The sequence below is a fragment of the Bradyrhizobium iriomotense genome, assembly GCF_030160715.1.
Lineage (GTDB): Bacteria > Pseudomonadota > Alphaproteobacteria > Rhizobiales > Xanthobacteraceae > Bradyrhizobium > Bradyrhizobium iriomotense.
In genome coordinates this window covers 1-115,343 of sequence record NZ_BSOW01000018.1, presented here as the reverse complement: position 1 = coordinate 115,343, position 115,343 = coordinate 1, and the positions used below count along the sequence as shown (strand labels likewise).

Sequence of the window (115,343 nt, the reverse complement as noted above, 5' to 3'; positions counted from 1 at the left end):
GCAAGGGCGGCATCGTGCAGTTCACGCGCGCCTGCGCCAATGCCTGGGCGGCGGACAACATCCAGGTCAACGCCATCCTGCCCGGCTGGATCGACACCGATCTCACCCGCGGCGCTCGTCAGCAGGTGACAGGACTCCATGAGCGCGTACTCGCCCGCACACCCGCGGGGCGCTGGGGCCACATAGACGACTTCGCCGGCATCGCGGTGTTTCTCGCCTCACCCGGATCCGATTTCGTCACGGGCACCGCGATTCCCGTCGATGGGGGCTTTTCGGTGATGGGCTGAGACCGCGCCGGGTATGAAAAAAGCCCCAGCCATGGCTGGGGCTTTTCCAAGAGAGCCTCGATCAATCCGGCATCAGTATCTCGCGACCACCGGACCACCAAAGTGGTAGTTGATCTTGACCCGCGCCACCTGCTCGCGGTCGTCAAATCGGGCGGTGCTCGCATTGAAGAAGAACCCGGTGCCCGCCGGCAGTGTCAGCGTTGTCCTGCCAAGGTCGACATAAAGGTATTCGGCCCCGACCGACCAGTTCCTCGCGAATAGCCACTCGACGCCCGCACCCACGGTCCAACCAACCCGCGTTGTGTCGTCGCTGACCGTGCGACATGTTCCCGAGGGAGCCACTGGACAAGCCACACCTGGAGCAAGAACTTCCGTCATCGAGTGCTTCACATCACCAACGGCGAGACCGCCGGTTGCGTATAGCAACCAGTTGCCGCCGGTGTAGCCGATACGGCCACGGAAAGTCCCGAGGGGACCCTGCTCAGACCTGAAGTAGGCGGTGTCCGCGGCAACACTGCCCATGGGAGCTCCGGCCGCGGGGTTGGCCCCGAAACGGACGAATGAATGCTGGATGAGTTGTTGCCAGGCACCATCGCCCTCGACACCGAAGACCCAGCTACCGGTCTGCCAATTGTAACCAATCTGCGCGCCGCCGATGAAGCTGCTTGGACGCGAGCAGTCGGTCGAGAGATCGAAGGGATTGGCGCCCACGAGAACAGGGGCAGCTACGCCTGCGGGCGCACCACAAGACGTGAAGGTATTGCCGGGCGTCGTGAACGGCATATCGTAGGTGAGCTGGTTGTCCGACCACGCACCGCCGAGATTGCCACCGACATAGAAGCCGGTCCATGTCCAGACTTCCGGGATCGGTATCGGCGGCGCCTTGACGGCCATGTCTGCCGCCGAAGCGGTTCCGACGATCCCTGCGGTAAAGAGTGATGCTGCGAGCGCCCAGCCCAACCTGTGCTTCATATTAATCCCCGTGCAAAATACTTGATGAAAGAACAGTTCCAATTCCGCGAAAAAGATACCCTGCGGGACATGCGCAAACGAGTTGGAACCCGGAACACAGGCTCATCCTGTTCCGCTTTTCCCGACGACGTTGCAGGCCGGCAACATTTGGAAATGAAACAGCGGTAAAATGTGATGCATAGGTCAACATCACAGACGCACATTGCGTCCTTGCCCCACGAAAAAAGCCCAGGCTGACGCCGGGGCTTCGCGTTTCGTCTGGAGAGACTGAGTCTCAGTAGCGCGCGATGACCGGCGCGTCGAACTTGTAGCTTGCGCGCACCACCGCCCACTGAATGTCGCGCGGCTTGGCGTCGAAGGTGTAAGTTCCCGCGGCCGTGCCGGCGAGCTGATAGGTCTGGCTCGTGAAGGCGGCGTAGTTGTACTCGACACCGACGATCCAGTTGCGGGTGATGCCGTACTCCCAGCCGGCGCCGACGGTCCAGCCGCTGGCCCAGTGGGTCTGGCCACCCGAGCCGGTGAACGGCGCAACGGCGTCGGACACGGACAGGCGATTGTTCGCGCCGGCATAGCCGCCCTTGATGTAGAACAGGTTGTTCTGCACGGCGTAGCCGGCACGACCGACGATCGTTGCCAGCACGTTGGTGCGCCAGCTGAACACGTCGTCACCGGCGCCGAACGCCGTGTTCACGACGGTGCCGTGGTTGTCGAGCCCGGCGATCGTGCCTTCGAGGCCGAACACGTAGTTGCTGGCCTGCCAGTTGTAGCCGATCTGCGCGCCGCCGATCAGGCCCGAGCCGCGCTGGCGATAGCCCTCGCCCGGCGCGAGGTCGCCGAACACAGTGGTGTTCGCGCTGTTGATGAACTGCTGATTGGTCCAGGCGCCACCGATGTGCCCGCCGACATAGAACCCCGTCCAGTTGAAGAGCGGCTCGATATAGGCCGGAGCCTTCGTGTAGGGCCGCGCGGCGAGATCGGCGGCGGAAACGTGACCTGCTGCGACGAGCGCGCTGGTGCAGGTGAAGGCGGCAATCAACTTGGAACGCATGGTACAACCCCTTTTCCTCGGATGGGGCGCACGCTCACAGACAGTTCTTACTAAAATTGGAATCAACGAAGTTAAGCAGCGCGATTGGCTTTCGCGCGCCTCGAATCCGATTGTGCTGTTGCACACGCGCAACGCGCATGATGCGACTTAACGCGCCATTATCCCTACCGAACCGTTGCACATCGAAGCAGCGCGATCACGATGCGCGAGCGACTGGCGAATGCACGTGCTCGGGCCGTACACCGATCGCGATGAAGCGCGCGGGAATTTTCTGGAGCCACGGCAGTGCCGTGACCAGGCGCACGATCAGCGGAGCCTTCATGGGCTGATTGCCGGGTCTGAGCGCACCGCTGATGATGTTGTTCTGCACGACGATCTGCATCCGCTGCGTCATCTTCACCGGAAACTCGCGCCGGCGACGCACGCTATCGAGCTCTTCCTCGGACGGACAGCCGTTCCGGATCTTCTCGGCGAGCAGATTGGCGGTCGCGACCGCATCCTGGACCGCGAGATTGACGCCGACGCCGCCGACCGGCGACATCGCATGCGCGGCATCCCCGATGCAGAGCAGGCCCGGCTGCGTCCAGCGCATCATGCGGTTGATCGCGACGGTGAGCAGCTTGACGTCGTCCCAGCTCTTCACGTCGGAGATGCCGGATGACAGGATCGGCGCCATACGGACGACGTCGTCCAGCAGCGCCTGCAGCCCCCTCGCCTTCACCGCCTCATATTGTCCCTTGGCGATGACATAGGCGCATTGCCAGTACTCGCCGCGATCGAAGGTGACCATCATCTTGCCGGGCTCGACGCGTGCGAACACGTTCTCGGTCTCGTTCGGCCGCCGTCCGGCGCGAAACCACAACACGTCCATCGGCGCGCCGATCTCCTCGACCGCAAGGCCCGCGCGCTGGCGCACCGTCGAATGACGGCCGTCGCAGGCGACGGTCAGATCCGCCCCGATGTCGATCGGCCCCTCCGGCGTCGTCGCGCGCACGCCGGCGATCGTCTCGCCGCGTCGGATCAGGTCGGTTGCCTCCGTGCTCATCATCACCCTGAGCGAGGGAAAGCGCTGGCCGCTCTCACGCAGGAAATTCAAGAAATCCCATTGCGGCATGAAGGCGATGAAGGGGTATTTGGTGTCGAGCCGGCGGAGATCAGCAACGCGCACCGGCGCGCCGCCGAACATGCCATCCAGCGTCTGCAAGCGCTGATGCGGCAGCTTTAAAAAGCCGTCGATCAGGCCGAGTTCGTCCATAACCTGGAGCGTCGAGGGATGCACGGTGTCGCCGCGAAAATCGCGGAAGAAGTCCGCGTGCTTCTCCAGCACCACGACATCGATGCCGGCGCGCCCCAGGAGATAACCGAGCATCATCCCGGCCGGCCCGCCGCCGACGATGCAGCAGCGGACTTTCATGGAGCGCGCTGCGTGTTGATCCGATGTGGCTGTGTCCATGACCCGGCTCTCACTGCACGTCGATCCGCAACGAGGATTGTAGCGCCAGCCTATGTCCGTGGCATAATCGAATTGGTGCGAACTCGACCGTCATGCCCCGCGAAAGCGGGGCATCCAGTATTCCAGAGGCGTGGAGGTTACGACAACCGCCGCGGCGTACTGGATCGCCCGGTCGAGCCGGGCGATGACGACTGAGTATGAGGCTGCAATGCGAAGTCTCAGCCGATCATCGAGCACCAAACTCAATTATTACTGCGGTTCGCCGAGCGAAAACTCTTGATCTCCGACACGCTGCCGTCGCGATAGGTCAGTTCCACCGACACGACCTGCGTTGACGGCGCGAGCTTCATGTAGAGCGGCATGCCGGCGGAGATCGCGGTCGGATCGCGCATGTCGCAAGGAGGCATCTTCAGGACCTGGTTGGGGACTGCAGTGTCGATGCCGATGCGCACCTCGCGGATGGCGCAGCGGTAGGACACGAGGTGCGTGTAATAGACCAGTAGCCCGTTGAACTCGCGGAACGACAGCCAGCTCGTCGCGGTCATGTCGAGGATCTTGCGCTGGTCGCGGAGCAGTGCGGGCTCGGGATCGAACTTGATCGGGAACGGGCCCTGCATGTCGCCGGAGGCATCGACGTAGCGGACCTCGATGGTGCCGGCCTGCGCATCCGGCGGCAGCTCGATCGACGGGTTCGGCAGCCGCTTGCGGGTGCGCGGGTCGAGCGTGTCGATGAAGCCTGTCTCGCGGAAGTCGCCGTTGCCCGCCATTCGCCAGGAGATGCCGAGGGTGGGATCAGCGAAGGAGAACGTCACGCTCCAGCCGCTGTTGTGGCGCGAGAAGCTCGCGATCGGCGCGTTGGTGGCGTCCTCCTTCGGCACGCGCGGCACCGAGACCGGCGGCAGCGCCGCGACCTTCTGAGGGGGCGGATCGGCCGGCCGCGCCGCGGCATCGGCCGCAGCCTTGGCCGCGCCGCTCAGGAAGACGTCGTCGACCATCTGGTCGAAATAGACCGGCACCTGCTTGTGCTTGACGGTGTCGGCCATTTCGCTGACCGCCCGTCGCGTGTGCTGCGCGACCTGCACGAGGTTCATGCCGGGCTGGAGGAGCTCCTTGGAGAAGGTTCGCGTGAACACCGAATTGGGATTGGCGTCATCATTCGACAGACGATCGAGCGCGGTCTGGCGCGGGCCGGCGGAGAACACCGAGAACACGCCCTCCGGCAATTGCGTCATCGGGGCGAGCCCGCCGCCGCCGGCAACCGCGCGCGTGCCGCTCCGTTCGAACGGATTGTTGCGGCAGGCGTCGAACACCAGGATCGAGGTGCGGGCCTTCTTGTTCTGGAGGCGCTCGATGATGCGGTCGGCAAGGATGGAGGAATCGCGCACCAGCTCTTCCTGGCCTTCGGTCGCCGCCGGCACGTCGGTCGGCAGCAGATAGTTCTGGCCCGCGATCTCGAAACCGTGGCCGGCATAGAAGAAGAACGCGGTGTCGCCGGGCTCGATCGCCCTGTCGAAGGCGAGCAGCGTCTCGGTGAACTGCTGGCGATTCTGGTTCTCGGCCACCATCACGGAGAAGCCGAGCTGCTTGAGCGTATCGCCCATGGTGCGGGCGTCGTTGACGGCCTTGAGCAGTTTTGGAACATTCCGGTAGTCGTTGTTGCCGACCACGAGCGCGACGCGCTTTTCGGCATGTGCGGGCACCGTGAGCGCCGTCAGACTGGCGGCGATGCAAAGGGCCGCCAAAACCGAGAGAAGCCTGCGCGTCATCGAAAATCCCCCGTTTGCAGGAAGGTTGCCTGGAACTCCTGCGGCCGCTGATGTCATAGTCGGCTGAGCCATGGCAGGGGTTCAACAGGCCCAGGAACGCTGCCACGGAATGGCCGATGAGCCATCTGTCCTATGGCAGGCAACACCGGAATCTGCTTCTTCTTAACTTCTAGTGCCTGTCTACCCAAGGATCTTCCGTGTATCGCTGGTGCACCGACGAGGTCGAGCCGCAGGACCGCTTCGACTATTGGCGAGAGGTGCGCGCCAAGGGGCTGTTCGGCGTCACCGCGGAACTCGCGCGGGAGCATCGCGCGGATTTCTCCGGCGAGTTCTCGCTCCGGCGGGTCGGCGGCGCCGGCCTCGTCGAGCTCAAGGCCTCGCCCTACCAGGTCGAGCGCAGCAAGGCCGACATTGCGGACGCGGCCAGTGACAGCATCTGCGTCTACCAGCAACTCGGCGGCGGCGGCTGGTTCGGCGGCATGCGCAGCAACGACGACTTTGCGATCGAAAATGGCAGGTTTGCCACCAGCCATACCGACCTGCCCTACCGCACTGTACCGCTCGGCGCTGCCGGGTTCCACCTGAGGATCCTGAAGATCCCCGTGGCCGGCATCCCCGGGCAGGACAGGCGTGTTCGCGACCTCACGGCGAAGCCGTTCGACGACCCCGCGCTGGCCCCTCTGCTGGATGCCGCCTTTGCCGAGCTCGGCGAACTGGCCGGCGAGCACGGGGCTGCACACGCCAAGCCGCTGGTGGAGGCGCTGGCCTGTCTCGCCTTGATCGAGCGCGGCATCGTCAGGCCCGGGGGCCGCCGCGGACAATACGCGCTGCGGGTTGGCCGCCTCTCGCTGGCGCGCCGCCTGATCGCCCGCCATTTGAACGATCCCCGATTGTCCCCGGCGATGGTCGCCGACTGGCTCGGCGTGTCCCTGCGTCACCTCCACATGCTGTTCGAAATGGCGGAGAAGAGCTTCTCCCAGACCGTGACCGAGCAACGCCTGGCGCAAAGCCGCCGCCTCTTGCGCGAGGCGCCGGAGCGGCTGATTGCCGACGTCGCCACCGCCTGCGGCTTCGAAAGCCTTGCGACCTATTACCGGGTCTTCAACGCAGCCTACGGGCTGCCGCCGGGCGATTTCCGGGCCCAGGAAGCTGCGGCGGACAAGGTTACCGGAGGCTGACCCCGGACGGCCGGGGGAAGAAAAACCCGAGCCAAGCCCGCAATTTGAGCAAAAACGCTAGGTTTTTAAGAGCCTTCCCGCGCCTGCTGCATTGACTTTGGTCGATTCCCCCCTATGTTCCGGGGCGACGCGGCTCGGTATCGAAACGCGATTCCTGAGCTTGGCGCTTTGTTCGCGTAAGTCAGCACCCCCAGCTTCTCTGAGAGCGCGCCGTTTCGGGGTGGAACGCGACAGCCTTAATTACCCTCGATTCCGAACGGCGGTTTCGACTAGAGGCTCAATGTCCTTTTCAAATCTCGGACTATCCGAAAAAGTCCTCGCCGCAGTGGCGGCCACCGGTTACACCAACCCCACCCCCATTCAGGAACAGGCGATCCCCCACGTCCTCGCACGCAAGGACGTGCTCGGCATCGCCCAGACCGGCACCGGCAAGACCGCGGCCTTCGTGCTGCCGATGCTCACCATCCTCGAAAAGGGTCGCGCCCGGGCACGCATGCCGCGCACCCTGATCCTCGAGCCGACCCGAGAGCTCGCAGCCCAGGTCAAGGAGAACTTCGACCGCTACGGCGCCGGGCAGAAGCTCAACGTAGCGCTCCTGATCGGCGGCGTCTCCTTCGGCGACCAGGATGCCAAGCTGATGCGCGGCGTCGACGTGCTGATCGCGACCCCCGGCCGATTGCTCGACCATACCGAGCGCGGCGGTCTCCTGCTTACCGGCGTCGAGCTGCTCGTCATCGACGAAGCCGACCGCATGCTGGACATGGGCTTCATTCCCGACATCGAGCGCATCTGCAAGCTCGTCCCCTTCACGCGGCAGACGCTGTTCTTCACCGCGACGATGCCGCCGGAGATCCGGCGCATCACCGAGGCCTTCTTGCACAATCCGCAGAAGGTCGAGGTGTCCAAGCCCGCCACCACCGCCGTTACCGTCACGCAGTCCCAGGTCCCCGCCGGACGCGAGGCGCATGAGAAGCGCGAGCTGCTTCGCCGCCTGTTGCGCGAGGCCAAGGATCTCAAGAACGCGATCATCTTCTGCAATCGCAAGCGCGAGGTCGCGATCGTTCACAAATCGCTCCAGAAGCACGGCTTCAGCGTCGGTGCGTTGCACGGCGACATGGACCAACCGGCCCGCATGGCGGCGCTGGATCAGTTCCGCAAAGGCGAGCTGCCGCTGCTGGTCGCCTCCGACGTCGCCGCCCGCGGCCTCGATATCCCCGAGGTCAGCCACGTCTTCAATTTCGACGTCCCCCATCATCCCGACGATTACGTTCACCGCATCGGCCGTACGGGGCGCGCCGGCCGCACCGGTACCGCGATCTCGATCGTGACGCCGCTCGACCAGAAGTCGATGGCCGCGATCGAAAAGCTGATCGGCCAGAACATTCCGCGCGCCGAAGGCGAGTTCGAGGTCCACAGCGAGTCCGCCGAGCCAGGCGAGCGTTCGCGCGAGCCGCGTGGCCGGGAGCGGTCCCGCGGCGGGCGCGCTAAGTCGCGCCGCGGTCATGAGCAGCGTGGTGACTCGCGACACGCCTCGGACGCAAGGCCAGCAGCGGAAGCCAGGCCCGCACGCGAGCCAAAGCCTTCACGCGAGCCGAAGCCTGCGCGCGAAGCAAGGCACGCCGCCGAGCCTCGTCACGGCTCGCGCCAGCAGGCCAATACGTCGCATGTGCCTTCGATCGGCCGGCCCGAGCCGCGCCGTCCGCAACGCGAGGCCGACAGCGAGCCCGGCGATCATTCGCATCTTCCGGCGTTCCTGTTGCGACCCGTCCGCTCCCCCGCCGGCGCCTGAGGCGCGCTGCGCTTCAGGTCATTTGAGGATGATCTTCGCACAAAGGCGTTACGCGTTTGTCGCGACGGAAAACCGCTGCACGCTTTGCGCGAACGGCCCTTTGGATTCGGATCTTGCTCTGGGAACGGCCGTTTACCGGCCGTTCAGAATCGTCCTTTAGCTTCACGCCATAATTTAAGCATTGCTGTAGTCGGCGGCGCACCGGCTGCTTTGGGGATGTTCTGTGGTCAAGGTACTCGACGAACACGAACGCACGATGGCGTTCGCCGAGGTGGCTCTCGGTCAGATCCGATCGCTGAGGCAGACCGCAATTCCCCGCAACTACGAGATCTGGTACGTCTACGCCACCGGCTACAACGCCCCGCTGAACAAGATCATCAACGAGACGCTGGCACGCAACGGCAAGCTGACCGAAGCCGATCTCGAACAGATTTACGAGACCTACCTCTCCCACATCAAGACCACCGACCGCATCGACAAGGTCGGCGCGCGCGTCATCGGCGAGATCGACGACGTGATGAAGGTGCTGACCGAAGCGCTCAGCATGTCCGCCTCCTATGACGCGAGCCTGTCGGCCGCCACCGAAAGGCTGTCGACGGCCGAGAACCGCGACCAGATCAAGGCGATCGTGGAGACGCTGCTCCGTGCGACGCGCGACATGCGCGAGACCAACAAGGCGCTGGAGGACCGGCTGACCTTGTCCACGAACGAGATCAGCAATCTCCAGCAGAGCCTCGAGGCGATTCGCGCCGAGAGCCTCACCGATCCCCTCACCGGCCTCGGCAACCGCAAATATTTCGACCGCATGATCGGCATGGCCGTGCAGAACGCGCTCGCAAGCGGCGAGCCGCTGTCGCTGCTGCTGTTCGACATCGACCACTTCAAGTCGTTCAACGATTCCTACGGCCACCTCACCGGCGACCAGGTGCTGCGGCTCGTCGGCCTGTCGCTGAAGCAGACCATCAAGGGCCAGGACATCACCGCGCGCTACGGTGGCGAGGAGTTCGCGGTGGTGCTGCCCAACACCGCGCTGCGCCAGGCGCTCACGGTCGCCGACCACATCCGCCGCGCGGTGATGGCGAAGGAACTGAAGAAGAAATCGACCGGCGAGATCCTGGGCCGCGTCACGATCTCGGTCGGCGTCTCCATGCTGAAGCCGACCGACGACACGGACTCCCTGATCGAGCGTGCAGACGCCTGTCTCTACGCCGCCAAGCGCAGCGGCCGCAACCGCGTGATCTGCGAGGCCGATCCGGAATACAGCGTCGAGAGGCGCGGCCAGGTGGCTTGAGGCCACATTCACCGTCGTCATTCCGGGCTCGCGCCAAGAGGCGCGCTCCGGAATGACAGACCTGAGAGACTACGCCTTCCGCTTGGTGCGCTTACGACGAGCGGCCTTCTTGGCTGGCTCTTTCACCTGCGCCTTCTTCGCAGGCTTTGCAGCCTTCTTCTTCGCCTTCGGCCGCTTCTTCACCTTGGCGCGCTGGGCGGCGGCGAGCGCGGCCCTCGCCCACTCGGCAAGCTCCTCTGAATCGTCGAACAGGCGCGCCGGCAATTGCCAGTAGGAACTCACCGTCACCGTCTTGGCACGGGTCTGGTACTGGAAGGGCCCCGAGCCCTCGGCCTCATAGCTCGGGATCGTCACGTCATCGGCGCGGAAGAACAGCCCGGCGCGCAGGGCCAACGCGAAATTGGTGCCGTCGGCGGAGATGCCGTAGCCGGAAAACATGCGGCGGATGGTGACGGGGCCGAAATCGGCGAACAGGTCGATCAGGAATTCGCGGTCCATGCGCACCTCTCGTGCCCCGGACGCAGCGCAGCGTAAAACGATGCGCTGCTGAGCCGGGGCCTAGCCGTCTTGCGCTGGCGATCATAGCGTGGGTCCCGGCTCTGCACAGCAGCGCAAGGGCGCTGCAGCGCGTCCGGGACACGAGAGTGTTGGGAAGGCGTTACCCCTCGACCTTCGCCGGTCGCAGCTCGACCGACTCGCCGCAGCCGCAGGCGGAGATCTGGTTGGGGTTGTTGAAGACGAACTGGGCCTGCATCTTGTCGGCCTTGTAGTCCATCTCGGTGCCGAGCAGGAACAGCACGGCCTTGGGGTCGACCAGGATCTTGACGCCCTTGTCCTCCACGACCTCGTCGGTCGGGCGGATCTCGTGGGCGTATTCGACGGTGTAGGACTGGCCGGCGCAGCCGCCGTTCTTCACACCGACCCGCAGGCCGACGATCTCCGAGTCCGCACGCTGCGTCAGCTCGGTAATGCGCTGCGCGGCAGCATCCGTCAGCCGCATCACCTGCGGGCGCGGGCGCCGCGGCTTCGGAGAGGATGCTGGTGTCGAGCCTGACGATATTTGGGTCATGTCAGTCATGTGGTCCGTTGCGGAGCGAATTCAATGCCAGATGTGGTGTCACCACATGTTGAGCACGAGGCGGGCCTCGTCGCTCATGCGTTCCGGTGACCAGGCCGGCTCCCAGACGACCTTGACGTCAACCACGCCGACGCCGGGGACGCTGGCAACCGCGTTCTCTACCATGGTCGGCAGCTCGCCGGCGGCCGGGCAGTTCGGCGTCGTCAGCGTCATCTGGACGTCGACGGAGCGGTCGTCCTTGATCTCGACCTTGTAGATCAGGCCGAGCTCGTAGATGTCGGCCGGGATCTCCGGATCGAACACGGTCTTGAGCCCTGCGATGATCTCGCGCGTCAGACGCTCGGTCTCCTCCGGCGGCAGCGCCGAATGCGTTTCCATCGGATTGGCTTTGATTTCGGCCGTGTCACTCATGCGAACAAATCCCGCGCCTTCAAAAGCGCCTGTGCCAGATGGTCGACTTCGTCCCTTGTATTATACATGCCGAAGGATGCCCGGCACGTCGCGGTCACGTTGAACCGCTCTAAAAGCGGCATCACGCAGTGGGTGCCGGCGCGCACCGCGATGCCCTGGCGGTCGATCACGGTGGCGACGTCATGGGCGTGCGCGCCCTTCAGCTCGAAGGAGATCACCGGGCCCTTGCCGCGCGCCGTGCCGATCAGCCGCAGTGAGTTGATCTCGCGCAGGCGGTCCTGGGCATAGGTGAGGAGATCATGCTCGTGCGCGGCAATGCGCTCCTTGCCGATCGAGTTGACATAGTCGATGGCCGCGCCAAGTCCGACCGCCTCGACGATCGCGGGCGTGCCCGCCTCGAACTTGTGCGGGGGATCGCCATAGGTGACGATATCGCGAGAGACCTCGCGGATCATCTCGCCGCCGCCATTGTAGGGACGCATCGCGACCAGATGGTCGTATTTGGCCCAGAGCACGCCGATGCCGGTCGGCCCGTACACCTTGTGGCCGGTGAAGACGTAGAAGTCGCAGCCGATGTCCTGCACGTCGACCGGCAGATGCACGGCGCCCTGGCTGCCGTCGACCAGCACGGGAATGCCGCGGGCGTGCGCGATTTTCACGACGTCCTTGACCGGCACGATGGTGCCGAGCGCGTTCGACATCTGCGTGATCGCGACCAGCTTGGTCTTCGACGTCAAAAGCTTCTCGAACTCGTCGATCAGGAAATTGCCCTCATCGTCGACCGGCGCCCATTTGATCACCGCGCCATGGCGTTCCCTGAGGAAATGCCAGGGCACGATATTGGAGTGGTGCTCCATGATCGAGATGACGATCTCGTCGCCCTCTTTGATGTTGGGCTCACCCCAGGACGAGGCGACGAGGTTGATCGCCTCGGTCGCGTTGCGGGTGAAGATCACTTCCTCAGGTCGCGGGGCGTTGATGAACTGCGCCGCCTTGGCGCGGCCGCCCTCGTAAGCTTCGGTCGCGGCATTGGCGAGGTAGTGCAGGCCGCGATGCACATTGGCATATTCGCTCGTATAGGCCTGCGTCATGCGGTCGAGCACGGACCGCGGCTTCTGCGCCGAGGCCGCGTTGTCGAGATAGACCAGCGGCTTGCCGTAGACCTGCATCGCCAGCGCCGGAAAATCCTGGCGCACCCGCGCGACGTCATAAGAACCGTTCAGGACCGCCGGATGCGTGCTCATGACCGCCGCTCCAGCCAACGCTCGGCAATGCCGATCACGTGCTCACGCAAATCATCATCGGCGATCTGCTCGATCGCCTCGCCGACGAAAGCCTGGATCAGCAGCGCCTGGGCGTCCTTCTCGGGCAAGCCGCGGGCGCGCAGATAGAACAGGAGGCTGTCGTCCAGCGCGCCGGCGGTGGCGCCGTGGCCGCAGGAGACGTCGTCGGCAAAGATCTCGAGCTCCGGCTTGTTGTCGGCCTCGGCCTCGTCCGAAAGCAGCAACGCCCGCGTCATCATCTTGCCGTCGGTCTTCTGCGCGTCGGGACGGACGATGATGCGACCCTGGAACACCGAATGCGCGCGATCATCGATCACGGCGCGGAAGATCTCGCGGCTTGTGCAATGGGGCAGAGCATGGTCGACGACCAGCGTCGTATCGCCATGCTCGGTCTTCTTCAAAAGGTTCACGCCGTTGACCGCGAGCTCGCTGCCCTCGCCTGCCAGGGTAATGAAGCCCTGGAGGCGGCTCACTGCGCCGCCCGTCGTCATGTTGAAGAAGTTCAGCTTGGTGTTGGCGCCGACCGTCACGATCTCGGAGGTGATGTTCACGGCATCAGGCGCATCGTCCATCAGGCGGATATGCGCGACATCGGCGTTATCGCCGATCGTGACAAGCACGGCGTCGTTGACCTGGTAGGCCGCAGCACCAGCCGCGACAAAGCTCTCGATGATGGTGGCGCGGACACCCTTCCCGATCCGCAACTGCGAGCGGGTGAAGGCGGATGCAGACGCTGCGGTCGCGACATGGATGATCTGGATGGGAGCGGAAAGCTGCGCGCCGTCCGCGATCGACACCACAACGCCGTCGGTCGCCATTGCCGCGTTCAGCGAGATCATCGCGTCCGTCGAGGCCGTCGCGAGCAGGTCACCGGACTGCTTCTCCAGCGTTTCGCGCAGTGTCGTGAAGCCGATCTCGGATGCGAGCGCCTTCACGTCGGAGAGATCGGCCGCGAACACGCCATCGACCAGCACCAGCTTGCCGGCGCCGGCGAAGGCATGCGCCTTTACGGCTTCGGCCGCGCGAGACAGCGCTGCGGCGCCGGGGGCGGCCGCGAGCGGCAGCACCTCGCCGACGAGGGCGCGCAGGTCAGTGTATTTCCATTCCTCGATCCGGCGGTGCGGCAGGCCGAGACGCTCATAGGTCTCGAAGGCCTGGCGGCGCACTGCTGCCACCGCGGGCGAACCGGGCAGTCGGCCTTCGGCGCTGGTGAAGAGATCGCTCACCGCGCGGCCGTCCCCGGTCTTGACCAAAGCAACGTTCATCGCAAAATCCCTTACGCCGCGTCCTCGAACTGGGCGTAGCCGGACTCCTCCAGCTCCAGCGCCAGTTGCTTGTCGCCGCTCTTCACGACGCGGCCGCGTGACATCACGTGCACGAAATCCGGCACGATGTAGTTCAGGAGGCGCTGATAGTGGGTGATCACCACCATCGCGCGCTTGGGCGAGCGCAGCGCGTTGACGCCGTCGGCGGCAATCCGCAGCGCGTCGATGTCGAGGCCGGAATCCATCTCGTCGAGGATGCACAGGCTCGGCTCGAACAGCGCCATCTGGAGCACCTCGTTGCGCTTCTTCTCGCCGCCGGAGAAGCCAACATTGACGCCGCGCTTGAGCATGTCCTGCGGGATGTTCAGCGATTTCGAGACCTCGCGGACCTTCCTCAGGAAATCCGGCGTCGAATACTCATCCTCGCCGCGCGCCTTGCGCTGCGCGTTCAGCGCCGTGCGCAGGAAGTTCATGGTGGCGACGCCGGGAATCTCGACCGGATATTGGAACGCCAGGAACACGCCCTTGGCGGCACGCTCTTCCGGGTCCATCTCCAGGAGATCCTCGCCCTTGAACAGGATCTGGCCGTCGGTCACTTCATAGCCGGGCTTGCCGGCGATGACGTGAGAGAGCGTCGACTTGCCGGAGCCGTTCGGCCCCATGATCGCGTGCACCTCGCCTTCGTTCACGGTCAGCGTCAGCCCATGGAGGATCTCACGCTCCTCTACACGAACCTTCAGGTCTTTCACTTCAAGCAAAGCCATTATTTTGTTCCATCTATCCCCTCGTCCTGAGGAGCACCGCCAGGCGCGTCTCGAAGGATGAGGCCAACAATCTTTCCGATCTCCATCCTTCGAGACGGCCGCTTACGCGGCCTCCTCAGGATGAGGCCGGGGTTAACCGACCGACCCTTCAAGCGAGATCGAGATCAGCTTCTGCGCTTCCACCGCGAACTCCATCGGGAGCTGCTGGAGCACGTCCTTCACGAAGCCGTTGACGACGAGGCCGACGGCTTCCTCTTGGCTCAGTCCGCGCTGGATGCAGTAGAACAGCACGTCCTCGGAGATTTTTGAGGTCGTCGCCTCGTGCTCGAAAGTCGCCGAGGAGTTCTTTGCCTCGATGTAAGGCACGGTGTGCGCGCCGCATTTGTCGCCGATGAGCAGCGAATCGCAGGCGGTGAAGTTGCGCGCGCCGGTCGCCTTGCGATGCGCGGTGACGAGACCGCGATACGTGTTCTGCGACTTGCCGGCGGCGATGCCCTTGGAAATGATCCGGCTCGACGTGTTCTTGCCGAGATGGATCATCTTGGTGCCGCTATCGACCTGCTGGAAACCGTTCGAGATCGCGATCGAGTAGAACTCGCCGCTCGAATTGTCGCCGCGCAGGATGCAGCTCGGATATTTCCAGGTGATGGCCGAGCCGGTCTCGACCTGGGTCCAGGAGATCTTGGAATTGTTGCCGCGGCAGTCGCCACGCTTGGTGACGAAATTGTAGATGCCGCCCTTGCCCTCGGAGTTGCCCGGATACCAGTTCTGCACCGTCGAATATTTGATCTCGGCGTCATCGAGCGCGACGAGCTCGACCACGGCGGCGTGGAGCTGGTTCTCGTCGCGCTGCGGAGCGGTGCAGCCTTCGAGATAGGAGACGTAGGAGCCCTTGTCGGCGATGATCAGCGTGCGCTCGAACTGGCCGGTGTTGCGCTCGTTGATGCGGAAGTAGGTCGACAGCTCCATCGGGCAGCGCACGCCCGGCGGCACGTAGACGAACGAGCCGTCGGAGAACACCGCCGAGTTCAGCGTCGCGTAGAAATTGTCTGATGTCGGCACGACGGAGCCGAGATATTTCTGCACCAGCTCGGGATGCTCGCGGATCGCTTCCGAGATCGGCATGAAGATCACGCCGGCCTTCTTCAGCTCGGCCTTGAAGGTGGTCGCAACGGACACCGAGTCGAAGACCGCGTCGACCGCGATCTTGCGCCGGGCCGGATCTTCCTCGCCGGGCTTGGGCTCGACGCCTTCGAGCATCGCGACTTCCCGCAAGGGAATGCCGAGCTTCTCGTAGGTCTTCAGAATCTCCGGATCGATCTCATCGAGCGAGGAGACCGACTTCTTCGGCTTCGGCGCCGCGTAATAATAGATGTCCTGGAAGTCGATCTTGGGATACTCGACGCGCGCCCAGGCCGGCTCGGTCATGGTCAGCCAACGGCGATAGGCCTCGAGCCGCCACTGGAGCATCCAGGCGGGCTCGTTCTTCTTCCCGGAGATGAATTTTACGATGTCTTCCGACAGACCCTTCGGGGCCTTCTCGGAGTCGATCAGGGTCTCAAACCCATAACGATACTGGTCGACGTCGATGCGCTTCACGCGCTCGACCGTCTCTTGTACGGCTGGCATTCCATCCTCCGCTCGCGGTTTCAAGGACCGCGGTGGATCAAACTCGAACGACTATTACGATGTTTCTGTGCGGAAAGCACGTGCTTAGAACCGTTCAAGCCGTGTTTCGTCGCTTATCCCTTAAGTAGGTTATTACCGAGCTTTCGCCAAGCCTCAAGGGTGCGATTGATGTCCGCCTCCTGCGTGGACCAGCCCAGACTGAGGCGCACCGCTCCCTGGGCGGTTTTGGGGTCGAATCCCATGGCCGAGAGCACGTGGGACGGCTGTACTTTCCCCGACGAACAGGCCGAACCTGAGGACACAGCGATGCCCTCGAGATCGAAGCCGATTACGGCGGTTTCGGCCTTCAACCCCGGCGCCGTAAACAGGGTGGTATTCGGTAACCGCCCAGCTTCTTGCGAGAAAATCGTCGTGCCCGGCACGGCGCGCAGCCCGTTTTCCAAGCGATTCCGGAGGCTTCGGACGCGCTCCGCATCCTCCGCCAGAGCCTGAACGGCCGCCGACACCGCCGCGCCGAAGCCGGCAATGCCGGCAACATTCTCGGTTCCTGCACGGCGGCCGAGTTCCTGCCCGCCACCACGCAGCACCGGTTCGAGCCCCGTCACGCCCTCGGCAGCCACAAGCGCGCCGATACCCTTGGGGCCGCCGATCTTGTGTGCAGAGAGGGTGGCAAGATCAACGCCTACCTCCTTGATATCAAAAGGCATCTTGCCAAACGCCTGGATCGCGTCGACGTGGAGGAGCCCGCCTGCTTCGTGGGCGATCCGGGCTGCCTCCGCTATCGGCTGAAGCGCGCCGGTCTCATTGTTGGCGGCCATGATCGACACCAGCGCCGGCGGCCCGGAACCGAGCAGCGCCTTGAGGTGGTCGAGATCGACGGCGCCCGACCTCGTCACCCGGATCTGGCTGACGGCGTCGGCCGAAAACCTCCCACCTGCCAGCACGGAGGCGTGCTCGACGGCGGACACCAGAAGCCGCGCCACCGGCCCACCAGACGGCCCCTTGAGACCCGGCGACAGCGCCAGCGCGTTGGCCTCGGTTCCCGACGAGGTGAAGACGACGTTCCGCGGCAGGCCACCAACCGCACCCGCCAGCGCGGCACGCGCCGCCTCGAGCAGCCGCCGCGCCTCCCGCCCCTCGGCGTGGACCGAGGACGGATTGCCGACGAGATCATAGGCGGCGACCATCGCCGCTCGCGCCTCGGGACGCAGCGGCGTGGTCGCATTCCAGTCGAGATAGACGCGGATCGGCATGCCGCCCTCTTAGCACCTTTTGCCATCGCGCCAATCGGAACCGCCTGCCACATCAGGCTGGCTGCTGCTGCGCCATCCCGGCCGGACGGCGGGACGGCGTCCGCAATCCGAACAGCGGCCTCAGCCAGGCGATGCGTCGCACGATTTCATAGGTGACCACACATGTGAGCGCGGTGCCGACGATGACGATGGGGGCCTCGATCCCGGCCGGCAGGCCGCTGTCACGCAATCCATGCGCGATCACGATGATCGCGGTCTGATGCACGATGTAGTACGGGAAGATTGCGTCCGCGAGGTAGCGCCGCACAGGTCCGTCGGCGGTGACGTAGCGGCGTGCAAAGCCGAGCACTGCAGCCATTGCGAGCCATTGATAGCAACCATAGGCGATGCTCGCGCACCTCCTCAGCAGCGGCGACGGCGCGAGCAGGCCTGCGAACAGCAGCATGAAGATGAGGAAGCAAGCGGCTGCGAGTGCCAGCGCGGCCCAGCGCTGGCGCTCGATCTCGGACCAGACGCTACGCTGCTTCGCCAGCAGGAAGCCGATCAGGAACGCCGTCGCATAGTCCGCGTGGTTGTACCAGTCGCCAAACAGTGCGTGTGTGGAGGGAAAGGCGGGGAACAGGAACAGGCGCCAGGCCGCGAAGAGCAGACACGGCAGGATCAGGAGCCCGGGCCCAGTGAGCACAATAGCCAGCTTCGCACCGAGCCAATCGGCCAGGGCCGGCCGCAGCCAGAGCACGGCGGCCAGCGCGATCGTGTAGACCCACAGATAAACCACGAACCAGAGATGGTTCCAGGTCGGCTGGACGATGCAGGGATTTGGACAGAACTGCGCACCGAAGGCGAGATAGTGATGGACGTAGAAGTCGACGAAGCCCTCGGGATAGCCGAGGCTCTCGACGATCTGGAGGTAGGACTGCGGCGGCACGATCACCAGCATGCCGAAGATCAGGGGGATCAGGAGCCGCGCCGACCGTGCGCCGACGAATGCGCCGAGCCGATATTTCCCCAGCATGAAACGGGTGGCGACACCCGAGACCAGGAACAACAGCGACAACCGCCAGGGATTGAGGACCAGCATAAGCGGCTCGAGCCAGGTCAGCCTGTGCGTGCTCTTGATGTGAAATCCCCAGGACACGTAGAGCATGCCGACGTGGTAGAAGATCAGAAGCCCGAAGGCGCTAATCCGGACCCAGTCCAGATCGATGCGCCGTTCCGAGGTCGAGAGTCGCTGCGGTGTTGACATGGTTTTCTGCTCCTTGACGGCACGCCAAGCACGGTTCTTTGGCCATGGCTGACACCGAAAATGCCCCACGAGCAGAGCGCGTCGAGCCGGTTTGGGACCAGGACCGCAACACGCGGGATGAGGGGTCGCGTCCTGGGACGAGCGGTGGGCTTTTTGGGATCAGCACCGGCGACTGGACGATGTTCGGCGCGATCGCAGCCGTCGCGTTCGCGATCGGAATCGTGAATGCGCTCTCCGGCGCGCAGGATGCCGCCTGGCGCGGCGACAGTTATGATGTCGGCCGGCGGCTGTTCTGGGAGATGTCGAGCATCGCCGTCGTCCTGCTGACCGTCCCGCTCCTTGTGCTCGCCGTCCGGCGCATGCACCGGAGCTCGGGGCTCGTCGTCCGGTTGGGGATCGCAGCGCTCGCGCTGCTCGGCTTCTCGACCCTCCACATCACCGGCATGGTCTGGATCAGGAAGTTCGTGCTCTGGCTCGCCGGAGGCGCCTACGATTTCCACCTCTCGTTTGCGACGATCTCCTACGAGTTTCGCAAGGATGTCGTGGCTGCCCTCCTGATCGGGGGAACGATCTGGCTGTTCGAGAGCCGGCGCGAGCTGAAAAGGGCCGCATTGGCTGCCAAAGCTGCCGACCCGCGCCAGCCGCCTGTCCCCGATCTGATCTGGCTGCGGGACGGCACCAGCCGTGTTCGCCTCGCGCCGCGCGACATTATCTGGGTCGCCTCCGCCGGCAACTACATCGAGTACAGCCTTACCGACGGCAGTCAGCACCTGATCCGGGGTACGCTCGCGATGGCCGAAAGCGAGCTTTCGCGCTTCGCCATCGTTCGCGTTCATCGGACGAAGCTTGCCAATCTCGATCGGGTGAGCGGGGTGGACCTGAAACCCTCAGGGGATTTCGAACTCACCTTCGACAACGGGCAAACACTCCAGGGCAGCCGACGCTACCGGCCGGCGGTTGCCTCGCTCGGAGGTCGCACGGCGCCTATGTGAATCGCTCCGGGGCTATCCGACAATCGATAAATCGACGTTATTCCAATTACTTAACCGAGGAAGCTGACCGCAACGCCGGTTTTCGTCGCGGATTTGCGCGATCATGGCGGCGACACCGCCGCGTGAGGCGGGGCGCTCATGACGCCGCGATGATCAGCTAAGCTCTTGAGCGCATTGCGAGATGTTGAAGAAGCTTGCTTTTTGACCCTCAGCCTATGTTAGAACGCGCGCGTCAAGTCACCGTGCGCCACTCGCGCATCATCCGAGGGCGCCCTTCCACTCCCATTCGCGCTTTCATCGGCTGCAGCCGGTGAAGCCGCCACCAACGGTTGATTGCTGAGGATCGTCTCAAGGGAATCAATCAAGAGATCATCATGCCTGAAGTCATTTTCGCCGGCCCCGCAGGCCGTCTCGAAGGCCGCTACCATCCGGCCAAGCAGAAGAACGCGCCGATCGCGATGATCCTGCATCCGCATCCGCAGTTTCACGGCACGATGAACCATCAGATCGTGTACCAGTGCTACTACGCCTTCGCGCATCGCGGCTTCTCCGTGCTGCGCTTCAACTTCCGTGGCGTCGGCCGCAGCCAGGGCTCGTTCGACCACGGCACCGGCGAGTTGTCCGATGCCGCCGCAGCGCTCGACTGGGCGCAGACCATCAATCCCGAAGCGCGCGCCTGCTGGGTTGCCGGCTTCTCCTTCGGCGCCTGGATCGGCATGCAGCTTCTGATGCGCCGCCCCGAGGTCGAAGGCTTCATCTCGATCGCCCCGCCCGCGAACCTCTATGACTTCTCCTTCCTCGCGCCCTGCCCGTCCTCGGGCCTGATCGTGCATGGCGAGAAGGATGCGGTGGTGCCACCGAAGGACGTCAACACGCTGGTCGAGAAGCTGAAGACGCAGAAGGGCATCGTGATCGACCAGCAGGTCATCCCCGGCGCCAACCACTTCTTCGACGGCAAGCTCGAGCCGTTGATGGAGACCATCACCGCCTATCTCGACATGCGGCTCGCCAACGTGCGCTAAAGGCATCACGCTAAAGGTTGCTCATGGGCTCGTTCGTCGCCCTGCTCCGTGCCGTAAATGTCGGCGGCACCGGCAAGCTGCCGATGAGCGAGCTCAAGGCGATATGCGAGGAACTCGGCTTTGCGGCCGTAGCCACCTATATCGCCAGCGGCAATGTGGTGTTCACCAGCCGCAAGTCCGAGGCCGCAATCAAGGCCGCTCTGGAGAAGCGCCTGCACGCCTATGCCGGCGCGCCGGTCGGCGTGCTCCTGCGCAGCGCAGAAGAGATGGCGCAGGTTGCGGCCGATAATCCCTTCCCGAAGGCCGCGCCCAACCGTACCGTCGCGATCTTCCTCGACAAGGCCCCGCCGGCGGATGCGCTCGCCGGCATCCGCGGCCAAAAGAACGAGGAAGTCCGTCTCGGCCGCCGCGAGATCTACGTCCACTATGGCGACGGCATGGGGACGTCGAAGCTCGTCATCTCCGCCGCCAAGACCGGCACCGCGCGCAACATGAACACCATCGCGACACTGGCGAAGATGGCCGCGGAACTGTGACGGCTCAAGCACGCGTTACGCGGCGAGTTTCAACAGATGCGCGTCGTGCCGCACCAGGAACGAGCGCAGCAATTGCGGATAATCCGCGCCGACCGCCGTGCGAACGCTCGGACGTCGGGCAAGCTCTGCGCGCCAGGCGCGGACCTTCGGCAAGGCCTTGAAGATACCGAGTTCGGCCAGCTCATCGAACACGTCGAAATAGCGGAAGATCGGCGCGAACACGGCGTCCACCAGGTTGAAGTGTTCGCCGGCGAAGAACGGACCCGTGCCTAGCGCTGCCTCGACGCGAGCGAACTTGGCCGACAGCGCCTGCCGCTTGCTTTCGAACGTCGCCGGATCGGTCGTGGTCTCCAGCCCCCAGAGATCGCCGAGGATCGCGGAGCCGAACTCCATCCAGGCGCGATGCTCCGCACGCTTGAGCGCGTCAGCCGGATGCAGCTTGCCGCCTCCTTGCGTCTCCTCGATGTACTCGCAGATCACGTTGCTCTCGAACAGCGCGACCTCGCCCTGTTCGGTCGCGACCACCAGCACGGGCACCTTGCCGAGCGGCGATATCTTCAGGAACCAGTCCGGCTTGTTGGCGAGATCGATGTCCACCCGCTCGAACGGCACGCCCTTCTCGATCAGCGCGATCACCGCGCGCTGCACATAAGGACAAAGCTTGTGGCTGATCAGTTTGAGGGCTGCGGCCATGACGGAGATCCTGACGATTAGATGCGACTGCATTAATATAGATGCATTTGCATTAATGCGTCAAGATCGATGCATATGCATCAACCGTCCGTGATCTAAGGCCTTGCGATCACTCCACCCGTCATCGGCATCGGCACCCCTGTGGTGGCCGGGTAGGACAGCGGCAGGCCCTTCAGGGCGCGCGCTGCCAGGAAGCCGAAAGCCTGCGCCTCGATCGCGTCGGAAGCCCAGCCGAGCGTCTCAGCAGCTTGCACGGTTGCCGAGCCCACCTGCTCCCGCAGCATGCGCAGCATGGTGAGGTTGCGCGCGCCGCCGCCGCAAATGATCCAGCTCCGTGGCCGCCTCGGCAACAACGGGATGATGCGGGCGATCGCCGCCGCGGTGAACGCGGTGAGCGTTGCAGCCCCATCGGCCGGCTGCACGTCGCCAAGCTTCAACGCCGCGAAATCGTTGCGGTCGAGTGATTTCGGCGGAGGCAGCCGAAAGAATGGCAGCTCCAGCGCGCGCGCGACCCAGGCCTCATCGGCCTTGCCGAGCGCGGCGAACTTGCCCTCGGTGTCGAACGCCTGGTTCATGGTCCGGTACATGAAGTCGTCGAGCAGCGCGTTGCCGGGGCCGGTATCGCAGGCGATCAGCGTGTCATTGCCGTCGATATAGGTGATGTTGGCGACACCGCCGATATTGACTACGACGATCGGCCCCTCGCGCTCCAGCGATTGCGCCAGCGCACGGTGGTAGACCGGCACGAAGGGCGCGCCCTGCCCGCCGGCCTCGACGTCGGCGGCGCGGAAATCATGCATCACGGGAATATGGATCGCTTTTGCGAGCGCCGCGGCGTCGCCGATCTGCACGGTCAGCCGCCGCTCGGGGCGATGCAGCACGGTCTGGCCGTGGAAGCCGACGATGTCGATCTCCTCCGGCTTCATCCGGTTCTGAGCCGTGAAGGCGGCGACCGCCTCGGCATGGGCCAGCGTCACCGCACGCTCGGCCTCGGCCAGAGCCCCCGGCCGGGCATCGCGCCGCGGCAAATGGACAGCCTCGGTGAGCGCCCGGCGCAGCAGGCTGCGCTCGGCATTGCTGTAAGGCCGGTAGCCGGAGGGCCCGAACGCCTTGATCTGCTTTCCATCCGTTTCGATCAGTGCAACGTCCACCCCATCAAGCGAGGTCCCGCTCATCAGACCGAGTGCGGTCAACATCATCCCAGTAAGCCTCGACGTCTCCCTACCCCGACGCCCGGCTTGTATCAAACAAGCACATCTTATAATGCCACAGCGCGCCGTTCCGCGGCAGTCCGTTCCTTCCGGGTTCCGCAACTGGCCGCAATTACCGTAAAATAAGAATGATCAGAGCCGACGACAGATGAGCGCATTTAAATCGGATTTCCTCAATATTTTGCAGGAACGGGGTTTCATCCACCAGTGTTCCGATTTCGAGGGGCTGGACGCGCTCGCCGCCAAGGGCGAGGCGACGGCCTATGTCGGCTACGATTGCACCGCGCCGTCGCTGCATATCGGCAACTTCCTGACCATGATGATGCTGCACTGGCTCCAGCAGTCCGGCAACAAGCCGATCACGCTGATGGGCGGCGGCACCACCATGGTCGGCGATCCCTCCGGCAAGGACGAGACGCGCGCCATGCGCACGATCGCCGAGATCGAGGCCAACAAGGCCTCGATCCGCGGCGTGTTCGCAAAGGTGCTGCGCTACGGCGACGGTGCGAGCGATGCCGTCATGCTCGACAATGCGGAGTGGCTGACCAAGCTCAACTGGATCGAGATGCTGCGCGACGTCGGCAAGCATTTCTCGGTCAACCGCATGCTGACCATGGACTCCGTGCGGCTGCGCCTCGAGCGCGAGCAGGAGATGAGCTTCATCGAGTTCAACTACATGGTCTGCCAGGCCTACGACTTCGTGCAGCTCTCGCAGCGCGCCGGCTGCCGCTTGCAGATGGGCGGCTCCGACCAGTGGGGCAACATCATCATGGGCGTCGACCTCGGCCGCCGCATGGGCACGCCGCAGCTGTTCGCGCTGACGACGCCGCTGCTCACGACCGCCTCCGGCGCCAAGATGGGCAAGACCGCGCAAGGCGCGGTGTGGCTCAACGCGGACCAGTTCAGCCCTTACGATTTCTGGCAGTACTGGCGCAACACCGAGGACGCCGACGTCGGCAAGTTCCTAAAGCTGTTCACGACGCTGCCGATGGGTGAGATCAGGAAGCTCGAGCCGCTCCAGGGCTCGGAGATCAACGAGGCCAAGAAGGTGCTCGCGACGGAGGCGACCGCGCTGCTGCACGGCCGCGACGCGGCGAACCAAGCGGCCGAGACCGCGCGGCGAACGTTCGAGGAAGGCGCGCTGGCCGAGAGCCTTCCGACGATCGAAATTCCGCGTGGCGAGCTGGAGGCAGGACTGGGCGTGCTCAACGCCTTCGTCAAGGCAGGCCTCGTCGCCTCCAACGGCGAAGCGCGGCGTCAGATCAAGGGCGGCGGCCTCAAGGTCAATGACGAATCCGTCACCGACGAAAAGATGACGCTGACGCCGGCCCATCTCACGCCGGAGGGCGTGATCAAGCTGTCGCTCGGCAAGAAGAAGCACGTCCTCCTCAAGCCTGCATAGGCGTATGAACTTTTCACTGCTTGCCAGGGCGCGCGGAAGCGCGCTCCCTGACCGGCAATGGATCAGAACACGCCCAAAGGGAACGCCCAGCGAGACGCCGCGGCACAGTCGGGCGCGCCGGTGCGCGTGGCCCTCGTCGTGCTCGCGCTGTGCTTCACACTGTCCGTGCTTGGGCGCGGGCTCGGCGACAGCTTTACGGTGTTCCTGAAGCCGATCTCGGAAGGCTTTGGCTGGGATCGCGCGCAGATCGTCTCGGTCTATTCGCTGACGTGGCTGGCAAGCGGTCTCACCGCGCCCTTCGTCGGACGGCTGTTCGATCATTCCGGACCGCGCAGCGTCTATGCACTCGGGCTGCTCCTGCTCGGCGCCGCCTTCCTGATTGCAGCTCACGCGCAACATCTGTGGCAGTTCCAGCTCTCGATCGGCGTCTGCGTCGGCGTAGGCATCGCCTTCATCGGCATCGTGCCGAACTCGATCCTGCTCGGCCGCTGGTTCGGCTCGCGCCTGCCGACCGCAATGTCGGTGGTCTATTCGGCGATGGGTGGCGGCGTGCTCGCGCTGCTGCCGATCTCGCAAATCCTGATCGACCATGTCGGCTGGCGCGGCACCTACGAGATATTCGGCTTCGTAGCACTCGGCCTTCTGCTTCCCCTGCTGGTGCTGCCGTGGCGGATGTTCGCCTCGGGCTCGCCGCATGTCGTCAAGAGGACCGATCCCGGTTTCGTCGACGAAGGCTGGACGCTCTTGCGCGCCATGCGCCATCACGCATTCTGGGCGCTGTTCTCGACCTTCTTCTTCACCGCCGTCGGCATGTATTCCATCGCGGCCCAGATCGTCGCCTATCTGATCGATGCCGGATTCCCGCCCTTGCAGGCTGCGACCGCCTGGGGATTCTCCGGCGTTGCGCTGGTGATCGGCATGTTAGGGGTCTCCGCGCTCGACGGCCTGATCGGCCGCAGGCCTTCGGTGCTGCTGAGCTACGCGATCTCGATCCTCGGCATCTTCCTGCTGTGGCTGTTGCAGTTTCATCCCAACACCATGCTGCTTACCGGCTTCGTCGTCTGCTTCGGCAGCATGATCGGCTCGCGGGGGCCGCTGATCTCTGCCACTGCGATGAAGATCTTCCGCGGCAAGCGCGTCGGCACGATCTACGGCAGCATCTCGATCGGCAGCGGCCTCGGCTCGGCTGTCGGCTCCTGGAGCGGCGGCCTGATCCACGACGCAACCCAGAGCTACAATCCGCTGCTCGCCTTCGCACTTGCGAGCGTCGTGCTCGGGATGATTCCCTTTCTGGTTGTGCCCGCCTTGCGGCGCTAGGTATATCCGAAGTAACCTGACCCCCTTCGCATCACCGCAAAACTACGGACGGCGGACGCGTGCGTTCCGCCAAGAAAATGTGTAAAGCCGCAGGCTCAAAGTCCCGCTTGCGGTGTTTTGTCTCTCATGACGAAAATGTCAGCGCAAATTGATGGTCCCTGGCTTGCAGGGTGGAACCGGATGCGATTCAAGTCGCATGGGAATTGGATGGAAGGGCGCAAATCATGAATTCACTGTCTCGCTTTCAACCGGCTCTGCTGAGCCTGTTTCGCTTCGTCACCGGCCTGCTGCTGCTTCAGTACGGCATCGCCAAGATCTTCAAGTTTCCGGCGGTCCCCTACTTCGCCGACATCCCGCCGCTGATTTATGCGGCCGGCGCGCTCGAACTCGTGCTCGGTGCCGCGCTGATGATCGGCCTGTTCACGCGGATCTCGGCGTTCGTCCTGTCGGGTGAAATGGCCTTCGCCTATTTCCTCGGCCACATGTTCAAGAGCGGCTCGCCGGTGTTCCTGCCGCTGCTCAACGGCGGCACCGCGGCGATCCTGTTCTGCTTCGCCTGTCTCTACATCTCCGCGGCCGGTGGCGGCCCGATCAGCGTCGATGCGCTGGTGCGCAAGGAAGGCGAGGAGCCGAGCGGCGCCTTCGCGCGGCGCTAAGATCTCCTGAACGAACGCGAATTGGCACCGGCGAACGCGCCGGTGCCGCTTCATCGCCCGCCGAGCACATTCCAGATAAGGGCCAGTGCCGCGGCCAGCAGCATGGCCATGATGATGCGGTGAACGTAGCGGTTCATTGCGGGCTTACCCAGGCAGGCATAATTGCCGAAGGCCTAGGGCTAATTCTCTCCACGGTCTAAAGGATCAAGCAGGCACGCGCAGCACCTCGCGGTCTCGCGCTATCGCCGCGCCACATTGCAACCGTTTGAGAGCGGTCGCGATGATCCCGTGTCGCCCGACTGTGTCGGCAGTTCGTCGAACGGCGTGTTCTGCTTGCCGGTGTTGAACTCGAAGATCTTGCGGAACAAGCCCGGCGCCATCGCCGAAATCGGATTGACGCGCATCACGGGCGCGGCGGGTGTGCCGACGACCTCATAGGTCACGCCGATCAGTCCCTCCTTGTCGCCGCCGCCGAGGAAGATGCCGAACAACGGGATCTGGCCAAAAATGTTATTCACCCCGTAGACCGGCACGAAGGTGCCGCTCATGCACACCTGATTGCCCGGATAGTCGATCGAGCCCTCGATCGTGGCGCCGATCATCGGTCCCTTGACGACACCGTCGCGGATCGTGAGCGCGCCGTTCTGCCGGGTGAACTCAGCGCGCAGCGCGGTGAAGGACACGCCGCTCTGGTTGCCGTTGGGGGCGCCGGCCGCGACGCGATCGAGCTGATCCATTCCCTTGACCGTGAAGTCGCGCACGTTGATGAGACCTTCCCGCGTCGTCGGCTCCGACGTCGGCGGCTCCATCGCCACCACCATCTGGCCGCCGAACACCTTGTTGGTGGTGTCGGAGAAGCGCAGGAACGCGCCGGCATCGTTGGTCTGGAGGTAGATCACCTCGCGGCCGCCCTGGGCACGTCCGCCACGCAAATCCGCCGTCACCGGCGTGTTCTGGCCGATCTTGCCGTTCAGCGTGAAAGCTTTGACGGCGCCGCTCCGCCGCGACATCTTGGCATCGACACTGCGCATCGCCTCGCCATTGAAGCCGGCGACCGCACCTAGCTTGACGTCGATATCGAAGTCGACGTTCTTCAGCTTGCTCTTGTTGTCGTCCTTGCCGGAATTGCCTGATATCGCCGACTTCAGGAAGCCGCGGCCGTCGAACACGTCACCGCGCACGGTACCCCTCACCACGCCGTCAGGACCGCGCTCGACCCTCAGCGAGGCCTTGTCGCCGTCGGACGGCGAATAGGTCGGGAAGTTCGCATTCATGAGGTCGCCGTTCTGATCGACCTCGAGCGAGCCCTTGATCGAGACGCCCGCGCCTTCGACGACGATGTCCTCGAGTCGCGTCGATTGCGCTGAAGGCACCACCTTGAAGCTGGCCTTGCCCGACTTGCCCGGCAGCTTCACCCAGCCAGGCAGGATGTTGTCGAGCTTGAGGGAGGTCAGGTCGGCCTCGATGCCGAGGCGCGTGGTCTGCTCGGGCCCGCTGGCGATCTTGCCGGAGACCTTGACCGGCAGCGAACCGCTGACGGCGGGGCCCAAGTCGAAGCCGAGACGGGCGCGGCTCGCATCGTCGAGCGTCGTCTGCAATTTGACGTCGGCATCGCCTTCGGCCGGCTTACGGTAATCGACCGAGGCCGCCTGCCCGTTGATCTTGACGTCGCCTTTGACCTGGTAGCCCTGATTGTTGGCGACGATCTTGAGGTTGTTGGCCTCGAGCTTCTGGTTCATCACCAGCTTGTCGGCGGCAAAGCCGTTGAGATCGGCGGTGACGGCGTAGGTGGTGTCGCCCTTGGTCAGCCCGCCTTTGACCGGCGCGCCAAGCGTGATGTTCGCCGAGAACGTGCCCTTGCTGGTGTTCGGATCGACGAAGGTTGCGGACAGATCGCTCAGGCGATCATTGGCAAGAATTTCGGCAGCTGCGGGCACCGGTCCGTCGACGCGGAATCTGCTGCGCGACGGCGATGGCTTTATCGCCATGTCCGGCACCTCGAAGGTGAAGTCCGAAAAGGTGATCTTGCGCCCCGCCGGCGTATCGGCAATGCCCTGCCCGATCGTCACCGTCGCGGTGCGACCGGTGATGCGCGCTTTGAGGTCGGCGTCGTGGACCGAAGGCATGCCGTCCACCGGGTGAACCGTCACACCGCTGGCAACGATGTTGACCGACAGGCCGTCATCGGGGATCGGCGGGCCCTTGCGCGGGAGATTGCGTGTCGGCGAGTTGACGCCGACCTCGATGCGCTGGAGCGTGCCACGCTCGATCCGCTCGATCACCCATTCGCGCAGCTCCGGCACGATCAGCGTCGGCCACATCCGCTTGAGCGCGGAAGCCGACATCGGCGTGCCCGCAAAGCCGAGCATCAGCCGCGGCTCGCCGGAATAGTCGACGGCGCCGGTGCCGGCGACGCCGATCTCGCCATTGCTGATGTCGGCCTGGGACAGCACGACGCGCTTGTGGTCGGTGTCGAAACGGAAACCAATGGCGATGCGGTTGAAGACCAGCGGCGGCTCATTGTCGATGCCGCCGAGCAGGATCGATCCGCCGCTGAACCCGAGCTGCCAGTCGTTGGTGGTGCCATTGGGCGGCTCGAGATGCGCGAGCAGCGTGATCCGGTTGGCGCCGGAGATGATCTTGAACGGCGCCACCAGCACCCGACGTCCGGCGTCCCATTCGAGGTTGAGCTCGGCCGAATCGATCGCCATCGGATAGTCCGGCGTATCGGTGTCGATGATGTTGCCCGCGCCGACGACAAGCTTGCCGCGGAAATAGGTCGGCAGGCCGTCACGGCCGAGCTCACCCTTGAGCTCGCCGGTCAGCGGCAGGTCCGCATTGTAGGTCAGGTCCTTCAACCGCAACGCCAGCAGGATGTTCGAGGTCGAGACCTTGTCGGCCCGGATATCGACCGAGCGCACGCCGTTTTCGGCCGCGCCGATCGTTGCGCGGAGCGACCATGGCCGCGCGCCCTCCTCACCGAAGCTGAGCGCAACGCCGCCACCGTGCGGCCGGCGCAGGCTGAGGCTGATGTTCTCGAAGCTCCACTTGCTGCCGCGCTGCTGGTCGTCGACAATCAGATTGCCGTTCTTCAGACCAATCTCGTTGAGGTTCTGGCCGTCGAGCCCGGTCATGCTCAGGCTGTCGAGCCAGTCGAGCCCGGCGAGCAGTCCGCTCTGCGTGCTGCCGCCTGCCGACGACGCTGCGGCCGCGTCCTGGCCGGACGGTGCGGCGGGAGCGGTCGTCGCGGGGGGCGTCGCCGATCCCGGACGCGGGAAGGTCGGCGGCAGGCCCGCCTCCTTCTTCGACGCGACGCCGGTGGCGAGCGGTTTTGCGGTGTCACCGGCCGACACCGTGACGGTGCCGTCAGGCGCGATCCGGATCGCGAGCTCGGCATCGACGAGATTGAGGCTCTCGGCGCGCAGCCGGCCCATCAGAAGCGCCATGCCCGACAGCCGCACTTCGGCCTTCGGCGCGCTTGCGACGATGGCGTGATCGCGGTCGCGGACGATGATGTCGCGGATGCGCACGGCGATGCGGATCCGCCCGGCGCGCTCGATCTGGGTGCCGCCGACCTCGACGGTGTTGCCGTGGCCGATATTGTCCTCGATCGCAGCTGCGAGCCATGGCGTTGCCATGTCGAGATTGATGGGACCAGCGCCAAGCCGCCACCATAGCGTGGCGAAGCAACAGATGAAGATGACGACGAGGGTGCCCGTGACGAGGGCGAGCCGTTTGACCCAGCGATCGGCCGCAAGCCAGCGCCCGAATGCGCCGAAGCCGTCACCCAGGCGATGGAAGCCGGAATTGGAACGCGACAACAACCGGCGTGCCCGGTGGCCCGCCGCCTCCTGGTCCGGATCCCAATCGGCGTCATCCCATTCCGGAGAGTCCTGCACTCCGGCGCGCCGATCGAGGTCCCGGTTGTAGAGGTCCCCGTTGTGATCATGGTCGTGATCTTGGGGCGACGTATTCCTTGCCATTGCCTCTCGATACAGGCGCCCATCCCTGGATTGAGCGCGGCCGGGGCCGCAGCCGTCCACGGGGACCAAATGTCCCTGTGCCGGCATTGCCGCCATTCCCTTGATATGCCTGCTGTTCGTCATTTCGCCCCGAGAGCGCGTTCAACGAGCAGTGGGGTGGTGCTTGGAATTCCTTGTAACCATACTCCGGCGTCGTCAGACTTGCCCAGCCGAGGGCGCGATTCCGGCACGCCGGACGAGAGCTGCAATACCGCTTTGGTTGACCCGCCGAAAGCGTCGAAAGGAAGGCGTATGTCCAAGGAAACGCGAAAGAAATCGTCCAAAGCGGCCTCCGGCAGCCCAACCCCCAGGAAAAAACGGACGCAAACGCGGACTAAAGCGACAACCAAGCCCGCAACGACGCAGCGGGCCGCAACACGCAAATCATCCAAAACTTCAACCGTGGCAGCATCGCACAAGGCCACATCGAAACGGTTAAAATCTTCCGAATCGGCAGTTGCCCCCGCGAAAGCCGCCAAGGGTGCCTTGTCGGAAGGCCAGAAGGCTCCCGCCTTCAGCCTGCCGCGCGACGGCGGCGGCGTGGCCAGGCTGGCCGACTATGCCGGCAAGAAGCTGGTCCTGTTCTTCTACCCACGCGCCGATACGCCGGGCTGCACCCGGGAGGCGATCGATTTCACGCGGCTCAAGGACGCCTTCGCTACTGCCGGCACGAGCGTGCTCGGCATCTCGGCCGACCCGCCGAAGGCCCAAGAGAGGTTCCGCGACAAGCACAAGCTGGCCGTCCCCCTGATCTCGGATGAGCAGCACGAGATGCTCGAAGCCTACGGCGCTTGGGGCGAAAAATCGATGTATGGCAGGAGCTTCCTCGGGATTCTTCGCACCACGGTGCTGGTCGGCGCCGACGGTAAGGTGGCGCGAATCTGGCGCAATGTCCGGGTCGATGGCCACGCCGAGGACGTGCTGGCGGCGGCAACATCTCTTTAACCAGTTGCACGAATTCGAACGTTCCCGTTTCCGGAAAATTAACCATGAGCGGCCCAGATTGCTGCGGCAATTGAGCCGTACGGAACCTCTCCGACCGGCGCGGGAGTGCCGATGTCGAAAAGTTCTGCCCAGTTCTCGCAGTACCCCCAACATCACCCTCATGACCACGGGCGGTCCTTCAACCGCCGTCCTGTCAGCACCGCCGCCGCCATACCGCTGCCCGCCACTGACGACGCCTACACCATCGTGCATCACGGCAAGCAGGTCCGCCTCGGGCCCGTGGTGTTCTGGATCGTGGTCGGGACCGTCGTGCTGCTCGGGCTGTGGTCGGCGGCGACCGCCACCTATTTCGCGTTCCGCGACGACGTGCTGACGCGGCTGATCGCCCGCCAGGCCGAGATGCAATATGCCTATGAGGACCGCATCGCCGAGCTCAGGGCCAAGGTCGACCGCACCACGAGCCGACAGCTGCTCAACCAGGAGCAGTTCGACCAGAAGCTCGACCAGATCATGAAGCGCCAGACCGCGCTGGAGTCCCGCGCAACGGCGCTCGGGGCCATGCCCGACGTGACCGGATCGATCCCGCGCGCGACACCGCAGCGCGGCGACGCCGCCCCTCCTCAGGGCACGCCAAAACCCTCGCCGATCAGCGACACCGTGATTTTCGTGGCGCCGCCGGATCGCGAGGCGCGGCTTGAATCGCGCACGCCCGTGGTCGCCAACCCGCAGCCGAATCAGTTCGCCAAGGTTCAGGGTTTTGACAACGTCCTGGTGCGTTTGCAGACCTCGCTTGACCAGGTCGAGAGACGCCAGATCGCCGCCCTCAGCGCCGTCGAGGACAGCATGGAATCGCGCGCACGCCGGATGCGCGGTCTGGTCAGCGATCTCGGCCTGAACCTCGCCGATCTCGAAGCCGCCGTGCCGCGGACAGCAATGGGCGGGCCTTTTGTACCCGTCAAACTTACCGCCAATGCCGGTCCGTTCGAGAAACAGCTTTATCGTATCAACGTCACGCGCGCCGAGGTGGATCGGCTCAACCGCACGCTGGCGCTGGTGCCCTACCGCAAGCCCGTCATCGGCGAAGTCGAATTCACCTCGGGCTTCGGTGTGCGCAGCGATCCGTTCCTGGGCCGGCCGGCGATGCACACTGGCCTCGACTTCCGCGCCGCGACCGGCGATCCCGTGCGCGTCACCGCCAGCGGCAAGGTGGTCTCGGCCGGATGGTCGGGTGGCTACGGCCGCATGGTCGAGGTGGATCACGGCAACGGGCTCTCGACCCGCTACGGCCATCTCTCCGAGATCAACGTCAAGGTCGGTGAGATCGTGAAGATCGGCCAGGTGGTCGGACTGGTCGGATCGACCGGCCGCTCGACCGGCCCGCATCTGCACTATGAAACCCGCATCGACGGCGAAGCGGTCGATCCGCAGAAATTCCTGCGCGCCGGTGTGCGCCTCAGCGCGGGCTAGAACGTTTTCGAGCGAAGTGGATACCGGTTCGCGTAAGGAAAACGTGTCAAAACTAGAATCCAGAGCCCCGTTCCGATTCCATCGGAACGGAAATGGTTCTAGGCCTGTCGGACACGCCGCGCCGACAAGCCGCGGAGCGAGAAGTCACAGCATTCACGCGCGATCCGTGCGATCTGCCCGGCCAGCGGATCGACGGCGTCCGCACGCGTCACGGCAAAATATCTGATCTGCGGGATGGGCGGCGACGTCCTGATCGTGCGCAAGAGACCAATCTCGATCTCGTGCCGGAAATACTGCTCGGTCAGAAAGGTGATGCCGAGGCCTGCCACGGCCAGCGCCGAGAGAACGCTGAGACTGTTGCACTTAACGACGCGATTGAGCTTGATGCCGCTCGCGCCAAGCCAGTCCAGAACGAGCTTCTGCAAGCCTGATCCTTCCCCCTGGGTGAGAATCGGATATCGCGCGATCTCATCCAGCGCGGCCTCATTGGTCTTGGGGCCGACGCCGGGCGCCGACATCCATTGCAGCGTGACGCTGTCGAGCGGCAGCGCGTTGAAGTCGGCACTGGCCGGCGGATCAAGACCAATCACGAGATCCAGCCGACGATCGGCGAGCTTATCGAGCAGCACGACGCTGGATTCGACTTCGGGCTCCGGAATGACCGCCGGATAGGCCTCCTTCATGGCTACGACCAGTTTCGGCAGCCAGGTCAGTGCCACGAGCTCGGTGACGCCGAAGCGGAAGGCACCACTGAAGGCCAGCGGCCCGGCTGCGACCTGGCGCATTCGCGCCTCGAGCTCCAGTAGCTGACCGGCGAGCTCGACCAGATTTGCGCCGCTTCGGGTCAGGCCGATCGTCCGGCTGTTGCGATCGAACAGCGTGCTCCCGACCGCTGCTTCCAATTCGGCGATGCGCTTGGAGATGGTCGATTGCGCGAGATTCAGCCGCTCCGCAGCGTCGACGACACCGCCCAGTTTGGCAATCCAGTAGAACGCTTCAACCTGCTTAAGAGTCAGGCTCACCATGGTTGCGATGCTCATCAATCGAAAAAAGCGATATCACTCCTAGAAAAATATTCACTTTTCTTCAAGCCGATCGCGGGGCAGGCTCGACGCGAAATCCGCGCTCCAGCGCACAGCCCATCGGTTTTGCCTATGCTCCTGCCCGGTCATCGACTGCTCCCCTCACCGCCCTCGGTCCCGCCTGCAATCATCGCCGATTTTGCCAGCGCACAGGTCGCGATCGTCTCCGACAATATGAACCGTCTACACGGCACGCGCGCGCTCCGGCCGCTCCACGGCAGCGCCCGCCTGATCGGCACCGCGATCACCGTCAAGACTCGCGCTGGCGACAATCTCATGCTGCACAAGGCCTACGAACTGCTCCGGCCGGGCGACGTGCTCGTGGTCGATGGCGGCGGCGATCTTGGCCAGGCCCTGGTCGGCGAGATCATGATGACGCGCGCCAAGGCGATGGGCGTCGCCGGCTTCGTCATCGACGGCGCCGTCCGCGACGTCGGTGCGTTCGCCGAGGCCGGCTTTCCCTGCTTCGCACGCGGCGTCACGCATCGCGGTCCCTACAAATCGGGTCCCGGAGAGATCAACGTGCCCGTTTCGATCGACGGCATGGTGGTGATGCCGGGCGACGTCATTCTCGGCGACGAAGATGGTGTCGTGGCTTTCGACCGGTCCGTTGCCGCCGAGTTGCTCGAGCGAGTCAAGCAACAGGAGGTACGCGAAGCCGGCGCACTGGCGGCCATTCGCGAAGGCCGCGTCGATTCCTACATCGGTACCGCAAGCACACCCGCCCAAGGGGTAACGTCATGAGCCGCACGGGTGCCATTGCCCTCGCCCCGAGGGTTCAACGGATCAAGCCGTCGCCGAGCATGGTCGCGCGGGATCGGGCCCGTCAGCTCCAGGCCGAGGGACGCGACGTCGTCGATCTCACCGCCGGCGAGCCTGATCTGGATACGCCGAAGCACATCCGCGCAGCCGCTGCTGCCGCGCTCGAAGCGGGAGCGACGCGCTATACGCCGGTCAACGGAACGCCGGCGCTGCGCAAGGCGATCATCGAAAAGCTCGCCCGCGAGAACGGCGTTCGCTACGCCATGAACGAGATATCCGTCGGCGGCGGCGCCAAGCAGGTCATCTACAACGCGTTCGCCGCCACGCTCGGCGCCGGCGATGAGGTCATCATCCCCGCGCCCTATTGGGTCTCGTACCCCGACATGGTCGAAGCCTGCGACGGCACGCCGGTGATCGTGAGCTGCGGCGAGAACGCAGGATTCAAGCTGTCGGCCGAGGCACTGGAGCAAGCGATCACGCCCAGAACGCGCTGGCTCATCCTGAACTCTCCGTGCAATCCCACCGGCGCGTTCTATTCCGCCGCCGAGATAGGTGCGCTGACCGAAGTGCTCGTGCGCCACCCCCATGTCGCGGTCATGACCGACGACATCTACGAGCACATCCGATTCGATGGCGGGGCAACGCCGTGCATCGTTGCCGTGGAGCCTCGGCTGCAGGAGCGGACGCTGCTGGTCAACGGTGTCTCCAAGACCTATGCCATGACCGGCTTCCGGCTCGGCTACGGCGCGGGGCCCGCAGAGCTCATCTCGGCCATGAACACGATCCAGTCGCAGTCGACATCCTGCACGTCGGCGATCAGCCAGGCGGCGGCGACCGCAGCGCTCGAAGGCGATCAGGGCTTCGTCACGGAGGCCCGCGAGATGTATCGCCTCCGCCGCGATCGCGCGGTCGCCATGCTGAACGATATCCCCGGCCTCTCTTGCCTTCCGCCCGACGGCGCCTTCTATGTGTTTCCGTCTTGCGCGGGCCTGATCGGAAAGACCACGCCCGCGGGCAAGATTCTCAAGACCGATCTGGACGTCGTCATGCATTTCCTCGATGCCGCCGGCGTCGCGGTGATCGATGGAACGGCCTACGGCATGCCGTCCTATCTGCGCATGTCGATCGCGACGTCGTTGCCGAAGATCGAGGAAGCCTGCACAAGGCTCGCGCGCACCTGTGCGGCCTTGCGCTAATCGCAGAAGGATGAAGGAAAGAGCCATGAGATTACTCCAGGTCGCCGCCGCCGGACTCCTGTTCCTCGCCGGTGTAGTCGGCGCGGCAAAGGCGGACGCGCTTGCCGACGTGAAGACCCGCGGCAAGCTGGTCTGCGGCACGCTCGGCACGTCCGAGCCGTTCAGCTTCCAGGATCCGAAGACGCGCGAGATCGTCGGATACGACGTCGACATCTGCCGCAAGGTCGCGGAGTCGCTCGGTGTTGCCCTCGAGCTCAAGCCGATGGCCGTCGAAGCCCGCATCCCCGAGCTGCTCCAGGGCCGGGTCGATATCCTCGCTGCCAATCTCGGCTGGACGAAGGAACGCGCGCAACAGATCGACTACAGCTACTCGTATTTCGTCAGCGAGCAGAAGGTGCTGGTGTCTGCCGACTCCGGCATCGCGACGCTCGAGCAGCTCTCTGGCAAGCGGGTCAGCGCGGTCAAGGGATCGTCGTCCGAACAGGGCGTCAGGCGGGTGATTCCGGCAGCGGAAACCGTGACCTTCCAGGAGTCGTCGTCGGCCTTTCTTGCCGTTGCGCAAGGCAAGGTCGACGGCTTCTGCGCTTCGGAGCTGATCCTGGTGAAGCTGCGCAAACAGGCCCAGGCATCCTCGCCGATGTCGATCGTCGAGAAATCGGTCTTCGTCGAACCTTGGGGACTCGGCGTCCGCAAGGGCGAAGCGGCTTTCAAGGATCAGGTCAACAAGGCGCTCGCCGACCTGGATGCATCGGGAGAGGCTGGCAAGATTTTTGCTAAGTGGTTCGGGCCGGGAACGGTCTATAACATGAAGCAGGATTTCAAGATCGAGGAGATCAAGGGCTGATCCCCTCGCCTCTGCGCTAATCTGAACATCCGGAGTGCATGACTTTACGATGGGCTATGTCTTCGACCCGGCCGCTGTCCTGACCGGCCAATATCTGGACTGGTTCATCTGGGGAGTGGCGACGACGATCGCGCTGACCGTGGCGGCCTGGCTGCTCGGAATGACGCTCGGGATCATCCTGACACTGGTCCGCACGCTTCCGTTCAGGCCTCTCGAATGGGTGGTCGCGGGTTACGTCGAATATCATCGCAACGTTCCGTTGCTGGTTCAGATCCTGGTCTGGTACTTCGGCGTCCCGCAACTGTTGCCTCGCGCCATCCGCATGTGGGTCAACGGCCACCACAGCGAGTTTCTTCTCGCGATGGTGGCGCTGGGCCTCGCCAAGGCGGCCTATATCACCGAGGATTTGCGCAGCGGAATTCGATCGATCCCGAAGACGCAGTATGAAGCCGCGCGCTCGATCGGATTCAACTATCTCCAGGCAATGAGCTACGTGATCCTGCCACAGGCTCTGCGCATCGTGATTCCGCCGCTGATCAACCAGACCCTCCTCCTGTTCAAGAACACCAGCCTCGCCATGGCGATCGGCGTCGGCGAGCTGACCTATCGCACGCGCGAGGTCGACAGCTACACGTTCAAGACGTTCGAAGCGTTTGCGGTCGCGACCATCATCTATCTTTCGATCTCCTTCGCCATCATGGCGCTCGGCGCCTTCGCCGACCGGCGGCTGAAACTCGAGTTGCGCTGATGCTGGAGATCATCGAGAACAACTGGCTTCTGTTCCTGATCGGGCAATACCCGCACGGCCCCGTCGGCGGCCTCGCCATGACGCTGTTCCTCGCTGTGGTCGGGCTATCCCTCAGCTTTCCCGTCGCGATCGCGCTTGCGCTGGCGCGTCTCAGCTCGCATCGTTGGCTGCGCGGACCGGCGACCGCCGTGGTTTACGTCGTGCGCGGCCTGCCGCTGATCATGTTCATCTTCTGGACCTATTTCGCGCTGCCGCTGTTGATCGGACATACGGTCGGGGGCGTCGCGACGTTGCTCTTCGCACTCGTCGTCTACGAGGCGAGCTATCTTTCGGAGATCATCCGGGCCGGGATCGAAGGCCTGCCAAAAGGCCAGACCGAAGCGGCCAAGGCCCTTGGCCTCGGCTACTTTCCGACCACCTTCAAGGTCATTCTGCCGCAGGTCCTGCACAACATGCTGCCCAGCCTGGTCAGCCAGTTCGTCTCCACCATCAAGGAGACATCGCTCGGCTATGTCATCAGCGCCAACGAGGTGACCTTTGCGGCGAGCCAGGTGAACAACCAGCTCATGACGCAACCGTTCGAAGTCTATGGCCTGCTGGCGCTGACCTATTTCACGCTTTGCTTCACCCTGACATCGGCGGCGCGCTGGCTGGAACGTCGGCTGGCTGCCGAGCGCGGTGCGCTCGGCATTCAGCCGGCATGAGGGCAGCCATGATCCGATTCGAGGCCGTCGAAAAATGGTTTGGCCAGCACCAGGTGCTGGCCGGCGTGACCGGCGAGGTGAAACGCGGCGAGGTCGTCACGCTGCTCGGCTCATCGGGCTCCGGCAAATCCACGCTCATTCGAACCGTGACGCGCCTGGAGGACATTCAAGGCGGACAAGTGCTGTTCGAAGGCGTGGACGTCGCCGGGCGCGGCGTCGACATCAATCGCCTGCGCCAGCGCGTCGGATTCGTATTCCAGGCGTTCAACCTGTTTCCGCATCTCACCGTGCTCGGCAACATCACGCTCGGGCTGAAGCGTCTGCGGAAAATGCCCAAGGCTGCCGCCAGGGCGCGCGCCATGACCGAGCTCGACCGCGTCGGGCTGGCAGACAAGGCCGACGCCTTGCCGTCGCGCCTGTCCGGCGGGCAGCGGCAGCGCGCTGCGATCGCACGCGCGCTGGCGATGGATCCGGACGTCATGCTGTTCGACGAGCCGACCAGCGCGCTCGATCCGGAAATGGTCGGCGAGGTGCTGCGGGTGATGAAGTCCCTGGCGCAGAACGGCATGACGATGGTCGTCGTCACGCACGAGATCGGCTTTGCGCGCGAAGTTGCGGACACCGTCTGGTTTCTGGACAAGGGCCAGATCGTCGAAAGCGGTCCGCCGGCCGAGGTCCTCGATGATCCCAGTCACGCGCGGTTGCGCTCGTTTCTTTCGAGGCGACGATAGGGGGCGCTCTAACGCCTGCCGCCACCCATCCCGCCGCCGGGACCACCGAAGCCGCCACCACCGGGCCCCATGGGACCGCCGGGTGAGCCAAGGCCACCCGGCCCCGATGGACCGGTCGGGCCCGACGGACCGGCGCCGGGAGCCGAGCCCGGGCTCGAACCAGGCGCAGGCGCACCACCAGGTCCGCCGGGCTGGCCGCTCGGCGAGCCGGGCGTGCCACTTCCCGGGTGCAGGATCGATCCGCCCGGCGAACGACCGCCAGATCCGGGCGGGCCGCCCGGCCCCTGGAGCGACGATCCCGGGAACTGCGTGACCGCCTGCACCGATTCGACCTGGAGGCCGCGCGCGCGGTCGAACACACCGTTCAGCACCACCCGCGCCTCGCCGGCGCTCGGCGCAAAGCGCGAGCCGTCATGGGCGACGAGGCCGGAGCCGAGCTGCAGATTGGCGCCGGCGCGCTGCACATAGGCCTCGACCGATAGCCGGCTCGCGCCGGCGAGATCCGAGAAATCGTCGATCCTGGCGCGCGCCACCTGGAGCATGCCCTGACTCGTGCTGCCCTCCACCTGAACGCGCTGGCCGACCAGGGCGACATCAGCACCGTTCAGCCGAAGGCCGCCGATATGCAGCCCGTCAGGACCGCGCTCGACCAAACCGGACACCCGCGCGGTGGTGCTACGACGCTGCTCGACGAGGCTTGCGACGATCGTGCCGTCGGTACGGCGCAGCCCGAACACGGCCACACGAGTGCCGACGCGGTGCCAGCTCTCCTGGCCGCTCGATACAACCTTCTGGCCGAGCACGGTGATCTCATTGCCTTTCACCGCCTCGATCGGGCCCGCGACCTCGCTGGCGATATTGATGCTGCGCGTCGCCAGCGTGCCGTCGGCCTGCCGGACGGCGACCACGCGCGCGAGCTGTCCGATGCGCAAGCTCTTGGTCGTCGCCTGCTCGCCGTCGATCCGCACCGGCACGTCGGCCGCGTAAGCGACGCGCTCGCCGTTGACGTAGATGCTGCCGAAACGCTGAATCACGCCGACGATGCCGGTGCCCCCGATGCCCTGATCATCGCCGCGACTGATTCCGGTGCCGCCAATGCCCTGGTCGGTGCCGCGCCTGGTTTGCGCCCAGGCGGCGGCCGTTCCTGCGAGCCAGAACCCCGTGAGCAGCAGGCGGCGCGATATGCGCGGCGGCGTGGTCATGAGCGACCGCCCTCGCCGGTGCCGTCGCTCTCCTCCTCGACATCCTCGCAATAGATGTAAATGCCGAAATTCCAGCGGGCATCGCCGCCCTTGTCCTTGGCGAGCGCGCGATTCGCCTCGCGGTTGGCGGTCTTGAGCGCCTCCATCGCAAGCTCGCGCGAGCGCGCCTCGAGCCGTTTTGCCAGTTTCGGCGACAGGCCGTTGTAGTGAACGGCGCGTTCGAGAAAGCGTGGCGCAGGGCCCGACACGTTGTCAGCAGCCGCGGCGATGTGGTCGTGCAGATTGCGGCCGAGATAGTGCCATTTGCTGTCGTCCTCGCCGCGGGGAACGAAGGCGGCCTCGACCAGCTCGATTGCATCATCGGCGTTGATAGTGACGAGCCCGCGATCGAGCCATTCGTCGAGCACCGCGCGCGGACGGACGTCCTTGGTGACGGAGGCGACGAGCTGCTCGAACGAGGGCGCCTCGCCTTCGGCCGTGCGCGGCAGCGGCAGCGGCTCGCCCTTCGTATCGGTGAATTCGGGCGCGGCCAGCCAGCGCGCGATCACGGCGCTGGTCAGCGACACCGCAGCCGGCGCCTCGTGCACGGGCGCGCCGGCGCCGCGCAGCCGCGCCACTTCCTTGCGATGGATGCCCGTGAGCAGGCTGACGCGGCTGTCGGTCTGCTCCTTGCCCTCGAGCACGAAATCGTGCTCGGCGACGTTGACGAAGAGCTCGCGGAGCAATTGTGCCAATGCCGGAAAGGTCATGCCGCTGCGGATGCACAGCCGCACCAACGGGCGCAGCAGCCGCGCCAAGGGCGCGTGCAGCTTTGCCGCGGCGTTCGGCTGTGGCGCAGCCGGCTTATCCGCCGCCTTGGACCCGGGCTTGGCATTCATGTCCGAATAGTAACGGCGTCACGCGTGGGACACAATCCCACATTTTTCGTTCGCACCGTTGACGTGGTAAATTTTCCCACATATACGGGACGCAACTGAGGGCACGACTCGAAAGGGAAAGTTGACCCAATGCCTGACCGCCTGGTCTGCAATTCCAACATGATTTCCGCACATCTCGGCCGCCCCGGCGCGGTCGAGCCGATGCTGCCCGCGCTGCTGCGCGGCGTGATCTTCATCTCGACGCTCGCGGTGCCCTTCGTCGCCGCCCTCCTGGCCGGCTGAGCGGAGCGCGACGAACAACATGACCCCTGTCAGCGAACCCACCCGCCCATCGGTTCTTCATATCTTCAAGGTCTACTATCCCGACCTGTTCGGCGGCACGCTCACGGTGATCCGCGACATCTGCACGAGCCTGAAGGACGCCTTCACCTCCGCCGTGCTGGTCTGCTCGAAATCCGCCGACGAACGCCGCAACATCGTCGTCAACGACATCGCCGTGGAGCGCGTGCAGTCATTCGGCGACGTGCTCTCGCTGCCGGCCGCTCCCACATATCCGTGGCGGCTGTGGCGCAAGATCGCGCAGCACGACCTGCTGGCGCTGCACGCCCCCTTCCCGCTTGCCGACCTCGTCTTCGCGTTCGGGCTCGCTCGCAAGCGGCCGCTGGTCGTCCATTGGCATGCCGACATCGTCACCCACGCGGGCTTGCGCTGGTTCGTCGAGCCGTTGATGCGCCGAACCCTGCGTCAGGCCGCCGCCATCATCGTCTCGGACCACGTGCTGGTCGACAGAACGCCCTTGCTGCGGGAATTTGCTGACAAGTGCCACGCCGTGCCGTTCGGCATCGACACCACGAAGTATGACTGGCCGAGGATCGATCCCCAGCACGTCAACGATCGGGGACGGCTCGTGCTCGCCTGTGGCCGGCTCGTTCCCTACAAGGGCTTTGAAGTGCTGATCCGCGCAGCTCAGGGGCGGAATTTCGAGGTTTGGATCATCGGCGAAGGCGCCGAGCGCGCCCGGCTCGAGCAACTGATCGAAGAGCTCGGCGTTGGCGACCGCGTCCGCCTGCTCGGCTCCGTGCCCGATTGCGAGCGAGTCAAGCTGATGTGCATCGCCGACGTGTTCGCGATGCCGTCGGTGACCAACGCCGAGACCTTCGGGCTCGTCCAGCTCGAGGCGATGGCGGCAGGCCGGCCCGTCGTCAACACGGCACTGGACACGGCCGTGCCGCATGTCGCGCGCGACGGCATCGAGGCGATCACCGTGCCGCCCGGCGATTCCGCAGCGCTCGGCGATGCCATCGACACGCTGATCCGCGATCCCGAACGCCGCCGCCGCATGGGCCTTGCCGCGCGAACGCGCGCGGCCACGCGCTACTCCGCCGCCGCCTTCAAGAACGGCATGGAGACGGTGTACGCCCAGGTGCTTGCCGCCAGCACAAGCCGCTCCGCCACCTCTTCCGCCACGCCGGGCTGGCTCGACGTGATCCGGATCGCAGGCGCGCTGGCCTGGTCCGACATGCGCCATCGCTACGTGCGCTCGCTGCTCGGCCCGTTCTGGATGTCGCTCCAGATGGCGATCGTGGTCGCGGTGCTGGGCTCGGTGATCGGCCAGATGTCCAACGCCGGCGTGCTGGCCCGGCTGCCCATGCTCGCGCTGTCGATGACGGCCTGGACCTTCCTCAACAGCGTCGTGCTCGATGCCACCACGGCGCTACAGGGCTCGGCGAGCCTGATCCGCGACCGCGCGCTGCCGCCGGTGATCTTCCTCCTGCAATGCACCTTCCGCCAGGCCCTGTTTGCGCTCCACAACGCCTGTGTGCCGCTGGTGCTCTGGCTGCTGCTGACCCCGCGCGATCTCTCCCACGCGCTCGCCGCGCTGCCGGGGCTTCTGCTGTTCATCGCCTGCACTTTCGCGCTGAGCCTGGTGCTCGGCGCCATGGCGACGCGGTATCGCGACCTCAAGCCGATCATCGAATCCTCGCTGATGCTCGGATTCCTCTCCTCGCCAGTGATCTGGTCGACGGAAATGATCAATCACCGCTCGACCATCATGCGGCTCAATCCGCTGACGCACCTGTTCGCGGTGTGGCGCGAGCCTCTGGTGGGTGGCCATGTCGACACTCTCAGCATCGTCTACGTGCTGGCGTGCCTTGCCGGGCTGACGTTCGCAAGCTGGCTGACGCTCGTGCATCTGCGCAAAGCGGCCTTCTGGATCTAGAGTCATGGCCTCGATCAGCCTGCGCAATGCCAGTCTCGATTACCCCCTCTACGGCGCCTACGATCATTCCCTGAAGCGCCGCCTGCTCGGCCACCTCATCCGTGAGCAAAGCGGAATGCGGATCATCCGCGCCGTCGACAACATCACGATCGAGGCTGAAGCCGGCGCCCGGATCGGTCTTGCCGGACCGAACGGCTCCGGCAAGTCGACGCTGCTCCGCCTCATTGCCGGGGTCTATCCGCCAAGCTGCGGCAGCGTCGCGATCAAGGGCAATATAGTGCCCCTGCTCGGCCTCAATGCCGGCGTCAATCTCGACTTCGTGGCGGAAGACAATATCGCGCTCCTGCTGCGGATTTCCGGCCGCAAGCCGACCCGCGCCATCATCGACGAGATCTGGGCCTTCACCGAGCTCGAGGAGCGGATGCAGCGGCTGCCGCTCAGGATGTTCTCCTCGGGCATGCTGATGCGCGTGCTGTTTGCGACCGCCACCGCATTCCCGGCCGACATCCTGCTGCTCGACGAGTGGCTCAGCGTCGTCGACGAGAATTTCTCGGCCAAGGCGCAGGCCCGGCTGATCAAGCTGGTTTCGCAGGCTGCGATCGTGATCATCGCCTCCCACGACCAGCCGCTGCTGCGCCGCACCTGCTCCACCATCATCAACCTCGATCACGGACGCGTCGCCTCGACGGTCGCCGTCGAGCCGCCCGCCACACATCCATTCGAGCTTCGCGAGAAACGCGCATGAAGAAGAGCATTCTGGTCGTCTCCGAGGCGCTCGGCGAGCCCAACCACAAACGCGGCATCTTCCACTTCACCCGCGAGTTGATCCGCTCGCTCGAAGCTGACGGCCACGAGCTGACCCTGCTCGTCGAGACCACGCGCCGCTACCGCAAGCTGCGCGCGCGCGAGCGGCGCACCGGGCTGTTTCCGCGGCAATCGCGCAACATCGAGCTGCTGGCGCTGTACCGCTACCTCGACGAGGTCAACATGAGCGAGCCGACGATGCGCAGCCACGGCGGCCTGCGCCGCCTGCTCGGCTGGATCCGGCACCGGATCGACATGGCGACGTCGTGGGAATACGCGCTCTGCCTCCTTCGGGCGATCGGCCTGCGCGGGATGAGCACGCGGCTGATCGAGAACAAGAGCGCCGCGCTCGAATACATCCCGCCAGATCTGCGCCATCTCGAGCTGTTCCGCGACTTCCAGCTCGAAGCCGGCTTCTACAGCTATCAGGACTCCTCCGCCCTTTTCCTGCTGCCGCCGCCGCGGATCGATGCCCGCGACTACGACGTCATCCTCGTCGACACGCCGACTCGCGTCGCGATCAAGCGCAAGCCGGGCGCCAAGGTGATCTGCGTGGTCCACGACCTCTTGCCGCTGACCGACCTCAAGCTCAGCGATGTCGCGACGCGCCTGTTCTTGTCTCGCCTGCTGACGAGCTTGCGCCAGGCCGACGAGCTCGCCTTCGTCTCCAACTACAGCATGATGCGGTTCAGGGAGCTGTTGCCGCAATTTGCCCATCTGCCTGCGAGGGTCGTCTACCCCCGCACGCAGTTCGACGCCCCGGATGTCCTGCAACTGCCAGCCCCGACGGGGCGTCCGGGGCGGCCGAGCTTCGTGGTCATCGTCTCCAACGAGCCGCGCAAGAACGTCGCCACCGTGATCCGCGCCTTCCGCGGCATGCCGCAGGCCGATCTCGTCGTGATCGGCTATGCCGGTCTCGCCTCCCAGATGCGCAACCTGCCGCCCAACATCCGCTTCGCCGGCTATGTCGACGAGCATGAGAAGGCGAGCCTGATCGCCGAGGCCCACGGCCTGATCATGCCGAGCTTCGCCGAAGGGTTCGGCGTGCCGATCATCGAGGCGCTCGCGGCGAACACCCCCGTGCTCTGCTCCGACATCGCCGTGTTCCGCGAGGTCGCCGGCGAGCTCGCCGACTATTTCGATCCGTTCTCGGCCGAGTCGATCCGTGCATCCGTCACGCGCGTGATCGCGCGGCAGGAGGAATGCCGCCGCGACATCAGGGACCGCCGCGGCCAGCTTGCCGAGCGCTTCGGTTACCAGACCCAGGCCCGCGACTTCCTCGGCCAGTATCGACCCGCCGAAAGCATGATGGCCGCGCAATAGGCGCCTCGTCATGACCGTTGAAGCTGCGGCTGGACACGGCGCGGCCCTCGCCGCCGACGCGCGCGGCGTGCTTGCGCCCTCGCGCAGCACGGCAAGGCTGATGCACGGTTCCGATCTGCTCGCCGCGATGATCGCGGCGTCGCTGCCGTGGTCGACCTCGCTGCCGGCGATCTTCGTCGGCCTGTGGCTGCTCGTCCTCGTGCCGACCATCGATTGGCGGGACTATGCGAGCTGCCTGAAGCAGCCTGCCTTTGCCTTGCCCTTCGCGCTGCTTGGCCTCGCGCTCGCAGGCATGCTCTGGTCCGACGCCGCCTGGGCCGACCGGCTGCACGCAATCAAGCCGGTTGCAAAGCTCGTCATCATTCCGCCGCTGCTCTATCATTTTCAGCGCTCGGAGCGTGGCACGTGTATCTTCGCGGCCTTTCTCGTCTCGTGCGCCCTGCTGGCGGTCTTCTCCTGGATCGTGCTGCTCCACCCCGCATGGAAGATCGCCGCAACGGCATCAGCTGGCGTGCCGGTCAAGAACTACATCGACCAGAGCCAGGAATTCACACTGTGCGCCTTTGCGCTTGTGCTGCCGGCGCTGACGTTCTGGCGCGAGCGGCGGCTGGCCGCGGCGTGCGCCTGCCTTGCTCTGGTCCTGCTGTTCGTCACCAACATGCTGTTCGTCGCCTCCGCCCGCACTGCGCTGCTCTGCATGGGCGTGCTGCTCGCGTTGTTCGCCTGGCGGCATCTGGGCCGGCGCGCGGCCATGCTGCTGCTGGCGGGCACTGTGGCGGCAAGCCTGCTCGCCTGGACAACGTCGTCATATCTGCGTCAGCGGATCACCGACATCGTCGTTGAATATCAGCATGGACATGAAGACATCAGCCACGCCTCCACGGCGCAGCGCCTGATCTATTGGCGCAAGGCGATCGCCGCCTTGGCGCAGGCGCCCCTGCTCGGCCACGGCACCGGCTCGGTCAAGCGGCAGTTCGAGCGGGCCGCCGAGGGACATACCGGCATCGAGGCCGAAGTGGTCAACAATCCTCACAACCAGACCCTCAACATTGCCATGCAATGGGGGCTATTCGGCGTCGTCCTGCTCTATGCCATGTGGCTCGTCCATCTCTTGCTGTTCACAGGAGATGGCCTGGCGGCGTGGATCGGGCTCGTCGTCGTCGTGCAGAACATGACGAGCTCGCTGTTGAACTCGCATCTGTTCGACTTTCACGCGGGTTGGATCTACGTCCTCGGCGTTGGCGTCGCCGGCGGCATGACGCTAAGGGACGAACGCCGCCGAACAGCGGCGCCACACCGTTAGCGCACGTCCGTCGATGACCAGCAGCGCGCTGCCGATGACCATCGCACCCGCGATCTCGCGCAGCGAGACCGGCTCGCCCAGCACGAGCCAGCCGAGAAGAATGGCAGTCACGGGAATGAGCAACGTCACCAGCATGACATTGGTGGCGCCCGAGCGCCGCAGGATCTGGAAGAAGACGATGTAGGCGAGCGCTGTCGAAAGACCTGCGAGGCCGAGCACCGCGAGCCAGGTCGACACGCCCGGCATAGGGAGAAGCCATGGCTGTTCGACTGCGCCGGCGACGACCGCCATCATCACGCTCGAAGCCAGCAGTTGAAAGGCTGCGGTCCCGAGCGGCAGCGAGTCCTTCAGCAGCCGACGCGCCGCCAGCGCCGCGAGGCCGTAGCTGAACGCGCCGCCGAGACAGAGCAAAATACCAAACCCCTGCCCCGTCCCCGCCTCGACGCCCCAGCCTCTCAGGATGACCACGCCGATGAGCCCCAGGGCGACGCCAGCCACGCGCCGCATCTGCAATATCTCTTCGCCCGCCATCGCCATCACGATCACGGTGAACAGCGGTGTGGTAGCGTTCAGGATCGACGCCAGCCCGCTCGGAATGAAGGTCTGGCCGACCACGATCAGCGAGAACGGCACGACGTTGTTGAACAGTCCGATCGCGAAGAACGGCCTCCAGCCCGCAACGCCCTTGGGAAAGGGGATCTTCTGGATACGCAGCAGCGGCAGCAGCATGGCGGCGCCGAGCGCGACGCGCAGGAACACCAAAGTCAAAGGCGGCAGTTCCCGCAGCGCCGCGCCATTGAAGAAGAACGAGCCGCCCCAGAGGATCGAGAGAACGCAGAGTAGCGACCAGTCTCGTGTGTCGATCCGGTTGTCGTTGGCAATCATTGTGCCCCGCTTTGGCGATCAAACCGATCGCCTACTGCGGAGCCATAGCCATTGCCACCCGATTTCCGATAAAGACGAGCTGGCCTACTTCGGTCGCGACACGATCTCGATCATCTTGCCCTCGTCATCGTCGGGCATCACGGCTTTCGCCCGTGCATAAGCGTCCACGGCAGCGCGGCCGACCAGCGGCTTGTCGGCGAGCAGGCTTTCGGCGAGCATCACCGCATAGTCCGCATCCTTGTGCCGCAGCGCGGCGGTGAACGTCGCGCCGCTGAAATCGCGGGCGACCATGCGCTTGGAGTGGCGCTGCACCTGCGGGCTAGCGGCGACGCCTGACAGAATCGATTCCAGCACGAGATTCATGTCGAGCCCGGCCTGCTCGGCAATCGCAAGACCTTCGGCAAGGCCTGCGATCTGGATCGCGCCCATGAGGTTGTTGATGAGCTTGTAGACCGTGCCCGATCCGACCGCGCCGAAATGGCGGATGGTCGAGCCGATCGGCTCGAGGAACGGCCGGGCGCGTTCGAGATCGGCGGCGTCAGCGCCGACCAGCAAAGTCAGTTTTCCCGCCGCCGCCGCGTCCGGCAGGCCAGTCACGGGGCAGTCGATGTAGACGAGCCCCCGCTCCTTCAATTCGCCCGCCATCTCGCGCGCATGATCATACGACACCGTCGAGCACTCGATCGCGATCGTGCCGGCCTTCGCCGTCTTCGCGGCGCCGTTGAGACCAAGCCACACGCTGCGCGAAGCTTCATCGTCGGCGACCATGGTCACCACGGCGTCCGCATCGATCGCGGCGTCCTCGGGCGAGGTCGCCCAGCGCGCGCCGCGCGCGATGAGGTCTTCTGCCTTGGCCTTGCTGCGGTTCCAGAGCGACACGGTGAAGCCGGCATCGAGATAGCGGCCGGCCATGCCGTGGCCCATCCGCCCCAATCCGATGAAGGCGACGCGGGGCATGGCTAGTCGACGTCCTCGATCTCGCCGGTGGTGGTGCCGAAGGCGCGCTGCGCAAGTGTCGCGGCCATGAACTCGTCAAGCTCGCCGTCGAGCACGCCCGAGGTGTCGGAGGTCTGCACGCCCGTGCGCAAATCCTTCACCATCTGGTAGGGCTGCAGCACGTAGGAGCGGATCTGGTGGCCCCAGCCGATATCGGTCTTGGCGGCCTGGTCGGCGGCGGCCTTTTCCTCGCGCTTCTTCAGCTCGATCTCGTAAAGACGCGCGCGCAGCATGTCCCAGGCTTGCGCCCGGTTTTTGTGCTGAGAGCGGCCGGCCTGGCAGACCACGGCAACGCCGGTTGGAATATGCGTCAGGCGCACCGCGGATTCGGTCTTGTTGACGTGCTGGCCGCCGGCGCCGCCCGACCGCATGGTGTCGGTGCGAACGTCGGATTCCTTGATGTCGATCTTGATGCTGTCGTCGATGACGGGAAACACCTGCACGCTCGAGAACGAGGTGTGCCGCCGCGCATTGGAATCGAACGGCGAGATGCGCACCAGGCGGTGCACGCCCGCTTCCGTCTTCAGCCAGCCATAGGCATTGTGGCCGGAGACCTGGATGGTCGCCGACTTGATGCCGGCCTCTTCCCCCTCGGACTCTTCGAGATACTCGACCTTGAAGCCGTGGGTCTCGGCCCAGCGCGTGTACATGCGCAAGAGCATCTGCGCCCAGTCCTGGCTCTCGGTGCCGCCGGCGCCGGCATGGACTTCGAGATAGGAATCGAAACGATCGGCCTCGCCCGAGAGCAGAGCCTCGAGTTCGCGCCGCGCGACTTCCTTCTTGAGGTTTTTCAGCGCCGCTTCGGCCTCAGTGACCACGCCCTCATCGCCCTCGGCCTCGCCGAGCTCGATCATGCCGATATTGTCCTCGAGCTCCTGCTCGACCTTGCCAATGCCGGACAGCGCATCCTCCAGCGAGGTGCGCTCCTGCATCAGCTTCTGGGCTTTCTGCGGATCGTTCCAGAGATTGGGATCTTCTGCGAGCTTGTTCAGCTCAGCGAGGCGCGCCGTCGACTTCTCGACGTCAAAGATGCCTCCTCAGCAGCCCGACTGACTGCTTGATCTCTTCTACCAACCGTTCGATTTCGGCGCGCATGTCGTTCTCTGGTCTCGCGGAATTTCCGCGTGCGAATGAAATGGGATGTAACGGCGGCGGCTGCAAAGCGCAACCGCCGGCCTGCCGGTCGTCCGTCTTATCCTAGGGCCTAATAGAGCCCGCCGGTGCCGGGCCGCATGAAGAAGCCGGAATCGGGCGGCGCCTGCTGCGGGCCACGGCCGTCGGCATCGGCAACCCCGATGACGGAGTAATTATCCGGCGGCGCCGTACCCGGCTTGAAGGCTTCGAGGATCGTGCCCCCGGTCTCGCCGGGGCCAGCGCGCATGCCGGACTTGGCGACGACGCGGATCAGCTTGATGCCGGCCGGAACCTTGAACGGAACTGCCGGCTTATCGGCAAGCGCCAGCTTGAGGAAATCGCGCGCGATCGGCGCGGCCAGATGACCGCCGGTCGCCGCGTTGCCCTTACCGAGCGGGCGCGGCTTGTCGTAGCCCATATAGATGCCGACCGCGATGTCCGGCGAGAAGCCGACGAACCAGGCGTCCTTGGCCTCGTTGGTGGTGCCGGTCTTGCCGGCGATCGGCTTGCCGACTTCCTTGACGACGGTCGCGGTACCGGCCTGGACGACGCCTTCCATCAACTCGGTGATCTGATAGGCCGTCATGGCGTCGAGCACCTGCTCGCGGCGGTCGACCAGCTGCGGCTCGGTCTGGTTCTTCCAGCCGCCCGGGGCATCGCAGCCGCGGCATTCGCGCTGGTCGTGCTTGAATATGGTGTGGCCGTAGCGGTCCTGGATGCGGTCGATCAGGGTCGGCTTCACGCGGCGGCCGCCATTGGCGATCATCGAATAGGCCGTGACCATGCGCATCGCCGTCGTCTCGCCGGCGCCGAGCGCAAACGAGAGATAGTTCGGCAGCTCGTCATAGACGCCGAAGCGGCGCGCATATTCGCCGATCAGCGGCATGCCGATGTCCTGCGCGAGGCGCACCGTCACGGTGTTGAGCGAGAGCCGCAGCGCGTTGCGCAGCGTCACCGGGCCCTGGTACTTGCCCGAGGAGAAGTTTTCCGGACGCCAAACGCCGCCGCCCTGCCCCTGGTCGATTTCGATGGGCGCGTCGACCACGACGGTCGACGGCGTATAGCCGTTATCGAGCGCTGCCGAATAGACGATCGGCTTGAAGGACGAGCCCGGCTGCCGATAGGCCTGGGTGGCGCGGTTGAATTGGCTCTGGTCGAACGAGAAGCCGCCGACCATCGCCAGCACACGGCCCGTCCAGGGGTCCATCACCACCATCGCGCCCGACACCTCGGGGATCTGGCGGAGCCGGTACTGGCCTTCGACAGGTTGCCCGTCCTTGTAGAGTGGATCGGCGTAGATCACGTCGCCGGGCTGAAGCACCTGCGACACCGCGGTCGCCGCCCGGCCCCTGGCCGCTCCCGAGGCGGCCTTTGCCCATCTCACGCCGTCAAGGGTGATCAGGCCGGTCTCGCGCTGCTTGCTCACGGCGCCACCGAGTTCGCGGCTCGGCTGGAAGCCGATGCGCGCCGACTGGTCGCTGGTCTCGAGCACCACTGCCATGCGCCAGGGTGCAATGTCGGACAGCGACTTGATGTCGGCGAGCTTGACGCCCCAGTCGCCAGAAATGTCGAGCTTGCTGATCGCGCCGCGATAGCCCTGCTGCTCGTCATAGTTCACGAGGCCGGTGACCATGGTCTTGCGGGCCATGACCTGGATCTTCGGATCGAGCGTCGTGCGCACCGAGAGGCCGCCCTCGTAGAGCTTCTTCTCGCCATAGCGCTCGAAGATGTCACGGCGGACTTCCTCGGCAAAATATTCGCCAGCGAAGGTGTGGGCGGCGTTGGAACGGTTGGTGACGGCCAGCGGCTCCTTGCGCGCCTTCTCGGCGTCAGCCTGCTTGATCCAGCCGTTCTCCTGGAGGCGGTCGATCACGTAGTTGCGGCGCTCGATGGCGCGGTCGCGGTTGCGCACCGGATGCAGTGTCGCCGGCATCTTGGGCAGCGCCGCCAGATAAGCCGCTTCCGCGACCGTCAGCTCGTTCACCGACTTGTCGAAATAGACGAGCGAGGCCGCCGCGATGCCGTAGGCGCCGAGGCCGAGATAGATTTCGTTCAGATACAGCTCGAGGATCTTGTCCTTGGAGTAGGTCCGCTCGATCCGCATCGCCAGCAAGGCTTCCTTGATCTTGCGGGCGAACGACACTTCGTTGGTCAGGAGGAAGTTCTTGGCAACCTGCTGGGTGATCGTCGAGGCACCCTGCGGACGACGGTTGGAGCCGTAGTTCTGGAGATAGACCAGACCGGCACGCGCCATGCCGGTGTAGTCGATGCCGCCATGCTCATAGAAATTCTTGTCCTCGGCGGCGAGGAAGGCGTTGATCACGAGCTTCGGCACCGCCTGGATCGGCAGATAAAGCCGACGCTCCTTGGCGTATTCGCCGACCAGCGAACCATCGACCGCGTGGACGCGGGTCATCACCGGCGGTTCATAATCCTGAAGCTGAGAGTAGTCCGGCAAATCCTTGGAGAAATGCCAGATCAGGCCTGCCATGGCCCCGACGCCCACCAGGAAGACCACGGTTCCCGCGGCGAACAGGAAGCCCATGAACCGTATCAGCAAGCGCATTATCTGTTTTTCCGTTCAAACCTTGAACAACCCATGGAGCGATCCATGGAGCGATTCGTGTAACGATTCTTGGCGCCGGCAATAGGCGCCTTCCCAAGTCGCGAATTCATCCGGCGTACAAGATTACACCACTAAGAGATTCGTCGGGCCCGGCTCCAGGCTTGGGCCCCAATACGCTTGCCGCGGGGGATCATCGATTCCGCAATCCCCCATAGCGGTTTTTATAGAGCGCCCGCTGTGGCCAAACTAGGGCTTTGCGGGGCCAGCCAAAACTCCCTTTTCAGTTGCTGGATCCGGCAGTCGCCAGCCGCTTGGCCAAAAAGGCGTCGATGGCCTGGGCCATTGACGTCACAGTCCGGGAACGCCAGCTCTCGGAGACCAGATGCTCGAGGTCTCCCTTGTTGGAGACGTAGCCCAGCTCGACCAGCACCGAAGGCACGTCGGGCGCCTTCAGCACCCGGAAGCCTGCTGACTTCAGGGGATGCTTGTGCATCCGCACCGTCGTCTTCATCTCGCCCATCAAAAGGCGGGCAAAACGGTTTGAAAAGGTACGGGTTTCCCGCTGCGCCAGGTCGATCAGGATGTCCGCGACGTCGGTCGGCTCGTCGGATAGGTTGACCCCGCCGATCGCGTCGGACTTGTTTTCGGTGTCCGCCAGCCGCTCGGCCTCCGCGTCGGAAGCCTTGTCCGACAGCGTGTAGATCGTGGCGCCCTGCGCGTCGCCTTCCTTGCGGGGCAATGCGTCGGCATGGATCGAGACGAACAGCGCAGCGTTCAGGGAGCGCGCGACTTTGACCCGGTCGTTCAGCGGGATGAAGGTGTCATCATCACGGGTCATCACCACCCGGTACTTGCCGCTCTTCTCAAGCCGGTCGCGCAGGGCGAGACCAAAGGCCAGCACCAGGTTCTTTTCGCTCTCGCCGCTCGACTGCGTGCCGTTGTCGATGCCGCCATGGCCGGGATCGATCACCACCACGGGACGCGAATCCGTCGGCACTACGGGTTTTTGTTGGGCCGGCTCGGGCGCCGCTGGCGCCGGGGGAGCATCCGTTGTCGGCGGGCGCAGGGCAGCCCGGCTCTCCGGCGCCATCGACTGGACGAAAGCAGCGCGATCGACCTCCTCGAGCTCCAGCACCAGCCGCGCCGGCTGGCCGTTGGCGGCCTCGAGCACGTAGGAATTGGCGATCCTGGCGGGGCCCGCGAGGTCGAGCACGATTCGCGAGCCGCCCGGCATCACGAGGCCATAGCGGAACGCCTTGACCAGCCCGCGCCCGGCCGTCCCGGTGCCGGTAGGAAGCTGGAAATTGATCTGGGGAACATCGACCACGACCCGGTACGGGTCCGCCAGGGTGAAGGCCCGGAACGTGATGGTCTGGTCGAGATCGAGAATAAGGCGGGTCTGGCTGCTGTCCCCGGCGAGGCGCGCCGCGGAGACAACCGGGAAATTCGACGCCGGAACGGCAGCTTGCGGCTGGCTTTCCGCGGCCGCGACGGGCCTGGAATCAGAACACGGCAATGCTGCAGCGCACAGCAGCGCACATCCCAGCAAAATCAGATGATTTGCGCGGCTCGCCACCGATTCCGTGCCTCCGAGCAGCTGTTCTAACGCAATAGGACCACAGCGTTAATCCGCCCTTAATGACCCAATAACCAAATCTCGCCAAGTGTGACCGGCGCGCGACGCTCGCCTGACGCCCGCCCGACGCTCCCTTGCACCAAGGTCGCATTCCTCGTATGTACGAACTGCTGACGGCCAATATTTTCGGTTGTGTCGCTCTCAGCCTCCCGGTGCCGCGCCGGAACTCTCAAGGTTTGAGGATTCCAGCGTTTTCCCCCCTCCTTCACGGCCAGCGCGGCGCGCGGCAGCGAGGTTGGACGGGTCAAGGCTCCGGTGGCGCCGGTCCCAGGTTACCTCCAATTGCCAGGGACGGCTTTGACAGGCGGCGTAGCCCGTAACCCGGTTCCTTAATCCCAAGGACCCGGCCGTGTTCCCCCCGGGGCGAGCGCTTTCGCGCCAAACCCTGGCCAGCAGCAACTGATTAAGGGGCGGCGCGCTCGCCGCCCAACGTTTCATACGGGCCGACGCTTGATGCGCCAGACTGTGCCGACCAAAACTGAGAGACAATTCGCGACATTGCGGAGCGAAGCTTCCGCGCGCCGCGTTGTCCTCTCGGCTTCCGGTTCGGCGCGGCGCGAGCGCGGGTGTTTTGGCCTTCCCCTCACCCCCGAATCAGGTGGACCGTCGCGTCACCCGGCAGCGCTCATCGCGCCCACGGTGAATAGCGCCCGCCGCCGCCAAGAGTTAAGACATGCCCAACAAGATGTTGATCGATGCCACCCACCCGGAAGAGACCCGGGTCGTCGTGGTCCGCGGCAATCGCGTCGAAGAGTTTGATTTCGAGACCGCGCAACGCAAGCAACTGCGCGGCAATATCTACCTCGCCAAGGTCACACGGGTCGAACCGTCCCTCCAGGCCGCCTTCGTCGAATATGGCGGCAACCGCCACGGCTTCCTCGCCTTCAGCGAAATTCATCCCGACTACTACCAGATCCCGGTTGCCGATCGGCAGGCGCTGATCGAGGCCGAGGAGCAGGCTCATCGCGAGGCCGAGGAGGAGAACGAGAACCGTTCCCACAACCGCCGCCGCTCGCGCCACCGCAATGCCCGTCGTCGCGGCCATGGCGAGCGCGTGCAGAGCGACATCGTCGAGGGCCTCGAGGCTGGCGCCGATCTCGCCGTCCAGCCGCTCGAAGGCGAGGTGCTGCCGGAGAACGCCGAGGGCGCCGCGCACGAGGGCGAGCATCTGCACACCGAGGCGGAGCATCACGCGTTCGAGGCTCATGATCACGATCATGATCATGATGAGCACGAGCACGACGATCATGATCACGACCATGACCATCATCATCACGATGATGGCGAGCACGACCACGACCATGCCGACGAGGCGCCCGCGGGCGTCGCCGCCGAGCCCGTAGTCGCGTCCGAGGTAGCCGAGCCGCAGGAGGCCGCCGCCTCCGAAGCGCCGGCGCCCGAATTCCATGCCGAGGCGCTGGCCGAAGCCGTGACCGCCGCGATCGAACCCGCCGATGCCGTGTACGCGGCCGCTGAAAGCGCCGAGGCGCCGCATCCCGAGGCTGCCCCCGAAGACGACGCCGAGGATGGCGAGGACGGCGAGGACGGGGAAGAGGCCGAAGAGGAAGTCGTCGAGTCCGTCGGCGGCGACGACGTGCTGGAGGAAGTGCCGGAGCGCACCTTCCGCCCGCGCCGCCAGTACAAGATCCAGGAAGTCATCAAGCGCCGCCAGGTGATGCTGGTGCAGGTCGTCAAGGAAGAGCGTGGCAACAAGGGCGCCGCACTGACGACCTATCTGTCGCTCGCCGGCCGCTATGCCGTCTTGATGCCGAACACTGCGCGCGGCGGCGGCATCAGCCGCAAGATCACCAGCGCCCAGGATCGTTCGCGCCTGAAGGAAGTGGTGCAGGACCTCGACGTGCCCGAGGGCATGGGCATCATCCTGCGCACAGCCGGTGCCTCCCGCACCAAGCCCGAGATCAAGCGCGACTTCGAATACCTGATCCGGATGTGGGAGACGGTGCGCGACCTGACGCTGAAGTCGCAGGCGCCGACCCTCGTCTATGAGGAAGGCTCGCTGATCAAGCGCTCGCTGCGCGACCTCTACAACAAGGAAATCGACGAGATCCAGGTTGCGGGCGAAGGCGGCTACCGCGAAGCGCGCGACTTCATGAAAATGCTGATGCCGGCCAATGTCAGCGCGGTGAAGCAGTATCGCGACGGCCAGCCGCTGTTCTCGCGCATGGGCGTCGAGAGCCAGCTGGACGCGATGTTCTCGCCGACCGTGCAGTTGCGCTCCGGCGGCTATGTCGTGATCAACCAGACCGAAGCGCTGGTCTCGATCGACGTCAACTCCGGCCGCTCGACGCGCGAGCACCATATCGAGGACACCGCGCTCAAGACCAATCTGGAAGCGGCCGAAGAGGTCGCGCGCCAGCTTCGCCTGCGCGACCTCGCCGGCCTGATCGTCATCGACTTCATCGACATGGACGAGAAGCGCAACAACCGCGCGGTCGAGCGCAAGCTGTCCGATTGCCTCAGGCAGGACCGCGCGCGCATCCAGGTCGGCCGCATCTCGCATTTCGGCCTTCTGGAGATGTCGCGCCAGCGCATCCGTGCCAGCGTGCTCGAGAGCTCGACCGATCCCTGCCCGCATTGCGGCGGCACCGGCCACGTGCGCTCGGTCTCCTCCGTCGCGCTCCAGCTCCTGCGCGGGCTGGAAGAGATTTTGATGAAGGGCGCGACCCACAATCTGGTGGTCCGCACCCGCACCGACGTCGCGCTCTATGTGCTGAACCACAAGCGCGGCCATCTGCGCGATCTCGAGAACAGCTTCAAGGTCACGCTGTCGATCATCGCCGACCCGTCCGTCAGCGGGCCGCAGGCCTATGTCATCGACCGCGGCGAGCAGGTGCACACGCTGGAAGCCGCCAAGGCGCTGCTCGCGGCACAGGCTGCGGCAAGCCCGCCGCCGGCGGTCGAAGAAGCCTATGACGACGAGGACGGATTCGATCTCGAGACCGAATCCGAGGTCGAGACCGACGAGACCGAGGGTCTCGCCGAAGAGCAGGCCGCAGGTGACGCGGCGCCCGAGCAGGACGGCCAGCGCCGTCGGCGCCGCCGGCGTCGTCGCGGACGCGGCGGCCAGCGCGAGGGCGAGCTTCGCGAAGACACCGCGCCGAGCGTTCCCGAGCCGGCCATGGCCGCAGGTGAATCCGACGAGGAAGCCGACGCGGAGCAGGAAGGCGAAGAGACCGAGGAGCAGTTCGACCAGGCCCGCGGTGAGCAGGGTGGCGGCGAGCGCCGCCGCCGGCGTGGACGTCGTGGCGGTCGCCGCCGGCGCGGCGGTGGCGAGGAAGGTCTCGCCGGTTCGATCAGCGACGAGCTGAGCGCCAATCCGCCGCCAGAGGCGACGCAGGCAGTTGCCGATTTCGACGGCTTCACGCCCGACGCTCCGCCGTCGATCGCGCAGACCGAAGCAACCGTTCAACCATCGGCACCGCAGCCTGAGGAGCCCGCCGAGCTGCAGGCTCCTGTAGAGCCGGCAGCCGCGGACGAAACCGCGTCCGACAACGACAAGGCCGCGCGGCGGCGTTCGACCGTGCGTGAAAAGGTGAGCTTCCTCAGCAGCCAGCCCGAGCCTGCCGCCGAGGTCGCGCCGGCGCCCAGCGAGGTTACGCCGCCCGTTCCCGCGGCCGAGCCGCCGGAGGCCGCAGTCGAAACACCGGCACCCCAGCCGCGTCGCGCCGGCTGGTGGTCACGCCGCTTCGGCGGCGGCGAATAGGCCGAACGCCAACAGACAAAACGCCCGGCTTAGCCGGGCGTTTTTCGTTGAGCGCCGGCCTTAGACCCTCATGGTGAGGAGCACGAAGCGCGTCTCCGGACGATGCTTCGCATCGTCGGGCGAACCATGAAGGCCCAGCCCTCGTCTCGGGCTATCCTTCGAGACGCCGCTTACGCGGCTCCTCAGGATGAGGGGAGATTCCTTGGAGCAGACCTACAGCGGTGGCAGCTCGTCGTCGTCGAGCGGCGGCACGTCGCGGGACGCGATTTGGCGGAGCTGGTCGTAGAGGTCGGGCGCTTCGCTGGTGCAGAGGCAAACAGCTTTGGCGGCAGGCGCGTCGCCGGCGTTGAGGTAGGCGTGGCCCATGGTGCTGTCGAGATAAATCCCGTCGCCCTCGCCCAGGATCTCTGGCGCGTAAAACTCGGTGTGGACGGCCACGCGTCCGCTCGTCACCAGAAAATACTCTTCACCAGCGTGGCGCAGCAGCGGGCCGAACTCCTCCAGCGAACGCGCACGGACCTCGGCCATGATCGGCACCATGCGTTTGCCGATCAGGTCGGTGCATTGATAGTTGTAGGTATAGAACTTCGTGTTGATGACCTGCCCCTGCCCCGCGCGGCTGATGCTGCGCCGCGCCGTAACCGGCCGGCCCTGCTCGGGGCGCACCGCGGTCGCCGGGTTGAACAGCTCGGCGATCTCCATCTTCAGGCCAGAGGTGAGCTGCAACAGCTTGTCGTAGGTCAGCGACATCAGGCCGTTCTCGACCTTGGACAGGGTCGAGAGCGCCATGCCCGTCCGCTCCGCCACCTGCTTGAGCGTCAGGCCCCGCGCCTGGCGGGCGGCCTTGAGGCATTGGCCGAGCCGGGAATTGGCACTTTCGGGCGTCGTGATCTCGCTCATGCAGCAAATCTAGCACGATCGCGGAAAAATTGTTGGCCGATCAGACTAATCTTTTCGGCGGAAATCATCCCAAACCACCTCATTTGCCGGTCAGTTGGGCAGATAGACCGGGATTTGCGCAAGAAATGCCCATGTATGACGAATATTGGTGCGCTTGCCGTACTTTCCGATATGCTAAATCGTTTTCATAATTTGAAAGGGATTGGCATTGTCCGGACTTTGCGATTCCAGCGCCGTTGAGCTGCGCCGCCTGCTGGCTGCGCGGGCGATCTCGCCCGTCGAACTGCTCGACGCCTGCCTGTCCCGCATCGCCAGCACCAATCCCGCCGTGAACGCCGTCGTGACACTGGACGAGCCCGGCGCCCGCGCTGCGGCCAAGGACGCCGAGGCCGCCATCCTCCGCGGCGAGGATCGTGGCGCCCTGCACGGCCTTCCGGTTCTCATCAAGGACACCCAGGACACCGCCGGGCTGCGCACGACCTATGGCAGTCCGCTGCTCAAAGATCATGTGCCAGCCGCTGACCAGGCTTCCGTTGCACGGCTGCGCGCGGCTGGTGCAATCGTCTTCGGCAAGACCAATACGCCAGAATGGGCGGCGGGCGGCAACACCCGCAACCCCGTTTTCGGCGCGACCGGCAATCCCTTCGATCCCATGCGCTCGGCAGCCGGCTCCTCCGGCGGTTCGGCCGTGGCGCTCGCCTGCGACATGGCCCCGCTCGCCTCGGGCTCCGACACCGGCGGCTCCTTGCGCAATCCGGCTGGCTTTGCCGGCATCGTCGGCATGCGTCCCTCCTACGGGCTCGTCGCCAGTGAAAAGCGCGCCTTCGGCTGGTCCAACCTGTCGACCGACGGGCCGATGGCGCGCAACGTCGCCGACACCGCGCTGATGCTGTCGGTGATGGCGAGCGACGACGCGCGTGATCCGCTCGCCTACACCCTGCCCGGCGAACCCTTACGCGGTCGTACCGAACGCTGGGCGCCCCCGCGTCCTGCCGAGCTGGGCAAGCTGCGCGTCGCCTTCACCGAAGACTTTGGCTTTGCCCCGACCGAGCAGGCGATCCGCCGGGTGTTCCGCCACCGTGTGAGCAAGCTTGCGCCGCTGTTTGCCGACTGCCGCGAGGCGACGCCGGATTGCTCCGGCGCCGACGATGCGTTCGCCGTGCTGCGCGCAGGCCTATTCCTCGCGATGCACGGCAAGAACTACAAGGAGCGTCCCGAGATGCTCGGGCCGAACGTGCGAACCAATGTCGAGGAAGGCCTGAGCTACACGCTTGAAGACTTCGCGCGCGCCGCGACCACGCAGACGCGGATCTATCGCGCCTATCAAAGCTTCTTCTCAGGCTGCGATGTGCTGATCAGCCCGACCATCACGCTGAGCCCGCGGCCCTGGTCGGAGCTTTATCCGGCGGAGATCGATGGCGCGCCGACCAAATCCTATTTCCATTGGCTCGCGCTCGCCTACGCGGTGACGCTTCCGGGCCATCCCGCTCTCAGCCTGCCGCTCGGCCTCGATGAAGCGGGCCTGCCCTTCGGCCTTCAGATCGTCGGCCCGCGCGGCGGCGATGCGATCGTGCTCTCGGTCGCCGCGAGCATCGAGGCCGCGTTTGCAGGCAACCCGCAGCTTTGCCGCCCGATCCCCGATCTGGCGCGGCTCGCCGCGGCGCCGCCGCTCTCGGCCGCGCCCGGCTTCCTCACCTGGGAATGACCCACAGAAGAGTTAGCAGCACCACCGGATCGCCGGCGAAACGGAGATGAGCATGCCTGAATTGTCGCAGCGGAAAACCGGGATAGTCGCGTTCGTCCTGCTCTACATCGCCTACTGCATCTCCTATATCGACCGCGCGGCGATCTCGCTGGCGCTGGCGCAGATCGGCAAGGACTTCAATCTCCAGGCCGCCGATCTCGGCATCGTCATCAGCGCGTTCTTTCTCGGCTATGCCGCGATGCAGGTCCCGGGCGGATGGCTCTCCGACCGCTTCGGCTCGAAATATGTGGTGATCGTCACGATCGTGATGTGGTCGCTGTTCACGGCTTTCACGAGCCTGGCCTGGTCGCTGACGTCGCTGATTGCGATCCGTTTCATCTTCGGCATTGCCGAGGGCGGGTTTCCGCCGGCGAGCATCCGCGCCATCGCCGAGCTGTTCAAGAAGGACAGCCGGCCAAAAATGTCGGCGCTGTTGCTGTCGTCGAACTATGCCGGCAGCATGCTCGCGCCGCTGATCATGGCGCCGCTGATCCTCTGGCTCGGCTGGCGCCACGCCTTCAACACGATCGGCATCGCCGGCCTCGTGTTCGCGCTGGTCTATTTCGTCTTCGTCCCGCATCTGGGGCGCCTGGGCGAGGCTAAGGCGAGCGCGGCGACGGCAAAGCCTGCGGACCGCGCGCCGATGCGCGAGCTGATGAAGAACCCGCTGATCTGGCAGTTGATGGTGGTGTGGTTCGGCCTCAGCTGCGTCAACAAGGGTCTGGATTCCTGGATGCCGCTCTATCTGCTTCAGCAGCGCGGGCTCGATCTCAAGACCGTCGGCATCGTGGCGCCGATCCCGTTCGTGATGGCGACGATCGCCACCGCGATCGGCGGCTGGGTGATGACGACGTTCTTCTCCGAGCGCGAAAAATGGCTCCTGATCGGCAGCTCCGCTTTGACCGGCATCTTCCTCTACGCCATGTACAAGGCGGAAACGATCGCGGTGCTGATCACCTACCAGTCGCTGGTTTATTTCTTCAAATCCTTCGTGCTGGCCTCGGTGGTCGCGCTTCCGACGAAGCTGCTTCGCGACGACCAGATCGGATCGGGCGTCGGCATGGTCAATCTCGGCGGCCAGAGCGCAGGTTTCGTGGCGCCGGCGGCGATAGGTTTCATCGTGACCGGAACCGGATCGTTCGATGCGGCCTTCGGCTTCCTGGTGGCGATGACTGCGATGTCGGTCGTCGTCGCAGCGACCATCCACACGGCGCAGCCCAAGCTCGCACCGCGCCCGGCCTAAGGGACTTGTGCCGATGCAGAGCGCGATCGTCCTCGGCGGCGGCATGATCGGCGTCAGCGCCGCGCTGCACTTGCAGCGGCGCGGCTGGTCGGTCACGCTTATTGATCGCAGGGAGCCGGGCCAGGAAACCAGCTACGGCAATGCCGGAATGATCCAGGCAGAGGCTGTGCGGCCTTATCCGATGCCGCGCGATTTTGCGACCCTGCTGAAGATCGCGACCGGCCGCACCAACGACGTCCACTATAGCCTTACGTCCCTTCACCGTCACGTCGAGCCCCTGCTCCGCTATTGGTGGCATTCGGCGCCGAAGCGGCATCGCGAGGCGAGCGAGGCCTGGGCGCGCCTGATCGCCTACGCGACATCAGAGCACGATATCCTCATCCGCAAAGCTCACGCCGACAATCTCATCCGCCGCGCCGGTTACCGGCTGCTGCACCGCGATCCCGCCGCACTCGAGCTCGCGATCAAGACAGCGGAGGAAAACCGGCGCGATTTCGGCGTGAACTTCCGCGTGCTCTCGGGCAGCGAGCTGGCGAAAGCCGAGCCGCTGCTGCGCGACGATCTTCCCGGCGCCATTCACTGGCTCGACACGTGGACCGTGTCGGATCCCGGTGCGCTGGTCGGCAGCTATGCCGATTTGTTCCAGCGTCTCGGCGGCCATATCCTTCTTGGCGATGCTCAGACGTTGCAGCAGACGTCGTCGGGCTGGTCGGTGCAAACCGACGACGGAGCGATCGATGCGGCCAATGTCGTCGTCACGCTCGGGCCGTGGTCGCCCGATCTGTTGCAAAAATTCGGCTACCGCATTCCGCTAGTGCGCAAGCGCGGCTATCACATGCACTATAGCGGCGGCGCTACGCTCGACATTCCGCTGGTCGATACGGCAAGAGGCTACGCCATGGGGCCGATGGCCAGGGGTATCCGTATCACCACCGGCGCGGAGCTGACCGCGCCGGATGCGCCGGCAACGCCTGTGCAGCTCGCCAGCGCCGAGGCTTCCGCACGCGAGCTGCTCGATCTCGGCGGCCGCGTCGAACCCGAGCCGTGGTACGGCACGCGGCCCTGCACGCCCGACATGTTGCCGGTGCTTGGGCCAGCACCGCGCCATCGCGGCCTCTGGATGAATTTCGGCCACGGTCACCAGGGCTTTACGCTGGGACCGGCGACCGGACGCCTGCTCGCGGAGATGATGAGCGGCGAGACGCCGTCGATCGATCCCGCGCCGTACCGGCCCGAGCGCTTCTAGCCAGCGCGTTTCGCCGCGAGAACCGCCAGCGCGGCGGACATCCGCATCAAGGGATCGTCCCATTCGCGTGGCCTGCGCTGCCTAAACAGCCGCGTGGTCGGATACCATGGGCTGTCCTCGCGATCGCGCAGCCAGCGCCAGTCGAGCGCGTAAGGCAGCAGCATCCAGACCGGGTGGCCGAGCGCACCGGCAAGATGCGCGACCGAGGTGTCAACGGCGATGACGAGATCGAGCGCCGCGACCGCCGCAGCGGTATCGGAGAAATCGCCGAGCGCCGGCGCGAGATCGATGATGTCGGTGCCAAGCGCCGCCAGCACCGGGACGTCAACCTCGCGCGGCTCCTTCTGCAAGCTATAAAGCTGCACGCCCGGCGTGATCAGGCGCGGCAGAACCTCTTCTGCCGACAGAGAACGCTGCGCATCGCCCTTGTGCCTGGGATTACCGGCCCAGACCACGCCAACCTTGAACGCGCTCACGCCGTCAAGCGCAGCGCGCCATCGCGACAGCCTTGCGGGATCGGGATGCAGATAGGGCACCTCCGCCGGAATCGTGTCGAGCGTCGTGCCGAACACGCGCGGCAGGCTCATCAGCGGCAGTTGCACGTCGAACGGCGGCAGCGGCTCGCCGCGCGCGATCACGGTGACATCAGCCATCGTCCGCAGCAGCGAGGCGAGCGCCGGCTGGACCTGGAGGATGATGGAGCCGCCCATCCTTACCACCATCGGCAGATAGCGCACGAATTGCAGGGCGTCGCCGAGACCATATTCGGCGAACAGCAGAAGCCGGCGGCCGCCGAGCGGCTCGCCCTGCCATTCCGGCTCGCTGAAGGTCGGGTCTCCATCGGAGAGGGTCTTGCACCTGCGCCGCCATTGATAGGCCTCGAAGCCGCTCGCGAAGTCGCCGTTCATCAGCAAAAAATGCGCGTGGTTATATTGCGCGAGCGGTTGCTCCGGGTCGAGCGCGATGGCCTCGCGCGAGGCGGCAAGCGCCGCGTCGATCTCGCCGGCATTGCGCAGTGCGACCGCGAGGTTCGCATGGCCCTTGGCGTAAGCGGGATCGGCGGCGACGGCACGACGATGCGCGGCGACGGCGGCTTCAACCCGACCCTGCTTCTCGAAGATGATGCCGAGATTGGTGTGGGCGGGCGCATGATCGGCCTTCAACGCCAGCGCCCGCTCGCAAGCTTCGATGGCTTCCTCGAAAAGCCCGAGCTCGCACAGGCAGGCGCCGAGGTTGCTGATGACCACATGATCATCCGGATCGCGCGCGACGGTCCGCTGATAGGTCGCGGCCGCCTGGTGTAGATGGCCGGCCTCGTGCAGGACCAGACCGAGCAATCGCAGCGCCGGAAGGTTGTCCGGATCAAGCACCGTCGCGTGGCGATAGTGAACGATCGCCTCCTCGAGCTCGCCCTTGCGATAAAGCGCGGCACCGAGATTGCAGATCAGCCCAGGATCCTCCGGGGCGGATTCGAGGGCGCGACGATAGGCCGTCACTGCTTCGTCAAGTTTCTTCTGATCGGACAGCACATTGCCGAGATTGAGCCAGACGCCGCGATGGGCCGGATCTCTTGCGATGACCTGGCGATAGGTATCCTCGGCCTCGGCAAGCCGCCCCTGCCCCGCTAGCGCGACGGCCAGGTTGAAATGCGCACGCGTCAGATGCGGATCGAGCTCGATCGCGCGCCGATAGGCGGATTCCGCCTCTTTGAATCGCGACAGCTCAGCCAGCGCCACGCCGAGCTTGTTGTAGAGACCTGCATCGCGCGGCCGCCGCGGAAGCGCGCGCTGAAACGCCGCCACCGCGCCGTCCTGCTCACCCTTCACGGCAAGCGCGTCGCCCAGCGTGACGAGGGCCGGCGCGTGGTCGGGATCGAGGCTGAACACGCGGCTCAGCAGGCTCGCCCCGTCGCTCGCGCGATCGGTCACGAAAGCGACCACGGCCGATAGATGCAGCGCCGGTACATGGTCGGGATGCGCCTTCAGCACTTCGCCGCACAAGAGGCCCGCCTGATCCGGCCGCCCCGCCTCAAAATGCTCCGCTGCCTGCAACAGAATCCGATCGGCCGCCGCCTTGCCCACGATGTCACCCACCCCTCATCCCGAAATCCAGATGGGGGTTAAACGGACGAGAGCGCGGATTCCGTCAGTCGGCGTGTATGGGGAGCAGCGCCCTGAGGCGCTCGGCATCCAACCGCGCCCTGCTCGGCTGGACGCCCAAACGGCAAGGGCTGATCGAGGATCTCGACCAGCCCTGCTATTTCAAGACGTAGCGGCGCGATGAGCTTGCAGATCAGTCGGTCGTCAGCGCCGTTTCCAAGTCGGTCGGATCGATCTGCTGGCTCAGCCGCGCATTGAGCTTGTCGCGGTCGAGCTCGCCCTCCCACCAGGCGACGATCACGCAGGCAACGCCGTTGCCGCAGAGATTGGTCAGCGCGCGGCATTCGCTCATGAACTTGTCGATGCCGAGCACGATCGCCATGCCCGGCACGAGCCGCGGATCGACCACCGCGAGCGTCGCTGCGAGCGTGATGAAGCCCGCACCGGTGATACCGGAGGCGCCTTTCGAGGTCAGCATAGCCACCACCAGGATGGTGATCTGCTGGCCGAAGGTGAGATCGACGCCGAGCGCCTGCGCGATGAACAGGGTCGCCAGGGTCATGTAGATGTTGGTGCCGTCGAGGTTGAACGAGTAGCCCGTGGGGACCACGAGGCCGACCACCGACTTGGAGCAGCCGAGCCGTTCCAGCTTCTCCATCAAGGACGGCAGCGCGCTTTCGGAGGACGAGGTGCCGAGCACGATCAGCAGCTCGTCCTTGATGTAGGCAAGGAACTTGAAGATCGAGAACCCGGCGAAGCGCGCGATGGTGCCGAGCACGATGAACACGAACAATGCCGCGGTGACGTAGAACGTCGCGATCAGGCCGATCAGGTTGAGGATCGCGCCGGTGCCGAACTTGCCGATCGTGTAGGCCATCGCGCCGAACGCACCGATCGGCGCCGCGCGCATCACGATGGAGATCACACCGAACACGGCATGGGCGGCATCGTCGATGAAGCTGCGGATCACATGGCCGCGCTCACCGAGGCCCATGAGGGCGAAGCCGAACAGCACCGAGAACAAGAGCACCTGGAGGATCTCGCCTTGCGCGAAGGCGCCGACCACGGTGTCAGGAATGATGTGCAGGATGAAGTCGACGCTCTTCTGTCCCTCGGCCTGCTTGGCGTAATTGGCCACCGCCTGTGCGTTGGCCGCCGCGCTGCCGAAGCCCGCGCCAGGCTTGACGAGATTGCCGACGACGAGCCCGATCAGGAGCGCGAAGGTCGAGACGATCTCGAAATAGACCAGCGCCTTGACGCCGATGCGGCCGACCTTCTTGGCGTCCTGGATGTGGGCGATGCCGGAGACGACGGTGCAGAAGATGATCGGGGCGATCACCATCTTGATCAGCTTGATGAAGCCGTCGCCCATCGCCTTGATCCAGTCGTTGGTGGCGAGCGAGGGCCACAGCCAGCCGACGATGGCGCCCAGGAAGATGGCGATCAGCACCTGGACATAGAGAACCTTGTACCACGGCTTGGCCGCGGCCTTGGCGGCCGGCGCGGCCGCCATCGTTGTCGTCGTCATTGCTCCCTCCCCTCAACTCTCGTGGTTCTAGCCAAGATCAACTTGGCGGGCCGAGTCAAATGGAACTGCTCGGCCGTTGGCCGCCTATTGGCGGCGGCGGGCGACCCGGCGCGCAGCCGGCATCAGCGTCGCCCCGAGCGCGTTCTTGATCAGCGACGCCGCGATGAACGGCACGATGCCGACTTGCCAGGCCTTGGCGACGCCAAGCCCGATGCCGAAGGCAAGCCAGGCAAATCCCATCGCCAAAATGACGATGTGGCCAATGGCCATGGCCGCGAACAGCCAGGTCATGCTGCGATCCCAGCCCCGCTCGGCAAGAAAGCCCGTGACGAAGGCCGCCGCGACGAAGCCGAGCAAGTATCCGGCCGTGGGGCCGACAAGCGGAGCGAGGCCGCCGACCGGGCCTGCGAACACAGGCAGGCCCATCGCGCCTTCAGCGAGATACGCGATCATGGTTGCGCTACCGAGGCGCCAGCCATAGGCGGCGCCGATCATCAGCACGACCAGCGTCTGCAACGTCATGGGCACGTAGGGTAGCGGAAGGCTGACCTTGGCTGACAGCGCCATCAAAGCCGTTCCAAGCGCAACCAGCACGACCGCGCGCAGTGCGCCGGCGACCTCGCCGCTTTGGGCCGGCCAGACGATGGCGGCGAGAGGAAAATGCGGCGCGGCGGCAGACGATCTGTCAGACAAGTTGAACTCCGGAAGGCTCTTTAGAAAACTGGCGGGCTATTTAAGCCAGTGAGCGATCCGGTCAACTGCTTCCCGCATCTCCTCGGCCGATCGCGCATAGGAGAAGCGGATGAAGGAGCGGCCGTGCACGGGATCGAAATCGACGCCGGGCGTCGCCGCGACATGGGCCTGCTCCAGCATCTCTTTGGCAAACTCAAAACTGTCGGAGGTAAAATCCGACACGTCGGCATAGAGGTAAAATGCGCCGTCGGCGGGCAGGAACTTGGTGAGGCCCGCCTTGGGCAGACCCTCGATCAGGATGCGGCGGTTCTCCTGATAGCCGTGCTTGATCTCTTCCATCTCGACAGCGCCGTCGAATGCTGCTTCAGCCGCGATCTGCGACAGCGACGGCACCGAGATCGACAGGTTCTGCTGAAGCCGCTCGACCGGCCGCACCAGGACGTCAGGCACGACCATCCAGCCGACCCGCCAGCCGGTCATGCAAAAATATTTCGAGAACGAATTGATGATGAGCGCGTGGTCCGACAGCGCTGCCGCGGTGACGGCGGGAAATGCATAGTCGAGACCGTGATAGATCTCGTCCGAGATGAAGCGGATGCCGGCGCCCTCGGCGGCCGCGATCAGGCTGGACAGCGCCTCCCTGGACATCATGGTCCCGGTGGGGTTGGCGGGGCTTGCGACCAGCACGCCCTTGAGCGGCGCCTTGCGATGCTCCGCAAGCAACGCCTCGCCGGTCAGGGCGTGACGGGTCTCGCTGGTGGTCTCGATCGGCACCGGCTCGCAGCCGAGCGCTGTCAGGATATGACGGTATGGCGGATAGCCGGGCACCGTCACCGCGACCCGGTCACCCGGCTCGAACAGGGCAAGGAAGGCCAGGATGAAGCCGCCCGAAGATCCGGTGGTGACGACGATCCGCTCGGGGCTCACCTCGCAGCCATAGGCATCGCGATAATGGCGCGCGATGCGCTCGCGCAACGGGGGGATGCCGAGCGCGGAGGTATAATCGATCCGCGCCGTGTCCAGCGCCCGGTGCGCGGCCGCGATCGCGGTCTTCGGGGCCGGCGCGGCGGGCTGTCCGACCTCCATATGGATGACGTGGCCGCCGGCCGCCTCGATTCGCGCGGCCGCCGCCATCACGTCCATCACCATGAACGGGGGAACGTCACTGCGGCGGGATGGCGTCAGCCAGGGCTCCAGCCGGTTCCTCAATATCGCATCGCGCATCAATATCTGCTATTTCGCTTCCGGTCCGGAACCCCCAGGGGCCCGGGAACAGGGTGCCCCAGACTGGCCGCATTGTGCGGCTCATTAGGGGCATATCCCGTATCCGGTCCGACGCCAATCACCAAGACCAATCACAAAACTGCATTTCAAGACCGATCGATGTTGCTCCAGCTCGCTTTGCGCAAAAAGGCCTCCGCTCTCACCGCCATCGTGACTGCGGCAGCCATGGTGCTGTCGCCGCTCCCGGCGACCAGCGCGCAGGACGGACCCAAGGGCCCGCCGGTGCTGCGCGACACCGAGACTGAGCAACTGCTGCGCGAATACACCAGGCCGATCCTGCGCGCCGCGGGTCTGGAGAAGCAGAACATCCAGATGGTGATCCTCAACGACGCATCGTTCAACGCGTTCGTCGCCGATGGTCGCCGCATCTTCGTCAATTACGGCGCGATCATGCAGTCGGAAACGCCGAACCAGCTGATCGGCGTGCTCGCGCACGAGACCGGGCATCTGGCCGGCGGCCACCTCGCCAAGCTGCGCCTGGAGCTCGCCAACGCCCAGACCCAGATGATCATCGCCATGCTGCTCGGCGCTGGCGCCCTGGTCGCGGGCGCCCGCAGCGGCAACGCGAACAACGGCCTCGCCAATGCCGGCGCCGCCACCGTTTCCGGACCGCAGGAGATGATCCGCCGCAACCTGTTGTCCTACCAGCGCCAGCAGGAGGAGAACGCCGACCGCGCCGGCGTGAAGTTCCTGACCGCGACCCAGCAGTCGCCAAAGGGCATGTACGAGACCTTCAAGCGCTTCACCAGCGAGAGCCTGTTCGCTGCGCGCGGCTCCGATCCCTATTTGCAGTCGCATCCGATGCCGGCCGAGCGCGTCGAGGCGCTGGCCCAATACGCGCGTTCGAGTCCCTATTGGGACAAGAAGGACGACCCCGCGCTCCAGGCGCGCCATGACATGGTTCGCGCCAAGGTTTCCGCCTTCATGGAGCGGCCCGAGACCGTCTATCGCCGCTATCCGCTGTCCAACGACAGCGCGCCCGCCCGTTATGCGCGCGCCATCAGCACCTATCTGCACGGCGACCTGCGCAGCGCGTTGGCCCAGATCGACGCGCTGATCCAGGCGCAACCGAACAACCCGTATTTCTACGAGGTGCGCGGCCAGGCGCTGCTCGAGAGCGGCAAGCCGGCGGAAGCGATCCCTGCCCTGCACAAGGCGGTGCAGCTCTCCGGCAACGCCCCGCTCATCGAGATGTTACTTGGGCAGGCTCTGGTCGGAACCGATAATAAGTCCTACACGGACGAAGCGATCCGGATTCTCCGTGCCGCGGTGGCGCGGGAACCGGAGGCGCCGCTCGGCTACACGCAGCTCGCGATCGCCTATGGCCGCAAGGGGGACTATGCCGAGGCCGATCTGGCGTCGGCGCAGGCAGCTTACCTGCGCGGGGACAACAAGACCGCACGCGAGCTTGCGACGCGCGCCAAAACCCGTTTCGCCATCGGCACGCCCGGCTGGGTCCGGGCCGACGACATCGTGGCGTCAAAACCGCCACGCAGCAATTAGACGATTAGTACGACACCGACCACGACGTCACGGCACGGCCAGGTCAGATCGGCCGGGATGTTTTCCGAAACCTGCTTTCGACCAGAGGATTTGCCAATGCCTTCGCTGCGCCTGATCGTACCCGCCCTGTTTGCGCTCGCCGTGTTCGGCGCAAGCGGGCCGGCCTCGGCCGACAGCTTCACCGACGCCCAGCGCTCCGACATCGAGGCGATCATCAAGAGCTATCTCGTCAGTCATCCCGAGGTGCTCGAGGATGCGATGGCCGAGCTCAGCAAGCGCCAGGCCGCCGCCGAAGCGCAGAAGCACGAAGCAAGCATCACGCAGAATGCGGATGCGATCTTCAACTCACCGCGCCAGGTCGTGCTCGGCAACAAGGACGGCGACGTCACCTTCGTCGAGTTCTTCGATTACAATTGCGGCTACTGCAAGCGCGCGATGACCGACATGCTCGACCTCATGAAGGCCGATCCCAAGCTGAAGGTCGTGCTCAAGGAATTTCCGGTGCTGAGCCAGGGCTCGGTCGAGGCGGCGCAGGTTGCGGTCGCCGTCCGCATGCAGGATCCGACCGGCAAGAAATATCTCGACTTCCACCAGAAGCTGCTCGGCGGCCGCGGCCAGGCCGACAAGGCGCACGCGCTTGCCGCCGCCAAGGAGGCCGGCCTCGATGTTGCGAAGATCGAGAAGGACATCGCCACTCCGGAAGTGCGTGCCACGATCGAGGAGAACTTCAAGCTCGCCGAAGCGATGGGCATGAACGGCACGCCGAGCTACGTGATCGGCAAGCAGATCGTGGTCGGCGCCATCGGCCTCGACGGCCTGAAGGAAAAGATCGGCGTCGCACGCTGCGGCAAGGCGACCTGCTGAGAGCACGACAATCGTTTTTTTTTCGAATTGCGAAAGGCCGGCTGAACAGCCGGCCTTTCTTTCTTTTTGCCCTCAGTGGATGTTTGCGGCTGAAGAGTTTGTCGCGTTGGTGGCGCGCTCGTTCATCCAGCATTCAACAAACAAATGCCGAGGAACTGTCGAAGTTTCAGGAACAACCGATTTCTCCTTTCGTTGTCGGCGCGGGCAATGACGCAAGAAACCACGTGAGGAGAAACTAAATGGCTAATCGTTTTATGATCTCGGTTGCCGCGCTCGCGCTTGTCGCCGGAACCGGCCTTGCCAATGCGCAAGGCATGAACCGCGAGCAAGGCTCCGGCGGTTCGCAGCAGATGCAGCAGCATTCGCAGCCCTCCACCGGCGCGGCCGAGCATGGCGCCACGGGCAAGGAGTCCGTGGGCAAGGAGAAGGGCACGGTCGGACAGGCCGGCGGATCGGCGAAGTCCACTGCTGAAGAGAAGCCCTCCGGCGCCATGAAGAACGAGCGGTCCGACGCCAAGGATTCCAAGGGCAAGGAAAAGAGCACCGTGGGACAGGCCGGCGGATCCATGAAGTCCGGCGCCGAGGAGAAGTCCTCGGGTGCGATGAAGGACGAGAAGTCCTCCGGCACGATGCACAAGAACCCGACGGCTGAGGAGAAGTCGGGGGCCACCAAGGGCCAACGCACCGACGAACGCGCCCAGGGTCAGCAGGACAAGTCGAAGGGCATGAGCTCGGAGACTCAAACCAAGTCCGGCACGGCCGCAGGCGAGAACCGCCAGGGTCAGACCGGCACCAACGTGCAGGGTCAGACCGGCACCTCGACGTCGAGCCAGACCACCGGCCAGGCCGGCGCTGGCGCCAAGCTCTCGACCGAGCAGCGCACGCAGATCACATCGGTGATCCGCGAGGAGAGGGTTGCTCCGGTCGGCAACGTGAACTTCTCGGTTTCGGTCGGCACGCGAATCCCGCGTGAGGGCATCGAGCTGCACGCCCTGCCGTCCCGGGTCGTGACGATCTATCCGGAGTGGCGGAGCTACAGGTACATCCTGGTCCGCGAGGAGATCGTGATCATCGATCCCGTCACCTATGAGATCGTGGCCGTCCTGAACGTCTAGGGACCAGCCGCCATCACCCTCCAGGGCGGGCAGCAATGCCCGCCCTTTGCTTTGGGCCGGCAGCCATGCTTTGGACTGGTTAACAAGCAATTTCCGTGGCTTCCGCACAGCTTTTTGCAGTCCGGATGAGCTATCTGAGACCCCATGGGAGGTCCTTCAAGGCTTCCCCTAACGCCCTTTGTTACCTATAACCCCCGCCACCTCCGCCAAAGCACCTGCCGGGATTTCAATGGCTGAACCTGCGACCGACACGATCCTCGTCCTCAACGGGCCGAACCTCAACATGCTGGGGACGCGCGAACCGGAAAAATACGGGCACGCGACTCTCGCCGATGTCGAGAAGCTCTGCCGGGACACTGCAGCGCAGTTCGGACTCAAGGCCGACTGCCGGCAGTCCAACCGCGAGGGCGAGCTGATCGACTTCATCCACGAGGCACATGGACGCAAGATGGCCGGGATCATCATCAATGCCGGCGGCTATTCGCACACCTCGATCGCCCTGCACGATGCGCTGCTCGCGGTGCAGATTCCGACCGTCGAGGTGCACGTCACCAACATCCATGCCCGCGAGAGTTTTCGCCACCATTCCTACACCGCGCGCGCCGCGTTCGCGTCGCTGTGCGGCTTCGGCATCGAGGGCTACCGCCTCGCGATCCAGGGGCTTGCCGCCAAGCTCGGCATCACCAAAGCCTGACGCACCCCTATCAAACAGAAGGTTCGGATTAGAGATCATGGCGCGCCAGCCAGACGATAAAGCAGCCGCAAAGTTTTCCAGCGAGGATTCCGCGCTCATTCGTGAGCTCGCGACCTTGCTCGACGAGACGAGCCTCACGGAGATCGAGATCGAACGCGCAGGACTTCGCTTGCGTGTCGCGCGCAACATCAGCGTTGCCGCGGCCGTGCCGACGTCGGTCATCGCGGCTCCCGTCGCGGCAGTTGCCGCGGCGACTGCGACCGCTGCGCCGGCGGATCTCTCCAAGCATCCCGGCGCCGTCACCTCGCCGATGGTCGGCACCGCCTATTGGGCGCCGGAGCCGGGCGCAAAGCCTTTCATCGAGGTCGGCTCCAAGGTCTCGGTCGGTCAGACGCTCCTCATCATCGAGGCGATGAAGACCATGAACCAGATCCCCTCGCCGCGCGCCGGAACCGTGACGCAGATCCTGGTCGAGGACAGCCAGCCGGTCGAGTTCGGCGAGCCGCTGGTTATTATTGAGTGACGCGAATGGGGAGTAGCGAATTGCGAATGGTTTTGCCGTTCACTACTCGCTATTCGCCACTCGCCATTCGCTGCAGGACACAATGTTCGACAAGATCCTCATAGCCAATCGCGGCGAGATCGCCCTTCGCATCCTGCGGGCCTGCAAGGAGCTCGGGATCGCGACCGTCGCCGTGCACTCCACCGCCGACGCCGATGCGATGCATGTCCGCCTCTCCGACGAGAGCGTGTGCATCGGGCCGCCGCAGTCGAAGGACAGCTATCTCAACGTTCCCGCGCTGCTCGCGGCCTGCGAGATCACCGGCGCCGATGCGGTGCATCCGGGCTACGGCTTCCTGTCGGAAAATGCGCGCTTTGCGGAAATCCTCTCCGAGCACAATCTGCATTTCATCGGCCCGAAGGCCGAGCACATTCGCCTGATGGGCGACAAGATCGAGGCCAAGAAGACCGCCAAGCGCCTCGGCATCCCCGTGGTGCCCGGCTCCGACGGCGCGGTCGGTCCCAATGACGATGCGATGGCGATCGCGAAGGAGATCGGCTTCCCCGTGCTGGTGAAGGCTGCCGCCGGCGGCGGTGGCCGCGGCATGAAGGTCGCGCACAGCGAGGCTGACCTCGTGCTGGCGCTGTCGACGGCTGCCAACGAGGCGAGATCCGCCTTCGGTGACGCGTCCGTTTACCTGGAAAAATACCTGCAGAAGCCGCGCCACATCGAGATCCAGATCCTCGGCGACGGCCGTGGCGGCGCGATCCATCTCGGCGAACGCGACTGCTCGCTGCAACGCCGTCACCAGAAGGTCTGGGAGGAAGGCCCCTCGCCCGTCCTCTCCGCAGCCGCGCGTGCCAAGATCGGCGAAACCTGCGCGAAGGCGATGCGCGAGATGAAATATCTCGGCGTCGGCACCATCGAGTTCCTCTACGAAGACGGCGAGTTCTACTTCATCGAGATGAACACGCGCATCCAGGTCGAGCATCCCGTCACCGAGAGCATCACCGACATCGACCTCGTGCTGGAGCAGATCCGCATTGCCGCCGGCGGCGACCTGCCGGCGAAGCAGGAGGAGATCCAGATCATCGGGCACGCGATCGAGTGCCGCATCAATGCGGAGAACCCGCAGACCTTTCGGCCCTCGCCCGGCCGGATTCTCCAGTACCACCCGCCCGGGGGTCTCGGCGTGCGGATCGATTCCGCGGTCTATCAGGGCTACACGATCCCGCCCTATTACGATTCCCTCGTCGGCAAGTTGATCGTGCACGGCAAGACGCGCACCGAGTGCCTGATGCGTCTGCGCCGGGCGCTGGATGAGATGGTGGTCGACGGCATCGAGACGACGCTGCCGCTGTTCCGCGCACTGGTGCGCGAAGACGCCATCATCAACGGCGACTACCACATCCACTGGCTGGAACAGTACCTGGCCGGCCAGTCCGGCAACTAGCAGCCCCCATCCTTCCCCTGCTATGGAACCGAACGCTGCTTGCGGCGTTATCGGCGGGTTTTCTGCACGGGGGAGTGGAGATTCTTAAGGTCGGAACGGGAATTGGCGTTACGCCTGACCTGAGACGGCGGCGCGCACTTTGGCAGATCCTGCTGTTCGCGGCGGGACTCCTGGTGCTGACGGTCATCAGCGCCGGCTCGGTCTACCTCGTCAACAAGGCGCGCGACGACAACGCCTCGGTCATTCACACCATCGAGGTGGAGAACCAGGTTCATGCACTGCTCCTCGAAATCCGGCGCGCCGAGAGCAGTGCGAGCGGATTTCTCCTCACGCGCGTGCCGGAAATCTGGACCGACCACCAGGCCGCGGTGGCGGCGATCGTGCCGCATCTCGACAGGCTCGCTGAGCTGACCAGAGATAATCCGGTGCAGGCAGAAAACGTCAACAAGCTGCGACCGGCGATCGAAGCCAGGCGCGACCAGTTCGCGCGCGAGATGAATTTCATCCAGCAGGGCGACTTCGCGAGCGCCACCGTGCTCGTGCGTGAAGCGGCCACCGGCAACACGACCGGCGCCATCCGCGACGCCGCGGATGCCATGCTCCGCGAGGAGCAGCGATTATTCGCACTCCGCTCGGCCAATGCCAACAACAGCCAGACGCTGGCAGCATCGCTGACCGGCGTCGGCTCCGGCCTCGTCGTGGTGCTCGCGCTGCTCTCGATCTGGCTGGTGCGGCGCTCGGCAGCCATCCGCGACGAGGCGGAGGCGCGCCTGCGCGATGCCAACCTCAATCTCGAGGCCACCGTCGACGAACGCACCGCAGACTTGCGCGAAGCCAACAACGAGATCCAGCGCTTTGCCTATATCGTGAGCCACGACCTGCGCTCGCCGTTGGTCAACATCATGGGCTTCACCAGCGAGCTCGAGGAATTGGGCAGCGACATCTTCCGGCGCATCGGCAGCCTCACCCACGTCCCGGCGGACGGTCCGTCGCTGGCGACGAACGAGCCGGCGGGAATCGCGCTGGAGGGGCCGGACAAGCAGCTCTCGCAGGACTTTTCCGAGGCGCTCGGCTTCATCAAATCCTCGATCGGCAAGATGGACCGCCTGATCTCGGCGATCCTCAACCTCACCCGCGAGGGCCGGCGCGAATTCGAGCCGGTCAGGATCGACACGGGCGAGCTGATCGAGGCGATCGTGACGACAGTAGCGCATCAGGCTGCCGAGGCGGAGGCCGTAATCCGCGTCGGCGAGTTGCCCGATATCGTGAGCGACCGGCTTGCGCTGGAGCAGATCTTCTCCAACCTGATCGACAACGCCATCAAGTATCTCAAGACCGGCGTTCCCGGCGAGATCGTGCTGCGCGGCCGCACCAAGCTCGGCTATGCGATCTTCGAGATCAGCGACAATGGCCGCGGCATCGACCCGAAGGATCACCAGCGCATCTTCGATCTGTTCCGCCGCGCCGGCCTCCAGGACAAGCCGGGCCAGGGCATCGGCCTTGCCCACGTCCGCGCGCTGGTGCGCCGGCTCGGCGGCACGATGTCGGTCTCCTCCGAACTCAACGTCGGCAGCACCTTCACGATAACGCTGCCGATCAAGTGGAACGTCAGCAAGCGGAACGCAGAACAATGACCCAGCCCGTCACCATCATCATGATCGAGGACGACGAAGGGCACGCCCGCCTCATCGAACGCAATATCCGCCGCTCCGGGGTAAACAACCCGATCTTGCCGTTCCGCAACGGCACGGACGCCACCCACTATCTGTTCGGCGCTGACGGCTCCGGCCTGGTCCAGAAAGGCAATGCCCTGCTGATCCTGCTCGATCTCAACCTGCCCGACATGACCGGGATCGAGATCCTGAGGCGGATCAAGGAGAACAAGCACCTGAAGGCCTCTCCGGTGGTTGTGCTGACCACCACCGACGACTCCCAGGAGATCAAGCGCTGCTACGAGCTCGGCTGCAACGTCTACATCACAAAGCCGGTCAATTACGAGAATTTTGCCAACGCGATCCGTCAGCTCGGGCTATTCTTCTCCGTCATCCAGGTCCCCTCAGCCGCAACATGAACCTGACCACGCCGACCCTGCTCTATATCGACGACGACGACGCGCTGGCGCGCCTCGTCGAACGCGGCCTCTCGCGCCGCGGCTACAAGGTCATGCATGCCGCGAGCGGCGAGGAAGGCCTCGAATGCATCCTGCGGGGCGGTATCGATGTCGTGGCGCTCGACCAGTACATGCCCGGCCTCGACGGTCTCGAGACGCTCGAACAGATCATGGCGATTCCGGATGCCCCGCCGGTCGTCTTCGTCACGGCGTCGCAGGATTCCAGCATTGCCGTCACCGCGCTGAAGGCGGGCGCAGCCGACTACCTCGTCAAGGACGTCAAGGGCGACTTCATCCCGCTGCTGCATGTCGCGGCCGACGGCGCGCTGCGCCAGGCCGAGCTCCAGAAGGCGCGCGAGGAGGCGGAAGCCGAAATCCACGCCTCGCGCGACCGCTACGCGGCGCTTGCCGCCGAACGCGAGATGTTGCTGCGCGAGGTCAACCACCGCGTCGGCAACTCGCTCCAGATCATCGCCTCGCTTCTGCATTTGCAGGCGAGCTCGGCCGGACAGGAGGAGGTCAAGGCCGCCCTGACCAATGCGATGGGCCGCGTCGCCGCGGTCGCGCAGGTGCACCGCCGCCTCTACACCTCGCAGGATCTGAAGAGCGTCGTCCTGAACCAGTATCTGGACTCCCTGCTCGAGGACCTCCGTCGCTCGGCCGAGGGCAACCGGATGTCGCGCCTGACGCTAAAGGCCGAGCCGATCGAGATCGATCCGGACCGCGCGGTCGCGGTCGGCATCATCGTCAACGAGCTCGTCATGAATGCGGTGAAATACGCCTACCCTGACGGCGCCGGCCCCATTCACGTCGAGCTGACCTCGCAGGGCGAGGATCTCGTGCTGTCGATCGCCGACAATGGCGTGGGCGACAATGCCAAGGCCGATCCGCGCTCGACCGGGATGGGCCAGCGCATCGTCGCGGCGATGGCCTCCAAGCTCGACGCTACCGTCGAACGCGATCCGGATCACGCCGGCACGAAGATCCTGCTGAAGTTCCGCCGCGTGCCCACGCCATCGAGCACGACGACCAACGCCGCCGCGAGCTGACGCCCGCAGCCTCGCATCGACCCCATCGCAAGGCTGCCACGATCCTGCTAATGTGCCGGGCATGACTGCGCGCGACTCCGCCTCGTCTGAAATCACCCCCGCCGTGCTGCTGCGGGCCTACGCCTGCGGCATCTTTCCGATGGCCGAGAGCGCCGATGATCCGACGCTGTTCTGGGTCGAGCCGGAGATGCGCGGCGTGATCCCGCTCGACGGATTTCGCGTCGCCTCGCGCCTTGCACGCACCGTGCGCTCCGATGTCTTTCGCGTCACCGTCAACGCCGCCTTCAAGGCGACGATCGCCGGCTGCGCCGCGCCGCAGGTCGGACGCGAGGACACCTGGATCAACAAGCGCATCCGCGACCTCTATGGCGGCCTGCACGAGCTCGGCCACTGCCACAGCGTCGAGGCTTGGCAGGGCGACGAGCTCGTCGGCGGGCTCTATGGCGTGAGCCTGGGACGCGCCTTCTTCGGCGAGAGCATGTTTCACACCGCGCGCGATGCCTCGAAGGTCGCGCTGGTGCATCTGGTGGCGCGCCTCATCCACGGCGGCTTCGAGCTGCTCGACACGCAATATGTCACCGAGCATCTGCGCAGCTTCGGGGCGACGGAGATTTCCAGGCGCCGCTATACCGCCCTGCTCGACAAGGCGCTGGCGGGCGATGCCGCCGATTTCCTGAAGTTGCCCGGGGACGCGATCCCGGGCGCGCACGCGCTCGAGATCATCGCCTCTCGGCAATAGAGCATGATCCGGAAAAGCGTGAAACGGCTTTCCCTCGCGACAAATGCGGAACGCGTTTGCGCGGAGATCATGCTCAAACAATAATCTAAAGCGCGATGATGATTCATCGCGCTTTAGGATTCTGGCCTACCGGCCGAAGCCCGGGAACGGGAAGAGGCTCGGCTGCTGTTGCGGCGACGGCGGAGGAGGCGGCGCCTGCTGCTGTTGCGGCGGCGGCTGCGGCGGACGTTGCTGCTGCTGCACGGCCTGCTTGGGTGCGGCCTTCTTCTGTGCCGGCGGCGGTGGCGTGGCCGGCTTGCTCCCCGGATCCGGCGCTGCTGTCGCAATCGTCTGCTGCGGCTCTTTGCAGTCGGTCAGCCAGATGTCGTAGATCGGGTGCTCGACGCCGTGCAGGCCTGGGCTTGCCGCGAACATCCAACCCGAAAAAATCCGCTTCACCTCGCCTTGCAGCGTGATCTCGTCGACCTCGACGAAGGCGTCGGTGTTGGCGGCTTCCGTCGCCGGTCGCGTGTAGCAGGCGTCGGTTTTGACGCGCAGCGCGCCGAACTGCACGGTCTCGCCGATCTCCTCGTCGAAATTGATGATGCGGCCGGTGATCTTGTCGAGGCCGGAGAAGGTCGCCTTCTTGTTCACGATCTTCTGCGCCGGCGGCTCCGTGACGACCTCATCGCCCGGCTGAAGGCTCGCCGGCGTCTGCGGCACGCCGTTCTGTGGTGTGCCCCTGGGTTGGCGCTGCCCGGGCGGCAAGCCCGGCAGCGCCGGATTGGCGCCCGGCTGCGGCGGTGGGCTTTGAGGGTTGGGCGGCGCGACCGCGATGGAGGGCTGCTGGTTCGGCGGCAGGACGGTGGTTCCCGGCGGCGGGGCCAAAGGCTGCGTCTCCACCGGCCCCGGCAGTGCATTGCCTTGGCGACGGTTCGGCGTCGGCAGCACGCGGCCCTGCGGCGGCAGCTCCGGCACCTCCTCATCGTCGTCGGGCATCTGCTGCTGCGGCGGCTGGTTGCCGCGCGGAATGCTTCCGGGCGGCCGCAGCGGCGGCGGATCGGAGAAAATGGTGCCAATCTGCGCCTGCGCCGGAGGCGAGACGGTCATCGCTGTGGCGGCAAACATCGCCGCAAGGCCGGTCAGGATCAGGTTTCGAGACATCTCGCGCGGCTTCAACAGCGAATCGGGTTTCTCGAGCATTGTACAGGGGGTTACGGCCGCTCGCAGACCCTCCGGTTAACACGCCGAATACGGCGGGGAAAGGGCGGGTTTCCCCCTCGCCCCCGCCCCCCGGCTGGCCAGACAGCCCATCAGGTGGGATAGTTGCATCGGCGGCCCCCTTTCCGGCGGGCTCTGACGGACCGCGGCTCCCCCCTCGTCCCAGGATGCTTCCGACAGACGAACCCCAGACGTCATCTGCAAATCGCTCGCAAGGCCTCCCCATGCCAGTCGTCCTCGATCCCGATGCCGCCGCCGTCTACAAGGCGTTCCTCGACGCTGGCCGCGCGCCTTATGAAACGCTGACCGCGGCGGAGGCCCGCGCGGATTATTCGCAAGCGCGCTTTGCGACCAATCCCGAGCCGCCAGAACTGGCGCGCGTCGAAGCGCTCGCGATTCCGGCGCCGCACGGCACGATCCCTGCCCGCCTCTACGTGCCGATGAAACTGCGCCAACGTGACGGTCTATCGCCGGCCCTGGCGTTCTTCCATGGCGGCGGCTGGGTGATCGGCGATCTCGACACCCATGACGTCGCAGCCCGCAAGCTCGCCGTCGAGGGCGAGCTGATCGTCATCTCCGTCGACTATCGCCTCGCGCCCGAGCACAAGTTTCCCGCCGCCGTCGACGACTCCATCGCAGCGACCCATTGGGTCGCCGCGAATGCAGGCGCGCTTGGCATCGATGCCGCGCGCCTCAGCGTCGGCGGCGACAGCGCCGGCGGTAATCTCGCCGCCGTGGTCGCCATCGCCGCCCGGGACGGCAATGGCCTCAGCCTCGCAGGCCAGGTGCTGATCTATCCCGCCGTCGACTTCGCGATGACGCACCCTTCGCACAGCGAGCCCGAAACCAGCCTGCTCCTCACCCATTCCGTCATCCGCTGGTTCCGGGACCATTATCTGAGCGGCGCCGCCGACGCGCACGACTGGCGCGCCTCGCCGGCCCGCGCCGGCACGCTCAATGGCCTGCCGCCGGCCTATGTGCTGACCGCCGGCGCCGATCCCTTGCGCGACGAAGGCCACGACTATGCAGAGCGCCTGAGGCAGGCCGGCGTGCCCGTCGCCTATCGCCACTTCCCCGGCCAATTCCACGGCTTCTTCACCATGGGCAAGCTGTTGCAGCAGGCCGATGTCGCGGCCGCAGAGATCGGCGCATGGTTGAGGGAGTTGGATTGAAGAGGATCTCGTAGATGTCGTAGCCCGCATGAGCGAAGCGACATGCGGGGACTTTGCATCTACAAGGACGCATCTGTCCCGGATATCGCTTCGCTCATCCGGGCTATAGCGCTTCGCAATGGACCGTAATCACTTGTGACTTTGAGCTGCGCAACAGTTGCTTCAAGAGTTCATCCTCACGTCGCCTTCCGCTTTCCTCCGAGGTGACACTCTCCTGGAAGTCAAAATGCTCCCGAGCCTGCAACGCACCTTGGCCGCTCCCGTGCGATGGCTGACATGGCTTGGCGACCAGGGCACCCGCGCGGTGGCGGCGCTGGTGCTGTTCGGAATCGCGATCCCGCCGCTCGGCGCGCTGCTGCGGCCTTTCGTGACGGAAGCGATCTTCCTGCTGCTCGTCATCTCCTTCATGCGTGTCGACCTCGCCGCGCTGCGCGCGCATCTGCGCCGGCCAGGGCTCATTGTCGCGGCAACCGCCTGGACGACCGTCGGCGTTCCCCTGATCTTTGGCCTCGCGGCGCATCTTACCGGCTTCGATGCCCGCTCGCCCGAGCTGTTCCTCGCCCTGATGCTCCAGGCCATCGCTTCGCCGATGATGGCCTCGCCCGCGATCGCGGCGCTGATGGGCCTCGATGCCACGCTGGTGCTGGTCACGCTGGTGACCTCCACCGCGCTGGTGCCGTTCACGGCGTCGCTGTTCGCCGCACTCTTCCTTGCCGGAACGCTCAGCCTCTCCCCGCTTGCGCTCGGCGCAAAACTGCTCGCGATCCTCGCGGGATCGCTCATGGTCGCAACCGTGATCCGCTGGCTGTTCGGCGCAGACGCGATTCAGCGTCACCGCCGGCCGATCGACGGCGTCAACATCGTCATCCTGCTCGTCTTCGTCGCGGCCGTGATGGGCAATGTGATCGCCGACTTCCTCGCCAATCCCCTGCTGTCGATCGCCATTGCGCTGCTCGCCTTCGCGATCTTCTTTGCGCTGCTGATCGTCACGACGCTGCTGTTCCGCCGCATCGGCTACGAGCAGGCGCTCGCGCTCGGTTTGATGGTGTCACAGCGCAATCTCGGACTGATGCTCGCGGCGACTGCGGGCGCGCTGCCCGGCATGACCTGGCTCTATTTCGCGCTCACCCAGTTTCCCTACTACCTCGCGCCCCAGATGCTGACGCCGATTGCAAGGCGCTTGACGTCGCAAGCCGCCGGCGCCGCGGCGGCCGGCAGCGCGCCTTAGCGCACGATGAATCATCATCGCGCAGCTCTTCATCTTTGATCACGAAAACAGAAAGGTCCCAATCAGCAGGCCCGCAGCAAAAGCGAGAAGCCCGAGGGTGCTGGCTGAAACGATGCGGATGAGGATACGAACCTGCTCGTCGTATTCTTCTTCCGCGGTCTTGTGGGACTGAGCCGCCATTGCAACTGCCCTGCCATCGCCCGGATTTCTCCGAGTGTACGCTGGAAATCATGGTCAAGGCGAGGCATTTTGGCCCTGCCACAATGCCCTGTTCGTGATCTGGCGGGCATTTCGGCTGCGTTTCGCACCTTTTTGGATCGCGTGCTAACCCGCGCGCGCCGCCCGCCGCAGCGATTGCGGCGGCTGGCCGAAGGCGCGGATAAAGGCGCGGCGCATCCTCTCGGGGTCGCGGAAGCCGGTCGACTGCGCGACGAGCTCGATCGCTTCGCTCGATGACTGCACGCGCTCGCGCGCCACCTCGACGCGCAAGCGCTCGATCGCCTTCGACGGCGTCGAGCCGGTCTCGGCGGCGAACGCGCGCGCAAAATGCCGCGCGCTCATATTGGCGCGCTCGGCGAGATCCTCGACCGTGAGCGGCGTATCGAGGTTCTCGCGCGCCCAGGCGAGCAGCGGTCCGAAGCGGCCGTTCGGCGCCTTCAATTCCAGGAGTGAAGAGAATTGCGACTGTCCACCGCTGCGGCGATGGTACAGCACGAGCTGACGCGCGGTGTCCTGTGCGACCGCCTCGCCATGATCCTGCGTCACCATCGCGAGCGCGAGATCGATGCCGGCGGTGATGCCGGCCGACGTCCAGACATCGCCGTCGCGGGTGAAGATCTGGTCCGGCTCGAGCTTCACCTTGGGATAGCGCGCGACGAAATCGCGCGTGCGGCCCCAATGCGTGGTCGCGCGCTTGCCGTCGAGCAAACCAGCCTCCGCGAGCACATAGGCACCGGAGCAGACGCTCGCGACGCGCACGCCGCGCCGGGCCAACCGCTGCACGAACGCAAGCGTAGCCGGACAGCGCGCTGCACCCGCCACGCCCTCGCCGCCCGCGATGATCAGCGTGGTGACCGCATTTGCCGATTTGAAATCGCGCGCCATCATCTCAACGCCGGACGAGCTGCGCACCGGCCCCGCGTTCAGCGCCAGGACGCGGATGACAGGCGCTTTTTTCGTATAGCGCGACGCAATCTCGAACACCGAGATCGGCCCGGCCGCATCGAGCAACTGGAAATCGGGAAAGATCAGGACGCCGATCATGGGCCAAGTCCAAAGGTTATGTCCGAAAACGAGGGAATTATGCCATTTCTGACGGAAGAGCATCATGGCATCGTCAGCCCGTCAAGCTGATTTGGAGGCTCCCGTGTCGTCACCGCTCAGAATCGGATGTCTGGTTTTTCCGCGCGTCACCCAGCTCGACCTCACCGGGCCCGTGCAGGTGTTTTCCTCCGTGCCCGGCGCCGAGGTGCATCTGATCTGGAAACGGATCGAGCCTGTCCCGAGCGATTCCGTGCTGACGCTGACGCCGACCACGACCTTCGCCGATTGCCCGCAACTCGACGTGATCTGCGTGCCCGGCGGTTTCGGCACCGATGCGCTCGTCAATGACGAGGAGGTGCTGGACTTCCTGCGCAAGCAGGCCGCGGGCGCCAAATACGTCACCTCCGTGTGCACGGGATCGCTGGTGCTCGGCGCAACCGGCCTGTTGAAGGGTTATCGCGCCGCCACCCATTGGAGCGCAACGGAGGTGCTGGCGCTGTTCGGCGCAACACCGACAAGGACGCGCGTCTGCATCGACCGCAACCGCATCACCGGCGGCGGCGTCACGGCCGGGATCGATTTCGCGCTGACACTGGTCTCGATCCTGGTCGACCGCACCATGGCGGAAGCGATCCAGCTCCGTCTCGAATACAATCCGGCACCACCGTTCAACGCGGGCTCGCCGGAGACGGCGCCCGCCGAAGTGCTCGCGCTGATGAAGGAGCGCATCGCACCCTCGCAGGCACGCCGCATCGAGGCCGCCAAGCGCGCCGCGGCCAGGGTGATGTGAAAGTCGCAACAGAAAAAGGCCGCCAGGTTTCCCGGGCGGCCTTTCCTGTCTTACGACAGCTGCACATTCAAACGGGCGATTTCGGAGCTTCCAGATCGGGGGCCTATCTCCCGATCGAGTCCTGTTCGGCAGCCGCTGCATTTCGGGACAGTCGCGAACTGTTGCCCGAACCGTACGCGATGGTCTCCCATCTCCGTAAGATGGGTTCATTGAGCCGCATCGCTCGCGGAAGCGCAACGGCCGCGCATGCGGCGTCCCCGCTGTTCCCGTTGTTCACAGCGTCGATAGCTGGATGCGAATGCATCCAGCGCCCAATATCTTCGGAAATTGGATCTGCGGAATTGCCGGTTTAGCCGGGCGTCCAGGGCTGGTAGTCGCCGGTCGCCTTGGGGCGCTTGCCGCTCGCGAGCGTCGAGCCGGGAGGCCGGTAGGCCTTTGACGTGCCGGTCGGGTTCGGCTGGTGCGGCTTTTCCCACTCGCGCGGCTTGTAGTTGAGCTCGGTCGGCGGCACGTCGACGACATGATGGATCCAGCCATGCCAGCCCGGTGGCAGCCGGCTCGCCTCGGCATAGCCGTTGTAGATCACCCAGCGCCGCTCGAAGCCGAGCGTCGGATCGATCGCGCCGCCGCGGGTGCGGTAGTAGCGGTTGCCCTGCTCGTCCTCGCCGACCAGCTCGCCGAACCGCCAGGTCCAGAGCTGCGTGCCAAAGGTCTGGCCGTTCCACCAGGTGAAGAGCTTGAGGAAGAATTGTTTCATGCGGCAAGGGCCCTGCTTCGTCGGGTCCTGATGCCATCCGGAAGCGGACTTGTCCAGTTGCCGCACCGCGGGTGGGACATCCGAAATGCGCTGATCCGCCGCAGAGCGGACGCGATCCGTTCATGCCGGGTACAGACGCGGGCTGGAATCCTGTGCTTCCCACGCAAACCTCGCGGGCGCCCCGGAACCACTGCCCGTTTGAGCGGTTTGAATCCGGGATCAAGGAGCCGAATATGAACAATCTCAGAGTTTTGAGCGCGGCCGCAGCGCTGGCGCTGGTCTTGCCGCTGGCGACCCCGTCCGTCAGCTTCGCTCAATCCCGCGTTGGCGGGGGCGGCGGACACGCCATTGGCGGCGGTGGCGGCGGCGGGCATGCCTCGTTCGGCGGCGGCGGTGGAGCCCGGATAGGTGGCGGCAATTTCGGCGGCGGTGCCGCCGCATTCCGCGGTGGTGGCGGCGGCGGCAATTTCGCAGCCGCCGGAGCTGTGCGGCCCGGCGTTGCCGCGCCGGCCTTCAGCGGCGGCAGCCGTGTCGTTGCCGGTACTCCATCCGGCAACTGGAACGGCGGCAACTGGCATGGCGGCGGTTGGCGCCATCGCGGTGGCGGCTTCTGGCCCGGCGTCGCTGCTGGCGTCGCGATCGGAGGGCTGGGGTCGTACGCCTATTACGGCGGCGGCCCGTACTACGACGACTCCTACTACAACGATGACTATTACTATGACCAAGGTCCTGGCGTTGCGGTCGTGCCCGACACCGGCGGAGATTCCGCAGCCTATTGTGCCCAGCGCTACAGGTCCTACGACCCCGCGTCAGGTACTTATCTCGGCTATGACGGCCTGCGGCATCCTTGCCCGTAGAGTTAGTTGCATCGTTCCAATTTAATCGAAAAGGCGCCGCTCTCACGCGGCGCCTTTTTGACGCTTCGTTTCGCGCTGTGCGGGCTTTCACACGAACGCCACACATCGTGCGTTTTATGCACCGCACCGTGCATATCTGTCCCGATCCAATCCAAAATTGACCCGATCCACGATTCGCCTATATCAGCAAAGCTAATGGGGACTTCGATTGGTTAGGCAGAGTCATGCCGCGTATTCTCGTGGTTGATGACGATCCGATGGTCGGCGCGACCATCGAGGTCCTCCTCCAACGCCAGGGCTTCGACGTCACGTTAACTGACGGCGGCGAGACCGGGCTCGCTGCGCTCGAGGCGCAGAGCTTCGACGCGATGCTGGTCGACATCTTCATGCCGCATATGCGCGGCTTCGAGTCGATCCGCGTCTTCCATGAGCGTGCGCCGACGATCCCACTGATCGCGATGTCAGGCTACGCCTTTGCCTCATCCGCATCGCCCTCACCCGATTTTCTCCGCATGGCGCTCGAGCTCGGCGCGACGCGCTGCCTGCGCAAGCCGTTCACGCCCGAGACGCTGCTGACTGCGATCAAGGAATGCCTCAACGAGGCGACGTCGGTGAAGGACAACAAATCCCCTTGATTGCCTCGCAGCGCGTAATTCTCGGTGCCGGACTTGCCATCCTCCTGATCATCACCGCGGCCTCGATCGGACTCGACGTCAAGTCGCGGTCTGATACGTCATGGGTCAATCAAACCGTCGGGACGCTGAACAAGATCTCGGACCTGCGCCTGCTCGTCCGTCGCGCCGAAAGTGCGGCGCGCGGCTATGAGATCTATCGCAGCCCGGCCTTCAATGACGAGTTCCAGGCGACGCGCGGGGCCATCGCGCCTGCGCTCCGTGATCTCAAGCGCGCGCTCCGTGACAATCCTGATCAGGTCGCGCTGCTGGAGGGCACCGAACCGCTGATTCTACGCCGGCTCGATATCGCGGCCGAAGCGATGCGGCTGCGCGCCGCCAACGACGAGGCCGGCATCGCCGCGCTCCAGGGCAAGGCCGAAGGCCGTGGCATGATGGAGGCGGTGACCGCAAATCTCGACCGGCTGACCGCGGAGGAAGAAGGGCAACTCGCCGCCCGCGCGGTGGAGTCGCGCCGCACCGGCATCGTGCTCCTCGGGATCGACATCGTCGGCGCCGTCGTCATCCTGTTGCTGGCCGCTCTCCTGCTGCGCGAGACCCGGCGCACCAGCGTCGCGCTGCGAAGCTCGCTGTACGAGACAAGGGCCGCCAACGAGGCGCTGGAGGCGGCCGTTGCGGAGCGCACCGAGCACCTCGTCACCACCCACGACGAGCTCCGCCTCTCGGTGAACGTGCTGCAAAGCACCTTCCACAGCATGGCGGAAGCCGTGCTCGTCATCGACAAGGACTGCAACGTCCTACTGTCGAATCCCGCCGCGGAACGCATCCTGCTGCATCGGGCCGGGATGAACCTGACGAGCCTGCGCGAGATGTCGGACGTGTTCCACGGCGACGGCGTGACGCCGCTGAGGCAGGAGGATCTCCCGTCGGCGCGCGTGCTGCGCGGCGACGAGTTCGAAGAGATGGAGATGATCGTCCGCCCGCACAGCGGCCATCCTACCCGCCATCTCCTCATCAGCGGACGGCCGATGCGCGATGCGCAAAAGGCGATCTCCGGCGCCGTGCTGGTCTATCACGATGCGACCATCTCGCGCGAGACCGAGCGGCAGCTCCAGCAGTCGCAGAAGTTGGACGCCATCGGCAAATTGACCGGCGGCGTCGCGCACGACTTCAACAACATGCTGACCGTGATCTCGGGCAATACCGAGACGCTGGTCGGCAGTCTCAAGGAACAGCCCGAGCTCCAGCGCGTGGCGCGGCTGATCGACGATGCCGCCCAGCGCTGCGCCGAGTTGATCCAGCACCTGCTCGCCTTCGCCCGCAAGCAGCCGCTGGAGCCGCGCAACGTCGACGTCAACGCGGCCATCACCGATATCGCAAAGCTCCTGCGCCCCACCCTCGGCGAGCAGATCCAGATCGAGACCGCGCTCGAACAGGGGCCGATGACCTTCCACATCGATCCGTCACGGCTGACCAACGCCGTGCTCAACATGGCGATCAACGCCCGCGACGCCATGCCCGATGGCGGCAAGCTGCTGCTCGAGACCCGCCGCGTGACGCTGGACGAGGCCTATGCGCAGGCCAACCCGGACGTCACGCCCGGCGCCTATGTGATGCTCGCGGTCAGCGACACCGGCACCGGCATGCCGCCCGACGTGCAGGAAAAGGCTTTTGAGCCTTTCTTCACCACCAAGGAGGTCGGCAAGGGCTCGGGGCTCGGGCTGTCCATGGTCTACGGCTTCGTCAAGCAATCCGGCGGTCACATCAAGATCTACAGCGAGGCCGGCCACGGCACGACCATCAAGCTCTATCTGCCGCCCGGCGAAGGCGCGAGCGAGACGGCGGCCAGCGCGGCCGCTCCGGCGACCGGCGGCGTTGAGACCATCCTGGTCGTCGAAGACGACAATCTCGTGCGCAACTTCGTCACGGCGCAGCTGCAGGGCCTCGGCTACAAGACCATCGCCGCCGTCGACGGCCGCGCCGCGCTCGCCCTCGTCGACCGCGGCGAGCCGTTCGACCTCCTGTTCACCGACGTCGTCATTCCCGGCGGCATGAGCGGACGCCTGCTGGCGCAGGAAGTCGAAAAACGCCGGCCGGGTGTCAGGGTGCTCTACACGTCCGGCTATACCGACAACGCCATCGTCCACCAGGGCAAGCTCGACGAAGGCGTGCTGCTGCTGACAAAGCCCTATCGCCGCAACCAGCTCGCCGAGATGATCCGGCTGGCGCTCGGCAAGGAGAAGGTGAGCTAGCGCGAGCGGGATTGATCTGCATCAACTACAGGGCCAGGTTCCGGGCCGATCGTAGTTGGCATGCATTGTGGTACGAAACCACCCTCCTGATCCGCTTGTCGCGTGTGAGATTGCAAGGATCGGCATGTGAACGACCTGCGCAACCGCGTTGTCCAGCTTCGGCGCTTCGGCGGTCCCGAGCAACTGGAAGTGGTCGACGCTCCCCTGCCGGAGGCAGGTCCAGGTGAGGTGCGGGTCCGCGTCCTCGCCTCAGGGCTCGAGTACACCGATACGCTGATCCGGCGCCATCTCTACCCGCAAACTGCTTCCCGCCGCCCACCGTTCGTCATGGGCTACGATGTCGTCGGGGAGATCGATCAGCTCGGTGACCGCGTGAGCGAATTTAAGCTTGGCGACCGTGTGGCCGACATGACAGTGCTCGGGTCGAATGCTGCCTATCGCACGCTCCAGGCGAGCCATTTGACCCCGGTGCCGGCTGGCCTTGACGCGGCGGAGGCCGCTACGCTGATCCTGAGCTGGATGACCGCATACCAGCTCCTGCACCGCGCCGCGAAGGTACAGCCGGGACAGCGCGTGCTGGTGCACGGAGCTGCCGGTGCCGTCGGTCAGGCGCTGCTCGTGCTCGGCGGCATGGCCGGCCTTCAACTGTGGGGCGGTGCCTATGGGAAGCACGCCGCCCTGATCCGCGAGCTCGGGGCCACGCCGATCGACTATCAGCGCGAAGACTTCACGCATGTCCTGCCTGGCGGGTTTGACGTCGTCTTCGACGGCATCGGGGACGACGGATATCGCCGCTCGTTCGCGGCGCTCAGGCGCGGTGGCCTGCTCTGCGCTTATGGCTACTCGGCGGGCGTCCAGGATCAGCGGCGCATGACCACGATGCTGATGTGGATTGCGCGCCTGTATCTTTGGAGCTGGTTGCCTGGCGGCAAGCGGGCATTCTTCTATTCCATCAACGCGATGCGGTTGCGACATCCCGGATGGTTCACGGAAGATCTGAAACGCCTGTTCGCTCTGCTGGCGAGTGGCGCCATTCATCCACGTGTCGCCGAGCGGATCTCGCTGGATGAGGTCGTTGAAGCGCATTGGCGCCTCGAAGCCGGCGGCCTCGAGGGCAAGCTCGTGCTGTGCCCGGATCTCTCGTCGCCACGCGACCAGCGTGCCGCCTGACACGGCGCATCAGAAATACGCTGATTTGGGAATCCCAAATCGATTCAGCCTAACCCCCATCCCAATCTAAAGCGCGATGAGATTAGGATGAATCGTCATCGCGCTTTAGGTTGTTGTTTGCGCATGATCTTTCCGGAAAACCGCTTCACACTTTTCCGGATCATGCTCTAGCCCCGCTACGACGCCCGCCCCTAAGCGCCGAATTGTGAAAGGCGTCACATGTCTTCCGGTAATCCCATGCTACGCCTCGTGTGCCGGGGTCACCCTATTTGTTTCTGAATGTGTCAATCGTCCCGGCAAGGCCGTTTCGGCAAAGATTCAAAACATCTGCAAATTCCAAAGTTCTGCAAAATTCAATGGCGGCCTCTGCCGGCACGCTTGCGCAAACGGCATCTCCGGGTCAGATTGATCGCCTGCAGGAATGCGCGCTTGAGTAGCGGTGCCGCTGGCACGAGGGGGTGCACATGCCGCGATCTGGGTCTCGGTCGAGTTGGGCGGTCGTCGCCACAGCCGCCACGGCATTAACGTTGGAACTTGCACTGTTATCTGCGCTCCTGCCCGCGACGGCAATCGCCGCAGACGCGCCCGATCCGTTCGCCTCCAATTTCGGCGTCTACCCGCCGCCGGACTCCAACCCGCCGCCGTTCGAAGGGCCCTACAAGTTCCGCAAGCTGAGCCACGACTATCCCGCGCAGCCGCCGGAGCGGTCGTGGCGCGACATCAAGCCGAAGGGCCCCATCACCGTGGCCAACGCCGCCGACTACATGGCGCGGCTGAAGGACTATGTCACGCCGTCGCTGCGCAAGATGATCGAGGCGCCCGCGCAATGGGATCCGGCGTCGAACGGCTGGTACGACATGCCCTGGATGGGGCCGGCGGACTCAGCCGGCGATTACGACAGCGGGCGCGATCCGATCCTGGGTGCATTCACCGGGCAGATCATCCTCGCCGCCAGCGAGACCAACAGCGGGCTCAAGAGCGACACCGAAAACCACACCATCGTCTATTACGACCGCATGGCGGCGACGATGCTGGACAAGATTTGGAAGGACGTGGGCAAGCCCGTTGTCGATGCCGCGAGCTTTCCCGAGGGCGGGCTCGTGGTGAAGGCCGGAGGCGTGGCGGCCACGCCGGCCGACTGGCCGGTGGTCGATGGCGCCGCGATCTGGCGCGTATATCGGCCGCCGCTCAAGGAGATCCTCGACCATCGCCTGCACGGCTCGAACGCGCCCTACACGCTGCAAGTGACGGATCTGCGCGTGATGCAGTTCGACATCATCGTCAAGGACACCGACGCGGCGCCGGAGACGGGCTGGGTGTTCACGACCTTCGTCTACGACAAGGATGCACCAAAGGGCACCGGCGCCTGGGACCAGCTCGTGCCGCTCGGCGCCGTCTGGGGCAACGATCCGCAATTCGATCATTATCCGGATGGTCATCCGCCCGGCACGGCGCTGACGCAGTTCTGGCACAATCCGAAGGCGCCTGCCTATACCGAGGCCACCCTCGGATGGGGCGGGCGCATGTCGGGGCCGATCGACATCGCCCAACGCCACGGCGTGATCCTGGTGGAGGGCGTGCAGCGCGGCCAGCTCAAGACCGACGCCGATTGCGACTCGCCGGACATCAAGCACACCAACGTCCCCGGCGGCTTCCACGCATCCGCCTGCCTGAGCTGCCACGGCACTGCCCAAAGCTCGACCCCGGCGCGAATGTATCCCTCGCCGATCATCGCCTCGCTGCCGCCGGACGGAAAGCCGTTCTATCTTTACACCCCAGGCGGCCCGCAATGGGCCCAATGGTATCAGAACCGCGCGGGCGACCAGCCGCAGAACCTGTTGCCCGCGCTGCTGTTGCCGGCGGCCGTCTCCAACGCGAGCATGGCGGCGCTGCCATTCGTGCGCCTCGCGCCGAACCCTGCGACGCCAGTCGATCCGCAGGCGATCCAGCGCGCCCTCACGCAGGCACCGCGGGGGCTCGACTATGACATGCTCCTGATGTTCGCCATCGGCACCGCGCAGCAGAGCAGCCAGGGCTTTACCCTGCTGCCGAAACGGACACCGGTCCATTGACCGGCTTCTGCACCGAGTGCGGCACGCCGCTCGGCGAGGGCGTCAAGTTCTGCGGTGCCTGCGGCACGCGGGTTACGCAGGCGAAGCAAGTGACGGTCCGGCTTGCGCTCGGCGAACGCCGCAGCATGACCGTCCTGTTCGCCGATCTCGTCGGCTCGACCCAGATGATCGATGGGCGCGATCCCGAAGAGCTGCTCGACGGCCTCGCCGCCTATCGCATGGCCATCCGCGAGACCGTCGATGGCTTCGGCGGCTTCATCCTGCATCACCTCGGCGACGGCGTGGTGGTCTGCTTCGGATACCCGATCGCCAATGAGGACGCGGCCGAGCGCGCGGTCCGCGCCGGTCTCGCCATCGTCGACAAGGTCGCGCAGCTTGCGCCTGCGGTCGCGGGCTCGCCGCTTCAGGTCCGTGTCGGCATCGCCACCGGCGTGATCGTTGGGCAAGGCAATGCCGCGACCGCGCGCATCGAGGACAATTTCACCGGCGCGGCCCTCAACGTTGCCGCACGGCTGCAATCGCTGGCCGCGCCGGGCGAGGTCATCATGGCGCAGTCGACCGCGCGCCTGGTCGAGGGCATGTTCGAGGCGCGCGCGCTCGGGCCGCAGACCCTCAAGGGTTTCGCCGAGCCGATCGCCGCGTTCGTGCCCACCGGCATCCGCGCCGGCCGCAGCCGCTTCGAGCGCCGGCTCGAGATCGCCCGCGCTCCACTCATCAATCGCCATGTCGAGCGCGATGCGCTCAGGCGCCTGTTCGACGCGGCGTGCGGGGGCGCGGCGCAGTTCATCAATCTCGTCGGCGAAGCCGGCATCGGCAAGTCGCGCCTTGCTCACGTGCTGGACGAAACCGCGCCCGACGCCGCGTTCCAGACCGTCAACCTGCAATGCAACGCGGCGCTCGCCAATACCGTGCTGCATCCCCACATCGATCTGCTGCAGCGGCAGTGCGGCATCGCGGCCCATGACGAAGACGGTGTGCGACTACAGAAGCTGCGTGCCTATCTCGCCGGCCGGCCGGCCACCGACCCCAACGCGCCGGCGCTGCTCGCGAGCCTGCTCGGCATCGCCGGCGAGGATGTGCCGCCGGTCCGCATGAGCCCGCCCGAGCAGCGCGCGCGCACGCTCGCAATCCTCCAGGAGCTCATGGTTGCGCAGGCGCGGGAGAAGCCGCTGGTCGTCGTCTATGAGGATCTGCACTGGGCCGATCCCACCTCGCTCGATTTCCTCTCCGGCTTCGTCGAGGCAAATCCCGCGGCGCCCCTGATGATGATCGCGACCACGCGGCCCGGATCGCGGCTCGAATGGGCCGAGCGCGGGACCGTCACCACGCTCGCGGTCGAGCGGTTGACGGCAGACGATTCCTCCCGCTTTGCCGAAGCGATCGGGCACGATCTCGGGCTGTCGCCCACCGACGTGTCGCGCATCGTCGCGAAGACCGACGGCGTGCCGCTGTTCGTCGAGGAGATGACGCGCATGATGCTGGAGTCGCCGGAGCGCATCCGCCGCGGCGACCTGCCCGAAACCCTCTCCGACCTCTTGACCGAGCGGCTCGACCGGCTCGGGCCGGCGCGGCGCGTGATCCAGGTCTGCGCCGTGATCGGGCGCGAGTTCGCGCCCGCGCTGCTCGCCGCTATGATGGAACAGCCCCTTGAAGAGCTCAATGAGCCCCTGCAGGCGATCCTCGCCTCCGGCCTGGTTGGCCAGGGGCCGGGCGAGAACCTCAGCTTCAAGCACGCGCTGATCCAGGATTCCGCCTACGCCTCGCTGCTGGCGCGGCCGCGGCGCGAGCTGCACGAGCGTGTCGCGCAGCGGCTGATCTCGGACTTCACTGAGATCGCCGAGCGCGAGCCTGAGCTCGTCGCCCGCCATCTCACTCTCGGAGGCAAGCCGCATGCAGCCGCGGGATGGTGGCTGCGCGCTGGCGGCGCCGCGATCGGGCGCGGCAGCGCGCAGGAGGCAGCGGCGCTGTTGCAGGCAGGTCTCGATGCGCTCGCCGACCAGCCCGACGACGAGGCCCGCCGGCGCGAGGAGCTCGGCCTGCTCGCCGTGCTCGGCCCGGCTCAGATGGTGATGAAGGGCCCCGGCAGTCCCGACTTCGGCGCCGTGCAGCGGCGCGCCTACGACACCTGCCGCGCGCTGCCCGACGCGCCATCGTTATTCCGCATCACCTATGGCCTTGCGCTGTATCACTGGGGGAAGGCGGAATTTGCGACCGCGCTTCCGCTCGCGCTCGATGCGATGAAGGCCGACGACCCCTCTGAAGAGCACAGGCTCGCGGCCGGCAACATGAACGGCATGATCCGCCTGCATCTCGGCGACGCGATGGAGGCGCGCAACCGCTTGGGCGAGACGGTCGGGCTTTACCGGCCGGAGCGCCACGCGCCGCTCTATCCGCATTACATGATGGATTTCGGCGTGTTCGGCCGCTTCTATCTCGGCATCGCCTGCGCGATGACGAGCGCGGGCGATGTCGGCGCGACCCATGCGCGGGATGCGGTGCAGCTTGCGGAGGCGCTCGGCCAGCCGCATTCACGCGGCTTTTCCATGCTCGCCAATTTCATCGTCGCGATGCTGCGCAGCGACGTCGCGACCGCCCGCGACTGGGCGACGCGCTGCCGCCCGTTCTGCGTCGAGATGGGCTTTCCGGAATTCGTCGCCTTCGCCGACGTCGCACTCGGCTGGGCCGACATCCAGGACGGCGCGGTCGAGAGTGGCCTTGCGCGCCTCGACGAGGGCATCGCCACCTGGAAGGCCACGGGGTTCGAGACCTGGCAGACCTGGTTCGGTGCGCTCCGCGCGCAGGCACTGGTCAAGCTCGGCCGCCACGACGAGGCCCGCGCTGAGGTCGCTGAACAGGAGCGCCGCGCGGTGCAGAACGGCGAACGACTGTTTGCACAATATTTGGCGGACGCTGTGCCGTCGCCGCCGTGAATGGCAGGGGTAAGCTATCGCGTCGCCAGCACGACGCCGGCTAGCGTGAAGATGAGGGCTGCGATCTGGCCCGGGCCGAGCGGCTCATGAAGCGCGAGCGCCGAGGTCACGACGCCGATCACGGGCACGGCCATGGTGCCGATCGCGGCGACCGAGGCCGGCAGGCGCGACAGCGCGGCGAACCAGCTGACATAGGCGATGCAGAACTGGCCGACGACGGAATAGACCAGCAAGCCCCAGCCGACCAGCGTCACCTGCGACAGATGCGTGGTCTCCAGCGCAAGGCCCACGATGGCAACCGGCAGGCAGCCGAGGCCGATCTGCCAGGCCGCCGCCGTGATCGGCGGCAGATGGATCGGATACTTCTTCGAGGTCACCGTGCCGACCGCAAAGCCGATCGCTCCGGCGAGCGCCATGACGATGCCCGGCAGCTTCGCCACGCTTGCGGAGACGCCGTTGCCACCCATGATCGAGGCGAGCCCGGCAAAGGCCATCACCAGCGCGATGGTGCGAAGGAGCGTCGGCCGCTCCCCGAGCACCGGCCAGGCAAAGAGCGAGGCCCACACGGGCATGGTGTAGGCGATCAGCGCCGCCTCGCTCGCCGGAAGCCACAACAGCGCCAGCCCCATCAGCACCATCCAGCCGGTGACGTTGAGGAGAGCCGCGACCAGAAGCCGCGGCCAGATCGCGGGCGCGATCTGCAGGCTGTCGCGGCGGATCACGGCGAGGACTGCGAGCAACAGCGCGCCGAGCACGCCGGTGACGCCGCGCAGAGTCAGCGGCGGCAGTTCGGAGAGCAGGAACTTGGTCACCGGCCAGTTGAAGCCCCAGCCCACCGAGGTGATGGCGAGGAACATCAGGCCGGCCGGGGCGATGCGCGTCCGCATCCCCCGTCTTGTCGAATCATGCATGCGGTAACCCGGCGGAAACGGCCCCACCTTGGCGCGGTTCGGCGCCGCCGACCACCACCCTAGCGGGCATGCCTGCCCTCACCTTCCGTAGCAATACGTGAGTCCTGCTGACGCAAGCCTCGAGGCAAAAATAAACCCGCCCTGTGAACAGCGGGATGAAGCCTTTCCCCCATCACCAAACACAATTTTTTTTGGTTGGGAATCTCTCAGGACTCACTGATACTTGCCTCCACAACAGGCGCGGCCGGGCCCCCTGTTATCCCCGTCTTTCCACCATATTTAGTATTTGATTCAGGAACTCGCACTAGTTCTTGACGTGCGCAACGGAGAGTCCTAGCTTTCGGTCCGTTCGGCGCGAGTGTGTTTGCGTCCCGCCGGTCACTCCCCAAAGGGTCCTCGCAAATGACCACTCCGCCAGCCGAAGGGGGCAGCGGGTGAAGGGCTTGTCTGCCCTTGATTTGCCGACTCTTGGGGCGCGCGAGCGGGCCGAAACAGGCCCGGAGCAAGCGTAGTGTGGTGGCGTTGAACGCATGTCGCGCGCATCCCCTTGGGGGGCGGATGCGGGTGGACATGCCGGCGGTGGAACCGGTGCTCGCACTGGTCCTCGTCGTCGGGAGAAACTGGGCCGGAACCACCGGCTGAACTGCGACGCCTTAAAGCCCGAAAAGGCCGGGAGGAGTCGCGTGAGAACAACTACCCGGGACGCCCGAACCGAGGCGGATCCGGTCAGAAAAGGACGGGGCAAACTATGAGAATTGAGCGGCGCCACACCACGGTAGGACAGTCACCCTATGCCGGTATCGACTTCCGGCTGACCACGTCGGAGATCCGCAATCCCGACGGCTCGGTCGTGTTCAAGCTGGACAACGTCGAAGTGCCGACCGACTGGTCGCAGGTCGCCTCCGACGTGCTGGCCCAGAAGTATTTCCGCAAGGCCGGCGTCGCCGCGCGCCTGAAGAAGGTCGAGGAGGAATCCGTCCCCTCCTTCCTGTGGCGCTCCGTGCCGGACACGGATGCCCTCGCCGCGCTCCCTGAGAAGGAGCGCTATGTCAGCGAGCTCAGCGCCAAGCAGGTGTTCGACCGCCTCGCCGGCTGCTGGACCTATTGGGGCTGGAAGGGCAAGTATTTCTCCTCCGACGAGGACGCCCAGGCCTTCTATGACGAGCTCCGCTACATGCTCGCCATGCAGATGGTCGCGCCGAACTCGCCGCAATGGTTCAACACCGGCCTGCACTGGGCCTATGGCATCGACGGTCCCGGCCAGGGCCACTATTACGTCGACCCCTTCACCGGCAAGCTGACCAAGTCCAAGTCGGCCTACGAGCATCCGCAGCCGCACGCCTGCTTCATCCAGGGCGTCGGTGACGACCTCGTCAACGAGGGCGGCATCATGGACCTCTGGGTGCGCGAGGCGCGCCTGTTCAAATATGGCTCCGGCACCGGCTCCAACTTCTCGCGCCTGCGCGGCGAAGGCGAGAAGCTCTCCGGCGGCGGCCGCTCGTCCGGCCTGATGAGCTTCCTCAAGATCGGCGACCGCGCCGCCGGCGCGATCAAGTCGGGCGGCACCACGCGCCGCGCGGCCAAGATGGTCGTCGTCGACGTCGATCACCCCGATATCGAGACGTATATCGACTGGAAGGTGAAGGAGGAGCAGAAGGTCGCCGCCCTCGTCACGGGATCCAAGATCAACCAGAAGCACCTGAAGGCGGTGCTGAAGGCCTGCGTGAACTGCGAAGGCTCGGGCGATGACTGCTTCGACCCCGAGAAGAACCCGGCGCTGCGCCGCGAGATCAAGCTCGCGCGCAAGAGCCTCGTGCCCGACAACTACATCAAGCGGGTGATCCAGTTTGCCAAGCAGGGCTACAAGGACATCCAGTTCGAGACCTACGACACCGACTGGGATTCGGAGGCCTACCTCACGGTTTCCGGCCAGAACTCCAACAACTCGGTCTCGCTGAAGGACGACTTCCTGCGCGCGGTGGAGACCGACGGCGACTGGAGCCTCATTGGCCGCACCAACAAGAAGGTGACGAAGACGCTGCGTGCCCGCGACCTCTGGGAGAAGATCGGCTACGCTGCCTGGGCGTCGGCCGACCCGGGCCTGCACTTCAACACTACCATGAACGACTGGCACACCTGCAAGGCGTCCGGCGACATCCGCGCGTCCAATCCGTGCTCGGAATACATGTTCCTGGACGACACGGCGTGCAATCTCGCCTCCGCCAACCTGCTGACGTTCTACAACACCACAACGAAGCATTTTGACGTCGAGGGCTACGAGCACCTCTGCCGGCTCTGGACGCTGGTGCTCGAAATCTCCGTGATGATGGCGCAGTTCCCGTCCCGCGCGATCGCCGAGCTCTCCTACGAGTTCCGCACGCTCGGCCTCGGCTACGCCAATATCGGCGGCCTGCTGATGACCATGGGCCTGCCCTATGACAGCAAGGAAGGCCGTGCGCTCTGCGGCGCGCTGACCGCGATCATGACGGGCGTCACCTACAAGACGTCGGCGGAGATGGCGGCCGAGCTCGGCACCTTCCCCGGCTACAAGAAGAACGCCGCGCACATGCTGCGCGTCATCCGGAACCACCGCCGCGCCGCGCACGGCCAGGCCTCCGGCTACGAGGCGCTGTCCGTCAACCCGGTGCCGCTCGACCACGCCTCCTGCCCGCAAGCAGATCTGATCGCGCACGCACAGTCCGTCTGGGATGCGGCGCTCGAGCTCGGCGAGCAGCACGGCTATCGCAACGCCCAGACCACGGTGATCGCGCCGACCGGCACGATTGGCCTGGTCATGGACTGCGACACCACCGGCATCGAGCCCGACTTCGCGCTGGTGAAGTTCAAGAAGCTCGCCGGCGGCGGCTACTTCAAGATCATCAACCGCGCGGTCCCCGCAGCACTGCGCGCGCTCGGCTATCGCGAAGCTGATATCGCGGAGATCGAGGCCTATGCCGTCGGCCACGGCTCGCTCTCCAACGCCCCCGGCATCAACGCTTCCACGCTGAAGGCCAAGGGCTTTACGGATGAAGCGATCGCCAAGGTCGAGAAGGCCCTGCCGACCGCCTTCGACATCAAGTTCGCCTTCAACAAGTGGACCTTTGGCGAGGACTTCATCCGCGACCAGCTCGGTATCGGCGCCGAAGCGATCGCGGCCCCCGGCTTCGACCTGCTCCAGGCCGTCGGCTTCACCAAGCGCGAGATCGAGGCGGCCAACGTCCACATCTGCGGCGCGATGACGGTCGAGGGAGCTCCGCACCTCAAGGCAGAACATTACGCGGTGTTCGACTGCGCCAACCCCTGCGGCAAGATCGGCAAGCGTTACCTGTCGGTCGAGAGCCACATCCGCATGATGGCGGCGGCGCAGCCCTTCATCTCGGGTGCGATCTCCAAGACCATCAACATGCCGAACGACGCGACGGTGGAGGACTGCAAGTCCGCCTACATGCTGTCGTGGAAGCTGGCGCTGAAGGCCAACGCGCTCTATCGCGACGGCTCGAAGCTCTCCCAGCCGCTCAACTCGCAGCTCATCAGCGATGATGAGGACGAGGACGATGTGGTCGAGCAGATCTACGAGAAGCCGATGGCCGCGCGTGCCGCCCAGGTCTCCGAGAAGATCGTCGAAAAGCTCGTCGAGCGCATCATCGTGATGCGCGAGCGCGAGAAGATGCCGGATCGCCGCAAGGGCTACACCCAGAAGGCGGTCGTCGGCGGCCACAAGGTCTACCTGCGCACCGGCGAGTATGACGACGGCCGTCTCGGCGAGATCTTCATCGACATGCACAAGGAAGGCGCGGCGCTCCGCTCCTTCATCAACAACTTCGCGATCGCGGTCTCCCTCGGTCTGCAATACGGCGTGCCGCTCGATGAATATGTCGACGCCTTCACCTTCACCCGCTTCGAGCCGGCGGGCCCCGTGCAGGGCAACGACAGCATCAAGTACGCGACCTCGATCCTCGACTACGTCTTCCGCGAGCTGGCGGTGAGCTACCTCAGCCGCTTCGACCTCGCCCACGTCGATCCCAACGAGACGGGTTTTGACGCGCTCGGCAAGGGCGTCGAGGAAGGCAAGGAGCCGGACGACGAGCCGGGCCACCACGCGACCAAGCTGGTGTCGCGCGGCCTCACCCGCTCCCGCACCGACAACCTCGTCGTGATGCGCGGCGGCTCCGCCGCGATCGCCTCCGGCAACGACAGCGCCCCCGCCGGCGGCCACCGCGTCACCGCGCTTCACGGTGCATCGGCCCGCGCCGGCGATACGATCGAAGGCGCCGTCGCCCTGAAGCAGGAAGCCAGCCACGACCTCTCTCCGACGGAGAAGCTCGAGCAGCTCCAGTGGAGCAAGGCCGGCACCGCGCAGACGGTGGTGCCGACCAAAGCCGAGCGCCGCGCGGAAGCGAAGGCCAAGGGCTACGAAGGCGAGATGTGCTCAGAGTGCGGCAACTTCACGCTGGTGCGGAACGGCACGTGCATGAAGTGCGATACGTGCGGCAGCACGACGGGGTGTTCGTGAGAAGGTAGACCACCATCACGACGATCTAGTTTTCACGAAAGAAAGCCCGCGATTCCCACTCTGACGCCCGCGGTTTGAGGGCCTACAAAACACGGATTCCCCGCAAAACCGCGGGGAATCTAGCCGACGGAAGGCCCAGTTGGCCCAGTCGCCGGCGGCACCTAACCGGCCCAATGGCCAAGTGCCGAGGCACCATTGATTGAAGAATTGTTCGTTTCGGCGAGGCCAATTCGATGTCGAGTGACGATTTCATAGTCGATCCGCTACGGGACTTCGAAGTCCACGGGCACGCGAAGGCTCTGCGCCGCTTTCTGGGGTGGGAGAACTCCGAACGGGTCGATCCTCTCGACCTCGAATCCGTCAACGAGATATGGACTGTTCGCGGGAAAAAGCGGTTCAGGTTCGAAGTCGTCTCCGATGCCGAACTCCCGGACGATTCTGGACTGACCACTTACGACGGCACATGCATCGTAGTGAAGATTCCAAGGCGGATTCGCCACAAGGCCTTCATGGGTGACGGCTATGCGCGATACACCATTGCCCATGAGTTCGGCCACGCCGTTCTTCACGTCGATCAGCTATTAAAGGGAGCGACGCTTCCACGGCGTCGCGTGGGGAATGTGACCCCGGCCTGGATACCAAAGTTCAAGTCTGCGGAGCACCAGGCCATGGTCTTCGGCGCGGCGTTCCTGATCAACGACGCCACCGCGCGCGGACTCTCCTCGGCAGACGAGGTATCAGTGCAGGCCGGCGTGAGCTTGACTGCGGCGCGCATCTACTTCGAGCGGGTGCAGGAGGAGCTGGCGAGACCAGCGGTTGCGGCGCGGGTACAGAAGATCGCCGACGAGGTTCGGGAGATCTTGTCGTCAAACCCCGTCTCTCCGCAAACTTCGTACTTGAGCGAGGTCTGCTCCTGTTGCGGCCAGCAGAAGCTCTTCCCCGTCGGCCACAAGTTCATGTGCCAAGCCTGCGACACGGTCTACGACCGTTTCCAGGACGGCGATGAGGTCCAGTAGCGGAGTGTCGCCCGCATCACATCCTTTCGCCGGTACTGACGGGCGGAACGAAACGAGAATTGAAGCAAAGGTTGTAGAGGACAGTCGATATGAACTATTCCGATCGCTACCTTCGTCAGATCGCGAACTACTCGATTGTTGACGTGATGCTGGCCGACGTGGCGGTCCGGATCCAGCTCAGCCCGACCGACTACCAGCTCGCCGTCGACCACTACCACGCCATCAACGAGTGGCTGGAGCGCGACGACAGTCCCCTGAAGGGGCACGTGAGCGACTTCTATCCGCAGGGCGGCTTCGCCATCGGCGCGACCGTGGCGCGCCACTCCACCGACAACGAATTCGACATCGACGTGATGGCCGACATCGCCTATCGCCTCGACGTCGATCCCGAGGACGCCCTGGCCACCCTGCACGCCGCGATCCGCGGCGAGCGCGGCTCGCGCTACTGGCTCAAGACCGACCGCAAGACCCGCTGCAGCACGGTCAACTACGACGGCATGCACCTCGACGTGACGCCCACCGTCCGCATCGTGGGAACGCTCGATAAGACGGGTCTGATCTTCCACTCGAAGCCGGAAGAGCCGTGGGCGAAGAAGTCCCTGTTCGCCAACCCTCATGGTTTCGCGCAGTGGTTCATCGCCCGGACACCCCCGGACGAGGATTTTGGCACCTTCTTCGAGCGTCGGTCGCTGGACTACGATCGCGAACGAGCGATCCTGTCGAAGCGCGCCGACGCCGCGCCGGTGCCCGAGCAGTGCCCAGCCTACCAGAAGTCGCGGGCGGTCATCGCGCTGCAATTGATCAAACGCTGGCGCAACCTCGCCTACGACAAGCGGCACGGCGCCCGGCGCTTGCCGCCGTCGGTGCTGCTGGCCTACTACGTGGCCACCCATGCCAACCAGACGAAATCGCTTGCGGAGGAACTCAGCTTCCAGGTCGAGAGCATGCTGGCGATCCTAGGAGAGGCCCACAACCGCGGCCAGAAGGTCTCCGCCAGCAACCCGACGTGCAAGGACGACATCCTCACGGATCGCTGGCCCGCCGATCTGAGCGACCAAGCGGTCTTCATCCGCGAACTCACAGACTTCGCCGTCAAACTCCGGCGGCTGCGCGGCGAGATCGCACTGCCCGAGATGCAGCAGATCCTCGAGGATCTGTTCGGCGAGAAGCCGGCGCGATCGGCGGTGAAGGATCACGTCCAGCGCTTTGGCCAGGACGTTGGCTCCACGGGCAGCCGCTTCATGCCCGGCAAGGCCACGATCCCGGCGGCGGTCGTGGGCAGCGCGGCTGCGCCGAGCAGCGTCAGGTCGGCGCCGTCGCACAAGTTCTTCGGCGATCATCCAGATGACCTACCGAAGCGTCGATGAGCAGGACGCCGAGATCCGGCGCCTCTTTCCCGACTTTCGCCTGACGGCTCACGCCGACTGGATCGCGGTATGGGAAGGCCCGCTCAGGCCGGCGTCGAAGACCTACCGCGTCCGCATCGTCCACTTCCGGCGGACGATCTTCGAGGGCTGGACGCTCGACAACCCCTACGTGACCGTCCACGTGGTCGATCCTCTCGTCGGCGCGGAGATGCTGGCGAACGAGACGCTTCTGCCGCACGTCTACTGGAACGACCGCAACCCGGCTTGGCCGGCGCTGTGTCTTTGGGATCCGAAAGAGATGTTCTGGACCCCGAAGATGTCGATCGCGACGACGATCATTCCGTGGACGTCGGAGTGGCTGCTGTTCTTCGAATACTGGCAGATCTCCGGCGAGTTTCTGGGACCCGGCCGGCACCCGCCGAGGAGACGCAAAGAATGCCCGAACCCGCCGGAGACTTCCGACCCGGAGACCCGCGCTCGAAGGGCGCAATTCCGCAACGACGAATTCCACAGGCTTGGCCAAAGGACCGGCGTTTTCGGATCCTATCTCTGGATGGCGGCGGCATTAAGGGACTGTTCCCAGCGACTGTTCTCGCCGAGCTCGAACGGCGATATCTCGGCGGCGCCTCGATCGCCGGTTATTTCGATCTCGTCGCCGGCACGTCAACCGGTGGCATCCTCGCGCTCGGTCTCGGAGCCGGCCTGACGGCGGCGGAGATGGCCGACCTCTACCTGACGCGTGGTCCCGACGTCTTTCCTCAGCCTTTGGACACCCCTTGGGGGCGCATCCGGACGTGGTGGACGGGCGCACGCAACTACGTCCTGTACAACTACGAACGCGGACCGTTGGAGTCCCTTCTGACGACCGCGCTCGGCGACAAGCTGTTTGGCGAATCCATGGTGCGGCTGTGCATCCCGGCCTTCGAGGGCAAGCACAGCGAGGTCTTCGTCTTCAAGACCCCGCACCATCGCGACTACAAATTCGACCGCTTGGAGCCCATGGTCAAAGTTGCGTTGGCCACGGCCGCGGCGCCGACTTTCTTCCGGCCTCTCGAGCACAACGGCTACACGTTGGTGGACGGCGGCGTCTGGGCCAACAATCCGGTCATACTGGCGGTCATCGAGGCGATGATCTGCTTCGACCTGCAGTGGGACCAGATCGACGTGCTGACTATCGGCTGCGGCGACGACCCGTACGTCGTTTCCCCCTTGCAGTCGATCCTCGGTGGCAAGCTGACATGGTACGACCTGATTTTCGCGGCCATGCGTCTGCAGTCTCTGGCCGCAACCAACCAGGCGCGGTTGCTGCTCGGTCCGCCGGCGGTCAGGCGCATCGATCCGCCTGTGAATCCGAAGCCCATCAAGCTGGACGACTACCGTAGGGCCCGGGATGAACTCGTTCCGGCTGCCCGCAACGCCGTCGGCGAACACGGAGATGCGCTTGCGGCGGCATTCCTTGGATCGCGCGCTGATCCCTACGACCCCGTGTCTTTCCCGGCCGCCTGAGAGGCGATGGCTTCAAGTCGTGTTCACGCCGAGCTAGTTCTTCTCAACCCAGGGTATTGCTTGCTATATCCGGCGCAGTCTGCCGGAGAAGACGATGACCAGCCTCGCTATTCGAATTCAGGAATTAGACGACGACCATCTCGAGGAATTCATCGACATCTGGGCCACGCAAAAGGAGAAGCAATACCTAAGCGTGGAGCGGGTCGGCGCGGCCAACGATAAGGGCCGGGACGTCATCGGCTTTCTGTCGCGCCGGCGGCATGAAGGTCCGTGGGACCTCTATCAGTGCAAGCGGAAGACGCTCCACTCCAAGCTCGGCCTTCCCGAGGCACTTCTCGAGCTCGGTAAGGTCTTCTACCACCATTCCCAAGGAGCCTATGCCACGCTCCCGACCAGGATCATCTTCGTGTCGCCGAGGGGCATTGTGGGCACGTTAATGACCTTGCTCCACAATCCTTCGACCATGGCCGCAGCGCTCATCGGGAACTGGGGCAGCTACTGCAAAGACAAGATCACGAGCGTGCCGGTCCCGCTGACTGACAATTTGAAGGATCTGATCGAGGGCTACGACTTCTCCAACGTCGAGCACCTGACGGCCCCGCTGATCGTCAAAGATCCGGCCGCTCGCCCGGCCCTCGTCAAGGTGCTCGGCCTGATCCCGGAAGAGGCTCCGCCTGGAGTCACTCCCCCCTCGATCCAGCCCGAAGAGCTTGCCTACGTCGACCAGCTTCGTCGTGTGTACAGCGAGGCGTCGGGAAGCGAGATCCCGACGGCGGACGAAATCCAATTGCATCCCGAGCACGGCCAGCACTTCCGCGATCAGCGGACCCGTTACTTCGACGCTCAGTTTTTCCTGCGCTTCCATCGGGACAGCACTCCCACGGAAGCGTTGGCGGCTTTCCGGGAAGACGTCTACCATGGCGTCATCGATGTCCATCGTCAGAACCATCCGAGCAGGCTGGAGCGCTTGGACGCCGTCATGCGGCACGCCTCGACCTTGCCTGCTGGTCTTATCGGCCGTGTAGTGCGAGTGCCAGTCAAGCAGGGGATGTGCCACCACCTGGCCAATGAAGGGCGGATGAAATGGATTCCGTAGAGAATTTCGGAAAGCTGTTCAATTCGCCACTGGAGGCCGGGATCAGGGCCGTCGTGGTGCTGGAAAAGCTGCGTCCGGAAGCCGCCGATCTCGCCGAAATGGTGCTTTTGGACCACGTGGTGGTGCACACCGCCGATATCGGCGGTCCTCCGAGCTTGCATCCCGATCTATCCGACCGCAAGGGCGAGCTTCTCGTCAGGCGCCGCCTCGTCGAAAGGAGCCTCGATCTGATGCGCCGCTGCCATCTCGTCGACCAAGAGATCACCGATGAAGGAGTGCTGTACCGAGCTTCCGACGAAGCGGCTGGCTACATCGAGCTGTTAGAAACGCGCTATTCCGAAAAGCTGAAGGAATGCGCCGACTGGGTCGTCGATCGGCTGAAGGCGGGCGGCAAAACGCAGTTCAAGAATTTCGTGCGCGCCCAGATCGGTGACTGGACCGAGGCATTCGGTACGACCGGCGGAACCTCCGTTCAGGGGTGATGGTGGTGGGGGTCGCGCGCTTTATCATCCGTCGCCTGGCCGTGACGGGGCCCAAGGTCCCGACGGCCGAACTGCTGTTGGCGGATGGCCTCAACATCATTTGGGGCGCGTCAAATACGGGCAAATCGTTCACCGTCAAGCTTCTCGACTTCCTGTCGGGAGCGAAGCCGAAGATGCTACCCAACATCAACGAGCGGCAAGGCTACGAAAAGGCCTGGCTGGATCTGATCTTGCCGAAGTCGGGCCAGGTTACCTTGGTGCGCGCACTCGCCGGCGGCAGCTTCGGACTGTACGATCATTGGGTACAGCCCGGCACCGAAGAAAAAGCCACCCGCACGCTTTCGCCGGAGCATAAAGGCAAGGACAACCTCTCCGCGTTTCTGCTTGCGGAGATCGGCATCGCCGACAAATCGATTGCTAGGACCCAAAACGGTGCAAAAGCCGCATTTTCGCTCCGTCACTTCGTCCCCTACCTCTTCACTGAAGAAACCGACATGATGGGCGAGTGGAGCCCGATCCGGATCTCCGACTTCAACAGCGACACGCTGGACAAGAACGTGCTGAAATTCATCACGACCGGCGTCGACGATTCCGCGGTTATCGAGACACCGAGCATCGACGCCCAGAAATCGATCAACTCGGGTAAGATCCAGATGGTCGACGAAATGCTCGCAAGCGCAGAGCAGGAGTTGAACCGCGAGTATCCCGAGCCGGCCGACCTGGAGTCTCAACTCGCGAGGCTCGACAAAGCCAGCGACGAACTCCATTCGAGGTTGATTGAGCGCCAGAACGAACTGGATCAACTCCGTCATGATCGACGATTCATCGTCGATTCAATGTCCAAGACCCAGGAGCGGCAAACCGAGCTCGTTCTCGCTCTCGAGCGGTTTGCCTTGTTGAAGAGCATCTACGACAGCGACGTCGAACGCCTCTCCTCGCTGGAGGAAGGCGGAGCAGCCTTGATGGCAACGGCCAACCGGCCCTGCCCGCTCTGTGGTGCCGATCCTGAGCACCAAAAGCATGCGCATGGGCTCGAAGAGGTCGAACAGGCACAACGGGCGGTACGCGCCGAGATCGCCAAGATCGAACTGGAACGTTCCGATCTAATGAAGGCCACCTCGTCTCTGCGGGTCGAGCAGGAAGGTCTCGCCCGCCGCGCCGAGAGGCTCGAATCGGATCTGCAGTCCGTCGACGGGCGGATCGCCGAAGTGCGGCCGCGCGAAACGGCGATCCGCTCCAGCTATGAGGAAATCGCCCGTACCCGCGACAACGTCCGGGTGGGCCTCTCGCTGGCAAAGCGCGTGGAGGCACTGAGGCAACGAAAGGGCGAACTGGACTCGTTCAAGGCGAGCAAAGTCTCCAAATCGGAAATCAATGTCGGCGTCGGCGGGGTCGTTGGACATGAACTCGCCATGGCCGTGCAGTCGGTATTGCGCGCCTGGCGCTTTCCGGGCGATCCTAGCGTCTCGTTCGACGACGCTTCGCACGACATCCTGGTGAACGGCAAAGACCGCAGGTCCAATGGAAAGGGCGTTCGCGCCCTCCTCAACGCCGCCTTCAAGATCGGGTTGCTGGACTATTGCCGTCAGAAGGAGTTGCCTCATCCCGGTGTTCTGGTGCTCGACAGCCCCCTGCTTACCTACCGCCAGGGCCAGAAGTCGCGTCACGGAGAACTTTCGGAAGACGAGAAGGCGATCAAGGCCAGCGGCGTGAAGGAGCGCTTCTTCGTCTATCTCAAGGAGAAAAGCGCCGAGGCTCAGTTCATCATCATCGAGAACGATCCGCCCCCCGATTCCGCAGCTGATTATGCGACGATATATTCCTTTGTCGGCAACGAGGGGGAAGAGGGACGAAAAGGCTTCTTTTAGCCGATGCGTGGGCGCCCCTACTTCGGCGTTCTCCTTGCTCCCCTCCGTTTCAGAAACTCCCTCGCGGCCTGCTCCATCACATCCCAAGCGGCCCGATGCTCGTCGATGGCGACCTGCTTGATGTCGGCGACGACGTCCTTGTCCATCATGGCGATGAACGTGACCCGGTCGCCGATAGGCGTCCGTTTACCTCGCTTCGGCGCCTTCTTTTTCCCGACCATCCGCCCCATCCGCTGCGCGAGAATCCTTCGTTAACCATAGGGCCGCAGCGGCTGCCGCGCCAGTCTCCGCTGATATCATCTTATATAACAAGGCGATGGCTTCTTATATAAGAAGCGCGCGCTAAGCCCTTGACTCCAGCTGACCTTCCTGCTTTGAATGTTCTTGTTCCGTTCACGGTAGGCGTTGAGGTCAGTCATGTGCGGCGTCGTTGGAAGTTGGAGGGTCGAGCTCATCGAGGCTCACCGCGACCTCTTCCAGCCGCCGGCTGACTTCCCCGGCGCGGCCCAGGGCTCGCCCGAATGCGACGCCGGCTGGCGTGAGCTGCTCGACCGCCTCTGCGTCCGGATCCGGGCCATTGTCCAGGCCGACGGCGGCACCTTCAAGTTCAGCCAAATCAAGGAAAAATACGGCACGCTGCGGGTCTACTGGGATGGCTCCTTGTCTCCGGACGCGGACGCCCAGGTCGAAGAGGCCATCGCCTTGGCGGAGGCCCGCAGCGCCGTGACCTGCGAGGTCTGCGGAGAGGAAGGCCGCCTGCGCGCCGGCGCTTGGCTGACGACCCGCTGCGAGGCGCACTCGGAAGACCGCCCGTCGGTCGAGCACCGATCGGGCCTCGAGAATGTGCACCTGGTCCGACACTTCGCGGACGGCAGGCGCTTCGTCACGTGCCGCAGGTACGACCGCCAGAACGACGTCTTCGTCGACGTCGATCCCGCCACTCTCGGCATCGAGGAGGATTGAGATGGCCAGGGAGGATTGGGGTCTCGACCTTATGCAGCGCCACCGGCGCCTCTTCACGATAAATGCCGACGAGCCCTTCAGATCGTTCGGATACCCGTTCTGCGGGCGCGGCTGGCGCGACCTGGTCGATCGCCTCTGCGGCCGGATCGAAGGCGTGCTGCGCGATGGCGAGACCTTCGAGTTCGTCCAAATCAAGCAGAAAATTGGCGTCCTGCGCGCTGTCTGGGACGGCGACGCTTCCGAGGATACGGAGACCAAGATCGGCCATGCCGTAAATCTCGCCGTCGCCAGGTCAGCCTGCACATGCGAGATCTGCGGCCGCGAAGGTCGCCTATTCAACAACCGTGGCTGGCTCGAAACGCGCTGTGCTGAGGACGCTGTCGGCGAAACCGTCCCGCCCCGTTACGGGGCGGGATTCGAGAACGTGCGTCGCTTCAGGAGGTGGCGCGGCCACGCCGACATGTACTTCGCGACCTACGACCGCGAGACCGACACCCTGACCGAGGTGCTGCCGCCCTCGCCGAAGCAGGAGGGCTGACATGCGCTTGTGGCCAATGTCCGACATCCACCTCGAACTGACCCGCGGCTGGGAACTGCCATCCGGAGCCGCGCGGCCCGATTTCGACGTGATGATCGTCGCCGGCGATTTGGTGCCGCGTATGGAGCGCGGCGTGCGGTGGTTGCTGGAGCGCGTCACGGACAAGCCGGTGATCTGCGTCGCCGGCAACCACGAGAGTTACGGCTGCGATGTCGACAGGACCCTCGGAAAAGCGAAAGCCTTGGCCGCGGGCACGAACGTGCACGTGCTCGAGAACGGGACCTTCAGAACCGGCAACGTCACCTTCGCCGGTTGCACTCTTTGGACTGATTTCGCGATCAACGGTGACGCATATCGCGGGATGGCCATCGCTGGCGAGCGCATGAATGATCACAAGAAGATCCGTATCAACAACTACCAACAACGCTTCCTGCCGCAGCACGCCCTCACGCGGCACTTCAAATCGGTAGCGTTTTTGAAGGAGGAGATGCGCAAGCCGCGTGAGGGTAAGCTGGTGATCGTCACGCATCACGCGCCGATCCCAGACATGAGCGGTAGGCCTAGCGGATCGGGCGAGGACCCTACACTCGACCCGGCCTTCCGCAGCGACCTCCGACGGCTGATGGTGCCGGCGCCGGACGACGGCCGAGGCGCGTTGCGGCCCGCAGACCTATGGGTCTTCGCGCATACCCATCAGTCCTTCGACGCCGTGATCGGTCAGACCCGAGTCCTGTCGAACGCAAAGGGCTACGGGCCGTGGCCCGGTCAGATGCCCTCCTGGGACAACCCGAATTTCGACGAACGCCTCATCGTCGAGATCTGAAAGGGACGGACATGACCGATACCGACATCGACAACCACGTCACCGAAATGCGCCCCGCCCCTTCCTCCGTTTCGGATGCTTCCGCATGTTCCGCTCCAAGGCCCGCAGCGGCCACCCCAGCCTCTTTTCGTCCGCAAAAACCGCGGCTCCGGTCCCCGCTCGCCACCCTGCGCTGCGAGAAGCGCTCGTCGTCGCGTCGCTCGATGCGGCGGTCCGCGCGATCTCCCACGTTGCGACGGCGAATGCTGGGTCCGCGCAAGTAGACGTCGACGCCGTCATTATCGGGAAGGACGACGGGCGCTTCGTTCTCGATGTCGTCCCCGCCCGCCGGGTCCGCCACCTCGACGAAGAGGGCCTTGTCCAGATCGCGCTGCGCCAGCTCGGCCTCCGGCAGTTCGTCGTCACGGCCGAGGACCTGGCGGCCGAACCGCGCCGATCCAACTGTCGTGAGGTCTGGTCCTACAACAACCTACCGGTTCCCGCCGCGGCGCGCATCGGGATCCTGAAGATCGTCGCCGACGAAGGCCCACTCGAATTCGGCAGATTGCTCGAGCTGATCCGCAGCGACCGCGATCCTTCTGCGGCCGTGCTGGCGCTCGCCTGCAGCGACCTTCTCGAGCTCGATCTCGCCTCCACGCCCCTCGGGCCGATGACCATCGTGAGGTCCCGCACATGAAGAAGCCGTCGAAGGGCATCACCTACCGCATGCTGCCGAAGAACTTGGCGGCGCTCCGGGCCTCCCCCGACGCTGTTGTCCGCCCCGCCGAGGAGCACGGCCGGACGAACGAGATCTTCTGGCCGAACGATACCTTCGAACTTCGGGACGACGAAGCCGGAGGAGCTGATGGCCATCCGGAGGCGGTTCAATGCGTGGTCGCCGCCGCGTTCGAGGCGGCGACCAGTGCGACCCTGCGCCGGCGGCTGCACCACGGCCAAGCCCTCGCGGTAGTCGTCCTGGTGCCGAGCCCCTTCTGGGTGGCCCCGACCTCGGGCCATTTCGGCGAGACGTTCGGAGACCGGTGGCGGCTGATCCGGCCTCTGTCCGTCGTCGCCGAAAGGAGGCCCACGAACGCAGAGATGGTCGTGGCTGCCGAACTGTCGAGCGGACAGTCCGTAGCCGGCGTTTCCTCCGACGTCAGCGCCCTTCCCCGGTCGCTGGTCCTGTCCGCCGACATGACGATCCGGATCTTCCCGCCTCCGGCGGCGGTGCTGTGCGCCGCCATCCGGCGTTTCGCCGGTCGCGCCGTGCTCGAAGACCTGCTCGAGTCCTGCGAACCCAACCTCGACCTGCCCGACATCGTCGCCTGCTTCCGGCCGGGAAGCGGCGCGCCACGCATCGCGCAGCGGCTCGCCGTCGCCTCGGCGCTCCGGCGCACGGACCCCGGCCTTCAGAACTTCATCGCCAATCCGCTGGCGGTCGCCGGCGTCAACCAGAAGGAGACCCAGTAGTGCTCGTCATCGACATCCAGCTCGTTCCCGGCGGGTTCGACCCCATGAAACGGACCATCGGCACGCTGCGGATCGGAAATATTTCCGACCTTTCAGATATTTCGGACTACAGCATCGTCGGCCTGGAGGCCGCCAATCCCCTCACGAACACGCCGCCCAGGATCGCCGAATGCGTACTGGAGGGGCATGACCGCCGCCAGAGCGTCTGGCGGCTCCTCAAGGCGGCCGCCGATCGGATCGAGGAGGCCGACTGCGTGCCCCTCTGAACGATTCCCCTGTGGACAACGAGTCCGGGACCCCGGGCGGGGCGGGGCCGGATTCCAGGCCCAAGGACTCGTCGGGAAGGCCCGCCGCCAGGGCCTCCTCGTGGTTTCAGACAGGGTGAAAGATCGCCCGAATCCCGGCGCCGGTCCGAAAACGTCGACCACTTGCGCGTGACGATCGCGATCGTCAACGTGAAATTCAGAAAGGAGCAGCCACCGACCAGACATCCCAAAACGAAAAGGCGACCCGGGTTCGAGCCGGATCGCCCCATCGTTGAGGAAGCAAACCTCGGAGAGACCTCGAAGGAAGCAACCACAACCAGACACAGCTACTGAATCAGCTCTGTGGCGTCGGCGCAAGCCCGCTCCTTCGAGGCTCTCTCCTCAGATCCACGCTTTTCCACCGCTCAGCCGCCGGAACGCCGTTCCGGGGAACGGCGGAGCTTTGTCCAAAAGGAGAAACCATGAAGAAGATCACTAAGCAGCAGTACCTCAAGCCCAATACCGCCGTTCGCGCGCCCACGCCGTCCGGAGAGGTGTGGACGCCGCCGCAGCCGTCCAAGGGCGAACGCACGTTCAAGCTCACGTCCAAGGGATCCGTCCGCGGCTTCGTGGTCATCGACGGCGTCCGCGTCAACTTCGAGAGCCGCGCCGAGTACAAGGCTTTCCTCGTCATCCGTGCGCGACTGGATACCTTGCGGGTGGTCGAACAGTCGCCGCGGGTGGAGTACGTCGATGCCGATGGCCGGCTCCGCACCCATATTTTTGACCTCAAGGTCTTCCGTCGCGACGGCCTCGTCGTCGCCGTCGACGTGAAGCCCTTCGCCAAGGTCAAGAGCAGCCGCATCCTGGAAACGCATTCGCTGATCGCCGGCCAGATCTCGCCCAAGATCGCCAACCGGCTGCTGGTCTTCACCGAGCGCATGTACACGCCGTCGGACTTCTACAACGCCGAGCTCATGCTCGGCGTTGCCCGTCAGCACTGCCCGGAGGACGACGAGGCGATCCTGAAGCTCGTCGCCCGGATGAAGGGCCCGATGAAGGTCGGCGACCTGGTCGCGAAGAGCCGCCTCAAGGGCTATGGCTTCAACGCGATCGTCCGCGCCATCGCCGCCGGCCGCCTGGTGATGACGGAGCGCCGGCGGATCGACTACGCCGCGGTCGTCGTGCCCGCTCCCCTGCACTAGGAGGTCGGCGTGACGAACAGCTCCGATCCGAAAAAGATCTCCAGGGGTTCGCCGCTTCGCGGCGGACCCAACCTCGTCCGGGACGACGACGGCTTCCTGCGGTCGCAGTTGCCCGCATCTTCCGCACTGTCCATCGCGTTCAGGAAGGCCTGCGTTCTCGAACTCCTCGAGCTGGAGGCCGACCCCGCGTTCGTGCTGCGCGTGTGGCACGTGCCCCTCATCGTCGAGCGCGCGCGGCAGCGAATTGGTCTCGAACTGGACGGCAGGCCTCTGGCTCTGGCGACCTTGCGCGGGTGGCGACGCGCGGACGCCGACGCCAATCGGATCGCCCTCCTCCGCAAGTTCGGGCCCAGCGCGCTCGATAGCGTCCCCTCCGGAAACCGATAGATGGCGAAGGTCGTCCGCGACGTACCCGCTCCGGTGATCGGCGCCTATGGGCAGCCGAAACGGATCCGTTACGAACCGGACGACCGCATCATCCTGCCCGGCTTCGAATGCGACTGGCGCTGCAAGGAAACCAACGACGACGGCCACATCTTCGCGGCCGAACACGATGCGAAATTCACCCGCGCCTACTCGCATGAAGACATGCAGGTGGTGGCGAGTAAACCTGGATACAGACACGACCGCCACTGGTATTCGCCCCGACAGACGAAGGCACGCCTGCGCGCTGGCGTCAGCATGCTGTCCGATCTTCCATACGACGTACGGATGAAGGTCATCTGGAAGAAGGACCTGATCGAAGAGTTCGAAAAGCTCAGGAAGCAAGCTCCGAAAACCGTTACGCTCGGCGACGATCCGCTCACGAAGGCTATCTTTCTCGCCGACCAGAAGGTCCGGCTGCGATACAGCAAGGCCGACAACAACGGCAGGCGCGGCCGCGCCGGGCGGCTCAAGACCTTCCCGGACCCGCCCGGTCCAAAGGCGTTCCGAGAGTGGCTCTGCGACTTCGTCGAGGGCGGGCGGGACCCACTCGCGCTTTGTCCCCGCACCTACCGGAGCGGCAACCGCGAAGAGCGGCTCAAGCCCGAACAGGCGCCCATCGTCAAGGAGTTCGCCCGCAGGTACGCGGCCCCCAACAAACCCAGCAGAAAGAAGTGCTGGGACGACATGAAGCAGTACATCGACAAAACGCTCAACCCGCAGCGAAAAAAGAAAAAGCTGCCTCCGATCGCCGTTCCCAGCTACGGCCGCCTCTACCGCGAGATCGAAATGCTGGACTACTTCGAGGTGCTGGCCGGTCGCGAAGGCATCGACGAGGCGATCAGGCAATGCCAGAGCTACGGCGACGGTATCCAGGATGTTCTCCGCCCCCTTCAGCACATCGAAATCGATCACTGGACCGTTCACCTTCAGACCATCCTGATCCAGAGCGGCGCCTGGGAGAAGCTCACGCGCACGGCACGTCGCAAGCTCAAGAAAGTGCGCATGCATCTGGCCGTCGCCATGTGCCGCCGCACCCACGTCATTTTGGGCATGACTCTGTCCCGCACCGCGAGCACCCAGAGCATCATCCGGCTGCTGGAGATGACCCTCGCCGACAAGAAGAAGTTCGCCGACGCCGCCGGCGCCGTTACTCCGTACGACATCTACGGCGTCGGCGAACACATGTTTTCTGACGGCGGCAGCCCCATCAATAATCGCGATGTCCATACCGTTCTGCGGGATCTTGGCATCGGCTTCCACTGCCCGCCGGGTGGCGTGCCGCGGCTGCGCGGCATGGTGGAACGAATGTTCAGATCGATCGATGAAGCCCTCCTGAGCTGGTTCGAGGGGCGGACGTTCTCCGACATCATCACCAAGGGAGAGTACGACGCCGCCGGCCGCGCGGGCACAACCCTCGATGAACTCGGTCGCATGCTGGTCCTATTCGCTGTCGACTGCCATCACAATAAGCCGATGGCCGCGCTCGGCGGCAGAACTCCGCGCGAAGAATACATCAGGCTGACGCGCGAGCACGGCGTGTGGGGCACACCGGACCATGACAAGCTGCGCAACATCTTCGGTTACAACATCGAGCGCCACCTCACGGCGGGCGGCATCAGGTTCCTCAACATCAGATACCGCTCGAAGCGGCTGCACGAGATGTTCCTGAAACACGGGGCCATCCGGCTCACTTGTCGTGTCCACCCCGCCAATCTGGGCGCGATCTCGGTCAAGATCGGCAAGCGCTCCTGGCTGACGGTCAGAACGTCCAAGGTCTTCCACCTGGTGGACGCTGAGACCTGGATCGGTGCCGAAGCGGAGTTGCGCAAACACGCGAAATACGTGGAGAAGGAAATAACCGGGCCTCTCATCACCAACGCCCTGCAGGAGTTCGACCGCGTGGCACAGATCGGCCGCAAGCGGGCCGATATCAGCGACAACCCCCTTTCGCGCGAAAAGGCTCTCGCTGCCGAGGCGCGGATGGAAGTCTTCGCGGCGTATCCGGACGCCGAGTACGACGAGACGCCCGAGCCGTCGACCGACATCTACGAAACCTCCACGCCGGTCGGCGACGCCGCGCCGGCGCGGCCGCGCAAGCGGCCCACCAAGCGGCGCGCCGGGCCCCAGCGTC

At 65.0% G+C, this 115,343-nt stretch carries 97 protein-coding genes and 1 pseudogene (1 of these 98 running past the window's edge); 63 read left to right on the top strand and 35 right to left on the bottom strand.

Annotated elements, in window-relative coordinates; translation table 11 throughout:
• Window positions 1-287, top strand: partial view of an SDR family NAD(P)-dependent oxidoreductase gene (locus QQL28_RS25155; protein ID WP_284269628.1) — the 3' end only. 484 nt of this gene lie to the left of the window's left edge; only the last 287 of its 771 coding nucleotides appear in the window; the start codon falls outside the window, past its left edge; its stop codon occupies window positions 285-287.
• Window positions 288-359: 72 nt separating this feature from the next.
• Here the strand turns inward: QQL28_RS25155 and QQL28_RS25150 are convergent, their stop codons facing one another.
• From QQL28_RS25150 to QQL28_RS25135, 4 genes are all read right to left on the bottom strand, one after another.
• The gene (locus QQL28_RS25150; RefSeq protein WP_284269626.1) at window positions 360-1,259 is read right to left on the bottom strand and encodes an outer membrane protein; all 900 of its coding nucleotides are present in this window, start codon (window positions 1,257-1,259) and stop codon (window positions 360-362) included.
• A 274-nt stretch (window positions 1,260-1,533) separates the two neighbouring features.
• Window positions 1,534-2,307 carry an outer membrane protein gene (locus tag QQL28_RS25145; protein WP_284269624.1) on the bottom strand — a complete coding sequence of 258 codons (774 nt, stop codon included), beginning with the start codon at window positions 2,305-2,307 and terminating at the stop codon, window positions 1,534-1,536.
• A gap of 196 nt (window positions 2,308-2,503) precedes the next feature.
• On the bottom strand, window positions 2,504-3,721 hold the full coding sequence (locus QQL28_RS25140) for an FAD-dependent oxidoreductase (protein WP_284269622.1): 1,218 nt from the start codon (window positions 3,719-3,721) through the stop codon (window positions 2,504-2,506).
• 281 nt (window positions 3,722-4,002) lie between these two features.
• Window positions 4,003-5,526: a caspase family protein gene (locus QQL28_RS25135; RefSeq protein ID WP_284269620.1), complete on the bottom strand. Its 1,524-nt coding sequence runs from the start codon at window positions 5,524-5,526 to the stop codon at window positions 4,003-4,005.
• Between the two features lie 197 nt (window positions 5,527-5,723).
• Between QQL28_RS25135 and QQL28_RS25130 the strand changes: the two genes are divergently transcribed.
• The 3 genes from QQL28_RS25130 to QQL28_RS25120 all read left to right on the top strand — a co-directional run bounded on the left by QQL28_RS25130 (window position 5,724) and on the right by QQL28_RS25120 (window position 9,784).
• Window positions 5,724-6,704 (top strand): helix-turn-helix domain-containing protein, encoded by a 981-nt coding sequence (locus tag QQL28_RS25130; protein WP_284269618.1) that lies wholly within the window; start codon window positions 5,724-5,726, stop codon window positions 6,702-6,704.
• A gap of 280 nt (window positions 6,705-6,984) precedes the next feature.
• Window positions 6,985-8,493 (top strand): DEAD/DEAH box helicase, encoded by a 1,509-nt coding sequence (locus QQL28_RS25125; RefSeq protein WP_284269616.1) that lies wholly within the window; start codon window positions 6,985-6,987, stop codon window positions 8,491-8,493.
• 223 nt (window positions 8,494-8,716) lie between these two features.
• On the top strand, window positions 8,717-9,784 hold the full coding sequence (locus tag QQL28_RS25120) for a GGDEF domain-containing protein (RefSeq protein WP_284269614.1): 1,068 nt from the start codon (window positions 8,717-8,719) through the stop codon (window positions 9,782-9,784).
• A gap of 69 nt (window positions 9,785-9,853) precedes the next feature.
• Here QQL28_RS25120 and QQL28_RS25115 read toward each other — a convergent pair whose 3' ends face one another.
• The 9 genes from QQL28_RS25115 to QQL28_RS25075 all read right to left on the bottom strand — a co-directional run bounded on the left by QQL28_RS25115 (window position 9,854) and on the right by QQL28_RS25075 (window position 18,713).
• Window positions 9,854-10,282 carry a TfoX/Sxy family protein gene (locus QQL28_RS25115; protein WP_284269612.1) on the bottom strand — a complete coding sequence of 143 codons (429 nt, stop codon included), beginning with the start codon at window positions 10,280-10,282 and terminating at the stop codon, window positions 9,854-9,856.
• 160 nt (window positions 10,283-10,442) lie between these two features.
• Complete coding sequence (locus tag QQL28_RS25110; protein WP_284269775.1) at window positions 10,443-10,853, bottom strand: HesB/IscA family protein; 411 nt, start codon at window positions 10,851-10,853, stop codon at window positions 10,443-10,445.
• Between the two features lie 48 nt (window positions 10,854-10,901).
• Window positions 10,902-11,273, bottom strand: a complete 372-nt coding sequence (locus QQL28_RS25105; protein ID WP_188108363.1) for an SUF system Fe-S cluster assembly protein — start codon at window positions 11,271-11,273, stop codon at window positions 10,902-10,904.
• Window positions 11,270-12,517 carry a cysteine desulfurase gene (locus QQL28_RS25100; RefSeq protein WP_284269608.1) on the bottom strand — a complete coding sequence of 416 codons (1,248 nt, stop codon included), beginning with the start codon at window positions 12,515-12,517 and terminating at the stop codon, window positions 11,270-11,272. The genes QQL28_RS25105 and QQL28_RS25100 overlap by 4 nt, the downstream gene beginning before the upstream one ends.
• Window positions 12,514-13,821 (bottom strand): Fe-S cluster assembly protein SufD, encoded by a 1,308-nt coding sequence (gene sufD, locus QQL28_RS25095; RefSeq protein WP_284269606.1) that lies wholly within the window; start codon window positions 13,819-13,821, stop codon window positions 12,514-12,516. Before sufD ends, QQL28_RS25100 begins: the two co-directional genes overlap by 4 nt.
• Before the next feature lie 11 nt (window positions 13,822-13,832).
• Window positions 13,833-14,585: a Fe-S cluster assembly ATPase SufC gene (gene sufC, locus QQL28_RS25090; protein ID WP_284269604.1), complete on the bottom strand. Its 753-nt coding sequence runs from the start codon at window positions 14,583-14,585 to the stop codon at window positions 13,833-13,835.
• A gap of 132 nt (window positions 14,586-14,717) precedes the next feature.
• Complete coding sequence (sufB, locus tag QQL28_RS25085) at window positions 14,718-16,214, bottom strand: Fe-S cluster assembly protein SufB (protein ID WP_284269602.1); 1,497 nt, start codon at window positions 16,212-16,214, stop codon at window positions 14,718-14,720.
• A gap of 113 nt (window positions 16,215-16,327) precedes the next feature.
• Window positions 16,328-17,467, bottom strand: a complete 1,140-nt coding sequence (locus tag QQL28_RS25080; protein ID WP_284269599.1) for a cysteine desulfurase family protein — start codon at window positions 17,465-17,467, stop codon at window positions 16,328-16,330.
• 52 nt (window positions 17,468-17,519) lie between these two features.
• Window positions 17,520-18,713: an acyltransferase family protein gene (locus QQL28_RS25075; protein ID WP_284269597.1), complete on the bottom strand. Its 1,194-nt coding sequence runs from the start codon at window positions 18,711-18,713 to the stop codon at window positions 17,520-17,522.
• 44 nt (window positions 18,714-18,757) lie between these two features.
• Between QQL28_RS25075 and QQL28_RS25070 the strand changes: the two genes are divergently transcribed.
• The 3 genes from QQL28_RS25070 (at window position 18,758) to QQL28_RS25060 (ending at window position 21,263) form a co-directional block, all read left to right on the top strand.
• Window positions 18,758-19,705 carry a LytTR family DNA-binding domain-containing protein gene (locus QQL28_RS25070; RefSeq protein ID WP_284269595.1) on the top strand — a complete coding sequence of 316 codons (948 nt, stop codon included), beginning with the start codon at window positions 18,758-18,760 and terminating at the stop codon, window positions 19,703-19,705.
• Between the two features lie 374 nt (window positions 19,706-20,079).
• A complete protein-coding gene (locus QQL28_RS25065) occupies window positions 20,080-20,727 on the top strand; it encodes an alpha/beta hydrolase (protein WP_027524593.1) in 648 nt (215 codons plus the stop codon).
• Window positions 20,728-20,750: 23 nt separating this feature from the next.
• Window positions 20,751-21,263 (top strand): DUF1697 domain-containing protein, encoded by a 513-nt coding sequence (locus tag QQL28_RS25060; protein WP_284269587.1) that lies wholly within the window; start codon window positions 20,751-20,753, stop codon window positions 21,261-21,263.
• 15 nt (window positions 21,264-21,278) lie between these two features.
• Here QQL28_RS25060 and QQL28_RS25055 read toward each other — a convergent pair whose 3' ends face one another.
• Window positions 21,279-21,956 (bottom strand): glutathione S-transferase family protein, encoded by a 678-nt coding sequence (locus tag QQL28_RS25055; protein WP_284269584.1) that lies wholly within the window; start codon window positions 21,954-21,956, stop codon window positions 21,279-21,281.
• Window positions 21,957-22,051: 95 nt separating this feature from the next.
• Window positions 22,052-23,155 carry an anhydro-N-acetylmuramic acid kinase gene (locus QQL28_RS25050; protein ID WP_284269578.1) on the bottom strand — a complete coding sequence of 368 codons (1,104 nt, stop codon included), beginning with the start codon at window positions 23,153-23,155 and terminating at the stop codon, window positions 22,052-22,054.
• Between the two features lie 160 nt (window positions 23,156-23,315).
• Between QQL28_RS25050 and tyrS the strand changes: the two genes are divergently transcribed.
• The 3 genes from tyrS to QQL28_RS25035 all read left to right on the top strand — a co-directional run bounded on the left by tyrS (window position 23,316) and on the right by QQL28_RS25035 (window position 26,542).
• Complete coding sequence (tyrS, locus tag QQL28_RS25045) at window positions 23,316-24,569, top strand: tyrosine--tRNA ligase (RefSeq protein WP_284269577.1); 1,254 nt, start codon at window positions 23,316-23,318, stop codon at window positions 24,567-24,569.
• Between the two features lie 57 nt (window positions 24,570-24,626).
• Window positions 24,627-25,886, top strand: a complete 1,260-nt coding sequence (locus tag QQL28_RS25040; RefSeq protein WP_284269575.1) for an MFS transporter — start codon at window positions 24,627-24,629, stop codon at window positions 25,884-25,886.
• 224 nt (window positions 25,887-26,110) lie between these two features.
• Complete coding sequence (locus tag QQL28_RS25035) at window positions 26,111-26,542, top strand: DoxX family protein (RefSeq protein ID WP_284269573.1); 432 nt, start codon at window positions 26,111-26,113, stop codon at window positions 26,540-26,542.
• A 239-nt stretch (window positions 26,543-26,781) separates the two neighbouring features.
• Here QQL28_RS25035 and QQL28_RS25030 read toward each other — a convergent pair whose 3' ends face one another.
• On the bottom strand, window positions 26,782-30,621 hold the full coding sequence (locus QQL28_RS25030; protein WP_431309640.1) for a YhdP family protein: 3,840 nt from the start codon (window positions 30,619-30,621) through the stop codon (window positions 26,782-26,784).
• Between the two features lie 195 nt (window positions 30,622-30,816).
• Here QQL28_RS25030 and QQL28_RS25025 point away from each other — a divergent pair, with 195 nt between their 5' ends.
• Window positions 30,817-31,509 carry a peroxiredoxin gene (locus QQL28_RS25025; RefSeq protein ID WP_284269569.1) on the top strand — a complete coding sequence of 231 codons (693 nt, stop codon included), beginning with the start codon at window positions 30,817-30,819 and terminating at the stop codon, window positions 31,507-31,509.
• A 111-nt stretch (window positions 31,510-31,620) separates the two neighbouring features.
• A complete protein-coding gene (locus tag QQL28_RS25020) occupies window positions 31,621-32,976 on the top strand; it encodes a M23 family metallopeptidase (protein ID WP_284269567.1) in 1,356 nt (451 codons plus the stop codon).
• Window positions 32,977-33,074: 98 nt separating this feature from the next.
• Here QQL28_RS25020 and QQL28_RS25015 read toward each other — a convergent pair whose 3' ends face one another.
• Window positions 33,075-34,001: a LysR family transcriptional regulator gene (locus tag QQL28_RS25015; RefSeq protein WP_284269564.1), complete on the bottom strand. Its 927-nt coding sequence runs from the start codon at window positions 33,999-34,001 to the stop codon at window positions 33,075-33,077.
• Window positions 34,002-34,130: 129 nt separating this feature from the next.
• Between QQL28_RS25015 and QQL28_RS25010 the strand changes: the two genes are divergently transcribed.
• From QQL28_RS25010 to QQL28_RS24985, 6 genes are read left to right on the top strand one after another with little or no spacing between them, the layout of a single operon-like run.
• Window positions 34,131-34,802 carry an RraA family protein gene (locus tag QQL28_RS25010; RefSeq protein WP_284269562.1) on the top strand — a complete coding sequence of 224 codons (672 nt, stop codon included), beginning with the start codon at window positions 34,131-34,133 and terminating at the stop codon, window positions 34,800-34,802.
• The gene (locus QQL28_RS25005; protein ID WP_284269560.1) at window positions 34,799-36,016 is read left to right on the top strand and encodes an aspartate transaminase; all 1,218 of its coding nucleotides are present in this window, start codon (window positions 34,799-34,801) and stop codon (window positions 36,014-36,016) included. The genes QQL28_RS25010 and QQL28_RS25005 overlap by 4 nt, the downstream gene beginning before the upstream one ends.
• A 25-nt stretch (window positions 36,017-36,041) precedes the next feature.
• A complete protein-coding gene (locus QQL28_RS25000; RefSeq protein WP_284269558.1) occupies window positions 36,042-36,860 on the top strand; it encodes an ABC transporter substrate-binding protein in 819 nt (272 codons plus the stop codon).
• A 34-nt stretch (window positions 36,861-36,894) separates the two neighbouring features.
• Window positions 36,895-37,608, top strand: coding sequence for an amino acid ABC transporter permease (locus tag QQL28_RS24995; RefSeq protein ID WP_284269556.1), 714 nt, complete (start codon window positions 36,895-36,897; stop codon window positions 37,606-37,608).
• Window positions 37,608-38,312: an amino acid ABC transporter permease gene (locus QQL28_RS24990; protein WP_284269554.1), complete on the top strand. Its 705-nt coding sequence runs from the start codon at window positions 37,608-37,610 to the stop codon at window positions 38,310-38,312. The genes QQL28_RS24995 and QQL28_RS24990 overlap by 1 nt, the downstream gene beginning before the upstream one ends.
• Window positions 38,313-38,320: 8 nt before the next feature.
• Complete coding sequence (locus QQL28_RS24985; protein WP_284269552.1) at window positions 38,321-39,043, top strand: amino acid ABC transporter ATP-binding protein; 723 nt, start codon at window positions 38,321-38,323, stop codon at window positions 39,041-39,043.
• Window positions 39,044-39,051: 8 nt separating this feature from the next.
• Here QQL28_RS24985 and QQL28_RS24980 read toward each other — a convergent pair whose 3' ends face one another.
• Window positions 39,052-40,245, bottom strand: a complete 1,194-nt coding sequence (locus tag QQL28_RS24980) for a DUF5666 domain-containing protein (protein WP_284269550.1) — start codon at window positions 40,243-40,245, stop codon at window positions 39,052-39,054.
• A complete protein-coding gene (locus tag QQL28_RS24975; protein WP_284269548.1) occupies window positions 40,242-41,123 on the bottom strand; it encodes a DUF6502 family protein in 882 nt (293 codons plus the stop codon). Before QQL28_RS24975 ends, QQL28_RS24980 begins: the two co-directional genes overlap by 4 nt.
• A gap of 129 nt (window positions 41,124-41,252) precedes the next feature.
• Between QQL28_RS24975 and QQL28_RS24970 the strand changes: the two genes are divergently transcribed.
• From QQL28_RS24970 to QQL28_RS24950, 5 genes are all read left to right on the top strand, one after another.
• Entirely contained in the window at window positions 41,253-41,405 is a 153-nt protein-coding gene (locus QQL28_RS24970) for a hypothetical protein (protein ID WP_284269546.1), read from the top strand.
• A gap of 19 nt (window positions 41,406-41,424) precedes the next feature.
• Complete coding sequence (locus QQL28_RS24965) at window positions 41,425-43,344, top strand: glycosyltransferase (protein ID WP_284269545.1); 1,920 nt, start codon at window positions 41,425-41,427, stop codon at window positions 43,342-43,344.
• Window positions 43,345-43,348: 4 nt separating this feature from the next.
• A complete protein-coding gene (locus QQL28_RS24960; protein ID WP_284269543.1) occupies window positions 43,349-44,089 on the top strand; it encodes an ABC transporter ATP-binding protein in 741 nt (246 codons plus the stop codon).
• Window positions 44,086-45,471 (top strand): glycosyltransferase family 4 protein, encoded by a 1,386-nt coding sequence (locus QQL28_RS24955; RefSeq protein WP_284269542.1) that lies wholly within the window; start codon window positions 44,086-44,088, stop codon window positions 45,469-45,471. Before QQL28_RS24960 ends, QQL28_RS24955 begins: the two co-directional genes overlap by 4 nt.
• Window positions 45,472-45,571: 100 nt before the next feature.
• The gene (locus QQL28_RS24950; RefSeq protein WP_431309639.1) at window positions 45,572-46,774 is read left to right on the top strand and encodes an O-antigen ligase family protein; all 1,203 of its coding nucleotides are present in this window, start codon (window positions 45,572-45,574) and stop codon (window positions 46,772-46,774) included.
• Here QQL28_RS24950 and QQL28_RS24945 read toward each other — a convergent pair.
• The 5 genes from QQL28_RS24945 to QQL28_RS24925 all read right to left on the bottom strand — a co-directional run bounded on the left by QQL28_RS24945 (window position 46,733) and on the right by QQL28_RS24925 (window position 53,931).
• Window positions 46,733-47,659 (bottom strand): DMT family transporter, encoded by a 927-nt coding sequence (locus tag QQL28_RS24945; RefSeq protein ID WP_284269539.1) that lies wholly within the window; start codon window positions 47,657-47,659, stop codon window positions 46,733-46,735. The two genes, QQL28_RS24950 and QQL28_RS24945, sit on opposite strands and share 42 nt — an antisense overlap.
• A gap of 84 nt (window positions 47,660-47,743) precedes the next feature.
• A complete protein-coding gene (locus QQL28_RS24940) occupies window positions 47,744-48,616 on the bottom strand; it encodes an NAD(P)-dependent oxidoreductase (RefSeq protein WP_284269537.1) in 873 nt (290 codons plus the stop codon).
• Window positions 48,617-48,618: 2 nt separating this feature from the next.
• Window positions 48,619-49,750 (bottom strand): peptide chain release factor 2 gene (gene prfB / locus QQL28_RS24935; protein WP_284269535.1). Its coding sequence is split into 2 segments (ribosomal slippage): window positions 48,619-49,680 and window positions 49,682-49,750, totalling 1,131 coding nucleotides; the frame shifts between segments, so codons are not numbered across the junction.
• A 109-nt stretch (window positions 49,751-49,859) separates the two neighbouring features.
• Window positions 49,860-52,355 (bottom strand): penicillin-binding protein 1A, encoded by a 2,496-nt coding sequence (locus QQL28_RS24930; protein WP_284269533.1) that lies wholly within the window; start codon window positions 52,353-52,355, stop codon window positions 49,860-49,862.
• Between the two features lie 280 nt (window positions 52,356-52,635).
• Window positions 52,636-53,931 (bottom strand): N-acetylmuramoyl-L-alanine amidase, encoded by a 1,296-nt coding sequence (locus QQL28_RS24925; protein ID WP_284269532.1) that lies wholly within the window; start codon window positions 53,929-53,931, stop codon window positions 52,636-52,638.
• Between the two features lie 733 nt (window positions 53,932-54,664).
• Between QQL28_RS24925 and QQL28_RS24920 the strand changes: the two genes are divergently transcribed.
• Window positions 54,665-57,715, top strand: coding sequence for an Rne/Rng family ribonuclease (locus QQL28_RS24920; protein ID WP_284269531.1), 3,051 nt, complete (start codon window positions 54,665-54,667; stop codon window positions 57,713-57,715).
• 213 nt (window positions 57,716-57,928) lie between these two features.
• On the opposite strand, the gene QQL28_RS24915 is transcribed toward QQL28_RS24920, so the two are convergent.
• Window positions 57,929-58,615 (bottom strand): helix-turn-helix domain-containing protein, encoded by a 687-nt coding sequence (locus QQL28_RS24915; RefSeq protein ID WP_284269530.1) that lies wholly within the window; start codon window positions 58,613-58,615, stop codon window positions 57,929-57,931.
• Between the two features lie 208 nt (window positions 58,616-58,823).
• Here QQL28_RS24915 and QQL28_RS24910 point away from each other — a divergent pair, with 208 nt between their 5' ends.
• The 3 genes from QQL28_RS24910 to QQL28_RS24900 are packed head-to-tail and all read left to right on the top strand — an operon-like array spanning window position 58,824 to window position 62,848.
• The gene (locus QQL28_RS24910; protein ID WP_284269528.1) at window positions 58,824-60,320 is read left to right on the top strand and encodes an amidase; all 1,497 of its coding nucleotides are present in this window, start codon (window positions 58,824-58,826) and stop codon (window positions 60,318-60,320) included.
• 52 nt (window positions 60,321-60,372) lie between these two features.
• Window positions 60,373-61,602 carry an MFS transporter gene (locus QQL28_RS24905; protein ID WP_284269526.1) on the top strand — a complete coding sequence of 410 codons (1,230 nt, stop codon included), beginning with the start codon at window positions 60,373-60,375 and terminating at the stop codon, window positions 61,600-61,602.
• 13 nt (window positions 61,603-61,615) lie between these two features.
• Window positions 61,616-62,848 (top strand): NAD(P)/FAD-dependent oxidoreductase, encoded by a 1,233-nt coding sequence (locus QQL28_RS24900; RefSeq protein WP_284269525.1) that lies wholly within the window; start codon window positions 61,616-61,618, stop codon window positions 62,846-62,848.
• Here QQL28_RS24900 and QQL28_RS24895 read toward each other — a convergent pair.
• From QQL28_RS24895 to QQL28_RS24880, 4 genes are all read right to left on the bottom strand, one after another.
• Window positions 62,845-64,941 carry a tetratricopeptide repeat protein gene (locus QQL28_RS24895; protein ID WP_284269522.1) on the bottom strand — a complete coding sequence of 699 codons (2,097 nt, stop codon included), beginning with the start codon at window positions 64,939-64,941 and terminating at the stop codon, window positions 62,845-62,847. The genes QQL28_RS24900 and QQL28_RS24895 overlap by 4 nt on opposite strands.
• 199 nt (window positions 64,942-65,140) lie before the next feature.
• Window positions 65,141-66,475 carry a dicarboxylate/amino acid:cation symporter gene (locus tag QQL28_RS24890; protein ID WP_284269521.1) on the bottom strand — a complete coding sequence of 445 codons (1,335 nt, stop codon included), beginning with the start codon at window positions 66,473-66,475 and terminating at the stop codon, window positions 65,141-65,143.
• Window positions 66,476-66,559: 84 nt separating this feature from the next.
• Window positions 66,560-67,120 carry a biotin transporter BioY gene (locus tag QQL28_RS24885; protein ID WP_431309638.1) on the bottom strand — a complete coding sequence of 187 codons (561 nt, stop codon included), beginning with the start codon at window positions 67,118-67,120 and terminating at the stop codon, window positions 66,560-66,562.
• A gap of 84 nt (window positions 67,121-67,204) precedes the next feature.
• Window positions 67,205-68,392 carry a pyridoxal phosphate-dependent aminotransferase gene (locus QQL28_RS24880; RefSeq protein ID WP_284269518.1) on the bottom strand — a complete coding sequence of 396 codons (1,188 nt, stop codon included), beginning with the start codon at window positions 68,390-68,392 and terminating at the stop codon, window positions 67,205-67,207.
• Between the two features lie 159 nt (window positions 68,393-68,551).
• On the opposite strand from QQL28_RS24880, the gene QQL28_RS24875 reads away from it, so the two are divergent.
• From QQL28_RS24875 to aat, 10 genes are all read left to right on the top strand, one after another.
• The gene (locus tag QQL28_RS24875) at window positions 68,552-69,955 is read left to right on the top strand and encodes a M48 family metalloprotease (RefSeq protein WP_284269516.1); all 1,404 of its coding nucleotides are present in this window, start codon (window positions 68,552-68,554) and stop codon (window positions 69,953-69,955) included.
• A 96-nt stretch (window positions 69,956-70,051) separates the two neighbouring features.
• Window positions 70,052-70,819, top strand: a complete 768-nt coding sequence (locus tag QQL28_RS24870; protein WP_284269515.1) for a DsbA family protein — start codon at window positions 70,052-70,054, stop codon at window positions 70,817-70,819.
• A gap of 239 nt (window positions 70,820-71,058) precedes the next feature.
• The gene (locus QQL28_RS24865; protein ID WP_284269514.1) at window positions 71,059-71,934 is read left to right on the top strand and encodes a DUF1236 domain-containing protein; all 876 of its coding nucleotides are present in this window, start codon (window positions 71,059-71,061) and stop codon (window positions 71,932-71,934) included.
• A gap of 229 nt (window positions 71,935-72,163) precedes the next feature.
• Window positions 72,164-72,628 carry a type II 3-dehydroquinate dehydratase gene (aroQ, locus tag QQL28_RS24860; RefSeq protein ID WP_284269513.1) on the top strand — a complete coding sequence of 155 codons (465 nt, stop codon included), beginning with the start codon at window positions 72,164-72,166 and terminating at the stop codon, window positions 72,626-72,628.
• Between the two features lie 37 nt (window positions 72,629-72,665).
• A complete protein-coding gene (gene accB, locus QQL28_RS24855; RefSeq protein ID WP_284269511.1) occupies window positions 72,666-73,151 on the top strand; it encodes an acetyl-CoA carboxylase biotin carboxyl carrier protein in 486 nt (161 codons plus the stop codon).
• An 82-nt stretch (window positions 73,152-73,233) separates the two neighbouring features.
• On the top strand, window positions 73,234-74,583 hold the full coding sequence (gene accC / locus QQL28_RS24850; RefSeq protein ID WP_284269509.1) for an acetyl-CoA carboxylase biotin carboxylase subunit: 1,350 nt from the start codon (window positions 73,234-73,236) through the stop codon (window positions 74,581-74,583).
• A gap of 80 nt (window positions 74,584-74,663) precedes the next feature.
• Window positions 74,664-76,217 (top strand): sensor histidine kinase, encoded by a 1,554-nt coding sequence (locus QQL28_RS24845; RefSeq protein ID WP_284269774.1) that lies wholly within the window; start codon window positions 74,664-74,666, stop codon window positions 76,215-76,217.
• The gene (locus QQL28_RS24840; RefSeq protein ID WP_284269507.1) at window positions 76,214-76,654 is read left to right on the top strand and encodes a response regulator; all 441 of its coding nucleotides are present in this window, start codon (window positions 76,214-76,216) and stop codon (window positions 76,652-76,654) included. Before QQL28_RS24845 ends, QQL28_RS24840 begins: the two co-directional genes overlap by 4 nt.
• A complete protein-coding gene (locus tag QQL28_RS24835) occupies window positions 76,651-77,742 on the top strand; it encodes a sensor histidine kinase (protein ID WP_284269506.1) in 1,092 nt (363 codons plus the stop codon). The genes QQL28_RS24840 and QQL28_RS24835 overlap by 4 nt, the downstream gene beginning before the upstream one ends.
• A 61-nt stretch (window positions 77,743-77,803) precedes the next feature.
• Window positions 77,804-78,481, top strand: coding sequence for a leucyl/phenylalanyl-tRNA--protein transferase (aat, locus tag QQL28_RS24830; RefSeq protein WP_284269504.1), 678 nt, complete (start codon window positions 77,804-77,806; stop codon window positions 78,479-78,481).
• A 126-nt stretch (window positions 78,482-78,607) separates the two neighbouring features.
• Here the strand turns inward: aat and QQL28_RS24825 are convergent, their stop codons facing one another.
• Complete coding sequence (locus QQL28_RS24825; protein WP_284269501.1) at window positions 78,608-79,663, bottom strand: DUF2155 domain-containing protein; 1,056 nt, start codon at window positions 79,661-79,663, stop codon at window positions 78,608-78,610.
• Window positions 79,664-79,905: 242 nt separating this feature from the next.
• Here QQL28_RS24825 and QQL28_RS24820 point away from each other — a divergent pair, with 242 nt between their 5' ends.
• Both QQL28_RS24820 and QQL28_RS24815 read left to right on the top strand, forming a co-directional pair.
• Entirely contained in the window at window positions 79,906-80,853 is a 948-nt protein-coding gene (locus QQL28_RS24820; RefSeq protein ID WP_284269500.1) for an alpha/beta hydrolase, read from the top strand.
• 226 nt (window positions 80,854-81,079) lie between these two features.
• On the top strand, window positions 81,080-82,081 hold the full coding sequence (locus QQL28_RS24815) for a bile acid:sodium symporter family protein (protein ID WP_284269497.1): 1,002 nt from the start codon (window positions 81,080-81,082) through the stop codon (window positions 82,079-82,081).
• A gap of 39 nt (window positions 82,082-82,120) precedes the next feature.
• Here the strand turns inward: QQL28_RS24815 and QQL28_RS24810 are convergent, their stop codons facing one another.
• Together QQL28_RS24810 and QQL28_RS24805 are read right to left on the bottom strand one after the other, a co-directional pair.
• Window positions 82,121-82,261 carry a hypothetical protein gene (locus QQL28_RS24810; RefSeq protein ID WP_284269495.1) on the bottom strand — a complete coding sequence of 47 codons (141 nt, stop codon included), beginning with the start codon at window positions 82,259-82,261 and terminating at the stop codon, window positions 82,121-82,123.
• Between the two features lie 144 nt (window positions 82,262-82,405).
• Window positions 82,406-83,344, bottom strand: a complete 939-nt coding sequence (locus tag QQL28_RS24805) for a GlxA family transcriptional regulator (RefSeq protein WP_284269493.1) — start codon at window positions 83,342-83,344, stop codon at window positions 82,406-82,408.
• Window positions 83,345-83,447: 103 nt separating this feature from the next.
• Here QQL28_RS24805 and QQL28_RS24800 point away from each other — a divergent pair, with 103 nt between their 5' ends.
• Window positions 83,448-84,134: a DJ-1/PfpI family protein gene (locus QQL28_RS24800; protein ID WP_284269491.1), complete on the top strand. Its 687-nt coding sequence runs from the start codon at window positions 83,448-83,450 to the stop codon at window positions 84,132-84,134.
• A gap of 349 nt (window positions 84,135-84,483) precedes the next feature.
• On the opposite strand, the gene QQL28_RS24795 is transcribed toward QQL28_RS24800, so the two are convergent.
• Entirely contained in the window at window positions 84,484-84,891 is a 408-nt protein-coding gene (locus QQL28_RS24795) for an NADH:ubiquinone oxidoreductase subunit NDUFA12 (protein ID WP_284269490.1), read from the bottom strand.
• Window positions 84,892-85,124: 233 nt separating this feature from the next.
• On the opposite strand from QQL28_RS24795, the gene QQL28_RS24790 reads away from it, so the two are divergent.
• The 6 genes from QQL28_RS24790 (at window position 85,125) to QQL28_RS24765 (ending at window position 94,804) form a co-directional block, all read left to right on the top strand.
• Window positions 85,125-85,748 carry a BA14K family protein gene (locus tag QQL28_RS24790; protein ID WP_284269487.1) on the top strand — a complete coding sequence of 208 codons (624 nt, stop codon included), beginning with the start codon at window positions 85,125-85,127 and terminating at the stop codon, window positions 85,746-85,748.
• A gap of 224 nt (window positions 85,749-85,972) precedes the next feature.
• Window positions 85,973-86,383, top strand: coding sequence for a response regulator (locus tag QQL28_RS24785; RefSeq protein WP_284269485.1), 411 nt, complete (start codon window positions 85,973-85,975; stop codon window positions 86,381-86,383).
• Window positions 86,380-88,632: a CHASE3 domain-containing protein gene (locus QQL28_RS24780; protein ID WP_284269483.1), complete on the top strand. Its 2,253-nt coding sequence runs from the start codon at window positions 86,380-86,382 to the stop codon at window positions 88,630-88,632. The genes QQL28_RS24785 and QQL28_RS24780 overlap by 4 nt, the downstream gene beginning before the upstream one ends.
• A 126-nt stretch (window positions 88,633-88,758) precedes the next feature.
• On the top strand, window positions 88,759-89,802 hold the full coding sequence (locus QQL28_RS24775) for a medium chain dehydrogenase/reductase family protein (protein ID WP_284269482.1): 1,044 nt from the start codon (window positions 88,759-88,761) through the stop codon (window positions 89,800-89,802).
• 527 nt (window positions 89,803-90,329) lie between these two features.
• Window positions 90,330-91,874: a hypothetical protein gene (locus QQL28_RS24770; RefSeq protein WP_284269480.1), complete on the top strand. Its 1,545-nt coding sequence runs from the start codon at window positions 90,330-90,332 to the stop codon at window positions 91,872-91,874.
• Entirely contained in the window at window positions 91,871-94,804 is a 2,934-nt protein-coding gene (locus QQL28_RS24765; protein ID WP_284269478.1) for an AAA family ATPase, read from the top strand. The genes QQL28_RS24770 and QQL28_RS24765 overlap by 4 nt, the downstream gene beginning before the upstream one ends.
• A 14-nt stretch (window positions 94,805-94,818) precedes the next feature.
• On the opposite strand, the gene QQL28_RS24760 is transcribed toward QQL28_RS24765, so the two are convergent.
• Complete coding sequence (locus QQL28_RS24760) at window positions 94,819-95,715, bottom strand: DMT family transporter (protein ID WP_284269473.1); 897 nt, start codon at window positions 95,713-95,715, stop codon at window positions 94,819-94,821.
• A 748-nt stretch (window positions 95,716-96,463) separates the two neighbouring features.
• Between QQL28_RS24760 and QQL28_RS24755 the strand changes: the two genes are divergently transcribed.
• The 8 genes and pseudogenes from QQL28_RS24755 to QQL28_RS24725 all read left to right on the top strand — a co-directional run bounded on the left by QQL28_RS24755 (window position 96,464) and on the right by QQL28_RS24725 (window position 107,563).
• Window positions 96,464-100,228 (top strand): vitamin B12-dependent ribonucleotide reductase, encoded by a 3,765-nt coding sequence (locus QQL28_RS24755; protein WP_284269471.1) that lies wholly within the window; start codon window positions 96,464-96,466, stop codon window positions 100,226-100,228.
• A gap of 233 nt (window positions 100,229-100,461) precedes the next feature.
• Window positions 100,462-101,244: an ImmA/IrrE family metallo-endopeptidase gene (locus tag QQL28_RS24750; RefSeq protein WP_284269469.1), complete on the top strand. Its 783-nt coding sequence runs from the start codon at window positions 100,462-100,464 to the stop codon at window positions 101,242-101,244.
• Between the two features lie 89 nt (window positions 101,245-101,333).
• Window positions 101,334-102,611, top strand: a complete 1,278-nt coding sequence (locus QQL28_RS24745; RefSeq protein WP_284269467.1) for a nucleotidyltransferase domain-containing protein — start codon at window positions 101,334-101,336, stop codon at window positions 102,609-102,611.
• A pseudogene (locus QQL28_RS46460) lies at window positions 102,589-103,017 on the top strand (type II CBASS E2 protein); the annotation flags it as partial. The gene QQL28_RS24745 and the pseudogene QQL28_RS46460, both read left to right, overlap by 23 nt.
• Before the next feature lie 29 nt (window positions 103,018-103,046).
• Entirely contained in the window at window positions 103,047-104,117 is a 1,071-nt protein-coding gene (locus QQL28_RS24740; protein WP_284269465.1) for a CBASS cGAMP-activated phospholipase, read from the top strand.
• A 94-nt stretch (window positions 104,118-104,211) separates the two neighbouring features.
• Complete coding sequence (locus QQL28_RS24735; protein WP_284269463.1) at window positions 104,212-105,213, top strand: ABC-three component system protein; 1,002 nt, start codon at window positions 104,212-104,214, stop codon at window positions 105,211-105,213.
• The gene (locus tag QQL28_RS24730; RefSeq protein ID WP_284269460.1) at window positions 105,201-105,695 is read left to right on the top strand and encodes an ABC-three component system middle component 2; all 495 of its coding nucleotides are present in this window, start codon (window positions 105,201-105,203) and stop codon (window positions 105,693-105,695) included. Before QQL28_RS24735 ends, QQL28_RS24730 begins: the two co-directional genes overlap by 13 nt.
• A complete protein-coding gene (locus QQL28_RS24725) occupies window positions 105,695-107,563 on the top strand; it encodes a hypothetical protein (RefSeq protein WP_284269458.1) in 1,869 nt (622 codons plus the stop codon). The genes QQL28_RS24730 and QQL28_RS24725 overlap by 1 nt, the downstream gene beginning before the upstream one ends.
• A 17-nt stretch (window positions 107,564-107,580) precedes the next feature.
• Here QQL28_RS24725 and QQL28_RS24720 read toward each other — a convergent pair whose 3' ends face one another.
• Window positions 107,581-107,784 (bottom strand): hypothetical protein, encoded by a 204-nt coding sequence (locus tag QQL28_RS24720; protein WP_284269456.1) that lies wholly within the window; start codon window positions 107,782-107,784, stop codon window positions 107,581-107,583.
• Window positions 107,785-107,980: 196 nt separating this feature from the next.
• Between QQL28_RS24720 and QQL28_RS24715 the strand changes: the two genes are divergently transcribed.
• The 9 genes from QQL28_RS24715 to QQL28_RS24675 all read left to right on the top strand — a co-directional run.
• The gene (locus QQL28_RS24715; protein ID WP_284269454.1) at window positions 107,981-108,526 is read left to right on the top strand and encodes a hypothetical protein; all 546 of its coding nucleotides are present in this window, start codon (window positions 107,981-107,983) and stop codon (window positions 108,524-108,526) included.
• Between the two features lies 1 nt (window position 108,527).
• Complete coding sequence (locus QQL28_RS24710) at window positions 108,528-109,064, top strand: hypothetical protein (protein ID WP_284269452.1); 537 nt, start codon at window positions 108,528-108,530, stop codon at window positions 109,062-109,064.
• 1 nt (window position 109,065) lies between these two features.
• The gene (locus QQL28_RS24705) at window positions 109,066-109,887 is read left to right on the top strand and encodes a metallophosphoesterase (RefSeq protein WP_348522516.1); all 822 of its coding nucleotides are present in this window, start codon (window positions 109,066-109,068) and stop codon (window positions 109,885-109,887) included.
• An 85-nt stretch (window positions 109,888-109,972) separates the two neighbouring features.
• Complete coding sequence (locus QQL28_RS24700) at window positions 109,973-110,563, top strand: hypothetical protein (RefSeq protein WP_284269449.1); 591 nt, start codon at window positions 109,973-109,975, stop codon at window positions 110,561-110,563.
• On the top strand, window positions 110,560-111,336 hold the full coding sequence (locus QQL28_RS24695; protein WP_284269447.1) for a hypothetical protein: 777 nt from the start codon (window positions 110,560-110,562) through the stop codon (window positions 111,334-111,336). The genes QQL28_RS24700 and QQL28_RS24695 overlap by 4 nt, the downstream gene beginning before the upstream one ends.
• Window positions 111,336-111,602 (top strand): hypothetical protein, encoded by a 267-nt coding sequence (locus QQL28_RS24690; RefSeq protein WP_284269445.1) that lies wholly within the window; start codon window positions 111,336-111,338, stop codon window positions 111,600-111,602. Before QQL28_RS24695 ends, QQL28_RS24690 begins: the two co-directional genes overlap by 1 nt.
• A 461-nt stretch (window positions 111,603-112,063) precedes the next feature.
• Window positions 112,064-112,786 carry a hypothetical protein gene (locus QQL28_RS24685; RefSeq protein ID WP_284269443.1) on the top strand — a complete coding sequence of 241 codons (723 nt, stop codon included), beginning with the start codon at window positions 112,064-112,066 and terminating at the stop codon, window positions 112,784-112,786.
• A gap of 9 nt (window positions 112,787-112,795) precedes the next feature.
• Entirely contained in the window at window positions 112,796-113,173 is a 378-nt protein-coding gene (locus QQL28_RS24680) for a hypothetical protein (RefSeq protein WP_284269441.1), read from the top strand.
• The coding region (locus QQL28_RS24675) for a hypothetical protein (RefSeq protein ID WP_284269439.1) at window positions 113,174-115,343 on the top strand (2,170 nt) is incomplete at its 3' end.

Bases quoted from the DNA above. Each gene is read 5' to 3' on its own strand.
- QQL28_RS25025 (WP_284269569.1), top strand. From the start codon at position 30,817: ATGTCCAAGGAAACGCGAAAGAAATCGTCCAAAGCGGCCTCCGGCAGC.
- QQL28_RS25140 (WP_284269622.1), bottom strand. From the start codon at position 3,721: ATGAAAGTCCGCTGCTGCATCGTCGGCGGCGGGCCGGCCGGGATGATG.
- QQL28_RS24840 (WP_284269507.1), top strand. From the start codon at position 76,214: ATGACCCAGCCCGTCACCATCATCATGATCGAGGACGACGAAGGGCAC.
- QQL28_RS25060 (WP_284269587.1), top strand. From the start codon at position 20,751: ATGGGCTCGTTCGTCGCCCTGCTCCGTGCCGTAAATGTCGGCGGCACC.
- QQL28_RS24790 (WP_284269487.1), top strand. From the start codon at position 85,125: ATGAACAATCTCAGAGTTTTGAGCGCGGCCGCAGCGCTGGCGCTGGTC.
- QQL28_RS25000 (WP_284269558.1), top strand. From the start codon at position 36,042: ATGAGATTACTCCAGGTCGCCGCCGCCGGACTCCTGTTCCTCGCCGGT.
- QQL28_RS25105 (WP_188108363.1), bottom strand. From the start codon at position 11,273: ATGAGTGACACGGCCGAAATCAAAGCCAATCCGATGGAAACGCATTCG.
- QQL28_RS24740 (WP_284269465.1), top strand. From the start codon at position 103,047: ATGCCCGAACCCGCCGGAGACTTCCGACCCGGAGACCCGCGCTCGAAG.
- QQL28_RS24970 (WP_284269546.1), top strand. From the start codon at position 41,253: ATGCCTGACCGCCTGGTCTGCAATTCCAACATGATTTCCGCACATCTC.
- QQL28_RS25055 (WP_284269584.1), bottom strand. From the start codon at position 21,956: ATGGCCGCAGCCCTCAAACTGATCAGCCACAAGCTTTGTCCTTATGTG.
- aat (WP_284269504.1), top strand. From the start codon at position 77,804: ATGACTGCGCGCGACTCCGCCTCGTCTGAAATCACCCCCGCCGTGCTG.
- QQL28_RS24865 (WP_284269514.1), top strand. From the start codon at position 71,059: ATGGCTAATCGTTTTATGATCTCGGTTGCCGCGCTCGCGCTTGTCGCC.
- QQL28_RS24720 (WP_284269456.1), bottom strand. From the start codon at position 107,784: ATGGTCGGGAAAAAGAAGGCGCCGAAGCGAGGTAAACGGACGCCTATC.
- QQL28_RS25080 (WP_284269599.1), bottom strand. From the start codon at position 17,467: ATGCCGATCCGCGTCTATCTCGACTGGAATGCGACCACGCCGCTGCGT.
- QQL28_RS24725 (WP_284269458.1), top strand. From the start codon at position 105,695: ATGGTGGTGGGGGTCGCGCGCTTTATCATCCGTCGCCTGGCCGTGACG.
- QQL28_RS25110 (WP_284269775.1), bottom strand. From the start codon at position 10,853: ATGACCCAAATATCGTCAGGCTCGACACCAGCATCCTCTCCGAAGCCG.
- QQL28_RS24805 (WP_284269493.1), bottom strand. From the start codon at position 83,344: ATGATCGGCGTCCTGATCTTTCCCGATTTCCAGTTGCTCGATGCGGCC.
- QQL28_RS24980 (WP_284269550.1), bottom strand. From the start codon at position 40,245: ATGACCACGCCGCCGCGCATATCGCGCCGCCTGCTGCTCACGGGGTTC.
- QQL28_RS25150 (WP_284269626.1), bottom strand. From the start codon at position 1,259: ATGAAGCACAGGTTGGGCTGGGCGCTCGCAGCATCACTCTTTACCGCA.
- QQL28_RS25065 (WP_027524593.1), top strand. From the start codon at position 20,080: ATGCCTGAAGTCATTTTCGCCGGCCCCGCAGGCCGTCTCGAAGGCCGC.
- QQL28_RS25075 (WP_284269597.1), bottom strand. From the start codon at position 18,713: ATGTCAACACCGCAGCGACTCTCGACCTCGGAACGGCGCATCGATCTG.
- QQL28_RS24945 (WP_284269539.1), bottom strand. From the start codon at position 47,659: ATGATTGCCAACGACAACCGGATCGACACACGAGACTGGTCGCTACTC.
- QQL28_RS24685 (WP_284269443.1), top strand. From the start codon at position 112,064: ATGAAGAAGATCACTAAGCAGCAGTACCTCAAGCCCAATACCGCCGTT.
- QQL28_RS25040 (WP_284269575.1), top strand. From the start codon at position 24,627: ATGGATCAGAACACGCCCAAAGGGAACGCCCAGCGAGACGCCGCGGCA.
- QQL28_RS24760 (WP_284269473.1), bottom strand. From the start codon at position 95,715: ATGCATGATTCGACAAGACGGGGGATGCGGACGCGCATCGCCCCGGCC.
- QQL28_RS24875 (WP_284269516.1), top strand. From the start codon at position 68,552: ATGTTGCTCCAGCTCGCTTTGCGCAAAAAGGCCTCCGCTCTCACCGCC.
- sufC (WP_284269604.1), bottom strand. From the start codon at position 14,585: ATGGCTTTGCTTGAAGTGAAAGACCTGAAGGTTCGTGTAGAGGAGCGT.
- sufB (WP_284269602.1), bottom strand. From the start codon at position 16,214: ATGCCAGCCGTACAAGAGACGGTCGAGCGCGTGAAGCGCATCGACGTC.
- accC (WP_284269509.1), top strand. From the start codon at position 73,234: ATGTTCGACAAGATCCTCATAGCCAATCGCGGCGAGATCGCCCTTCGC.
- QQL28_RS24815 (WP_284269497.1), top strand. From the start codon at position 81,080: ATGCTCCCGAGCCTGCAACGCACCTTGGCCGCTCCCGTGCGATGGCTG.
- QQL28_RS24755 (WP_284269471.1), top strand. From the start codon at position 96,464: ATGAGAATTGAGCGGCGCCACACCACGGTAGGACAGTCACCCTATGCC.
- QQL28_RS24870 (WP_284269515.1), top strand. From the start codon at position 70,052: ATGCCTTCGCTGCGCCTGATCGTACCCGCCCTGTTTGCGCTCGCCGTG.
- QQL28_RS24810 (WP_284269495.1), bottom strand. From the start codon at position 82,261: ATGGCGGCTCAGTCCCACAAGACCGCGGAAGAAGAATACGACGAGCAG.
- QQL28_RS25010 (WP_284269562.1), top strand. From the start codon at position 34,131: ATGCTCCTGCCCGGTCATCGACTGCTCCCCTCACCGCCCTCGGTCCCG.
- QQL28_RS24715 (WP_284269454.1), top strand. From the start codon at position 107,981: ATGTGCGGCGTCGTTGGAAGTTGGAGGGTCGAGCTCATCGAGGCTCAC.
- QQL28_RS24940 (WP_284269537.1), bottom strand. From the start codon at position 48,616: ATGCCCCGCGTCGCCTTCATCGGATTGGGGCGGATGGGCCACGGCATG.
- accB (WP_284269511.1), top strand. From the start codon at position 72,666: ATGGCGCGCCAGCCAGACGATAAAGCAGCCGCAAAGTTTTCCAGCGAG.
- QQL28_RS24955 (WP_284269542.1), top strand. From the start codon at position 44,086: ATGAAGAAGAGCATTCTGGTCGTCTCCGAGGCGCTCGGCGAGCCCAAC.
- QQL28_RS24905 (WP_284269526.1), top strand. From the start codon at position 60,373: ATGCCTGAATTGTCGCAGCGGAAAACCGGGATAGTCGCGTTCGTCCTG.
- QQL28_RS24930 (WP_284269533.1), bottom strand. From the start codon at position 52,355: ATGCGCTTGCTGATACGGTTCATGGGCTTCCTGTTCGCCGCGGGAACC.
- QQL28_RS24880 (WP_284269518.1), bottom strand. From the start codon at position 68,392: ATGCGCGATGCGATATTGAGGAACCGGCTGGAGCCCTGGCTGACGCCA.
- QQL28_RS25005 (WP_284269560.1), top strand. From the start codon at position 34,799: ATGAGCCGCACGGGTGCCATTGCCCTCGCCCCGAGGGTTCAACGGATC.
- QQL28_RS24745 (WP_284269467.1), top strand. From the start codon at position 101,334: ATGAACTATTCCGATCGCTACCTTCGTCAGATCGCGAACTACTCGATT.
- QQL28_RS24890 (WP_284269521.1), bottom strand. From the start codon at position 66,475: ATGACGACGACAACGATGGCGGCCGCGCCGGCCGCCAAGGCCGCGGCC.
- QQL28_RS25015 (WP_284269564.1), bottom strand. From the start codon at position 34,001: ATGGTGAGCCTGACTCTTAAGCAGGTTGAAGCGTTCTACTGGATTGCC.
- QQL28_RS24990 (WP_284269554.1), top strand. From the start codon at position 37,608: ATGCTGGAGATCATCGAGAACAACTGGCTTCTGTTCCTGATCGGGCAA.
- QQL28_RS24700 (WP_284269449.1), top strand. From the start codon at position 109,973: ATGTTCCGCTCCAAGGCCCGCAGCGGCCACCCCAGCCTCTTTTCGTCC.
- QQL28_RS25070 (WP_284269595.1), top strand. From the start codon at position 18,758: ATGGCTGACACCGAAAATGCCCCACGAGCAGAGCGCGTCGAGCCGGTT.
- QQL28_RS24735 (WP_284269463.1), top strand. From the start codon at position 104,212: ATGACCAGCCTCGCTATTCGAATTCAGGAATTAGACGACGACCATCTC.
- QQL28_RS25135 (WP_284269620.1), bottom strand. From the start codon at position 5,526: ATGACGCGCAGGCTTCTCTCGGTTTTGGCGGCCCTTTGCATCGCCGCC.
- QQL28_RS24915 (WP_284269530.1), bottom strand. From the start codon at position 58,615: ATGAGCGAGATCACGACGCCCGAAAGTGCCAATTCCCGGCTCGGCCAA.
- QQL28_RS24965 (WP_284269545.1), top strand. From the start codon at position 41,425: ATGACCCCTGTCAGCGAACCCACCCGCCCATCGGTTCTTCATATCTTC.
- QQL28_RS24785 (WP_284269485.1), top strand. From the start codon at position 85,973: ATGCCGCGTATTCTCGTGGTTGATGACGATCCGATGGTCGGCGCGACC.
- QQL28_RS24900 (WP_284269525.1), top strand. From the start codon at position 61,616: ATGCAGAGCGCGATCGTCCTCGGCGGCGGCATGATCGGCGTCAGCGCC.
- QQL28_RS24820 (WP_284269500.1), top strand. From the start codon at position 79,906: ATGCCAGTCGTCCTCGATCCCGATGCCGCCGCCGTCTACAAGGCGTTC.
- QQL28_RS25125 (WP_284269616.1), top strand. From the start codon at position 6,985: ATGTCCTTTTCAAATCTCGGACTATCCGAAAAAGTCCTCGCCGCAGTG.
- QQL28_RS24705 (WP_348522516.1), top strand. From the start codon at position 109,066: ATGCGCTTGTGGCCAATGTCCGACATCCACCTCGAACTGACCCGCGGC.
- sufD (WP_284269606.1), bottom strand. From the start codon at position 13,821: ATGAACGTTGCTTTGGTCAAGACCGGGGACGGCCGCGCGGTGAGCGAT.
- QQL28_RS24835 (WP_284269506.1), top strand. From the start codon at position 76,651: ATGAACCTGACCACGCCGACCCTGCTCTATATCGACGACGACGACGCG.
- QQL28_RS24920 (WP_284269531.1), top strand. From the start codon at position 54,665: ATGCCCAACAAGATGTTGATCGATGCCACCCACCCGGAAGAGACCCGG.
- QQL28_RS24710 (WP_284269452.1), top strand. From the start codon at position 108,528: ATGGCCAGGGAGGATTGGGGTCTCGACCTTATGCAGCGCCACCGGCGC.
- QQL28_RS24975 (WP_284269548.1), bottom strand. From the start codon at position 41,123: ATGAATGCCAAGCCCGGGTCCAAGGCGGCGGATAAGCCGGCTGCGCCA.
- QQL28_RS24795 (WP_284269490.1), bottom strand. From the start codon at position 84,891: ATGAAACAATTCTTCCTCAAGCTCTTCACCTGGTGGAACGGCCAGACC.
- QQL28_RS25100 (WP_284269608.1), bottom strand. From the start codon at position 12,517: ATGAGCACGCATCCGGCGGTCCTGAACGGTTCTTATGACGTCGCGCGG.
- QQL28_RS25115 (WP_284269612.1), bottom strand. From the start codon at position 10,282: ATGGACCGCGAATTCCTGATCGACCTGTTCGCCGATTTCGGCCCCGTC.
- QQL28_RS25035 (WP_284269573.1), top strand. From the start codon at position 26,111: ATGAATTCACTGTCTCGCTTTCAACCGGCTCTGCTGAGCCTGTTTCGC.
- QQL28_RS25145 (WP_284269624.1), bottom strand. From the start codon at position 2,307: ATGCGTTCCAAGTTGATTGCCGCCTTCACCTGCACCAGCGCGCTCGTC.
- QQL28_RS25030 (WP_431309640.1), bottom strand. From the start codon at position 30,621: ATGGCGGCAATGCCGGCACAGGGACATTTGGTCCCCGTGGACGGCTGC.
- QQL28_RS25050 (WP_284269578.1), bottom strand. From the start codon at position 23,155: ATGATGTTGACCGCACTCGGTCTGATGAGCGGGACCTCGCTTGATGGG.
- QQL28_RS24695 (WP_284269447.1), top strand. From the start codon at position 110,560: ATGAAGAAGCCGTCGAAGGGCATCACCTACCGCATGCTGCCGAAGAAC.
- QQL28_RS24825 (WP_284269501.1), bottom strand. From the start codon at position 79,663: ATGCTCGAGAAACCCGATTCGCTGTTGAAGCCGCGCGAGATGTCTCGA.
- tyrS (WP_284269577.1), top strand. From the start codon at position 23,316: ATGAGCGCATTTAAATCGGATTTCCTCAATATTTTGCAGGAACGGGGT.
- QQL28_RS24985 (WP_284269552.1), top strand. From the start codon at position 38,321: ATGATCCGATTCGAGGCCGTCGAAAAATGGTTTGGCCAGCACCAGGTG.
- QQL28_RS24730 (WP_284269460.1), top strand. From the start codon at position 105,201: ATGGATTCCGTAGAGAATTTCGGAAAGCTGTTCAATTCGCCACTGGAG.
- QQL28_RS24950 (WP_431309639.1), top strand. From the start codon at position 45,572: ATGCACGGTTCCGATCTGCTCGCCGCGATGATCGCGGCGTCGCTGCCG.
- QQL28_RS25020 (WP_284269567.1), top strand. From the start codon at position 31,621: ATGTCGAAAAGTTCTGCCCAGTTCTCGCAGTACCCCCAACATCACCCT.
- aroQ (WP_284269513.1), top strand. From the start codon at position 72,164: ATGGCTGAACCTGCGACCGACACGATCCTCGTCCTCAACGGGCCGAAC.
- QQL28_RS24960 (WP_284269543.1), top strand. From the start codon at position 43,349: ATGGCCTCGATCAGCCTGCGCAATGCCAGTCTCGATTACCCCCTCTAC.
- QQL28_RS24750 (WP_284269469.1), top strand. From the start codon at position 100,462: ATGTCGAGTGACGATTTCATAGTCGATCCGCTACGGGACTTCGAAGTC.